At 70.3% G+C, this 110,609-nt stretch carries 106 protein-coding genes and 1 tRNA gene (2 of these 107 cut by a window edge); 57 read left to right on the forward strand and 50 right to left on the reverse strand.

Annotation, left to right across the window (positions count from 1 at the left end):
• A protein-coding gene (locus GGR04_RS04215; RefSeq protein ID WP_183198153.1) for an endo-1,4-beta-xylanase crosses the window boundary here: on the reverse strand, window positions 1-426 show its start. The gene continues 720 nt to the left of window position 1, outside the view; the window shows 426 of its 1,146 coding nt (coding positions 1-426); it begins with the start codon at window positions 424-426; the stop codon falls past the left edge of the window.
• Window positions 427-453: 27 nt separating this feature from the next.
• Between GGR04_RS04215 and GGR04_RS04220 the strand changes: the two genes are divergently transcribed.
• A complete protein-coding gene (locus GGR04_RS04220) occupies window positions 454-1,776 on the forward strand; it encodes a lipopolysaccharide biosynthesis protein (RefSeq protein WP_183198156.1) in 1,323 nt (440 codons plus the stop codon).
• On the opposite strand, the gene GGR04_RS04225 is transcribed toward GGR04_RS04220, so the two are convergent.
• Genes GGR04_RS04225 through GGR04_RS24380 form a run of 3 tightly spaced genes read right to left on the reverse strand, consistent with a single transcriptional unit; the run spans window position 1,736 to window position 4,709 of the window.
• A complete protein-coding gene (locus tag GGR04_RS04225; protein WP_183198158.1) occupies window positions 1,736-2,632 on the reverse strand; it encodes a DUF6492 family protein in 897 nt (298 codons plus the stop codon). The two genes, GGR04_RS04220 and GGR04_RS04225, sit on opposite strands and share 41 nt — an antisense overlap.
• A complete protein-coding gene (locus GGR04_RS04230) occupies window positions 2,629-3,483 on the reverse strand; it encodes a WecB/TagA/CpsF family glycosyltransferase (protein ID WP_183198160.1) in 855 nt (284 codons plus the stop codon). The genes GGR04_RS04225 and GGR04_RS04230 overlap by 4 nt, the downstream gene beginning before the upstream one ends.
• Complete coding sequence (locus GGR04_RS24380) at window positions 3,480-4,709, reverse strand: glycosyltransferase (RefSeq protein WP_183198162.1); 1,230 nt, start codon at window positions 4,707-4,709, stop codon at window positions 3,480-3,482. The genes GGR04_RS04230 and GGR04_RS24380 overlap by 4 nt, the downstream gene beginning before the upstream one ends.
• 149 nt (window positions 4,710-4,858) lie before the next feature.
• Between GGR04_RS24380 and GGR04_RS04240 the strand changes: the two genes are divergently transcribed.
• From GGR04_RS04240 to GGR04_RS04260, 5 genes are all read left to right on the forward strand, one after another.
• Entirely contained in the window at window positions 4,859-5,857 is a 999-nt protein-coding gene (locus GGR04_RS04240; protein ID WP_183198164.1) for a glycosyltransferase family 2 protein, read from the forward strand.
• 93 nt (window positions 5,858-5,950) lie between these two features.
• Complete coding sequence (locus GGR04_RS04245; protein ID WP_183198166.1) at window positions 5,951-6,397, forward strand: DUF2948 family protein; 447 nt, start codon at window positions 5,951-5,953, stop codon at window positions 6,395-6,397.
• A gap of 51 nt (window positions 6,398-6,448) precedes the next feature.
• Entirely contained in the window at window positions 6,449-7,759 is a 1,311-nt protein-coding gene (hisD, locus tag GGR04_RS04250; RefSeq protein WP_183198168.1) for a histidinol dehydrogenase, read from the forward strand.
• Complete coding sequence (locus tag GGR04_RS04255) at window positions 7,756-8,226, forward strand: UPF0262 family protein (RefSeq protein WP_183198170.1); 471 nt, start codon at window positions 7,756-7,758, stop codon at window positions 8,224-8,226. Before hisD ends, GGR04_RS04255 begins: the two co-directional genes overlap by 4 nt.
• A 73-nt stretch (window positions 8,227-8,299) precedes the next feature.
• The gene (locus tag GGR04_RS04260; RefSeq protein ID WP_281383024.1) at window positions 8,300-8,728 is read left to right on the forward strand and encodes an arsenate-mycothiol transferase ArsC; all 429 of its coding nucleotides are present in this window, start codon (window positions 8,300-8,302) and stop codon (window positions 8,726-8,728) included.
• A 78-nt stretch (window positions 8,729-8,806) separates the two neighbouring features.
• On the opposite strand, the gene GGR04_RS04265 is transcribed toward GGR04_RS04260, so the two are convergent.
• Both GGR04_RS04265 and GGR04_RS04270 read right to left on the reverse strand, forming a co-directional pair.
• Window positions 8,807-10,399 (reverse strand): DHA2 family efflux MFS transporter permease subunit, encoded by a 1,593-nt coding sequence (locus GGR04_RS04265; protein WP_183198172.1) that lies wholly within the window; start codon window positions 10,397-10,399, stop codon window positions 8,807-8,809.
• A 161-nt stretch (window positions 10,400-10,560) separates the two neighbouring features.
• The gene (locus GGR04_RS04270) at window positions 10,561-11,802 is read right to left on the reverse strand and encodes an HlyD family secretion protein (RefSeq protein WP_183198174.1); all 1,242 of its coding nucleotides are present in this window, start codon (window positions 11,800-11,802) and stop codon (window positions 10,561-10,563) included.
• A gap of 126 nt (window positions 11,803-11,928) precedes the next feature.
• Here GGR04_RS04270 and GGR04_RS04275 point away from each other — a divergent pair, with 126 nt between their 5' ends.
• Window positions 11,929-12,663, forward strand: a complete 735-nt coding sequence (locus tag GGR04_RS04275; protein ID WP_183198176.1) for a TetR/AcrR family transcriptional regulator — start codon at window positions 11,929-11,931, stop codon at window positions 12,661-12,663.
• On the opposite strand, the gene yihA is transcribed toward GGR04_RS04275, so the two are convergent.
• From yihA to rpmH, 5 genes are all read right to left on the reverse strand, one after another.
• On the reverse strand, window positions 12,627-13,313 hold the full coding sequence (gene yihA / locus GGR04_RS04280) for a ribosome biogenesis GTP-binding protein YihA/YsxC (protein ID WP_183198178.1): 687 nt from the start codon (window positions 13,311-13,313) through the stop codon (window positions 12,627-12,629). The two genes, GGR04_RS04275 and yihA, sit on opposite strands and share 37 nt — an antisense overlap.
• Window positions 13,310-13,951, reverse strand: a complete 642-nt coding sequence (locus tag GGR04_RS04285) for a CatB-related O-acetyltransferase (RefSeq protein WP_183198180.1) — start codon at window positions 13,949-13,951, stop codon at window positions 13,310-13,312. The genes yihA and GGR04_RS04285 overlap by 4 nt, the downstream gene beginning before the upstream one ends.
• 132 nt (window positions 13,952-14,083) lie before the next feature.
• Window positions 14,084-15,892, reverse strand: coding sequence for a membrane protein insertase YidC (yidC, locus tag GGR04_RS04290; RefSeq protein WP_183198182.1), 1,809 nt, complete (start codon window positions 15,890-15,892; stop codon window positions 14,084-14,086).
• Window positions 15,892-16,269 carry a ribonuclease P protein component gene (gene rnpA / locus GGR04_RS04295; protein WP_376769826.1) on the reverse strand — a complete coding sequence of 126 codons (378 nt, stop codon included), beginning with the start codon at window positions 16,267-16,269 and terminating at the stop codon, window positions 15,892-15,894. The genes yidC and rnpA overlap by 1 nt, the downstream gene beginning before the upstream one ends.
• Before the next feature lie 28 nt (window positions 16,270-16,297).
• Complete coding sequence (rpmH, locus tag GGR04_RS04300) at window positions 16,298-16,432, reverse strand: 50S ribosomal protein L34 (RefSeq protein WP_062206638.1); 135 nt, start codon at window positions 16,430-16,432, stop codon at window positions 16,298-16,300.
• Window positions 16,433-16,980: 548 nt separating this feature from the next.
• On the opposite strand from rpmH, the gene GGR04_RS04305 reads away from it, so the two are divergent.
• Both GGR04_RS04305 and GGR04_RS04310 read left to right on the forward strand, forming a co-directional pair.
• Window positions 16,981-18,450: a sensor histidine kinase gene (locus GGR04_RS04305; RefSeq protein ID WP_183198184.1), complete on the forward strand. Its 1,470-nt coding sequence runs from the start codon at window positions 16,981-16,983 to the stop codon at window positions 18,448-18,450.
• A 235-nt stretch (window positions 18,451-18,685) separates the two neighbouring features.
• Window positions 18,686-18,762 (forward strand) — tRNA-Arg (locus tag GGR04_RS04310).
• A 232-nt stretch (window positions 18,763-18,994) separates the two neighbouring features.
• Here GGR04_RS04310 and GGR04_RS04315 read toward each other — a convergent pair.
• From GGR04_RS04315 to GGR04_RS04330, 4 genes are read right to left on the reverse strand one after another with little or no spacing between them, the layout of a single operon-like run.
• Window positions 18,995-19,180: a hypothetical protein gene (locus tag GGR04_RS04315; RefSeq protein ID WP_183198185.1), complete on the reverse strand. Its 186-nt coding sequence runs from the start codon at window positions 19,178-19,180 to the stop codon at window positions 18,995-18,997.
• Window positions 19,181-19,237: 57 nt separating this feature from the next.
• Complete coding sequence (locus GGR04_RS04320; RefSeq protein ID WP_183198188.1) at window positions 19,238-19,705, reverse strand: hypothetical protein; 468 nt, start codon at window positions 19,703-19,705, stop codon at window positions 19,238-19,240.
• Window positions 19,702-20,250 (reverse strand): type II secretion system protein GspM, encoded by a 549-nt coding sequence (gspM, locus tag GGR04_RS04325; RefSeq protein WP_183198190.1) that lies wholly within the window; start codon window positions 20,248-20,250, stop codon window positions 19,702-19,704. Before gspM ends, GGR04_RS04320 begins: the two co-directional genes overlap by 4 nt.
• Window positions 20,247-21,332: a PilN family protein gene (locus GGR04_RS04330; protein WP_183198191.1), complete on the reverse strand. Its 1,086-nt coding sequence runs from the start codon at window positions 21,330-21,332 to the stop codon at window positions 20,247-20,249. Before GGR04_RS04330 ends, gspM begins: the two co-directional genes overlap by 4 nt.
• A gap of 104 nt (window positions 21,333-21,436) precedes the next feature.
• Between GGR04_RS04330 and GGR04_RS04335 the strand changes: the two genes are divergently transcribed.
• The 9 genes from GGR04_RS04335 to GGR04_RS04375 all read left to right on the forward strand — a co-directional run bounded on the left by GGR04_RS04335 (window position 21,437) and on the right by GGR04_RS04375 (window position 29,130).
• Window positions 21,437-21,844, forward strand: coding sequence for an ATPase, T2SS/T4P/T4SS family (locus tag GGR04_RS04335; RefSeq protein ID WP_183198194.1), 408 nt, complete (start codon window positions 21,437-21,439; stop codon window positions 21,842-21,844).
• Window positions 21,841-23,049, forward strand: a complete 1,209-nt coding sequence (locus tag GGR04_RS04340; RefSeq protein WP_183198196.1) for a type II secretion system F family protein — start codon at window positions 21,841-21,843, stop codon at window positions 23,047-23,049. Before GGR04_RS04335 ends, GGR04_RS04340 begins: the two co-directional genes overlap by 4 nt.
• Window positions 23,046-23,522, forward strand: coding sequence for a GspH/FimT family pseudopilin (locus tag GGR04_RS04345; RefSeq protein ID WP_210291617.1), 477 nt, complete (start codon window positions 23,046-23,048; stop codon window positions 23,520-23,522). The genes GGR04_RS04340 and GGR04_RS04345 overlap by 4 nt, the downstream gene beginning before the upstream one ends.
• Window positions 23,519-23,923: a type IV pilus modification PilV family protein gene (locus tag GGR04_RS04350; protein WP_183198200.1), complete on the forward strand. Its 405-nt coding sequence runs from the start codon at window positions 23,519-23,521 to the stop codon at window positions 23,921-23,923. Before GGR04_RS04345 ends, GGR04_RS04350 begins: the two co-directional genes overlap by 4 nt.
• Window positions 23,920-24,630, forward strand: a complete 711-nt coding sequence (locus tag GGR04_RS04355; RefSeq protein ID WP_183198201.1) for a hypothetical protein — start codon at window positions 23,920-23,922, stop codon at window positions 24,628-24,630. Before GGR04_RS04350 ends, GGR04_RS04355 begins: the two co-directional genes overlap by 4 nt.
• 199 nt (window positions 24,631-24,829) lie before the next feature.
• Entirely contained in the window at window positions 24,830-26,953 is a 2,124-nt protein-coding gene (gspD, locus tag GGR04_RS04360; RefSeq protein WP_183198203.1) for a type II secretion system secretin GspD, read from the forward strand.
• 6 nt (window positions 26,954-26,959) lie between these two features.
• A complete protein-coding gene (locus GGR04_RS04365; RefSeq protein ID WP_183198205.1) occupies window positions 26,960-27,970 on the forward strand; it encodes a type II secretion system protein GspK in 1,011 nt (336 codons plus the stop codon).
• Window positions 27,971-28,086: 116 nt separating this feature from the next.
• Window positions 28,087-28,533: a type II secretion system major pseudopilin GspG gene (gene gspG, locus GGR04_RS04370; RefSeq protein ID WP_183198207.1), complete on the forward strand. Its 447-nt coding sequence runs from the start codon at window positions 28,087-28,089 to the stop codon at window positions 28,531-28,533.
• Window positions 28,534-28,581: 48 nt separating this feature from the next.
• A complete protein-coding gene (locus tag GGR04_RS04375; RefSeq protein ID WP_183198209.1) occupies window positions 28,582-29,130 on the forward strand; it encodes a prepilin peptidase in 549 nt (182 codons plus the stop codon).
• A gap of 10 nt (window positions 29,131-29,140) precedes the next feature.
• Here the strand turns inward: GGR04_RS04375 and GGR04_RS04380 are convergent, their stop codons facing one another.
• Window positions 29,141-29,932, reverse strand: a complete 792-nt coding sequence (locus tag GGR04_RS04380) for a hypothetical protein (RefSeq protein ID WP_183198211.1) — start codon at window positions 29,930-29,932, stop codon at window positions 29,141-29,143.
• Window positions 29,933-30,680: 748 nt separating this feature from the next.
• On the opposite strand from GGR04_RS04380, the gene GGR04_RS04385 reads away from it, so the two are divergent.
• Window positions 30,681-32,204 carry a phospholipase D-like domain-containing protein gene (locus GGR04_RS04385; protein WP_183198213.1) on the forward strand — a complete coding sequence of 508 codons (1,524 nt, stop codon included), beginning with the start codon at window positions 30,681-30,683 and terminating at the stop codon, window positions 32,202-32,204.
• A gap of 15 nt (window positions 32,205-32,219) precedes the next feature.
• On the opposite strand, the gene GGR04_RS04390 is transcribed toward GGR04_RS04385, so the two are convergent.
• The 3 genes from GGR04_RS04390 to GGR04_RS04400 are packed head-to-tail and all read right to left on the reverse strand — an operon-like array spanning window position 32,220 to window position 35,177.
• A complete protein-coding gene (locus GGR04_RS04390; RefSeq protein ID WP_183198215.1) occupies window positions 32,220-32,672 on the reverse strand; it encodes a response regulator in 453 nt (150 codons plus the stop codon).
• Between the two features lie 22 nt (window positions 32,673-32,694).
• Complete coding sequence (locus GGR04_RS04395; RefSeq protein WP_312857397.1) at window positions 32,695-33,744, reverse strand: HWE histidine kinase domain-containing protein; 1,050 nt, start codon at window positions 33,742-33,744, stop codon at window positions 32,695-32,697.
• Window positions 33,741-35,177, reverse strand: coding sequence for a DUF7125 family protein (locus GGR04_RS04400; protein WP_183198217.1), 1,437 nt, complete (start codon window positions 35,175-35,177; stop codon window positions 33,741-33,743). The genes GGR04_RS04395 and GGR04_RS04400 overlap by 4 nt, the downstream gene beginning before the upstream one ends.
• A gap of 378 nt (window positions 35,178-35,555) precedes the next feature.
• Here GGR04_RS04400 and paoA point away from each other — a divergent pair, with 378 nt between their 5' ends.
• Genes paoA through paoC form a run of 3 tightly spaced genes read left to right on the forward strand, consistent with a single transcriptional unit; the run spans window position 35,556 to window position 39,356 of the window.
• A complete protein-coding gene (paoA, locus tag GGR04_RS04405) occupies window positions 35,556-36,194 on the forward strand; it encodes an aldehyde dehydrogenase iron-sulfur subunit PaoA (protein ID WP_183198219.1) in 639 nt (212 codons plus the stop codon).
• A complete protein-coding gene (locus tag GGR04_RS04410) occupies window positions 36,191-37,141 on the forward strand; it encodes an FAD binding domain-containing protein (RefSeq protein WP_183198222.1) in 951 nt (316 codons plus the stop codon). The genes paoA and GGR04_RS04410 overlap by 4 nt, the downstream gene beginning before the upstream one ends.
• A gap of 4 nt (window positions 37,142-37,145) precedes the next feature.
• Complete coding sequence (gene paoC / locus GGR04_RS04415) at window positions 37,146-39,356, forward strand: aldehyde oxidoreductase molybdenum-binding subunit PaoC (RefSeq protein WP_183198224.1); 2,211 nt, start codon at window positions 37,146-37,148, stop codon at window positions 39,354-39,356.
• 55 nt (window positions 39,357-39,411) lie between these two features.
• On the opposite strand, the gene GGR04_RS04420 is transcribed toward paoC, so the two are convergent.
• The 3 genes from GGR04_RS04420 to GGR04_RS04430 all read right to left on the reverse strand — a co-directional run bounded on the left by GGR04_RS04420 (window position 39,412) and on the right by GGR04_RS04430 (window position 41,013).
• Complete coding sequence (locus GGR04_RS04420; protein WP_183198226.1) at window positions 39,412-39,642, reverse strand: tautomerase family protein; 231 nt, start codon at window positions 39,640-39,642, stop codon at window positions 39,412-39,414.
• Between the two features lie 150 nt (window positions 39,643-39,792).
• The gene (locus GGR04_RS04425; protein WP_246392665.1) at window positions 39,793-40,206 is read right to left on the reverse strand and encodes a cyclophilin-like fold protein; all 414 of its coding nucleotides are present in this window, start codon (window positions 40,204-40,206) and stop codon (window positions 39,793-39,795) included.
• Window positions 40,207-40,257: 51 nt separating this feature from the next.
• Complete coding sequence (locus GGR04_RS04430) at window positions 40,258-41,013, reverse strand: SDR family NAD(P)-dependent oxidoreductase (protein WP_183198229.1); 756 nt, start codon at window positions 41,011-41,013, stop codon at window positions 40,258-40,260.
• A gap of 174 nt (window positions 41,014-41,187) precedes the next feature.
• Here GGR04_RS04430 and GGR04_RS04435 point away from each other — a divergent pair, with 174 nt between their 5' ends.
• Together GGR04_RS04435 and GGR04_RS04440 are read left to right on the forward strand one after the other, a co-directional pair.
• A complete protein-coding gene (locus GGR04_RS04435) occupies window positions 41,188-42,078 on the forward strand; it encodes a LysR family transcriptional regulator (protein ID WP_183198231.1) in 891 nt (296 codons plus the stop codon).
• Window positions 42,079-42,298: 220 nt separating this feature from the next.
• Window positions 42,299-42,772 (forward strand): (R)-mandelonitrile lyase, encoded by a 474-nt coding sequence (locus GGR04_RS04440; protein ID WP_183198233.1) that lies wholly within the window; start codon window positions 42,299-42,301, stop codon window positions 42,770-42,772.
• A gap of 340 nt (window positions 42,773-43,112) precedes the next feature.
• Here GGR04_RS04440 and GGR04_RS04445 read toward each other — a convergent pair whose 3' ends face one another.
• The 6 genes from GGR04_RS04445 to guaA form a co-directional block, all read right to left on the reverse strand.
• Complete coding sequence (locus GGR04_RS04445; RefSeq protein WP_183198235.1) at window positions 43,113-43,676, reverse strand: DedA family protein; 564 nt, start codon at window positions 43,674-43,676, stop codon at window positions 43,113-43,115.
• Entirely contained in the window at window positions 43,673-44,239 is a 567-nt protein-coding gene (locus tag GGR04_RS04450; RefSeq protein WP_183198237.1) for a hypothetical protein, read from the reverse strand. The genes GGR04_RS04445 and GGR04_RS04450 overlap by 4 nt, the downstream gene beginning before the upstream one ends.
• Window positions 44,236-45,786: a glucose-6-phosphate dehydrogenase gene (gene zwf, locus GGR04_RS04455; protein WP_183198239.1), complete on the reverse strand. Its 1,551-nt coding sequence runs from the start codon at window positions 45,784-45,786 to the stop codon at window positions 44,236-44,238. Before zwf ends, GGR04_RS04450 begins: the two co-directional genes overlap by 4 nt.
• Window positions 45,787-45,852: 66 nt before the next feature.
• Complete coding sequence (locus GGR04_RS24385) at window positions 45,853-46,893, reverse strand: HWE histidine kinase domain-containing protein (protein WP_183198241.1); 1,041 nt, start codon at window positions 46,891-46,893, stop codon at window positions 45,853-45,855.
• Window positions 46,894-47,196: 303 nt separating this feature from the next.
• The gene (locus GGR04_RS04465; RefSeq protein WP_246392666.1) at window positions 47,197-49,233 is read right to left on the reverse strand and encodes a methyl-accepting chemotaxis protein; all 2,037 of its coding nucleotides are present in this window, start codon (window positions 49,231-49,233) and stop codon (window positions 47,197-47,199) included.
• 400 nt (window positions 49,234-49,633) lie between these two features.
• Window positions 49,634-51,190, reverse strand: coding sequence for a glutamine-hydrolyzing GMP synthase (gene guaA / locus GGR04_RS04470; protein ID WP_183198244.1), 1,557 nt, complete (start codon window positions 51,188-51,190; stop codon window positions 49,634-49,636).
• 172 nt (window positions 51,191-51,362) lie between these two features.
• On the opposite strand from guaA, the gene GGR04_RS04475 reads away from it, so the two are divergent.
• Window positions 51,363-52,730, forward strand: coding sequence for an esterase-like activity of phytase family protein (locus GGR04_RS04475; protein ID WP_183198246.1), 1,368 nt, complete (start codon window positions 51,363-51,365; stop codon window positions 52,728-52,730).
• Window positions 52,731-52,745: 15 nt separating this feature from the next.
• Here GGR04_RS04475 and GGR04_RS04480 read toward each other — a convergent pair whose 3' ends face one another.
• The 4 genes from GGR04_RS04480 to katA form a co-directional block, all read right to left on the reverse strand.
• On the reverse strand, window positions 52,746-53,384 hold the full coding sequence (locus tag GGR04_RS04480) for a 5'-methylthioadenosine/S-adenosylhomocysteine nucleosidase (protein WP_183198248.1): 639 nt from the start codon (window positions 53,382-53,384) through the stop codon (window positions 52,746-52,748).
• Window positions 53,381-53,833: a TspO/MBR family protein gene (locus tag GGR04_RS04485; protein ID WP_183198250.1), complete on the reverse strand. Its 453-nt coding sequence runs from the start codon at window positions 53,831-53,833 to the stop codon at window positions 53,381-53,383. Before GGR04_RS04485 ends, GGR04_RS04480 begins: the two co-directional genes overlap by 4 nt.
• On the reverse strand, window positions 53,830-55,122 hold the full coding sequence (locus tag GGR04_RS04490) for an RsmB/NOP family class I SAM-dependent RNA methyltransferase (RefSeq protein ID WP_183198252.1): 1,293 nt from the start codon (window positions 55,120-55,122) through the stop codon (window positions 53,830-53,832). Before GGR04_RS04490 ends, GGR04_RS04485 begins: the two co-directional genes overlap by 4 nt.
• Window positions 55,123-55,283: 161 nt before the next feature.
• The gene (katA, locus tag GGR04_RS04495) at window positions 55,284-56,786 is read right to left on the reverse strand and encodes a catalase KatA (RefSeq protein WP_183198254.1); all 1,503 of its coding nucleotides are present in this window, start codon (window positions 56,784-56,786) and stop codon (window positions 55,284-55,286) included.
• Between the two features lie 129 nt (window positions 56,787-56,915).
• On the opposite strand from katA, the gene GGR04_RS04500 reads away from it, so the two are divergent.
• Entirely contained in the window at window positions 56,916-57,827 is a 912-nt protein-coding gene (locus GGR04_RS04500; protein ID WP_183198256.1) for a hydrogen peroxide-inducible genes activator, read from the forward strand.
• Window positions 57,828-57,906: 79 nt separating this feature from the next.
• On the forward strand, window positions 57,907-58,962 hold the full coding sequence (locus GGR04_RS04505) for a Gfo/Idh/MocA family oxidoreductase (protein ID WP_183198258.1): 1,056 nt from the start codon (window positions 57,907-57,909) through the stop codon (window positions 58,960-58,962).
• A 10-nt stretch (window positions 58,963-58,972) separates the two neighbouring features.
• Here GGR04_RS04505 and GGR04_RS04510 read toward each other — a convergent pair whose 3' ends face one another.
• From GGR04_RS04510 to GGR04_RS04520, 3 genes are all read right to left on the reverse strand, one after another.
• Window positions 58,973-60,124, reverse strand: coding sequence for a Gfo/Idh/MocA family protein (locus GGR04_RS04510; RefSeq protein ID WP_183198260.1), 1,152 nt, complete (start codon window positions 60,122-60,124; stop codon window positions 58,973-58,975).
• 84 nt (window positions 60,125-60,208) lie between these two features.
• Window positions 60,209-61,714, reverse strand: coding sequence for an IMP dehydrogenase (guaB, locus tag GGR04_RS04515; RefSeq protein WP_183198262.1), 1,506 nt, complete (start codon window positions 61,712-61,714; stop codon window positions 60,209-60,211).
• 121 nt (window positions 61,715-61,835) lie between these two features.
• Window positions 61,836-62,852, reverse strand: coding sequence for an MBL fold metallo-hydrolase (locus GGR04_RS04520; RefSeq protein ID WP_183198264.1), 1,017 nt, complete (start codon window positions 62,850-62,852; stop codon window positions 61,836-61,838).
• A 255-nt stretch (window positions 62,853-63,107) separates the two neighbouring features.
• Between GGR04_RS04520 and GGR04_RS04525 the strand changes: the two genes are divergently transcribed.
• Window positions 63,108-64,496, forward strand: coding sequence for an MFS transporter (locus GGR04_RS04525; protein WP_183198266.1), 1,389 nt, complete (start codon window positions 63,108-63,110; stop codon window positions 64,494-64,496).
• A gap of 24 nt (window positions 64,497-64,520) precedes the next feature.
• Here GGR04_RS04525 and GGR04_RS04530 read toward each other — a convergent pair whose 3' ends face one another.
• Complete coding sequence (locus GGR04_RS04530) at window positions 64,521-65,318, reverse strand: SDR family NAD(P)-dependent oxidoreductase (protein WP_183198268.1); 798 nt, start codon at window positions 65,316-65,318, stop codon at window positions 64,521-64,523.
• 215 nt (window positions 65,319-65,533) lie between these two features.
• Here GGR04_RS04530 and GGR04_RS04535 point away from each other — a divergent pair, with 215 nt between their 5' ends.
• The 4 genes from GGR04_RS04535 to GGR04_RS04550 all read left to right on the forward strand — a co-directional run bounded on the left by GGR04_RS04535 (window position 65,534) and on the right by GGR04_RS04550 (window position 70,235).
• Entirely contained in the window at window positions 65,534-66,280 is a 747-nt protein-coding gene (locus tag GGR04_RS04535) for a 16S rRNA (uracil(1498)-N(3))-methyltransferase (protein WP_183198270.1), read from the forward strand.
• 122 nt (window positions 66,281-66,402) lie between these two features.
• Window positions 66,403-67,788 carry a glutamate--cysteine ligase gene (locus tag GGR04_RS04540; RefSeq protein WP_183198272.1) on the forward strand — a complete coding sequence of 462 codons (1,386 nt, stop codon included), beginning with the start codon at window positions 66,403-66,405 and terminating at the stop codon, window positions 67,786-67,788.
• Window positions 67,789-67,930: 142 nt separating this feature from the next.
• Entirely contained in the window at window positions 67,931-68,770 is an 840-nt protein-coding gene (locus GGR04_RS04545) for a DUF937 domain-containing protein (RefSeq protein WP_183198274.1), read from the forward strand.
• A 151-nt stretch (window positions 68,771-68,921) separates the two neighbouring features.
• The gene (locus GGR04_RS04550) at window positions 68,922-70,235 is read left to right on the forward strand and encodes a hemolysin family protein (RefSeq protein ID WP_183198276.1); all 1,314 of its coding nucleotides are present in this window, start codon (window positions 68,922-68,924) and stop codon (window positions 70,233-70,235) included.
• Window positions 70,236-70,371: 136 nt separating this feature from the next.
• Here the strand turns inward: GGR04_RS04550 and GGR04_RS04555 are convergent, their stop codons facing one another.
• Window positions 70,372-70,647 (reverse strand): hypothetical protein, encoded by a 276-nt coding sequence (locus GGR04_RS04555; protein ID WP_183198278.1) that lies wholly within the window; start codon window positions 70,645-70,647, stop codon window positions 70,372-70,374.
• Window positions 70,648-70,832: 185 nt separating this feature from the next.
• Between GGR04_RS04555 and GGR04_RS04560 the strand changes: the two genes are divergently transcribed.
• Complete coding sequence (locus tag GGR04_RS04560; RefSeq protein ID WP_183198280.1) at window positions 70,833-71,792, forward strand: LysR family transcriptional regulator; 960 nt, start codon at window positions 70,833-70,835, stop codon at window positions 71,790-71,792.
• Between the two features lie 5 nt (window positions 71,793-71,797).
• Window positions 71,798-73,396 carry an exodeoxyribonuclease VII large subunit gene (gene xseA, locus GGR04_RS04565; RefSeq protein WP_183198282.1) on the forward strand — a complete coding sequence of 533 codons (1,599 nt, stop codon included), beginning with the start codon at window positions 71,798-71,800 and terminating at the stop codon, window positions 73,394-73,396.
• A 7-nt stretch (window positions 73,397-73,403) separates the two neighbouring features.
• On the opposite strand, the gene GGR04_RS04570 is transcribed toward xseA, so the two are convergent.
• The 3 genes from GGR04_RS04570 to GGR04_RS04580 all read right to left on the reverse strand — a co-directional run bounded on the left by GGR04_RS04570 (window position 73,404) and on the right by GGR04_RS04580 (window position 76,854).
• Window positions 73,404-74,897 (reverse strand): MFS transporter, encoded by a 1,494-nt coding sequence (locus GGR04_RS04570; protein ID WP_183198284.1) that lies wholly within the window; start codon window positions 74,895-74,897, stop codon window positions 73,404-73,406.
• Window positions 74,898-75,194: 297 nt separating this feature from the next.
• The gene (locus GGR04_RS04575; RefSeq protein WP_183198286.1) at window positions 75,195-75,752 is read right to left on the reverse strand and encodes a GNAT family N-acetyltransferase; all 558 of its coding nucleotides are present in this window, start codon (window positions 75,750-75,752) and stop codon (window positions 75,195-75,197) included.
• Window positions 75,753-76,071: 319 nt separating this feature from the next.
• Window positions 76,072-76,854 (reverse strand): Bax inhibitor-1/YccA family protein, encoded by a 783-nt coding sequence (locus GGR04_RS04580; RefSeq protein ID WP_183198288.1) that lies wholly within the window; start codon window positions 76,852-76,854, stop codon window positions 76,072-76,074.
• A 338-nt stretch (window positions 76,855-77,192) separates the two neighbouring features.
• Here GGR04_RS04580 and GGR04_RS04585 point away from each other — a divergent pair, with 338 nt between their 5' ends.
• Window positions 77,193-78,221, forward strand: a complete 1,029-nt coding sequence (locus GGR04_RS04585; protein WP_183198291.1) for an SDR family NAD(P)-dependent oxidoreductase — start codon at window positions 77,193-77,195, stop codon at window positions 78,219-78,221.
• A gap of 30 nt (window positions 78,222-78,251) precedes the next feature.
• Here GGR04_RS04585 and GGR04_RS04590 read toward each other — a convergent pair whose 3' ends face one another.
• Window positions 78,252-79,127, reverse strand: coding sequence for a dienelactone hydrolase family protein (locus GGR04_RS04590; protein ID WP_183198293.1), 876 nt, complete (start codon window positions 79,125-79,127; stop codon window positions 78,252-78,254).
• Window positions 79,128-79,342: 215 nt separating this feature from the next.
• Between GGR04_RS04590 and GGR04_RS04595 the strand changes: the two genes are divergently transcribed.
• The 4 genes from GGR04_RS04595 (at window position 79,343) to GGR04_RS04610 (ending at window position 83,658) form a co-directional block, all read left to right on the forward strand.
• On the forward strand, window positions 79,343-80,371 hold the full coding sequence (locus GGR04_RS04595) for an acyltransferase family protein (RefSeq protein ID WP_183198295.1): 1,029 nt from the start codon (window positions 79,343-79,345) through the stop codon (window positions 80,369-80,371).
• 85 nt (window positions 80,372-80,456) lie between these two features.
• Entirely contained in the window at window positions 80,457-80,891 is a 435-nt protein-coding gene (locus GGR04_RS04600) for a DUF1810 domain-containing protein (protein ID WP_183198297.1), read from the forward strand.
• The gene (locus tag GGR04_RS04605; protein WP_183198299.1) at window positions 80,888-83,038 is read left to right on the forward strand and encodes a glycoside hydrolase family 3 N-terminal domain-containing protein; all 2,151 of its coding nucleotides are present in this window, start codon (window positions 80,888-80,890) and stop codon (window positions 83,036-83,038) included. Before GGR04_RS04600 ends, GGR04_RS04605 begins: the two co-directional genes overlap by 4 nt.
• Window positions 83,035-83,658, forward strand: a complete 624-nt coding sequence (locus tag GGR04_RS04610; protein WP_183198301.1) for a hypothetical protein — start codon at window positions 83,035-83,037, stop codon at window positions 83,656-83,658. Before GGR04_RS04605 ends, GGR04_RS04610 begins: the two co-directional genes overlap by 4 nt.
• Window positions 83,659-83,662: 4 nt before the next feature.
• Here the strand turns inward: GGR04_RS04610 and GGR04_RS04615 are convergent, their stop codons facing one another.
• Both GGR04_RS04615 and GGR04_RS04620 read right to left on the reverse strand, forming a co-directional pair.
• Window positions 83,663-86,317: a bifunctional acetate--CoA ligase family protein/GNAT family N-acetyltransferase gene (locus GGR04_RS04615; protein WP_183198303.1), complete on the reverse strand. Its 2,655-nt coding sequence runs from the start codon at window positions 86,315-86,317 to the stop codon at window positions 83,663-83,665.
• Between the two features lie 103 nt (window positions 86,318-86,420).
• On the reverse strand, window positions 86,421-86,939 hold the full coding sequence (locus tag GGR04_RS04620) for a metallophosphoesterase family protein (RefSeq protein ID WP_183198305.1): 519 nt from the start codon (window positions 86,937-86,939) through the stop codon (window positions 86,421-86,423).
• A gap of 187 nt (window positions 86,940-87,126) precedes the next feature.
• Between GGR04_RS04620 and GGR04_RS04625 the strand changes: the two genes are divergently transcribed.
• The 3 genes from GGR04_RS04625 (at window position 87,127) to GGR04_RS04635 (ending at window position 87,946) form a co-directional block, all read left to right on the forward strand.
• Window positions 87,127-87,276: a hypothetical protein gene (locus GGR04_RS04625; RefSeq protein ID WP_183198307.1), complete on the forward strand. Its 150-nt coding sequence runs from the start codon at window positions 87,127-87,129 to the stop codon at window positions 87,274-87,276.
• A 42-nt stretch (window positions 87,277-87,318) separates the two neighbouring features.
• Window positions 87,319-87,609, forward strand: coding sequence for a hypothetical protein (locus tag GGR04_RS04630; protein WP_183198309.1), 291 nt, complete (start codon window positions 87,319-87,321; stop codon window positions 87,607-87,609).
• Between the two features lie 142 nt (window positions 87,610-87,751).
• Window positions 87,752-87,946: a hypothetical protein gene (locus tag GGR04_RS04635; RefSeq protein WP_183198311.1), complete on the forward strand. Its 195-nt coding sequence runs from the start codon at window positions 87,752-87,754 to the stop codon at window positions 87,944-87,946.
• A 124-nt stretch (window positions 87,947-88,070) separates the two neighbouring features.
• On the opposite strand, the gene GGR04_RS04640 is transcribed toward GGR04_RS04635, so the two are convergent.
• The 6 genes from GGR04_RS04640 to GGR04_RS04665 all read right to left on the reverse strand — a co-directional run bounded on the left by GGR04_RS04640 (window position 88,071) and on the right by GGR04_RS04665 (window position 94,741).
• Window positions 88,071-89,687 (reverse strand): GMC family oxidoreductase, encoded by a 1,617-nt coding sequence (locus GGR04_RS04640; RefSeq protein WP_183198313.1) that lies wholly within the window; start codon window positions 89,685-89,687, stop codon window positions 88,071-88,073.
• Between the two features lie 5 nt (window positions 89,688-89,692).
• Window positions 89,693-90,688, reverse strand: a complete 996-nt coding sequence (locus GGR04_RS04645) for a branched-chain amino acid ABC transporter permease (protein WP_183199019.1) — start codon at window positions 90,686-90,688, stop codon at window positions 89,693-89,695.
• A 5-nt stretch (window positions 90,689-90,693) separates the two neighbouring features.
• Window positions 90,694-91,581 (reverse strand): branched-chain amino acid ABC transporter permease, encoded by an 888-nt coding sequence (locus tag GGR04_RS04650; RefSeq protein ID WP_183198314.1) that lies wholly within the window; start codon window positions 91,579-91,581, stop codon window positions 90,694-90,696.
• Window positions 91,582-91,586: 5 nt separating this feature from the next.
• Window positions 91,587-92,291, reverse strand: coding sequence for an ABC transporter ATP-binding protein (locus GGR04_RS04655; protein ID WP_183198316.1), 705 nt, complete (start codon window positions 92,289-92,291; stop codon window positions 91,587-91,589).
• The gene (locus GGR04_RS04660) at window positions 92,284-93,090 is read right to left on the reverse strand and encodes an ABC transporter ATP-binding protein (protein WP_183198318.1); all 807 of its coding nucleotides are present in this window, start codon (window positions 93,088-93,090) and stop codon (window positions 92,284-92,286) included. Before GGR04_RS04660 ends, GGR04_RS04655 begins: the two co-directional genes overlap by 8 nt.
• Window positions 93,091-93,526: 436 nt before the next feature.
• Window positions 93,527-94,741 (reverse strand): ABC transporter substrate-binding protein, encoded by a 1,215-nt coding sequence (locus GGR04_RS04665; protein ID WP_183198320.1) that lies wholly within the window; start codon window positions 94,739-94,741, stop codon window positions 93,527-93,529.
• 256 nt (window positions 94,742-94,997) lie between these two features.
• Here GGR04_RS04665 and GGR04_RS04670 point away from each other — a divergent pair, with 256 nt between their 5' ends.
• The 4 genes from GGR04_RS04670 (at window position 94,998) to GGR04_RS04685 (ending at window position 99,067) form a co-directional block, all read left to right on the forward strand.
• Complete coding sequence (locus tag GGR04_RS04670; protein WP_183198322.1) at window positions 94,998-95,942, forward strand: LysR family transcriptional regulator; 945 nt, start codon at window positions 94,998-95,000, stop codon at window positions 95,940-95,942.
• A gap of 126 nt (window positions 95,943-96,068) precedes the next feature.
• On the forward strand, window positions 96,069-97,181 hold the full coding sequence (locus GGR04_RS04675; RefSeq protein WP_183198324.1) for a glycosyltransferase: 1,113 nt from the start codon (window positions 96,069-96,071) through the stop codon (window positions 97,179-97,181).
• 117 nt (window positions 97,182-97,298) lie between these two features.
• On the forward strand, window positions 97,299-97,994 hold the full coding sequence (locus GGR04_RS04680) for a GntR family transcriptional regulator (RefSeq protein ID WP_183198326.1): 696 nt from the start codon (window positions 97,299-97,301) through the stop codon (window positions 97,992-97,994).
• A 113-nt stretch (window positions 97,995-98,107) separates the two neighbouring features.
• Window positions 98,108-99,067: a dihydrodipicolinate synthase family protein gene (locus GGR04_RS04685; protein ID WP_183198328.1), complete on the forward strand. Its 960-nt coding sequence runs from the start codon at window positions 98,108-98,110 to the stop codon at window positions 99,065-99,067.
• 59 nt (window positions 99,068-99,126) lie between these two features.
• On the opposite strand, the gene GGR04_RS04690 is transcribed toward GGR04_RS04685, so the two are convergent.
• Window positions 99,127-100,164 carry an Ldh family oxidoreductase gene (locus tag GGR04_RS04690; protein WP_183198330.1) on the reverse strand — a complete coding sequence of 346 codons (1,038 nt, stop codon included), beginning with the start codon at window positions 100,162-100,164 and terminating at the stop codon, window positions 99,127-99,129.
• Window positions 100,165-100,399: 235 nt separating this feature from the next.
• Between GGR04_RS04690 and GGR04_RS04695 the strand changes: the two genes are divergently transcribed.
• From GGR04_RS04695 to GGR04_RS04745, 11 genes are all read left to right on the forward strand, one after another.
• Complete coding sequence (locus GGR04_RS04695) at window positions 100,400-101,206, forward strand: ABC transporter substrate-binding protein (protein WP_183198331.1); 807 nt, start codon at window positions 100,400-100,402, stop codon at window positions 101,204-101,206.
• Between the two features lie 73 nt (window positions 101,207-101,279).
• The gene (locus GGR04_RS04700; RefSeq protein WP_183198333.1) at window positions 101,280-101,945 is read left to right on the forward strand and encodes an amino acid ABC transporter permease; all 666 of its coding nucleotides are present in this window, start codon (window positions 101,280-101,282) and stop codon (window positions 101,943-101,945) included.
• A 14-nt stretch (window positions 101,946-101,959) separates the two neighbouring features.
• A complete protein-coding gene (locus GGR04_RS04705; RefSeq protein ID WP_183198335.1) occupies window positions 101,960-102,613 on the forward strand; it encodes an amino acid ABC transporter permease in 654 nt (217 codons plus the stop codon).
• Window positions 102,606-103,328 (forward strand): amino acid ABC transporter ATP-binding protein, encoded by a 723-nt coding sequence (locus GGR04_RS04710; RefSeq protein ID WP_183198337.1) that lies wholly within the window; start codon window positions 102,606-102,608, stop codon window positions 103,326-103,328. The genes GGR04_RS04705 and GGR04_RS04710 overlap by 8 nt, the downstream gene beginning before the upstream one ends.
• Window position 103,329: 1 nt before the next feature.
• A complete protein-coding gene (locus tag GGR04_RS04715; RefSeq protein ID WP_183198339.1) occupies window positions 103,330-104,583 on the forward strand; it encodes an NAD(P)/FAD-dependent oxidoreductase in 1,254 nt (417 codons plus the stop codon).
• Window positions 104,584-104,643: 60 nt separating this feature from the next.
• Window positions 104,644-105,645: a 4-hydroxyproline epimerase gene (locus GGR04_RS04720; protein WP_183198341.1), complete on the forward strand. Its 1,002-nt coding sequence runs from the start codon at window positions 104,644-104,646 to the stop codon at window positions 105,643-105,645.
• Window positions 105,646-105,647: 2 nt separating this feature from the next.
• Window positions 105,648-107,330 carry a cis-3-hydroxy-L-proline dehydratase gene (lhpI, locus tag GGR04_RS04725; protein WP_246392667.1) on the forward strand — a complete coding sequence of 561 codons (1,683 nt, stop codon included), beginning with the start codon at window positions 105,648-105,650 and terminating at the stop codon, window positions 107,328-107,330.
• A gap of 56 nt (window positions 107,331-107,386) precedes the next feature.
• Window positions 107,387-108,415, forward strand: a complete 1,029-nt coding sequence (locus GGR04_RS04730; protein ID WP_183198346.1) for a trans-3-hydroxy-L-proline dehydratase — start codon at window positions 107,387-107,389, stop codon at window positions 108,413-108,415.
• Window positions 108,416-108,509: 94 nt separating this feature from the next.
• Complete coding sequence (locus GGR04_RS04735) at window positions 108,510-109,340, forward strand: aldo/keto reductase (RefSeq protein ID WP_183198348.1); 831 nt, start codon at window positions 108,510-108,512, stop codon at window positions 109,338-109,340.
• 11 nt (window positions 109,341-109,351) lie between these two features.
• The gene (locus tag GGR04_RS04740) at window positions 109,352-110,332 is read left to right on the forward strand and encodes an aldo/keto reductase (protein ID WP_183198350.1); all 981 of its coding nucleotides are present in this window, start codon (window positions 109,352-109,354) and stop codon (window positions 110,330-110,332) included.
• 119 nt (window positions 110,333-110,451) lie between these two features.
• A protein-coding gene (locus GGR04_RS04745; RefSeq protein WP_183198352.1) for an SDR family NAD(P)-dependent oxidoreductase crosses the window boundary here: on the forward strand, window positions 110,452-110,609 show its beginning. It continues 637 nt past the right edge of the window; the window shows 158 of its 795 coding nt (coding positions 1-158); it begins with the start codon at window positions 110,452-110,454; its stop codon lies off the right edge, out of view.

The following is a 110,609-nucleotide window of genomic DNA, read 5'->3' on the forward strand; positions in this document are numbered from 1 at the left end:
CTCGAGCCAATCGGGATTGGTCGACCACCAGACGAAGGCATGCCCGCGCGCGGCCTGGCCGTTGGCCAGCGCCCAGTCGACCAGCCGATCGGCCGGGCCGAAGCGAAACGCACCGCGTTCCGGTCGCAGCAGACCGAACTTCAGTTCGTTCATCGGCAGCACGAGATCGCATTCCGAAACGTAGGGGCGGCGGTAGTCGGGATCCCCCTCGAAAGGCTCGAACTGGATCGCCGCGCCGAAGGGCACGCCGCCGGGTCGAGGCGCTGCATGGGCCGGGACGGCGGACCCGAGGCCGGCGAGCGCAGCGCCCGCGCCGAGCTTCGCCAGCAGCGAACGCCGCGTTAAGCTCGCCGCGCTATGGGTTGGCGTCGAGGCGGATCTGCGGCACGGCTCGGGCGATCCGATGCTGTCGGCCTCGTGCGCCATGGTTCAACGCCCTCTCGAGAGTTCGCGATGCGGTTGTTTCGATTCCTCGCAGAAACGGTTGAAGCAAACCTTTATCTCGTGCGGGACTATTCGAAGCTGATCAGCGGCTCGCTCGGGCGGCTCGTGCTGTCGCTCGCCTATTTCACCGCCGTCGCCAACACCTTGAGCGTCGCCGATTTCGGCCTGTTCGCCACCGCCTCGGGCACCGGCGTGGTGCTGTCGCGCATCGCGGGCCTTGGCTTCGTCTCGCCGCTCTACCGCGCGGCGACCCGCAAGCCGCAGCTCGTCGGCGTCTACACGGCCGGCTATCTCGCGGCGCTGGCGCTGTCGCTGCCGCTGGTCGTGCTTGCGGCGGCAGGCTTCTATCTCGGCGTCTTCCGCGGTGATCTGGCGCTTCTGCCCTTCGCGCTCATCATCGTGGCGGAGGTCGTGTTCTGGCGCTCGATGGAGGTGGTCTGCATCGTCAACAACGGGCTCGGCCGGTTCGGCCGCGCCTCGCTGCTGGTGATCGGCGGCACGGCGGCGAAATCGCTGGCCGCGCTTCTCTTCTCCTTCGGGGTCGGCGCCTCCGGTGGCATCCTCGCCTGGAGCGCCTTCTATCTCGGCGCCAACGCGGTGGCCGCGCTCGCCGGCATCGCGCTCATCTACCCGCGCCAGCGGCTGCGCCTTCGGCCCCGGCTCTATCTGCGCCGCGCCTCCGACAGCTTCGCGGTGGCCGGCGCGGAGGTGCTGTTCTACCTCCAGTCGGAGATGGACAAGATCCTGGTGCTCTCGATCGGCGGGCCTCAGATCGCCGGCGTCTACGCCATGCTCATGCGCCTCATCGACCTCACCGCTCTGCCCATCCGCTCCTTCAACACGATGGCGGTGCAGAAGCTGATGCGCGCGCCCGCGGCCTTCTCGTCGCGGCGCATGCGCTGGGGCATCGAGGGCGGCATCGCGCTCGTCTCGGTGGCGGGCATGGCCGGGCTCGGGCTCGTGCTGCTCGTGGCGCCGACGCTGCTCGGGCGCAACGTCGCGGACGCCGCGCCCCTCGTGCTCGTCGCCATCGCCGTGCCCGCCTTCCGCAATCTCGTGGAGTACGAGAGCGAGCTTCTCTATGCGCGCGGGCTGACGGGCACCCGCGCCGGGCTGCTGGCGCTGCTCGGGCTGATGAAGGCCGGGCTTCTGACGATGCTGCTCACCTCGGCGGCGAAGGACGGCGGCACGGGCTGGATCGCCGGCCTCAACGGGGTGTTCGCGACCCTCTGGCTGACCTCGGCGATGACGGCCTACACGGCGATGGACGCGCGGCGCGCCGCGCCCCGGCTCAGCTGGCGCCGGAGGAAAGCCCGACGGCTGCCCGGATGAGGGCGGGGTCGGTTCCCGTGAAGGACTGGAGGCCGACCGCGACCTGGCGGGGCTCGAGCGCGCCGAGATAGCGGGCAAGTTCGGCAGAGCCCATCGGCGGGCCGTCCCAGTAGACGGCGCAGAGTTCGTTTGCCACCGCGACGTGGCGATCGGGCCGGCCTTCCACCTCGTCGACGAAGCGGCCGTAGATCGTGCATTCCGACAGCGCCCGCGAGCCGGCGAGCGCGCGCATGGCCGAACGCCCCCGCACCGCCTCGATGCGGGCCAGCATCTCGCGCACCGTGTCGCGGCGCCAGGCGATGAGGGTCGCGATGTAGCCGAATTCGATCCGGCGCCCGGTCTCGGCGATGCCGAGCAGCGCGGCGGCGCGCGCCTCCCAGCTGTCGTGGACGGCGCGCAGATGCGGCAGCACCGGCCGCCGCGCCTCGGGAATGCGGGTGAAATGCACGGCCGTGCCGTCGTGCAGCGAGGCGGCGTCGAAGGGGCGCACGAAGACGACGTCGGAATCCAGCGACACGAGGACGTCCTCCTCCATCGCCGCCGCCATGGCGATGCGGCGGAGCTGCTGCACGTGCCACCCGCGCAGCGGCGGGCCGAAGGGGCTGAACCACAGCCGCCGGCCGCGCCTCAGGGGATCGGGCACGGGACGCAGCCAGCCGGGCAGAAGGTCGCGCTCGCTGACGACGCGCCGGTGCGGCCCCTCGAACGAGCGGAACAGTGCGACGTCGGCGGCCTCGACCAGGAGATAGTGCCGCGAGAAGCCGGTGGCGAACCGGTCGATGCTGTCGCAGAGGAGACGGCACCGCTCGAGATCGCCGCGGTAGCTTGACGTGACCAGCGCGACCTGGAGGCTCATGGCGACGTGTCGTCGCCCGAGGGTTCCCGCCCCAGCCATTGGCGGGCCATGCGCAGGAGAAACGCCGGATTGCCGGCGACGTAGCGCTGGGCGAGGCGACGCGGCTCGAGCGCCAGCCGCCACAGCCATTCCGAGCGCAACCGGCGCACCGCGGAGGGCGCGCGCGGCACCTTGCCGGCGCTGAAGTCGAGGAACGCGCCGACGGCGATCGCCACCGGCACCTCGCGCGCGGTGATCGTCTCGGCGATGAAGTTCTCCTGCCGGGGAACGCCGAGCCCGACGAGCACGATGTCGGCCTGGACGAGGCGCAGCAGGCGGATCACCGCCTCGGTCTCCTCGCCGCCCGAGAAGTAGCCATGCTGGATCGGCAGGAAGCGATGCCGGGGAAACCGCTCGCCGAGGCGCTCCGCGGCGGTCTCGACGATGCCGGGCTCGCCCCCGATCAGCGCGACGCGCAGATCCCGCGTGGCGCGCTCGAGCACGAAGGGCACGAAGTCGGTGCCGTTGAGATTCTCGGGAAACGCCTCGCCGAAGAGCATGCGCGAGCCGAGGTCGACGCCGATGCCGTCGGGCAGCGACAGGAAGTTTCGCATCGTCGCGGCGTAGCGCTCGTCGCCGGCGGCGACGTTGACGCAGTGCGCGTTGACGAAGGCGACGTGAAGCTCGGAACGCGCCTCGATCGACAGCTCGATGATGGCGAGCGCCTCGTCGCCGGTGATCGCGGCGACGTCGAGCCGCCCGATACGGCGAAGGCCGGAGGCGGCGACGGCCGATTGCGGCTCCGGCGCGGCCGGGCGAGGGGCCGGCGGCGCCGCGCCTGCGAGGTCGACGAGGGGAAGCGAGGTGATCATCGCGCCACCGTCCGGCGCGAGGCGGCATCGGCAGGCTCGGGCTGGGCCAGGACCGGCTCGGCCGAGCCGGCGAGGCGCGCCAGCCCTTGTTTCAGACCGCGTTGCAGGTCGCCCGCCTGTCGCTGCGCGAACGCGCGGCCATCGAGCCGCAGCGTCTCGCCGGCCCGCTCGCGCCGCACCAGATCGGCGAGCGCGGCGGCGAAGGCGCCAGGATCGGACGCGACGCGAAGGTTCGAGGGCAGCACCGCGCCGAGGCCCCGCAGCGCCAAAGGCGTCGCGACGGCGGGCATGCCCTCCTCCAGCGTCTCGATCGTCTTCAGCTGAACGCCGGTGCCGCCGCGCGTCGCCAGCGCGACGACACGGCCCGAGCGCACGAAGGCCTGCGCATCCGGCACGCGGCCGTGGAACGACACCTGCGGGGGCGCGGCCGGCGGCGCCCCGTCGAAACGGCCGGCGATCGCGACGGTGACGTCGGCCGGCAGCAGCGGCGCGACGCTTTCCACGAACCAGTCGAGGCCGGCGCGGTTGGGCGCCCAGCTCCAGGTGCCGATCATCACGACGTCGGCGGCGCGGGTGCCGTCGTCCTCGCGCGGGCCGCCATGGCCGACGGTGAGGCTGAGGGGGATCGAGCGGGGATCGTCGGCCAGCCCGAGATTGCGCGCGTCCTCGGCGGCGAGGCTGTGGATCACCGCGGCCTCGCGGCAGAGGCGCGCCTCGGCGCCGCGCAGGAGCTTCGCTTCGCGGCGATAGAGGAAGCGGGCCACCCGGCTGCGAGCGTGCTCGGCATTCTCGGCGGCCGAGAGATGCTCGACATTGTGCGCGACGAAGATCACGGGCGCGAGCGTCGAGAGGAACGGATACGCGATCGGCATCTGCACGGAGGAGAGCACCACGGCGTCGAACGGGCCGGCTTCGGTCAGCCGGGCGCGCAAGGCCGCCTCGCCGAGCCCGCGCAGCTTGGCCGATCCCACCGGCAGGCCGCTGCGCCAAGCGTCCAGCACCCAGCGGATCTTCTGCGCCCGCCCCGCCGCGCCGTTCTCGATCGCGAGTTCGCCAAGATCGACATGGGCGCGTTCGGGCGGCAAGGCGCCCGGCCGGCGGAAGCCGACCAGCGTCAAACGTGCGCCCGCAGCCTCCAGCCCCTCCGAGATCGCCCGGTTGGCGATCTCGAACCCGGTGCTGCTGCGGCCGTCGGGAAGAAGCGACGAAATGAAGAGGAGATGCACGGCCGGCTCCCTGCCTTTGCGCGATAATGCCTTCGGGAGCCTTTCGATTTCGTCAACCGGACATGGCGCCGGCCGCGCGCCGGACAGGGCCGAACCTGCCGCGGTGGACTTTGAGGGAATCTTGAGGATCGGGCTCTAGGCTCGTCGCCATGACCGCGTTCCTCGCCTCCCCCCTGCCCCCGACCGTCGTCGTCGAGACGGCCTCGACGCCGCTGCGCGAGGCGGAGGTGGTGGTGGTGGTGCCGACCTTCCGCCGCCCCGAGGCGGTGCTGCGCACCCTCGCCTCGCTCGAGGCGCAGGTGACGCGCCAGCGATTCGCGGTGGTGCTGGTGGAGAACGACGGCGAGGGTCGCGAGGGCGTCGCGGCCGCCCGCCCGCTCTTCGAGACCGGGCGCTTGTCCGGCCTCGTCGTGACCCAGCACGAGCGGGGCAACTGCTCGGCCTACAACGCGGGCTTTGCGGCCGCCCGGCGGGCCTTTCCCGCGCATCGCTTCGTGATGATCGTCGACGACGACGAGACGGCGCCGCCGGACTGGATCGAGCGCCTGACGGCGGCCACTGAGTGCCTCGGCGCCGATTGCGTCGGCGCGCCGCAGATCCCCGTGTTCGACGATCCCGCGCTCGCGCACGCCGCGCGCCATCCCGTGTTCCGGGCGCCCTACGCGCAGACCGGCCTCGTGCCGATCCTCTTCTCGTCGGGCAACGTCTGCATCCGCGCCGAGGTGCTGGCGGCCGTGGGCGAGCCGGCGCTCGACGCCGCCTTCAACTTCATCGGCGGCGGCGACGCCGACTTCTACACCCGCGTGCGCGACCTCGGCTTCCGCTTCGGCTGGTGCAGCGAGGCGCCGGTGCACGAGACCATGCCGGCACGGCGCGCCGAATTCTCATGGCTGCATGCGCGGGCGCTGCGCAACGGCGCGATCTCCTCGCTCATCGAGCACCGGCGGCGCGCCGGCTGGCGCGGGCGGGCGAGAACGCTCGCCAAGAGCCTCGGGCTTCTCGCCGCCGCCCCCGCCCGCTCGCTGGCTCTCGGCTGGCAGACCCGCTCCGCCGTGATCGGGCTCTATCATCTTCAGGTCGCGCTCGGCCGCTTTCAGGCCGAGTTCGGCACGGTCGGCGAGCAGTACCGCAACGCCGAGAGCAACTGAGCCGGGCCACGAGGCCGCGCCCGTGTCAAAGCCGGCGGCCGCCCTACCTCTCCGCGTATCGCCTCGCCCTGCCGCTCGGAGCCGACACGACCCATGGACAGCCTTCGCCTCGCGGCGCTCGACGCCGAAGACCTCGCGATCCTTTCGGCGCACACGCAGGACGCCGTGGTGCTGACGGGCGAGTGCCGGTTCCTGCCCCGCGAGAAGCGCTTCGTGGTGACCATGAACCGCTTCGTCTGGGAGAAGGCGCCGCCGCGTGGCCTCTTCCGCTTCAAGTCCAGCTACGAGCGCCGCCGCTCGGTGCTGCATTTCGACCGGGTGCTGGCGGTGAAGCGCACCGGCCTGTCGATGAGCGACCCCGACGAGGTGCTGGCGCTCCTCTCGCTGCAATGGGCGGAGACGCAGGCGCCCTCGGGCACGATCGACCTTGTGTTCGCCGGCGGTGCCGCGATAAGGCTCGACGTCGAATGCATCGAGGCCCAGCTCGCCGATCTCGGCGCCCGCTGGAGCACCGACGCCCGGCCCGACCACCGGATCTGACGCCGCCTGCCGACCGCTGCCCGCCGGGCGGCCCCGAGGAGACCCGACGCCGTGCCCCAGAGGCTGTCCAGCGCATCCGACGATTTCGAGCCGCGATTCCGCGATCTCCTGGCGGGAAAGCGCGAGGCCTCGCTCGACGTCGAGGATGCCGTGCGGGCGATCCTCGCGGACGTGCGCCGGCGCGGCGACGCCGCGCTCATCGAGCTGACCGCGCGCTACGACGCGCTGGAGCTGACGCCCGAGACGATGCGCGTCCCGGCGGACGAGATCGAAGCGGCCTACCGCGCCACCGCGCCCGAGACGCTGCAGGCGCTGGAACTGGCGCACGAGCGCATCACCCGCCATCACGAGCGCCAGCGCCCGCAGGACGACCGCTACACCGACGCGATCGGCGCCGAACTCGGCAGCCGCTGGACGGCGGTGGAATCGGTCGGGCTCTACGTGCCCGGCGGCGCGGCGAGCTACCCGTCCTCGGTGCTGATGAACGCCGTGCCCGCCAAGGTCGCCGGCGTCGAGCGCATCGCCATGGTGGTGCCGGCGATGCGCGGCGCGCTCAACCCTCTGGTGCTCGCCGCCGCGCGGATCGCGGGGGTCGGCGAGATCTACCGGATTGGCGGGGCGCAGGCCGTCGCCGCACTTGCCTTCGGCACGCAGACGATCGCCCCCGTCGCCAAGATCGTCGGTCCCGGCAACGCCTATGTCGCCTCGGCCAAGCGCCAGGTCTTCGGCACCGTGGGCATCGACATGATCGCCGGCCCCTCGGAGGTGCTGGTGATCGCCGACGGCGCCAATGACCCCGACTGGATCGCCGCCGACCTCCTCGCGCAGGCCGAGCACGACCGCGCCGCGCAGTCGATCCTCCTCACCGACGACGCCGGCTTCGCCGACGCGGTGGAGCGGGCCGTGGAGCGCCAGCTCGCCCGGCTGTCGCGCCAGGAGACGGCGCGCGCCAGCTGGGAGGCGTTCGGGGCCGTGATCGTCGTCGGTGATCTCCTGGCCGAGGCTCCCGCGCTCGCCGACCGCATCGCCGCCGAGCACCTGGAAATCGCCACCGACGACCCGGAGGCGCTGTTCGCGCTCATCCGCAACGCCGGCGCCGCCTTCCTCGGGCGCCACACGCCGGAAGTGATCGGCGACTATGTCGGCGGCTCCAACCACGTGCTGCCGACGGCGCGCTCGGCGCGCTTCTCCTCCGGCCTCTCGGTGCTCGACTTCGTGAAGCGCACCTCGATCCTCAAGCTGACGACTGAAGCACTGCGCGCGCTCGGGCCCGCCGCCATCGAGCTCGCCCGCGTCGAGGGACTGGATGCGCACGGGCGATCGGTCTCGGTGCGCCTCAACCTCGCAGGGGATGCGGGATGAGCACCGGCGGAACGCTGATCGCCATCGACCTCGACGACTCGATCGGCCGGGCATCGCCCGACATCGAGCACGAGCGGGCGGTGGCGATCTTCGATCTCATCGAGGAGAACCGGTTCGGCCTGCCCGGCCGCGAGGACGGGCGCTACCGTCTGAAGCTGGCGCTCGCCGAGCGGCGCCTCGTCTTCGACATCGCCGATGAGGCGGGCGCCCCGGTCGCCGTTCACATTCTCTCGCTGACGCCCTTCCGGCGCGTGATCCGGGACTATTTCCTGATCTGCGACAGCTATTACGAGGCGATCCGCAGCTCGACGCCCTCGCAGATCGAGGCGATCGACATGGGGCGAAGGGGCATCCACGACGATGGCTCCGAGCTCCTGCGCGAGCGGCTTGCGGGAAAGATCGAGCTCGACAAGGATACGGCGCGCCGGCTGTTCACGCTGATCTGCGTGCTGCATCGGCGCAATTGAGAGCGGCGGGGATTTCGGGCATGCGGCACGACACCACTCGACCATCCGCGACCAGCGCGAGCGAGGCGCCTCGTTGAGCGCGGACCATCCCCACTCGATCCTCTTCGTCTGCGGGATGAACTCGATCCGCTCGCCGATGGCCGAGGCGATCGCGCGTTCGGTGCTGCCCGCGTCGGTCTACGTCGCGTCCGCCGGCGTCAAGGACGGCGAGCGCGACCCGTTCGTCGACGTCATTCTCGGCGAGGAAGGCCTGTCGCTCGGCGACCGCAAGCCGCAGAAATACGAGGATCTCGAGGACGGGTTCTTCGACCTCATCGTGACGCTCTCGCCCGAGGCGCACCACGCGGCGATGAGCGCCACCGAGACCGACGCCACCGCCGTCGAGTTCTGGCCGATGCCCGACCCCTCCGCCGTCAACGGCAGCCGCGGCCAGATCCTCGACGCCTATCGAGACCTCTACCGGCGCATCCGCGACAAGCTGGACGACCTGCGCCGCCGCTAGAGCATTCCCAGTGAAAGCCGTGTTGGCTTTCGCGTCCGGACAATGCGGCAGACAACGAAGTAGAGCCGACGCTGGTCGTCAGTGCGCGTCGACCTTCACGCCGGTCTCGGGCTTGCGGATGAAGATCGAGAGGGCGCACAGACCGACGAAGAGCACGGTCAGCGCCAGGAAGACGTCGGAAAAGGCCATGACGCTGGCCTCGCGCCGCACCATCGACACCATCTGGCCGATCGCCGCGCTCGCGCCATCGAGGCCGTTGGCGGAAAGACTGGCCGCCGTCTGGTCGATCCGGTCCTCGGCGATCTGGCTGCCCCAGCGCACGCGCTCGACCAGACGGTCGTAGTGGAGCGCGGTCCGGTCGTTGATCATCGTGTTGATGACGGCGAGGCCCACCGCGCCGCCGAGATTGCGGGTCAGATTGTAGAGGCCCGAGGCGCCCTTCATCTTCTGCGGCGAGAGCGTGCCGAGCGCGATGTTGTTGATCGGCACCATCGCCATCATCAGCCCGAAGCCGCGCAGGATCTGCGGGATGAAGAGCTCGCGAAAGTCCCAGTCGTGCGTGATGCCGCTCATCAGCCAGGTGCCGATGCCGAAGGAGACGAAGCCCATCGCCATCATCGCGCGCGGATCGAGCTTCTTCGACAGAATGCCGGAGAGCGGCGCGGTGAAGAACATGGCGAGACCCGAGACGAACATGGTCTCGCCGATCATCAGCGAATCGTAGCCGCGGACCCGGCCGAGATAGACGGGATAGAGGTAGGTGAGGCCGTAGAGCCCGACACCCATGACGAACGAAAAGAGCGAGCCGAAGGCGAAGTTGCGGTTGGCGAAGGCCGTGAGATCGACGATCGGCTCCTTCGCCGTGAAGGCGCGCCAGAGGAAGAGCAGCGCCCCGACCACGAGGATCACCGTCATCACAACGATCACCCGGTCCTCGAACCAGTCGTCGAGCGGGCCCTCCTCCAGCACGTATTCGAGCGAACCGAGAAACGCCGCCATGCCGAGGAGGCCGAACCAGTCGAACTTCTTGAACAGCGAGAGGTCGGGCTTGTCGAAATCGACGAGGTTCCAGACCGCGATCGCCACCACGATGCCGAAGGGCACGTTGACGAGGAAGAGCCAGTGCCACGACAGGGCGTGGCTGAGATAGCCGCCGACGGTGGGTCCGATGGTCGGCGCCAGCGTCGCCACGAGCCCGATCATCGGCGAGACGATGGCGCGCTTGGAGGGTGGAAAGATCGTGAAGGCGGCGGCGAAGACGGAGGGGATCATGCCGCCGCCGATGAAGCCCTGCAGCGCGCGGTAGACGATCATCTGGTCGATGTTGGTGGCGGTGGCGCAGAGCGCCGAGGAGGCCGTGAAGCCTGCCGCCGCGAGCGTGAAGAGGACGCGCGTCGAGAGCATCCGGGCGAGAAACCCGGAGAGCGGGATCATGATGACTTCGGCGATGAGATAGGCCGTCTGCACCCAGGCGATCTCGTCGGTCGAGGCCGAGAGGCCGGCCTGGATCTCGGCGAGCGAGGCCGACACGATCTGGATGTCGAGAATGGCCATGAACATGCCGAACACCATGGCCATGAAGGCCAGCATGCGGCGCATGGGAATGGTGTCGGAGGCCGAAGCGGCCGGCGGGGCGGCGGCGGGAGGCGAGCCGGCGGTGGTGCTGGACATGGGCTTCAAGGCCTCCCCGGTCGCGAACGGGCCGGCGTTGGGTCGCGCATGCGGCCAAGAGACCCGCACATGCGATGGGGCGTCAGGCCGGGCGAACCCGGCGTGACGTCGATGCTTCGTTCATGGCCTCGCCGACCCCGATGGCCGGCGCGGCGCAGCCTTCAGCGTGCGACAGGGGCAGCGCCCGGCGCGGTGCGCTGGTCCACTGACACCGTGACGGACAGGCCAGGCCGCAGTTTGCCGGAATGCGCGTCGTCCGCATCGATGGCGATGCGCACGGGCACGCGCTGCACGATCTTGGTGAAGTTGCCGGTGGCGTTGTCGGCCGGTAGAAGCGAGAAGACCGAACCCGACGCCGGCGCCAGCGAGACCACGGTACCCGAGACCTCGACGCCCGGCAGCGCATCCACCTCGACGCGCGCCCGCGACCCGACGGCGATCTCGTGAAGCTGCGTCTCCTTGAAGTTCGCGTCGACGAAGACCTTATCGAGCGGCACGATCGCGGCGAGACGGCGCGTCGGCGACACGAGATCGCCCGGCTGCACCGACAGGTTGCCGACGACGCCATCATAGGGCGCGCGCAGCGTGGTGAAGGAAAGGTTGCGCGCCGCCTGATCGCGGTCAACCACGAGTTCGCCCATGATCGCCTGGGCTTCCTTGATCTGGGCGTCGAGCACCGCCCCTTGCGCCTTCGCCGAGGCGATAGCGGCATCCGCGCCGGCGACCTTGGCCTGCGCCTCGGCCTGCGCCGAGCGCGCGGCATCGAGGGGGGCCTGCGCCCCTGCACCGGAGCGCACGAGGCTTTCGGCCCGCCGCAGGTTGAGATCGGTCTGCGAGAGCGCAGCCACGTCGGCCACCTTGTCGGCCTCGGCCTGCACCACCTGTTGGTCGGCCGCGGCGCGCTGGGCACGGATGCGATCGATCGCGGCGTTCTGCGTGTCGATCTTGGCCTCCGCCGAGCGCAGCGCCAGCTGGTAGTCGCCGGGGTCGATCTCGACGATCGGCTGACCCGCCACCACGGTCTGGTTCTCGGTGACCGGCACGGACTGGACGTAGCCGGTGATCTTCGGCGCCATGATCGCCATGTCGGCGGCCATGTAGGCGTCGTCCGTCGTCACGAGGAAGCGACCGTCGATCCACCATTGGTGCCCGTACCAGGCGCCGCCGCCGATTGCCGCGAGGACGACGCAGGAGAGAAGAAGCTTCTTGAAGCCTCCGCCCTTCTTCTTCGCGGACTTGACGGACGCGTCCGCCACGGGTGCAGCCACCGGAGCCTTGGCTTCCGCCTCGGTTCCCTTGCGCGAGACGACTTCGAGCTTCGGCGCTTCGCGATCGCCAGCCGCGGTCGCGCCCCCCTTGGTCGCATCGGCGGTCGTGTCGGTCTTGGGAGCGGACTTCGGCATGGCACGGGACCTCGATCGAACCGAACCGTTCGGTTCGATGTTGACTTAGCGGGATGGTCGGTGCAGTGCAAGATGGACGGGGGCGCCGGCCTCACATTAATTTGCAAAGCCGAAGGACACCGTAACTTGGCCGCGCCAGCGACATCGCACACCATCCCGATCTGCTCGGTCCCGCTCGCCGCCGCCGCGCTCACCGAAGTGCGCAGCGCCGCAGGCGAAGACCCGGCGAAGCGCCGTCAGATTCTCGAGGGCGCGCGCCGCGTCTTCGTCACGCTCGGCTTCGATCGCGCGTCGATGAACGACGTCGTGCGCGAGTCCGGCGTCTCGAAGTCGACGCTCTACGTCTATTTCCGCTCGAAGGAGGACCTGTTCCGGGCGCTGATCGAGGAGGAGCGCGCGCGCTACTTCTCCGAGGTGGAGGCCTTGCTCGGCGAGGCCGACCAGCCCGCCCGAACGCTGGCGCTGTTCGGCCGGCGCCTCGCCACGCTGGTGCTCTCCCCCGAGGGCATGCATGCCAAGCGTACGGTGATCGCGGTGGCTGCGCGCATGCCCCATCTCGGGCGCGAATTCTATCGCCATGGCCCCGCCCGCGGCCTCGCGATGGTCTCGGACTTCCTCGCTCGCGCCTGCGCCGCGGGAACGCTTCGCATCGACGATCTCGAACTCGCGGCCGCGCAGTTCGTCGAGCTGACGACGGCGGGCCTTCTACGGCGCCGCTTCTTCGACGACGAGGCGCCGCCGGCGACCCCGGCCGAGATCGAGGCCACCGTCGATGCCGCGGTGCGCCTCTTCATGGCAGGCTACGGCGTGCCCGGCGCGGCGGGTCAGCCCTCGCGCGCGAAGTCCGCGATCACGGCCTGAACGCGGTCGAGCCCCTCGCCCTTCTCGGACGAGGTGGCGATGATCTCGGGGAAGGCGGCCGGGCGCTTGCGGATGAGCTCGCGCGTCGCCGCCTCGAGCTTGGGCAGCGCCAGCGCCGAGATCTTGTCGGCCTTCGTCAAGACGATCTGGTAGGACACCGCCGCCTTGTCGAGCAGCGCCATCACGTCCTGATCGTTGCTCTTGATGCCGTGGCGCGCGTCGATCAACACGAAGACGCGCTTCAGCGTGGCGCGCCCGCGCAGGTAATCGAAGACGAGCTTCGTCCAGGCGTCCACCTGCTCCTTCGGCGCCTTGGCGTAGCCGTAGCCGGGCATGTCGACGAGCGCGATCGGGGGCAGGTCGTCGCCCTCGCCGGTGAAGCCGTCGGGCACGAAATAGTTGAGCTCCTGCGTGCGGCCCGGCGTGTTGGAGGTGCGCGCCAGCCCCTTCTGCGACACGATCCCGTTGATCAGCGAGGACTTGCCGACGTTGGAGCGCCCGGCGAAGGCGACCTCGGGCGGGCCTTCGGGCGGCAGGAACTTCATCGACGGCACGCCGCGGATGAAGACCCAGGGCCGCGCGAAGAAGAGCCGCGTGTCGGCCTCCGGGTTCTCGGGGCCGGGAACGGCGGAAATCCTGCGTTCGGTCATGCCGCCTTCTCCAGCGCGTCGATCTCGCCGCCGCGAATGGCGGCGAGGTTGGCCGAGATCCGCTCGATCGGCCAGTTCCACCAGGCGACCGCGAGCAGCCGCTCGACGATCTCGGGCGCAAAGCGCAAGCGCCGCTCCTCCGCCGGATTGCCACCGACGATCGCGTATGGCGCGACGTCGCGCGTCACCACGCTCTCGGCGGCGACGATCGCCCCGTCGCCGATGCGCACGCCCGGCATGATCGTCGCGCCCGACCCGATCCAGACATCGTGGCCGACCACCGTGTCGCCCTTCAGCCCGGCGCGGATCGTCTCCATGTCGAACGTCTCCTCCCATCCGAAGCGGAAGATGTTGAACGGGTAGGTCGAGAGGCCGGTCATTGCGTGGTTGGCGCCGTTCATCACGAAGCGCACCCCGGTGGCGAAGGCGCAGAAGCGGCCGACGATGAGCTTGTCGCCGAGAAACTCGTAATGATGGAGGATGTTGCGCCGCTCGAAGTCGAGCGCGGCGTCGGGATCGTCGTAATAGGTGTACTCGCCGATCTCGATGCGGGGGCTGTCGATCAGCGGCTTCAGGAAGACGATCCGCTGGTGCTCGGGCACCGGGTGGATCATGCGGGGATCAGGACCTTGGGGCATCGGGGTGCCTAACACGGGACGGGGCGCACCGTCCAACGGCGGCGGAGTTCGGCCGATCGTCTCGGCGCGAACGGGAACGGCCCGCTCCTCGGGGAAGCGGGCCGTGATCGCAATGCGACGAAGCTCGGGCCCTCAGGCCTCTTTCTTCTTCCGCCGGAACGTGTCGCGCAGATTGTCCCAAAGCTCGATCTTGGCGCCGGCGCGCTTCATGATCACCGTCTGCTGGGCGATCGAGAGCGTGTTGTTCCAGGTCCAGTAGATCACGAGGCCGGCGGGGAAGGAGGCCAGCATGAAGGTGAAGATCACCGGCATCCAGGTGAAGATCATCTGCTGCGCCGGGTCCGGCGGCGTCGGGTTGAGGCGCATCTGCACGAACATCGTGATGCCCATGAGGATCGGCCAGATCCCGACCATCAGGAGGTGCGGCAGCGTCACCGGGATCAGCCCGAAGAGGTTGAAGACGCTCGTCGGATCGGGCGCCGCCAGATCCTGGATCCAGCCGAAGAACGGCGCGTGCCGCATCTCGATCGTGATGTAGAGCACCTTGTAGAGGGCGAAGAAGACCGGGATCTGGATCAGCACGGGCCAGCAGCCCGCCGCCGGATTGATCTTCTCCTCCTTGTAGATGCGCATCATCTCCTGCTGCTGCTTCATCTTGTCGTCGGCGTATTTCTCGCGCAGCTCGGCGATCTTGGGCTGCGCCGTCTTCATCTTCGCCATCGACCGGTAGGACTTCGAGGCGAGCGGGAAGAAGAAGAGCTTGAGCGTGACGGTGACGAGCAGGATGGCGACGCCAAAATTGCCGGTCAGACCGTAGAGATGGTCGATGAACCAGAACATCGGCTTGGTGATGAAGTAGAACCAGCCCCAGTCGATCAGCTGCCCGAAATGCGGGATGGCCAGCTGGTTCTCGTAGCCGTTGATGAGATCGACGACCTTGGCGCCGGCGAAGACGCGGTTGGTCGTCTCGGCGCTGGCGCCCGGCTCGATGGTGACGGGGTCGGCGAGATAGTCCGACTGATAGAAGGCGCGGCCCTCGCCCGAATAGCGGAAGTTCGGCTGGAACTGCCCGACGCCGGCGGCGGGCACGAGCGCCGTCGCCCAGTACTTGTCGGTGATGCCGAGCCAGCCGGTGGAGACCTTGGGCGGCGAGACGCGGCCCTCCTCCTCGATCGCGTGATACTTGACCTCCTGCAGCCCCTCGTCGCCGAAGACGCCGAGAAGCCCCTCGAACAGGACGTAGGCGGCAGCGACCTCGGGCTTGTTGAAGCGCACGACGCGGCCGTAGGGCGCCATCGTGATCGGCGCCGCGCCGGCATTGCGGATGCTGTCGGCCACCGTGAACATGAAGTTCTCGTCGACCGAGAGGCTGCGCGTGAAGACCGTCCCTTGCGGATTGGTATAGGTGAGCGTCACCGGGCTCGCGGGTGTCAGCGTCTGTCCGCCCTCGGCCGTCCAGAGCGTGGCGGGGCCCGGCAGGTCGCCGGCGCCCTGGCCGGAATAGCCGAACTCGGCGAAATAGGCGTTGGAGCCGATCGTCTCGGGCGACAGCAGCACGATGGTCGGCGACGTGTCGTCCACCGTCTCGTGGTAGCCCTTGAGGCGCAGGTCGTCGAGGCGCGCGCCCTGGAGGTTGATCGAGCCCGAGAGCGCCGGCGTGTCGATGGGCACGCGGGGCGAAGCCGCGAGCGCAGCCTCGCGGGTCTGACCGGTGACGGCCGGCGTCTCCGACGTCGGCACCACGCTCTCGCGCCCGGCGGGCGCCACCACCTGCTGTTGGTCGGTGCCAGCGGGCGTCGTCGGCGTCTGCAGCGAGCCCTGCCGGGTGACTTCGGCCTGACGCTGCGCCTCGACGCGGGGGTTGACGATGAGGAACTGCCACCCGATCAGGACGGCGAGCGAGAGCGCCATGGCGATCAGGAAGTTGCGGCTGTTTTCCATCATTCGGTCCCCGAGGGAGGCTTGTCCGCAGGCGAGGCCTTGGGCCTGACCTTCGAGAGGCGACGCGACAGCTCGCCCGTCAATGTCGCGAACGGCAGGGTGAGGACGTCCCGGCGGGCGACGACCACGTAGTCGAAGCCGTTCGCCATGTCGGCCCGGCACGAGACGCGCAGCGCCTCGCGCAGACGGCGCCGAATCCGGTTGCGCTCGACCGAATTGCCGACCTTGCGCGTCACCGTGAGGCCAATCCGAGCCGGCGCATCGTCCGCCCGCTCGAGGGCCTCGATGAAGAAGAAGGGGCCGTTCAAGCGCCGGCCCCGCCTCGCCGCGAGAAACTCGGCGCGATTCTTCAGGCGTGCGGGAGGCAGGGTCGGAATGGTGGCGCCCCTCGCCCGTTCGCCGGTTTTAGGCCGACAGGCGCTTGCGGCCCTTGGCGCGGCGCGAGGCGATGACGTTGCGGCCGCCGACGGTCGCCATGCGCGAACGGAACCCGTGGCGACGCTTGCGGACGAGCTTGGACGGCTGATAGGTGCGCTTCATGGTCGTTCTCCCGCGGGATGGCCGCGAGGCCTTCTGAATGGCGTTAGGGTTCGGGTCACGGTGCGAACGCACGAAGCAGCCGCGCGGGAACTCCCAGGCGACACGGCATCCGCTCTTGGGCGCGCTTATAGAAAGGGTTGCCGGCGAAAGTCAATGCGCCCGGCGCCGGGCGGCGCCCCGGCCGCTCCGACGCGGGCTCCCGCAAGCGAGCGCCGTGCGGCCTCTGGCCCAGCGGTGCAGGCGCCCGTTCGGCAGCCTTCGTGGCCATCAGTGACGGGCTTTGAGAGGCCCGCCCCGCCCGCGCTCCGCGCCATTGTGTCGGCATACCTTGGTCTCGGAGGCGGCCTGACCATCGGCGCCCCTGCGGCGATCCACGCTGCGTTCAGTGGTGACGGCGGACCGGGACGGCCTCACCGCGCCTCCCGCAAAATCGTCGCCTCTGCGTCGCATGCCCTCTTCTGCTGAGGCCGCCATCCTCCATGTTCACCGGGACGTGACCCACCGGCAACGCCGCCGGACTGCCGAGCCCCAGCCAACCGGACCCGCCGATGACGAGACCGCACGAGATCGAAGGGGACCGCCGCACGGACCGCCCCACGCTCGCGCGCCGCCTGTCCATCCGGCTCTTCGCGATCACGGCGCTGGCGGTGATGGGCGCGGAAATCTTCATCTTCGTGCCCTCCATTGCCAATTTTCGCCGCGAATGGCTGGAGACCAAGCTCGAGACGGTGTCGGTGGCGACGCTCGTGTCGGAGTTCGGCGAGAACGGCGTGCCGCTGACGCCCGAGCAGGAGACCGAACTCCTGCGGGCGCTCGACGCGCGCCTCATCGCGATCCGCAAGCCCGATTCGACCCGCCTCCTCGCCCGCGTCGCCGATCTCGGCACCGTCGACGAGCAGATCGACCTGCCGGCCGAGGGCATGTTCGAGGCCGTCGCCGCCGCCTTCGAGACGCTGGTCTGGGGCGGCGATCGTCTGCTGCGCCTCGTCGGCCCGATCGGCGACGGCTCGTTCGCCGGCGAGATCGTCATCGACGAGCGCCCGCTTCGCGCGGCGATGCTCGTCTATTCGCGCACGATCCTCCTCCTGTCGCTGGCCATCGCGAGCTTTGCCGGCGCCCTCGTCTTCGGCGCGATCAGCCTGTTCCTGCTGCGGCCGATCCGGCGGATGACGGGTGCCATGGTGCGCTTCGCCGCCGATCCCGAAGACCCCGCGCGGGTGATCGTGCCGAGCCGCCGGCAGGACGAGCTGGGCCTCGCCGAGCGCGAACTCGCCGACATGCAGGCCATCCTCGCGCGCACCCTGCGCGAGCAGCGTCATCTCGCCGATCTCGGCCTGGCCGTCTCGAAGATCAACCACGACCTGCGCAATATCCTCGCCTCCGCCCAGCTCGTGTCCGATCGCCTGTCGGACCTGCCGGACGCGCAGGTGCAGCGCTTCGCACCGGTGCTCATCCGCTCCCTCGACCGCGCGCTCGTCTACACCCAGTCGGTGCTCGCCTACGGGCAGGCCGCCGAAAGCCGGCCGGTGCGTCGGCGCATCCTCCTCGCGCGTCTCGTCGACGAGATCTTCGAGATGCAGCTCGTGGCGCCCGAGCGCCGCATCGAGCTCGTCAATGCCGTGCCCCCGGCGCTCGAGATCGACGTCGACCCCGAACAGTTCTTCCGCGCACTCTCCAACCTCGTGCGCAACGCCATCCAGGCGGTGGAGGGCGACGACGAAGCCGAGGCGCTCGTGCGCCGCGTGCGCGTCGAAGCGCAGGCGCAAGCGGACGGCGGCGTGCGAATCGCCGTCGACGACACCGGACCGGGCCTCAGCGACGGCGCCCGTGCGAACCTCTTCAAGGCCTTTCGCGGCTCCACCCGCGCCGGCGGCACGGGCCTCGGCCTCGCGATCGCCGCCGAGATCGTGCAGGCCCACGGCAGCCGCATCCGCCTCTGCGATACGACGCGGACCGGCGCCCGGTTCGAGATCGACCTGCCCGGCAATTCCGGCGCCCCCGCGATCTCGCCGCCCTGACGGCGCTTCTCAGACCGCGTACCGGCGGCCGCTCGCGAGAGAAGCCTCTCAATGCGAAAGGCGACCAGCCAGCGGCGCGCCGCCCATTCCGACACCGCCCCGCGATCGTCGGCCCTGCGCTCGCGGCACGGCGCTTTCCAACATTTTTGCGACAGGAGCCGCTTGCAATCGCGAACGTCCAAGGCTAGTAACCCGTCATCGCCGGACGGGAGTGACACACCCCGCCGAGCAGAGTGCGCCCGTAGCTCAGCTGGATAGAGCACTAGACTACGAATCTAGGGGTCAGGAGTTCGAATCTCTTCGGGCGCACCACTTATGCTACTTCACGAGACATGAACGACGATTCGTTGTTTAGTTGAACGCTCATCTGACGCGTTTTTGATGCCGCGCGAGACTGTGGCGTCGTGCGAAAAGTTGGCGCAGATCGTCGCGACTCGTTGCACGGATTGTCCAGCCAGCGCATGAGACGCTCCCACCTCCTCACGGCGTGATGATCACTCCCCGCTCAAAGGCCGCTTCCTGTTCGCGACCAAGCAGGTCGTGTTCACGCCTCGATCGCGAAGGCCACAAAAATCTCGCGCATCGCCGGGTGGTCGTCGGTCGATGGGATGAAGCTCCCCTTTATTTGCGCTGAGCGCTTGGCCATCCTCGCAACGTCGGTCCGCTTGAAAGCGCCGCAGCCGTAGAAGGGCTCGGTGCCGTAGTGGGTCGGTTGGAGACGGAAAGGCATGCCCGGCCTTCCGTTTCGTCGGCGGCGAAGACCGAACCGATCCCGACGCCCCCGGCCTCACCGAAAGGCGTCGGTGAAGTCGAGCACCTTCGTGTCCTCGCCCCGGTGGAGGATCACGCGGCGCGGCTCCACGGCGGCGAGGGTCCAGCCGTCGATCGTGCTGCCGACCTCCAGCCAGGAATCGACGCCGGCGAACGTTGCCTTCGGCGCGGCCCCCTCCACGACGATGCCGGCAAGGCGCAGCGGCGGCGGCGAGGCCGCAGCGGGGTCGATCGGCCCGGGTTCGGCGAAGAGTCCCGTCGCAGCGTCGACCGGTCGACGCAGCGGATCGAAGACGGGACCGGAGAGGAACGAGCCGCCGCCCGCCGCCTCGGGAACGATGCGCGCGAGCGGCACGGAAACCGGCCCGCCCGCCCCGTCGATCATGAGCGGCTCGCCGACCGCCAGGGCGACGAGCGCCGTGGAACACAAGCAGACGAGCGCCGACCAGCGCTCGCTCGGACGGAGCGTACGGCGGACGGTCATGGCTGCGGCCTCAGGAGGGGAACGGTGGACACTGCGAAGCTGCCGGAGAGGCCGATGCTTCCGTCGCCCGCCGTCGCCGGCACGGCCTGCAGGTCGTCGACGCGCAAGAAAGGCGGCCGGGTTTCGATGGCGGACAGGAAGGCGTAGAGGCCGCCCTGCGTGCCCTCGAAACGGTAGCGCAGCGCGACGCGAGCGCCCGGACGCTCGTCGATCACCGGGGACGCCTCCGCGGTGAGCCGCATGGTGGCCCCCGCAACCGCGCCAGAAACGCGGGCCGCGAGGCCCGCCGTCGCCGACGCCGCATCGGGCGCGACGAGAAAGGGGGCGTCCGGCGTGTCGGCCAGAGCGACGACCGCGGCGCGGCGCGCCGCAAGCCGCTGCGCACGATCGAGGCGCTCGCTTTCCTCGCCGACCGCGATCCGCCCGTCTCGCCAGCCCTGCAGAGGGTTGAGCAGCGGGGGAACGACGATCCAGGCCGCGAGGGCCAGGAGCGCGAGGGCCCCGGCGCGACGCGCCAGCGGGGCATTCTGCAACCGCGCGATCATCGTCCGGTCTCCTGTGCGGCTGGGGCGTCTCCGGGGGCCGCCGCCACGGCGAGAACCAGCGTGTCGTCCGGCCCGGCGGTGACGGAGGCGAACATCGGGCTGCCGGCGAGGGCCGTGCGTGCGGTCTCGCCCGGCGCACCGGTCAAACCGAGCGTCAGCGTCTCGCCGCGATAGTCGAGCCGCGTCACCGACGCCGCGCGCGGCAGGCGGCGCGAGAGCTCGTCGAGAAGGGCGGCAAGCGGACGGCGCGTCGCCCGCGCCTCCAGCGAATCGGCCACCGCGGCGGCCGAGACCGCGGCAGGCCCGACCTTCGGCAGCCCCGCCCTCGTCTGCGCCATCGCGTCTGCCGCGCCCGCAAGCCGGCCGGCGGCCTCGAACGGGGCGTAGAGCGCCAGCGCGAGGGCGGCGGCCAGAAGCAGCTTGGCGGCAAGCGGCAGGCCGAGGAACGCGGCATGGAGGCTCGGCTCGTGCCGGCCGACGAGATCGACGGGCACCGGCCGCGCCTCGCCGTCGCCGACCGTCAGATGCGTCATCGCCAGCCCGGCCGCGGCGAAGGCGGCCTCGGCGCGTGCGATGTGCGCGCGCGCCAGCGCGATCTGGACGACGTGGAGCGTCCCGGCCCCGGTGTCCTCGGTCTCCACATACCAGTCGCAGAGGATGCCCTCGGGCTCGATCGGCATCCGCGCTTCGATCTCGTGGCGAAGGATGGCGCCGGCATGGGCCAGCGCGCGCACCGGCAGCACGGAGCGGCGCGACAGGCAGATGTCCCGCGGCACCGAGAGGCGCACGGTGGGGCGCCGGGCCGCCGCACGCAGCACTGCCAGACGGGCCGCCGCCGCCTCGTCCGGCTCGCGAGCCTCCGAGGCCGACGGCATCTGCCCGGCGCGGGCGAGATCGAAGGCGATGCGACCGTCCGGCAGAAGCAGGCAGTCGATGCTCGCCGCGCGGTCGCTGGAGCGCACCAGCAGCGCACGCGGCACCATGGCGCGCAGTTCGTCGACCCACCAGGCCCAGCCCTGCCGGGCTCGATCCGCCAGATCGGGACGGGCGGCCTCCTCGGCCCTTGCAGCTTCCCGACGCACGCCTCGCTCCACATTCGTTCGCTTCGATCGAGCGTAGCGCGGGAGCATCTATGGATTGTTAATCATCTTCCGCACTTCTTGAATGGCCAACGGGGGATCGGTCGATGCGGGTTTGGGGTTCGAAGCGGCGGCCGACGGCGGTGATCGCCGATCGCCGGGAGGACGCTCGCCTCGAAACCTTGCCGACGCCGCACGGCTTCGTAGAGCCCGGCGTGCTGGTGCGCCCGCAGATCGAAGTGCTGTTGCTGCGCCCGCTCGGCCAGTCCTGCCGCGACGGCGACGATGAGTTGCCCGGCTTTCCCACCCCGCTCGCGGCGCGCATCGACGCGATGGCGAACCGGCCGAGCGCCATCTTGCTCGTCACCGGGCCGACCGGCTCGGGCAAGACGACGACGCTCCACACCAACTCGGCCGCCACCTCGGGGACGCGCCTCGTCGATATGGGCGTCGAACCCTTTCTCCTGGCCGCGCTGCCGAACGGCGTCCATCTGGCAGCGGGAGGCCGGGCATGACGCATTTCCGCTTCGAGGCGCTGGACGCCAAGGGACTGCGGCGGTCGGGCCGGGTCGAGGCCGCGACGCGCCCCGAGGCCATGGCGCTCGCCGCGGCCGGCGGGGCACGCGTCACCCGGCTCGAGCCGGTCTCCTCTCGCACCAGCCTCTGGACTCGAGACTTCGGCGGCGGGGCGTCGCGCGCCCATCTCCTGCCGATCCTCAAGGATCTGTCGCTGCTGCTCGGCGCCGGGCTGACCATCGACCGCTCGCTGCGGCTGGTGATCCGCCAGGCCCCCGATCCCGTCAAACCGCATCTCGAGGCGATCCTCGCCGACGTCCTGTCCGGTCTCGCGCTGTCGCGGGCTCTGGCCCGCCATCCCCAGCTCTTCCCGCGCGACGTGATCGAGGTCACGGCAGCCGGCGAGCTGACGGGAACGCTCAGCCGGGTCCTGTCCGATCTCGCGCTGTCGCGGGCCCGCGCCGAGGAGATCCGGCGCACGGTCGTCTCGGCCCTCATCTATCCCGCGCTGCTCTTGACGATGGCGCTCGGCATCGTCGGCCTCGTCCTCGCCGTGCTCGTGCCCTCGCTGGAGCCGCTCTTCGACCAGCCCGACGTCGCCCCGCCCGCCATCATCGCGCTGACCCGCTCGCTCCGCGGCCTTCTCGCCGACCGCTGGCCGATCCTTCTCGCCGGGCTGCTCGGTGCCGTGGGTGCCCTCGCCTTCGCGTGGCGCCGGCCGGGTTTCGCGAGGGCGCGCGAGGATGCGCTGTTCCGGGCGCCGCTTCTGGGGCCGGTGCTCGTGGGCATCGAGATGGGGCGGCTCTGCCGCATCCTCGGCACGCTGCTCGGCGCGCAGGTGCCGCTGCCGGCGGCGATCGACGCGGCGCGGCAGGTGCCCAAAAGCCGCGCCGTGCGCCATGCCGTGTCCGAGGCCGCGCGCCGCATTCCCGAGGGCGCGCGCCTCGCTGCGGCGCTGTCGGACCTCGAACCGCTGTCGCCGATGACGCTGCAGATGATCGCCACCGGCGAGGAGGTGAACCGGGTGCCGGACATGCTGATGCGCGCGGCCGAACTGCACGAGGAGACGGTGCGGACGCGCATCGATCGTCTGTTCACGGTGATGACCCCGCTCATCACCGCGCTGATGGGCCTCGTCGTCGGCGGGCTGATCCTGTCGATCATGAGCGCGATCTTCTCCGTCAACGATTTGGCGACCCAGTGACCGGCAACCCGGTGCCACCCGACGTGGCAGCCGAGGCCGGCTTCACGCTCGTCGAGATGCTCGTGGTCCTCGCGATCCTGGCGGTGACCGCCGGGATCGCCGGCGCCTCGATGTCGCGCGGCGGGCCGGAGCGCCTGGTGCGCGCCACCGCCGAGCGCCTCGCCGCCGATCTCGCGCGCACCCGCATCGACGCCATTCGCGCCGGCGACCGGCGCGATCTCGTGTTCGACGGCGAGAGCCGCGCCTGGCAGCGCGCGGGCGCGCGGCCCGTCCCCCTGCCCGCCGGCGTGACGCTCGACCTCACCACCGCGCGCGAGGCGCGCGCCGCCTCCCCCGCGGGCGGGCGCTCCACAATTGCCTTCCTGCCGGACGGACGCTCCACCGGCGGGCGTATCGACATCCGCATGGGCGAGACGCGGCGCAGCCTGACGGTGGAGTGGCTCACCGGCGTGGTGCGAGCCTCGGCGCCATGAGCGCGGCGCCCTCCAAGCGCTCGGACGAGGACGGGTTCGCGCTGGCGGAGGTGCTGGTGGCCTTCGCCATTCTCGCCCTCGTGACGCTGGCGATGATGCGTGCCTTCGGCGGCTCCACCGCGAGCGTCGCGGCGGTGGCCCGCAGCGACGCTCGGCTGGATCTCGCCGAGCGCATCCTCGAGCGCGCGCGGGCGGCGCCCTGGCTGGCGCCCGCGCGCCGGCAAGGCGTCGAGGACGGCCTCGCCTGGTGGTCGCTCGTCGAGCCCGTGGAGGGGGCCGGCCTCCCGCCGCCGGAGGGCGCGAAGCGCCTCGTGAGGGTGACGGTCGGCGTCGGCGGCAAGAGCACGCCGGCCACCGCGCCCCTGCTCGGCACCCTCGTGCTGACGGGCGCACCCCGATGAGCGCCTCCCCGGTGTGCCCCTCCCCGGTGTGCCCCTCCCCGGTGTGCCCCTCCCCGTCAGTGTGCGACGACGATCCCGAAGCCGGCACGACCCTCGTGGAACTCCTCGTCGTGCTGGCGCTCATGGCGCTCATCACTCTCGTGATCGGCCAGGGCCTCGACGCCGTGCGGCGGATGTCGCCGCTGGCGGGCCGGATCGACGCCGCCGCCGAGACGGCCCTCGTGCGCGACCATCTGATGCGCAGCGTCGGCGAGGCGCTGGCGGATCTGCCGCTGGCGGGCGCCGCCCCGTTCGACGGCACGCAGGCCGCGATGCGGTTTCTGGCGCCGAGCGATCCCGTCCTCGAAGTCGACGGCATCCAGCGCATCACGCTCTCGCTCGCCGCCGCCAAGAACGGTCTCGACCTCGTGGAGCTGCGCGGAGTGGCGCGCGGCGATCTCGCGATCGACGCCGCGCTGCCGGGCGAGACGAGGACCGTGCTGATCCGGGGCATCCGCGCGGCTCGCTTCGCCTATGCCGACGCCCCGCTCGAAGGCGAGGGCGAAGGTGAGCCGGACTGGCGTCCCGAATGGCACGCGCTTGGTCAGTCGCCCGCGCTCGTTCGGATCGAGGTGGAGCTTCCCCCGAAGGACAGCCGGCGCTTCGCCCCGCTTCTGATCCACCCGGCGGCCTCGACCGCCGTGGCCGACAAGCGCAGCCGACGCTGATCCTTGAGGCACCCGCGGGCCCGTCGCGGTCCCGTCGCCGACCCGCCGAAATTGCACAGTGAAACGAACTAATCCCTTGTCCGATAAGGCTTTCAAGCTTCGATCCACCTTGCCGGGCTAGGCCTGTCCTTCAGAGGACTATGTCGGCTCCCGCACCGATCAGGTTCGCAGCCCGAGGTGCGGATAAAGTGGAATCGCCATGCGAGTCGGAATCGGACTGGTCGATGGACGCCGCCCCGCCACGGTCCTGCTTCTCACCCTGGCGCTCCTGTCCTCCGCCTGCACGCCGCCGCCACCGCCGCCCGGCGGCCCGACGACCACCGTGCGCACCGGACTGGAGGCGACGCGCTCGCTGAGCACGCCGCGCCAGCGAACCAGACGCCAGGGCATCTTCGACCGGGCGTCCCGCCCGACGCCGACCGAGGTGACCCTGTCCAGCGGTTCGCGCGCCGATGCGGCGCCGCTCTTCACGGATCAGGGCGAGACCGTGACGCTCAACCTCGTCGACGTTCCCATCCGCACGGCGGCGAACGCCATCTTCACCGAGATCCTCCACGCCAACTACGTCCTCGGCGACGACGTGTCCGGCACGGTGACCCTGCAGACATCGAAGCCGGTCTCCAAGCAGGCGCTCGTCGACAGCTTCCAGTCGGTTCTCGCCGCCAAGGGCCTGTCGATCGTCGAGACCGGCGGCATCTACCGCATCAGCGCCGGGCAGGATCCGATGCAGACGGGCAGCCTGTCGTTCGGAAACGGACGGGACGTCCAGGTCGGCAACGGCGCGCGCATCGTTCCCCTGCAGTCGATCTCGGCCGCCGAAATGCAGCGCATCCTGGCGCCGATCGCGCCGAGCGGCGTGCTGCGGGCCGACACCGCCCGCAACGTGCTGGTGCTCACCGGCACCGCCGAGCAGATCCGCTCCATGCAGGAGGCCATCGCCCTCTTCGACGTCGACTGGATGCGCGGCCAGTCCGCCGCGATCTTCCCGCTGCAGAGCGGCGGCGACGCGGTGGCGATCACCAAGCAGCTGGAGGCGCTGTTCTCCACCGACGGCGGACCCGGCGAGGGCGCCGTGCGCTTCGTGCCGAGCCGCGAGCTGAACTCCATCCTGGTGATCGCGGCCAACCAGCGCCACCTCGCCCGGGTCCGCGACTACATCGCCAAGCTCGACTACGTGGCCTCGGCCAACACCACCCAGAACTTCGTCTACAAGGTGGAGAACCGTCCGGCCAAGGAACTGGCGACCATCGTGCAGGGGATGATGGCGAGCGAGGGCGCGAGCGGCGTCGCGTCCGGCCTCTCGGCGATCCGCTCGACCGTCGGCTTGAGCGGCGAGGCCGCCGGCTCGGCCAGCCTCGACGCCGCGACGCCGGAAGACGCCGCCGAGGCCACCCCGACCGCGGCCGGCAAGATGATCGTGGTGGCCGACGAGCCCAACAACGCCCTCATCGTCGTCGCCACGAAGGCCCAGTACGACCGGCTCCTGCCGATCCTCGTCGCCTCCGACAAGATGGCCAACCAGGTGCTGATCGAGGCCGTGATCGCCGAGGTCACCCTCAACGACCAGCTGAAGTTCGGGCTGCGCTGGTTCTTCGAGAACAACGGCGGCAAGGGCAAGGGCCGCCTCAGCGACGCCGCGAACGGCGCCATCGCGGCCGTGGCGCCGGGCTTCTCCTACTTCTTCAGCGACGTGAACTTCCAGGTCGTGCTGAACGCCCTCGCCTCGATCACCAACGTCAAGGTCATCTCCTCGCCCACCCTCACCGTCCTCGACAACCGGACGGCGCGCCTGCAGATCGGCGACCAGGTTCCCGTGGTGACGCAGACCGCCTCCGCCACCAGCGCCTCGATCGACGCGCCGATCGTCAACAAGGTGGAGATGAAGGACACCGGCGTCATCCTGTCGGTGACGCCGCGGGTCAACTCGAACGGCCACGTCCTCCTCAACATCGAGCAGGAGGTCAGCGACGTCGTGCGGACCACGAGTTCGGGCATCGATTCGCCCACCATCCGCCAGCGCAAGGTCGCCACCACCGTGGTGGTCAGCGACGGCCAGAGCATCGCGCTCGGCGGCCTCGTGCAGGAATCGCGCGAGAAGGGCAACGAGTCCGTGCCGGTGCTCGGAAACGTGCCGGTGCTCGGCGCGGCCTTCCGCAACCGCTCCGACGTGAAGAAGCGGACCGAGCTCGTGATCTTCATCCGGCCGCGCGTGATGCGCAACGGCTCGGAGGCGGAGGCGGTGACGCGCGAGTTCCGCGAGGGTCTGGCGCGGCTGGGGCTGGAGGACCGCGATCCCACCACGATCCAGCGCATCGTGCGCTGACCCCGGATGGCGCGCCGCGAGGGCGAGGGCGAGGGCGACGACGGGTTCGTGCTCCTGACGGTGCTCGTGGTGATCGTGCTCTTCGTCGGGCTCGCCGCCAGCCTTGCCGTGAAGTCGCGCCTGCTGGCGATGCAGGCGGCCAACCGCGGCGTCGCGACGCGCGCGCAGGCCCGCGTCGACGGTGCCGCGCTCTTCGTCGCCGACGCGCTGCGCCCCGTGCCCCGGCGCCCGCTCGACGCCGAGGCCGTTCTCGCCGCGGCGACCGCGGGCAGCACCGGCGCGAACGCCCCCGCCCCTGCTCTGCCCGCACCCCTGCCGCTGCCCGTCGACGGATCGCCGGTCGTCTGCCGGCTGTCCGACGACGGCACGCGCCTCCTCGTCCGGGTGGTCGACCAGGGCGGGCTCGTCGATCTGAACGGCGCGCCGGTGGCGATGCTGCGGGCGGTCTTCGCCGCTGCCGGGCTCGACGGCCAGATCGCGCTGCGCCTCGCCGACGAGGTGGCCGACTTTCGCGATCCCGATGACGACCCGCAGGCGAACGGCGTCGGCGAACGCGCCCAATATGCGCAGAAGGGCCTGCCCTGGGGGCCGCGCAACGGCGCCTTCGGCGATGTCGGCGAGATCGCCCAGCTTCCCTCGGCCGACCCCGCCGCGCTGGCTCGCATCCTGCCGCTGCTCACGGTGTGGAACCCGCGCGCCGGCGTCGATTTCACGGCGATGGACGTCGCCGCGCGCGCCCGGCTGGCCGCCGACGCGGCGCGCCAGCCGGACCTCGCCCGCTGGCAGCTCGCGAGCGAACGCGGCCGGTTCAGCGTCGAGATTCGGCTGATCGACCCTCGCGGCGTCGCCAAGGCGGCGCGCGGAGCCCTCGTCGGCTTCGACGGCGACACGCCCGGGGAGCTCCGCGTACAGCGCTGGTGGCGCCCGCTCTCGCAGCCCTCGTCCGGCGAGACCGAGGGCAACGACGCTCCCGTCTGCGGTTCGTTGCGAAGGGTGCTCGACATCGGAGGCCGATGACCGCTCCGACCGGCGCGATTGCCGTGCATTCGGGCCGCGGGATTCACCGGATCGCAAAGGCCGTCCGCTAGTCTCCGGCGATGATCGAGGAGCCGAAGCGGCCGAGAGGGAACACGATGCAGCCGACAGCCGACACGCGGACGAACGAGGCGGCCCCCGAGGGCGAGGCGGGCTTCACGCTGGTGGAGCTTCTGGTGGTGCTCGCCATCATCGCGCTCGTCGGCACCCTGGTCGGTCCGCGCGTCCTCGGCTACATCGGCATGGCCAAGGCGGACACGGCGGCCTCGCAGATCCGCAACCTCGCCAGCGCGGTGGAGCTCTATTATCTCGACGCGGGGTCCTATCCGACGGCGGACCAGGGGCTGGCGGCGCTGACGCAGGGCGACGGCACGCCGGGCTGGAACGGGCCGTACCTCAAGCAGTCCACCGGCACCCTGGACCCTTGGGGACGCGCCTATCTCTACGAGCCGACGGCGGGCAGCTTCCACATCGCCTCGCTCGGACGCGACGGCAAGCCCGGCGGATCGGGCGAGGACACCGACCTGTCGGGCGGCGGCAACTGATGAAGCGCCGGCCGGCCCCGGCCGCGCACGGATAAGGCGAACGTCCCCATGCCGACCGGCACCGCTCTAGACGCCGGCCTCGAGACGGCCTTTCTCGTGGCGCTCGGCGTGGCACTCCTCGCGGTCGCCGTGACCGATGCCCGCGAGCGCCGGATTCCCGACGTCTGGAACCTCGCGATCGCGCTCCTCGGCCTTGCGCGGCTGATCGCGCTCCACCCCGCGCAGTTCGTCGACCGACTGCTCGACGCGGCCGCGATCGGGTCGCTGCTGCTGCTGCTGCGCTGGGTCTACCGCCGGATGCGCGGCCGGGTCGGGCTCGGGCTCGGCGACGTGAAGTTCGTCGCCGCCGCCGCGCTGTGGACCGGCCTCTCCGACATGACCCTCGTCATTCTTCTGGCGTCGCTCGCCGCCCTCGTGTGGCTGGGCGGGCTGCGGCTGGTCGGCGGTTCGGTCGGGCGCGGCACACGGCTCGCCTTCGGACCGTTCCTTGCGGGCGCACTCTTCGCGGTTCTCGTCTTCGACGCCGCGTCGCCCGCCGCCGGCGACGAAGCCTGGCCGATCGAGGACCCCGCGGATTTCGGTTTGAGCGTACCGTGACGGCTGCGCCTCACACCGCGCCGCGTCGATCCGGCCCCTCGTAGCGGGCCGCGCCCCGACCGGCCGGCATCAGCAGCAGGATCGCCGCCGCGGCGAGCGCCATGCCGATCAGCCAGAGCGCCATGATGGCGGCGAAGGACGCCGCATAGTTCCATTCGCGCAGCACGCCGAGCGCGAAGGCCAGCACCCAGGACGCCCCGGACACCGCGCCGCAGGCGACGAAGGAAACGCGCTCGCGTTTGCGCCAGCGCCCGTCGATCGAGCGGCCGAGCGATCGGGAAAAGGTCGGCAGAACGCGAATGTGCAGCATGAAGGCGTTCACCGTCAGCGCCGTGACGACGACGACCTTGGCCCAGATCTTCGGGTTGGTCAGGAAGGCGGGATCGGCCAGCACCGCGAGCCAGGTGAGCGCGACGCCGGAGGCCCAGAGCAGGGCGAACCCCACGAGCACGATGCGTCCGCCGACCTCGAGATGTTCGCTCGCGTGGACCGGCGCACGCCCGCTGCGCAGCCACGCGAGCGCGGTGCCGTCGAGCGTCATGGCGGTGCCGAAGCCGAGGCAAAGGCCGACGAGGTGGATCATGCGCAGCAGCGAGCGCAACTCGACGGGCGGCAGGAAGGCCGGCAGGAAGGCCGGCACGGCGGCGGCCTGCACCTTCTCGTGCAGGAAGTCCGGTGCGAGAAACCCGCGAAGGTCTGCGGACAGGTCGCTCGCCCCGGCGATCGCACAGGCACCGAGGAGAGAGGCCAGCGCGATCGGCAAGGTCAGGGCGCGCGGCCAGATGCATGAATGTCCGGTCATCGATGCAAGCATCCGTCGGTGCAGAAAGGGTTCGTCGTCTTGGTGCATCGGAGTTTATGCGGCCAGCCTCAACAACGGTTTAAAGCGAGTCGCGAGATCAAGCGCTGAATTAGGAAGTCGTACTGACGATCGACTGGCGAACGCCGTGCGCAAGGGCCGAAGGATCTTGAACCTGGACTCCGATCCGGGTTCGCGGACATCGCTCTCGCGCGAAGGTCGGGCGGTCCTGCGCCCTCCCCCCGTCGACCCGGACCGCCCCCTTGCGCAGCGCAATAAAAGCAAGGGAACCTGCGACATTCCGGTCCGTTCTTCCCGCAACCGGCGGGTGTCTCGCCTGGACGGCGCGGAGGCCCCATGGGCGAGGATCAGCATGGGCGGAGATCAGATCAGGGCACGAAGACGAAATTCGGCAGGCGACAGAAACGTTCGCCAGCCGATGGTTCGGCACGAAGCGACCTTGGCGGAAACGTCGTGAAGGACCATTTCCCCTGAGCGCGGCTCACTCCGCCGTCTCTCGGGAAGCGGCAACCTTTCGCCAGGCCGCTTCCCTCCTTCTGCCCGAAGCGTGAAGCGTTCCCATGTCCTGCAGAACTGTTGCCGTCTCGGTGCTCGCCGTCCTCCGGACGGTCCCCGAAGTTCTTCTCGTCGTCTTCGCGACGCCGATCGCCACCGCCGCGCTCCGGCTCGGACGAGTGGCCCATGTCAAGGCCTGGCTCGGCCACGAATCGACTTCGACGGGGGTCGCGCGATGACGACTCACAACCTGCAGGCGGCAAGCGTCGCCGAACCGGACGAGCGCGCCTCGCCGCTCCAGCCCGGCCACAACTGCCAGCGCATCGAGCGGGCGACCCGCGCCTCGGTGATCGTCGACGCCGACGACTATTTCCGATGGGCGCGCGCCGCGATGCTGAAGGCGCGCCGGCGCATCGTCCTCGTTGGCTGGGATTTCGACGGGCGCATCACGCTCGGGCGGGGCGAGGATGGCGACGAGGCGCCCGAGAAGGTCGGCGACTTCATCTACTGGCTGGCGCGCAACCGGCCCGAACTCGAAGTCTACCTGCTGCGATGGGATCTCGGTGCGCTGAAGACGCTGACGCGCGGCTCGACGATCTTCACCGTGCTGAAGTGGATGAGCCATCCGCGCATCCACACCAAGCTCGACGGCGCCCATCCCTTCGGCGGCTCGCACCACCAGAAGATCGTCGTGGTCGACGACAGCTTCGCCTTCTGCGGCGGCATCGACATGACCGAGGACCGCTGGGACACGCGCGAGCACCGCCACGAGGACACGCGCCGACGCCGGCCGAACGGCACGATGTACAAGCCCTGGCACGACGCGACCACCGCCGTCGAAGGCCCGATGGCGAAAGCCATGGCGCAGGTCGCGCGCGATCGGTGGCACCATGCGGGCGGGCGGGCGATGGAGCCGGTGGAGGATCTGCCCTCCTGCTGGCCGGACGGCTTGCCCGCTCACTTCACCGACATCGACATGGCGGTGTCGCGCTCGGCGCCCGAGATGCCCGGCGAGGATCCCGTGCGTGAGATCGAGGCGCTCTATGTCGATCAGATCGCCGGGGCCAAGCGCCTGATCTACGCCGAGAGCCAGTATTTCGCCTCGCGGCGCATCGCCGAGGCCATCGCCAAGCGACTGGACGAGGAGGACGGTCCCGAGATCGTCGTCGTCAACCCGCTGACGGCGCAGGGCTGGCTGGAGCCGATCGTGATGGACACGGCGCGCGCGCGCCTCGTCGAGGCGCTGCGCCGACGCGACCGGCACGGCCGCTTCCGCATCTACCATCCGTTCACCGACGGCGGCGAGGCGATCTACGTCCATGCCAAGATCCTGATCGTCGACGACCGGAGCCTCAGGATCGGCTCGTCCAACATGAACAACCGCTCGCTGCGGCTCGACACCGAATGCGACGTGACGATCGACGGGAATCTGGTCGGAAACGAGGGGTTGGGCGAGACGATCGTCGCGATCCGCGACGACCTTCTGGCCGAGCACCTGGGCGCCGACACCCGGACGGTGGCGCAGCGGGTGGCCGCCACGGGATCGCTGATCGCGACCATCGAGGCGATGCGCGGGCCGGGCAAGAGCCTGCGCCCCTACGAGACGCCGGACCTCAACGCGGTCGAGGAATGGCTGGCCGACAACGAGGTTCTCGACCCCGAGGGGCCGGAAGAGATGTTCGAGGCCTTCAGCGAGCGGGGCCTGTTTCGAAAGCTGCGCGGGCGCTTGCGAGCTCGCAGGCGCCCCGGCGCGAACTGAGGGAGACCGGGCTTGCTAAGGGCGACCGAGCGCCGCGCCCATCGAACCCGCTGCCGTAGCGGCGCCGTCGTTCGCGCGCTTGCCGGGCCGAGGCTCACGCAACAAGTCCAATGCCTCGCCGAGCTTTCCCATGTCGATCGGCTTGGTGAGGATCGCCAGCGAAAGGTGGCCATAGTCGGCGGCGACCTCGGCCTGTCCGGTCAGGAAGATCGACGGGATGCCCCGCTCGTGCAGCCATTCGGCGGCGGCCGGACCTGTGCGCCCGTCCACCAGGTCGATGTCGATGAGGGCGCCGTCGAACGCCAGTTCGCCGCCGCTGGCACGGAGCGCGGCGAAACTGTCGAAGGAGCCGACCACGGCATGTCCGAGATCCTCGACCATCTGTTCGACATGGAAGACGATGAGCGGATTGTCCTCGACATGCAGGATGCGCAAGGGAGCGGGGCGGGGCGGGGCGTCGTCGTTCATGCGCCACCAACGCAGTCTGCCGTCAGGGGTTGCCCGCGACCCGCGAAAGAGGCCCCGACGCCTCGCAGATCAACCCCGCCCGGTCGAAGACGAGCGTCGGACTGCGGCCGAGCATGGCCTTCAGCGCCGACCGCAGATAGCGTGTGCCGTAGCCCACCCGCACGGGTTCCTCGACGGGCGGCCCGCCGCTCTCGGTCCATCTCATGGCGAGTTCCGCCCGATCGTCGCCGACGAGCGACCATTCGAACGCGACGCGGCCCTCGGGCCGCGACAGCGCCCCGTACTTGATGGCGTTCGTCGCGAGTTCGTGCAGGCAGAGCGCCAGCGTCGTTCCCGCCTCGCGGGTGAGCAGGATCGCGGGGCCGCGAACCGCGATGCGTTCGAGCCCCGCCTGGCGATAGGGCTCGAAGGTCAGCTCGGCGATCTCCGACAGCGCCACGACCTCGCCCTCGGCGCGGAAGACGGCCGAATGCACCTTGTCGAGCGCGCCCAGCCGACCGCGAAAGTCGGCGGCGAACCCGTCGAGGGTGGTCGCGCCGCGACGCGTCACCTCGAAGATCGACGCGACGCTGGCGAGGATGTTCTTGACGCGGTGGTTCAGTTCGCGCCGCAGCTCGATCTCGCGCGAGATGTGATCGCGCACGTCGCGCTGGCGAAGCCGCGCCAGCAGCGCCGACTGGACGCCGCTGACCAGTTCGACCGCCGTCACCGGGCGCTTGTAGAAGAGTTGTCGCGCCCGTGGCCAGGCGGCGCTGAGCTCGGCCTTGATCCGGGCATCGGGCGAGCCGCGATCGAGAAGCACGACGATCGGCATCTCCGACCACGCCTGCTGGCCTTGCAGATGCGCGGCGACGGCCTCCATCACGGCACGCGTCAGCGCCTCGTGCGTCAGCAGGAGGACGCCGGGCGCCGCCGAAAGGCGGTCGGCGAGTTCCGCGATGCCCGACGCCACGTCGACGCCGATCTCGTGCTCGTCGAGCATCTTGGCCAGATACGCCGCGTCGCTTCGATAGGGCGCGAGCACCAGTACGTGGTCGAGCGCCGAGACGTCGTCGGGCCGGGGAACGTTCACGCTTCCGGAAGCGGGTTGTAGGGAACGACGCTGATCCCCGAACTCCGGATGAAGAGCTCGTGGACGTCGAGGTCGTGCGGGCCGTGGCGCTTCTTGACGACGGTGATGTTGCGCCGGAGCCGCCCGTCGTGCTCGGTGATGCGCAGCAGCAGCACCGTGTCGCCGAGGAAGCTGACGTCGACGTCGATCCCGACATTCTGCCCGAGCAGGCCGTGCTGGGCGACGATGAGCATCGTCAGCACGCCGGCCCGCGCCAGATATTTCAAGAGGGACTGGATGTCGCGAACGGCCTTCTCGCGATGCGGCAGCGAGTTGAGATAGCCCGTGAAGCTGTCGATCACGACGACGCGCGAACGCTCCGTCGAGACGATGCCCTGCACCACCTGCGCGAATTCGCCCGGCGAGATCTCGTTGGGATTGAAGTCGCGGATGATGAGCTTGCCGCTCTCGTAGAACGGACGCAGCGCCATGCCGAGGCCCTCGGACCGGCGGAAGAAGGTCTCCAGCCGCTCCTCGAACAGGAACAGCGCGACGCTCTCGCCCCGCTCCAGAGCGGCGGTGGCGTAGAGCGAGGCCATGGTCGACTTGCCGGTTCCGGACTGGCCGATGACGAGGGTGATCGTGCCCGATTCCTGCCCGCCCCCGAACATGTCGTCGAGCATCGCGACGCCGGACTTGATCAGTTCGGGCTGGGTCTGCTCGACCACCGCGCCGGGAACGATGCGCGGGAAGACCACGACCCCCTGCCCCTCGCGAATGGCCATGTCGTGATAGCCGTCGGCGATGGGAACGCCGCGCATCTTGCTGACCTCGATCCGCCGGCGCACCGCGCCGTAATCCTCCAGCGACTTGTGGAAGCGGATGACGCCGTGGGCGATGCCCTCGACCTCCTCGCCGTTCATCGACTGACCGTTCTGCGTGTCGAGCAGCAGCGCCACGACGTTGCGCTTGGCCAGAAACGCCTTGAAGCCGATCAACTCGCGGCGGAAGCGCGGCGTGTCGCCGGTGATGAGGCGGATCTCGAGGAGCGAGTCGTAGACGAGGCGGTTCGGCCGGTGCTCCTCGATGGCCCGCTCGATCGCCTGGCGCGTCTCGTCGAGCCGCAACTCGGCGGTCTGGAAGATCGTCTGGTCGGAGGCGCCGTTGACGCTGTCGGAGGCGGAAAGCTCCTCGACGCGAATGCCGTCCATCGTCCAACCGTGCGAATGGGCGATGCTTTCCAGCTCCGACTTGGTCTGCGAGAGGCTGACATAGATGCATGTCTCGCCCGCCGCGACGCCGGCGAGGAGGAACTGAAGGGCGGCGGTGGTCTTGCCCGCCCCCGGGGCGCCCTGCAGCATGTAGAGGTTGGAGGGCGGCAACCCGCCGCGCAGGATCTCGTCGAGACCGGGAATGCCCGAGGAAATCGGCGGAGGGGTCTTGCTCTCGGTCATCTCGTCTCCGCACGCCGCGTCCGGGGCGAAGGTGCCGGGACAGTCTCTTTGTCATCGGGGGCGCCGTCGGCAAATGCAAGCCCGGCCTGTGCCCCTGAAACCCCGCGTTCGGACGCGCCGACCGACCCCGATCAACCCGAACGCAGGACACGATGCCGTCAGGACACGGGAGCCGAGCCCGCTCCCGTCGCATTCATGAGCCCACGATATAAGAGCATTTCGATTTCGACGGGTAATGAACCCGCCAGTTTAGACTAGTTTCAATCTACGACGGAAATCTCGATGCCAGTCATCGGGTTTCACCGACCCACTTTCCGGCCCGTCCGCCGCCTGTGCGCGGACAGGGCCTGTCGGAAGCGCTCGACGAAAGAAAGAGCCATGACGAGAACGACCGATTTCGAACTGAACCGGAGGGACCTGATGGTCAGCGCTTCCGCCTGCGTGGCAACCACGATGCTTCCCTCTTCCGCCTCAGCGCAAGCCGGCGCCCCGACCGAGAGCCCCGTCACCGCGAAGGTCTCCTTCCGCGTGAACGGCGAGTCTCGTGCGCTGGATCTGGACCTGCGCACGACGCTGCTCGACGCGCTGCGCGAGCATCTGCATCTCACCGGCACCAAGAAGGGCTGCGACCACGGCCAGTGCGGCGCCTGCACCGTAATGGTCAACGGGCGGCGCATGGTCTCCTGCCTGTCGCTCGCCGCGATGCACGAGGGCGACGAGATCACCACGATCGAGGGGCTCGGCACGCCCGACCGGATGCACCCGATGCAGGACGCCTTCCTCAAGCACGACGGCTACCAGTGCGGCTACTGCACGCCCGGCCAGATCGTCTCGGCCGTCGCCGTGCTCGCCGAGGTGAAGGCCGGCATTCCCAGCCACGTCACCGCCGATCTCACGGCCACACCCGAAGCCTCGAACGCCGAGCTGCGCGAGCGCATGAGCGGAAACCTCTGCCGCTGCGGCGCCTATTCCAACATTGCCGAGGCGATGACCGAGGTTGCCGGGAGGCCCGCATGAAGTCCTTCACCTTCGAGCGCGCGACCTCGCCCGCCGACGCCGCCAAGGCCGCGAGCGCCAGACCCGGCGCCAAGTTCATCGCGGGCGGCACCAACCTCCTCGACCTGATGAAGCTGCAGATCGAGACGCCGCAGCATCTCATCGACGTCAACGGCTTGAGCCTCGACACGATCGAGCCGACCGAGGACGGGGGTCTGCGCATCGGCGCGCTCGTGCGCAACACCGATCTCGCCAGCGACGAGCGCGTGAAGCGCGACTACGGCGTGCTGACGCGGGCGATCGTCGCCGGCGCGTCGGGCCAGCTGCGCAACCGCGCGACCACGGCCGGCAACCTCCTGCAGCGCACGCGCTGCCCCTATTTCTACGACACCAACATGGCCTGCAACAAACGCGCGCCGGGCTCCGGCTGCTCGGCGATCGAGGGCTATTCGCGCCAGCTCGGCATCGTCGGCACCAGCGACGCCTGCATCGCGACCAACCCGTCCGACATGAACGTCGCCCTGCGCGTGCTCGACGCCGTCGTCGAGACGGTGAAGCCGGACGGCGCGACGCGGGCCATCGCCATCGCCGACTTCCACCGCCTGCCCGGCGACACGCCCCATGTCGAGACCGCGCTGGAGGCGGGCGAGCTGATCACCGCGGTGACGGTGCCCAAGCCCCTCGGCGGTCGCCACATCTACCGCAAGGTGCGCGACCGCGCGTCCTACGCCTTCGCGCTGGTCTCGGTGGCGGCGGTGGTGCAGCCGGACGGCACGGGACGCTTTGCCTTGGGCGGCGTTGCGCCCAGGCCGTGGCGCGTCGAGGCGGCGGACGCCGAGATGGCGCGCGGCGCGAAGGCGGCGGCGGGCCGGCTGCTGGCCGATGCCCGGCCGAGCGAGCACAACGCGTTCAAGGTCCCGCTGGTCGAGCGCACGCTCGGCGCGGTGATGGCGCAGGCGAGGAGCTGATCCCATGAAGTTCGACACACCCGCCACGACGAACCCGATCGACCGGATGAAGGTCGTCGGCCAGCCCTACGAGCGTATCGAGGGCCGCCAGAAGGTCACCGGCACCGCGCCCTACGCCTACGAGCACCACGAGTTCGGCGCCGACACCGCCTACGGCTACGTCGTCGGCTCCGCGATCGGCAAGGGTCGGATCTCCGCGTTGCATCTCGGCGAGGCGCAGAAGGCGCCCGGCGTGCTGGCGATCGTCACGGCCGAAAGCGCCGGCGAGCTCGGCAAAGGCAAGTTCAACGTCGCCAAGCTGCTCGGCGGTCCCGCCGTCGACCACTACCATCAGGCCCTGGCCCTGGTGGTGGCCCGCAGCTTCGAGGAGGCGCGTTCGGCCGCCGCTCTCGTTCGCGTCGATTATGCTCGCGAGGACGGACGCTACGATCTCGAAGCGCTGAAGGACGGCGCGCCCCTCTACACGGGCGGCGAAGCCCCGGCCGAAGATCGCCTCGGCGACTTCGAGACGGCCTTCGCCGAGGCGCCGATCCAGCTCGACGCCGAATACACGACACCCGACCACAGCCATTCGGCGATGGAGCCGCAGGCCTCCACGGCGCGCTGGGACGGCGACGAACTGACCATCTGGACCTCGAACCAGATGATCGACTGGGGCGTCACCGATCTCGCGACGACGCTCGGCATGCCCAAGGAGGAGATCCGCTTCATGTCGCCCTTCGTCGGTGGCGGCTTCGGCGGCAAGCTGTTCCTGCGCACCGACGCCGTGCTCGCCGCGCTCGGCGCGAAGGCCACCGGGCGTCCGGTGAAGGTGGCGCTGACGCGCCCGCAGGTGGCCAACAACACGACGCACCGCCCCGCCACCATCCAGCGCATCCGCATCGGCGCGGGAGAGGACGGGCGCATCGCCGCCATCGCGCACGAAAGCACCTCCGGCAACCTCAAGGGCGGCGATCCCGAGAATGCCGTGGCGCAGACCAAGCTCCTCTACGCCGGCGCTCATCGTCTGGCCTCCATGCGGATCGCCGAGATGGACCTGCCGGAGGGCAACGCCATGCGCGCGCCTGGCGAGGCGCCGGGCCTGATGGCGCTGGAGATCGCCATGGACGAGATGGCCGAGAAGCTCGAGCTCGACCCGATCGAATTCCGCGTGCTCAACGACACGCAGGTCGATCCGATGAAGCCGGACCGGCCCTTCTCGCAGCGCCAGCTGGTGGAATGCCTTCGCCAGGGCGCCGAGCGCTTCGGCTGGAACGCCCGCAATCCGCGCCCCGGTCAGGTGCGCGACGGGCAGTGGCTGGTCGGCGTCGGCGTCGCCGCGGCCTTCCGCAACAACATGACCCTGCCGTCGGGCGCGCGCGTCCGGCTGGGGCGGGACGGCGTCGTCACCGTCGAGACCGACATGACCGACATCGGCACCGGCTCCTACACGATCATCGCGCAGACGGCCGCCGAGATGATGGGGCTGCCCCTGTCGCGCGTCGCCGTGAACTTGGGCGATTCCAGCTTCCCCGTCTCGGCGGGTTCGGGCGGCCAGTTCGGTGCGAACTCTTCGACCGCCGGCGTCTATGCGGCCTGCGTCAAGCTACGCGAGGCCGTCGCCGCCAAGCTCGGCTTCAATTCGGCCGACGACCTCACCTTCGCGGAGGGCGAGGTGCGGTCCGGCAACCGCTCGGTGCCGCTGGCCCAGGCGGCCGCCGACGGCGAAATCACCGTGGAAGACACGATCGAGTTCGACCAGGGCTTCACCGATGCCGAGCAGCAATCGACCTTCGGCGCGCATTTCGTCGAGGTCGGCGTCGACCGGGCGACGGCGGAGGTACGGGTACGCCGCATGCTCTCGGTTTGCGCGGCGGGCCGCATCCTCAACCCGATGACGGCGCGCAGCCAGGTCATCGGCGCGATGACCATGGGCGTCGGCGGCGCGTTGATGGAGGAACTCGCCGTCGACAAGCGCCACGGCTTCTTCGTCAACCACGACCTTGCCGGCTACGAGGTGCCGGTGCATGCCGACATCCCGCACCAGGAGGTGATCTTCCTCGACGAGACCGACCCGCGCTCCTCACCGATGAAGGCCAAGGGCATCGGCGAGCTCGGCCTCTGCGGCGTCGGCGCGGCCGTGGCCAACGCCATCCACAACGCGACGGGCATTCGCGTCCGCAACTACCCGATCACGCTGGACAAGCTGATCGAGGATCTGCCGGACGTCGCCTGACGGTGCGGGCGGGGGCGCACCTATTCGCGCCCCCAATGCCCCCTGGTGCCCGCCGTCAGGTCCGTCCGTAGCCGGGCTTGACGTAAAGTCGATCGAGGTTCGGCTCGATCTCGGGAATGTAGACGGCCTTGGTCCATTCCGCCATCGGCACGTCCTCGATGGCCACCGACACGGCATCCTCGCCGCAGCCGATCGTGGAGGTGAGCGCCTCCGCCATCCTGCGGGCGAGCGCCTGCTTCATCTCTTCGGATCGTCCGGCGCCGAGCTTCACGACGACATGGGGCATCTCGAGCTTCCTTCGATCACAGGGGTCGTGCCCCTCCCGCGGACGCGGTGATGGCGCGAAGATGACACATCTCCCCGCTTCCGTCAGCGGTTCCGCGTCAACCGCGAAGGCCGGGACGGCCAACGACCACGCCCGCCAAGCCGATGCGCGTCAGGGTGCAAGCGGCGCGAGATGGATCTCGACCTCCCCCGGCCGGTCGAAGATCGAGACGTCTCCATCAACCTGTCCGAGAACCACGATACCCGGCCGGGGAACGCGGCCGCCGCGATAGTAGATCACGAAGTCGCCCGATCCCCAGAGCCCGAGCGTTCCCGGCGAGAAATCGCGCTGGCGGGGCACCTCCGGCAGCGGCGACGGCAGATCGCCCGTCTTCTCCTGGCGAAGATGGTCGCTCATCCGGAGGGTGATCGGCAGCATCCTCGCAAGCGCGCGGGCGGCCTCGTTGTCGGCGAGATCGGCCATCACCTCGCCCCAGGGCGACGTGATGCGGATGCGGTCTTCAGCCATGACGGTTTCTGCCGAGAGCAACGTGAGGATGACGGCGGCGACGGGAGCTTTGCGCATTCCAAGGTGCCTCTTGTCGATGTTCGGGTGCAGCCTTCTCTTCACCGGGGCTCACAGCGACCAGCCGCCGTCGACGGCGATCGAGGCGCCGGTGACGAAGGCGCCGAGGTCGGAGCACATCCAGAGGACGGCCTCGGCGATCTCTTCCGGCTGGCCGAGCCGGCCGACCGGCTCGAGGTCGATCGCCTTCTGAATGTCGCCGTCGGTGAAGCGGTCCATCATCGGCGTCGCGACGTTGCCGGGCAGGACGCAGTTCACGCGGATGTCGCGCCGGGCGTAGTCGAGCGCGGCGGACTTGGTCATGCCGATCATCGCATGCTTCGACGCGGCATAGGAGGCGCCGCCCGCGACGCCGCGCACGCCCGCGCCCGACGCGGTGTTCACCACGACCCCGCCGCCCTGGCGCAGCATCTGCGCAATCTCGTGCTTCATGCAGAGGAAGGTGCCGCGCAGGTTGACGTCGAGGATGCGGTCCCATTCCTCGATCTCGATCTCGTGCAGCGGCGTCGCCTTGTTCTCGACGCCGGCATTGTTGAAGGCGCAGTCGAGCCGGCCGAACCGCTCCACGACACGCGCAAGCGCCGCCTCCACCTCGTCCGGCCGGGAGACGTCGCAGGCGATCGCGAGCACCTCGCCGCCCGCCTTCGCGAGGGCATCGGCGGTGCCGCGCAGGGCATCCTCGCTGCGATCGAGAACGGCGACACGCGCGCCCTCGGCCGCGAACGCGAGGGCGGCGGCGCGGCCGATGCCGCTGGCCGCGCCGGTGACGAGCGCGACCTTGCCGGTGAAACGGGGGAATGACGACATGGGGATTTCCTTCGCGATCGAGGTGCGGGCGGGGTGCGGCGCTCTCGTTCGAGGTGCGCCGGCCGGCCGTGCGGAACGATGCCGCGCTTGCACGCCCCCGACACCTATCGTCTGGACCCACAGCCGATTACCCGTTAGATCGCGCATGAAGTGATAGACGAGGATTATCAATCCGTGCGCGAGAATGTCGGCGGCCTCCTCGCCGTCCTGGCCGTGGCCCGGGCCGGCAGCTTCACCCGGGCGGCGAAGGAGCTCGGCATCTCGCAGCCGGCGCTCAGCCACACCGTGCGCGAACTCGAGGCTCGGCTCGGCGTGCGTCTTCTGAACCGCACCACGCGCAGCGTCTCGACCACCGAGGCCGGCGAGCGCCTGCTGCGAACCATCGCGCCCCATTTCGACGGGATCGAGGCCGGCCTCGCCGCCCTGACGGAGGTGCGCGACAAACCGGCGGGCACCGTGCGCATCACCGTCGGCGACACGCCGGCGGAGGGCATCATTCTGCCCGTCGTCGCCAAGCTCCTGCCGGACTATCCCGACCTTCGCGTCGAGATCAGCGTCAATGCCGGTTTCATCGACATCGTCGCCGAGCGCTTCGACGCCGGCGTGCGCCTCGGCGACACGGTGGCGCAGGACATGGTGGCGGCCCGCATCAGCCCGGACATGCGCATGGCGATCGTCGGATCGCCTGGGTACTTTGCGGCCCGAAGGGCGCCGGCGACGCCCCACGATCTCGCTGCGCATAGTTGCATCAACCTGCGCTACACCGCGACCAGCGGATGGGCGATCTGGGAGTTCGAGAAGGCGGGCGAGGCCGTCAACGTGCGCGTCGAGGGCCAGCTTCTCGTCAATTCCAACACGCTGGCCAGGCTGGGGGCGCTGGAGGGGGCGGGCCTCGCCTATCTGCCCGCCGATTACGTGCAGCCGTTCGTGCGCTCCGGCGCCCTGGTCAGCGTGCTCGAGGACTGGTGCGACCCGTTTCCCGGCTATTTCCTCTACTATCCCAGCCGCCACCAGCCCTCTGCCGCCTTCCGCCTCGTGGTGGACGCGCTGCGCCATCGCGACTGAACTCGGGCGGCGCTTCGCAACGGCCCGAGGACACGCGTCGTCCATCGGCGAACCGGATTAATCGATTCCACACATAAGTGCATGTCGTTCGTGCACCCTAATCGACCGGACGGGGGTAGCCTAAATTCGGATGATCATGACGAGGCGCGGGTGAAGACCCGGATAGGCCGACACTTATCCCGTCGCCGACTCTCATCCGATGCCAGCAACGAGAGGCACCATGACGCTCATGGCAACCACGACCGCATCCGCCACCCTTCTCGCCGCCGCAGCGCTGGCGCAGGACACCCCGCGCATCTCGGTCGTGCCGACCGAGGCGGTGGAAGATTTCAAGCCCAATCCTCCCGAGAACTTCACGGGCGACGTCCGCCTCGGAGGTACGTTCAAGGCGGCGGCCCCCGGCCGGTTGGGCGGCGGAACGGTCGTCTTCGCACCGGGCGCGCGCACCAACTGGCACAGCCACCCCGCCGGACAAACGCTGATCGTCATCGACGGCGCCGGCTTCGTGCAGGCTTCGGACGGACCGCGGCAGGAGATCAAGCGCGGCGACATCGTCACCATCCCGGCTGGCGTCAAGCACTGGCATGGCGCGCAGGCCGGCCAGGCGATGACGCATATCGCGATCGCCGAGGTCGTCGATGGCGCAGCGGCCACCTGGATGGAGCCGGTCACCCACACCCAGTACGGGGGCTGAGACGCGGCGCGTCGCCTCGGCCAACCTCGACGCTCCCCGCCCGAGAGTCCCATGGGTCGAGATCGACCGGGACACGCTCGCATCCGCCGAGCGGTCCCGACGTTCGTCGGCCGGCGCGCGCAGCGTTCGGGACGAAGGGCCGCATCGACGGGGATCGGTGTCTCGCCGAGCGGCGGTGGAAGCCGACCCCGGCATGGCCCGATGCCTCGGCCGATGCCGGGACGGATCGCTTGGGCGACGCGATCGGGACGGTGCTCTCGCTTGGACCTCGGCCGCGCCAGCGAAGCGCTTCAACCATCTGAGGTTCGACGACAATGCTCCCGGTCTCGCCGCGAAGGCCCTAATCCTTGCGCCAGCGGTGCCGCATCCAGACGGCGAAACCGAGCGCGACCGATCCGGCGCCCGCCAGCCCCGCGAGAAGCGCGTGCTCGGACTTCAGACGACCGAACAGCGCTTCGATGCCATGGCCGAACCAGTAGCCGGCGGAAACGAAGAGGAGCGCCCAGGTCGCGGCCGCGACGGCGTTGATCACGAGGAAGCGCCGCACCGAGAGGCGCGTGGTTCCGATGGCGACGGGGCTGACGGTTCGAAACCCGTAGACGAAGCGGAAGCCGAAGGTGAAGAGCACCGGGCGCTTGTCGAATTCGGCGAGAGCCCGGGCGAAGAACGGCTTGGCGCTGAGGTGCCGAACCAAGCCGGCATCACGGAAGTAGCGGCCGCAGAGGAAGAAGATCTGGTCGGCGACGAACGAACCGAGCGCGACCGCCACGGCGACCTGCGGGAACGGCAGGGTTCCGCGGTGGGCGATCAATCCGGCCAGCACCGCGGCGGTCTCGCCTTCGATCCCCGCCGCAAGGAAAATCGCAGGCAGCCCGTACTCGGCGATCAGCGTCTCGACGCTCATGGCGAGGTCAGGATGTCGCCGGGCGCCTCGTTGGCACAGGCGACCTCGACGTCGAAAGACCGCGGCTCGGGGGAGACGGCGCTGTCCTCGATCCCGCATTCCCGCGCGTCCGCACCCTGGCGCCGGGTGTCCTCGGCCAGGGAGTCGGCATAGGGGACGGGCGCTTGCGGATCGCGGTGGAGCCGCCGCTGGTCGGGATGGATCGGCGCGGCGCCGAGGTTCCACCAGATCTCCTTCACCTCCTCGCCGTGATTTCCCTTTACGTCGGCGAGGCCGGACAAGCGCTCCCTGCGGACCGCGCCGACGCCGTTCCAGAACCCGGGCGACAGGAGGCGCCCATGCTGGCGCACGTCGCAGAAGCCGGTGATGCCATCCTCGCGCCAGCGATAGCCGAGCAAGCGGGCATGGTTGTGCGGCAGGGTACGCCAGGCGGGTCCGTCCCTGCGCGAGGTGCTTCCTCGGCTCCGGAAGAGACAAGGCTCGCGGCGGCGCCCCTCCGCGTCGTCGGCTTCGCGCAGGCGCTGCTCCTCGGCGGGGTCGACGATCGGAGAGCCGGCGCTCAAGCGGCGGGCCTCGCTACCGGCCCGCCATCGACGCGCGCGTCCGGGTCGTCGCCGAGCGGCGTCCAGCGGTGGCCGCCTCGCGCCAGCAACGCGTCGGCGCCCGCCGGCCCGTCCGAGCCCGCCGCGTAGAGCTCCGGGCTGCCCTGGCTCCAAGCCTCGATCAGCGGCTCGACCACGGCCCAGGCGGCCTCGATCGAGTCGGCGCGCTGGAAGAGCGTGGCGTCGCCGCTCATGCAGGCGTGGAGCAGAGTCTCATAGCCGACATTGGGCGTGCGCTGGAAGAACTCGTCGTGGCGAAAGACCTGCGCGACCGACGCCGGGACCAATCCCGGGCCGGGCCGCTTGGTCTGGAACTCGGTTCGCACGCTCTTCTCTCCGTCGATCTGGAGGATCAACCGGTTGGGCGCGGGCGTGCCGCCGCCGGCTTCCGCGAAGAGCGGGTGCGAGGCGGGCTTGAAGGTGACGACGATCTCGGTGCGGTGCGCGGCGAGGCGCTTGCCAGTGCGCAGGTAGAACGGCACGCCCGCCCAGCGCGGCGCATCGATCGTCAGCTTGAGCGCGGCATAGGTCTCGATGGCGCTGTCCGGCGCGACGTTCGGCTCGTCGCGGTAGGCGAGGCGCGCCTCGCCGTTCAGCGTGCCCGCGCCGTACTGCCCGCGCACGGCATCGCCCGGCTCCGCCGGACGCACGGCGGCAAGGAGACGGGCCTTGGCATCGCGCACTGGCTTCTCCGCGAGGCTCTCGGGCGGCTCCATGGCGAGCATCGCCAGAAGCTGGAAGAGATGGTTCGGCACCATGTCGCGCAGCGCACCGGCCCGCTCGTAGAAGCCGCCCCGCTCCTCGACGCCGAGCGTCTCGGCGGCGGTGATCTCGACATGGTCGATATGTTCGCCCGACCAGACGGGCTCGAAGATCCGGTTGGCGAAGCGCAGCGCCAGGATCGCCTGCACCGTCTCCTTTCCGAGAAAATGATCGATCCGATAGATCTGGCTCTCCGCGGCCACCGAGAGAAGCTCGGCGTCGAGGGCGCGCGCCGAGGCGAGATCGCTGCCGAAGGGCTTTTCCACCACGAGGCGGCGGAAGGCGCCCTCGCTCTCGCCCAGCAGTCCGGCCCGGCCGAGCCCGAGAACGATCGGCGAGAAGAAGCGCGAGGACACGGCGCAGTAGAAGACGGCGCTGCCTTCGAGACGGCGGCCCAGCGCCTCGAAGGTGGCGGGAACGGTGATGTCGCCGCGCAGGTAGGAAAAGCGCGAGCGCAGCGGACCCCAGATCTCCTCGCGGATGGTGCCGGCGTTGAACTCGGCGCCGGGGTCGGCGGCGAGGTCGTGCAGGGCGCGGGAGATCCCGTTCGCCCAGGTTCGGTCGTCCATCTCGGCCCGGTCGACGCCGAGCACACGCATCGACCCGTCGAGCATCCCGGCGGCGGCGAGGTCGTAGAGCGCGGGCACGAGGAGGCGCTTGGTGAGATCGCCCGCCGCGCCGAAGATCACGAGGGTGCAGGGGGGCGCGACCGGTCCGGCGGGGATGGGAAGAACGGGCTGCGTCATGACGGGACTCTCGAAGACGAGACTGCGGATGGGTTTACGTCGAAGCGGGCGGGGAGGCGGGCGGCGTCAGGGAACCTTCCATTCCGACTGTTCCGTGCCGAGGCCATCGGCGGGCGCATCGAGCTGGAACACGACGCCGTCCCCGGCGAATCGAAGCTCGGCCGTGCCGCCGAACTCGGCCGCGAGCACGCGCTCGATGATCTTCACCCCGTATCCGGGTGTCGCCGGCGCCGTCACGGGCGGCCCGCCCGCCTCCTGCCATGTCAGATGGAAGTGCCGGTCCGCGACCGTCCAGCGGATCGACACCGTTCCCGCCGCGTTGGACAACGCCCCGTGGCGGCGCGCGTTTTCGCCGAGTTCGTGCACGGCGAGCGACAGCATCGTGGCGATGCGCGGCTTGATGCGAACGTCGGGGCCCTCCACCTCGAGCCGCTCCGCCACCTGATCGTGGAGCGGGTCGAGCGCGCCGCGCACGACGTCGCCGACCAGCGCCGATCCCCAGGCCTCGCGCGTCATCACGTCGTGGCTGCGGGCAAGCGCGCGAAGGCGCCCCGCGACGGACGCGGCGACGTCCGTCGGCACCGTCGCCCGGCGCAGCGTCTGCTCGACGAGGGTCTGGACCGTGGCCAGCGTGTTCTTGACGCGATGGTCGAGCTCGCGCTGCAACAGAAAGGCGTGCTCCTCGGATCGCTTGCGGTCGGTCACGTCCATCTGCGAGGCGAAGAAGTAGACGAGGTCTCCACCCTCGAAGACCGGCGACAGAAGCAGCGCGTTCCAGAAGGTCGTGCCGTCCTTGCGATAGTTGAGGATGTCGACCTGGGTGGGCTCGGGCACCGAGATCGCCCCGCGCAGCTTCGCGACGGCGTCGTCGCGGGTCGCGGGCCCTTGCAGGAAACGGCAGTTGCGCCCGAGAACCTCGTCGCGCGGGTAGCCGGTGAGGTCCACGAAGGCGTCGTTGCAGAAGACGATCGGGTTGTCGGGGCGCCTCGGGTCGGTGATCACCATCGGCATCCGGGTCGTGCGCACGGCCGAGGCGAACGGATCCCGGCTGCTTCCCGACGGAATGTCGATCTCGTCCTCGACGCTCGGGCGTAGCCTGTCGTCCACGGTTACACCCTTCTCGGCGGCCGAGGGACGGTCATCCCTCCGAGGTCTCCGGTGCGCTTAACGTGGCACCGCGCCAGACGATCCATCGCTCGCGCGAATGTCTCGTCGAGGCGGGTCGCGTCACCGCCACGGCCGCGTCCTTGCTCTACGCGACGACGTCGGCCCGATCATTCCTTCACGATCATCCCCACGGTTTTCCCGGTCCGCTCGCCACGCATGCAAGGCCGCGGGGATCCGGGGGAGAGGTCGTGGGAGCGGAGGCCGAGCCTCGCCGCCCGGCGGCCTGGTTGAGACGTGAACGGCTCAGGCGCTCCGGCGCTCGAAATCGCTGTCGAGCGCCATGTCGAAGCCGGCGTCGATCGGGGCCTTGCGGGCGGCGGCCGCGGCCTTCGGCGCATGCGTGGCACCAAAGGCCTGAACCCTCGCCTGCAACACGTCGACGCTGTCCTGGCGCGACGGCGCCGAAGCGGACGCATCGCGCCGCACCTTGAAGAAGGCGACGCGCGTTTCCAGCCGTGCCGACTCGGCGGAGAGCTGGTCCGCAGTGGCCGACATGGCGGTGGCGGCGCCGGCGTTGGACTGCGTCACCTGGTCGAGCTGCTGGATCGCCTGGTTGATCTGGTCGATGCCCACCGACTGCTCGCGGCAAGCCGCCGAGATCTCGGAGACGAGCTCCGAGGTCCGCTCGATGTCGGGCACGAGCGCCGACAGCATCTGACCCGCCTCTTCCGATGCCGCAAGCGTCTCGCCCGACAGCGCGCCGATTTCCTGCGCCGCCTGCTGGGAGCGTTCGGCGAGCTTGCGCACCTCCGAGGCCACGACGGCGAAGCCCTTGCCGTGCGGTCCCGCCCGCGCCGCCTCGATCGCCGCGTTCAGCGCCAGAAGGTCGGTCTGGCGGGCGATCTCCTGCACCACCTGGATCTTCTCGGTGATGACGCGCATCGCCTCCACCGACTTGGCCACCGCGGCGCCCGACTTGCCGGCGTTGAGGCTCGCCTGCGCCGCGATCTTCTCGGTGGTGCCGGCGTTGTCGGCGTTCTGGCGCACGTTCGCGGTCATCTCCTCCACCGCGGCCGAGGCCTCTTCGGAGGCCGCAGCCTGCTCGGCCGAACCCGAGGAGAGCTGCGCGGCGGTGGCCGCCGACTGGCTCGAGCCCGCCGCCACCTGAACCGCCGAACTCGTGACGTCGCCGACGATTTCCGACAGCTTGACGCTCATCGCGTTCATCGAGCGCAGGAGGTCGGCGATCTCGTCGCTGCCCTTCGCCTCGACCCGCTGCGACACGTCGCCCGCCCCGATGTCGTCAGCGAGTTGCACCGCACGCTTCAGCCCGCGCCGGATGGAGAGCGCCATCCAGGTCGCCGCCGCCCCGCCGAGCAGCACGGCGGCCGCCACGAGAGAGAGCAGCGTGGTCGAGGTCTTCGCGTAGTCGTCGCGGGACGAGGACAGGAACAGCTGCACATCCTCGTTGACCGACCCGTTGAGATCGTCGAGCCGCTTGTCGATGGCGCGCGCCAGCGGCGTCAACTTGTCGTCCAGCAGGGCGGACGCCTTCACGGTCCAGTTCTCGACCCCCTCGTCGGCATTTTCGCGCATGAGGCCGAAGGCGTCGGTCCAGGCACTCGCGAGGTCGGCGGGCACGGCGGTGCCGGCGGCGGCGGCGATCGACGACAGGCTCGCACGCAGCTGGGCGTTCTCCCTGTCGAGTTCGGCGCTGTAGCGCGCGATCGCCGCATCCTCGGGCAGGACGATCGTTCCCATCATGTCGAGCTGTGCACGTAGCGTGGCAAGACGCGCGGCGTCGAAGGCACGGGTCACGGCTGCGTCGGCACGCGCTACGGTCGGCAGGGCGGCCTCGAACTGGTCGAGCTTCTCGGCGAAGGCGGCGCGCTTCTCTTCGGTGGCGACGAAGCTCGTCAGCGCCGCGCTGCCGTTGGCCTTGAGCCCGGCGGCGTAGGTTTCGTCGGAAAGCTTGCGCAGTTCCACGAGCGAGGGGCGAAGATCCTTGAAGGCAACCTGGGCCTCGTCGTCGAGGACGCCCATGACCGCATCCATGCCCCGGTCGATCTCGCCCCAGGACCGGTCGTAGATCGACCGAGCCTCGGCCATCGCAGCCTCGTCGTCGAGCGTGATCGACTGCATCACGCTGCGACGCATGTCCGATAGCGCGCCCTGCGCCATGCGCGAGTTGTCGACTTCCAGGAAGGGAACGGCATGGAAGCGGGCCAGCGTATCGTCGCCGCCGGCCACGCCGCGCACGCCGAGATAGCCGACGGCGCCGGTCATCGCAAGAATGGCGGCAAAGCTCGCACCGAGCTTCAGTGTCATCGTCGTCTTCATGCTATCCCCGCAAGTGTTCGGAGCGGCGGACGAGGCCGATCCATCACGGAGAAATGACATGCCCGACATAAGCAAATGTTAATCGCACACCAAATATTATTAATAAATTTCAGTTACGATACAATCATTCGATCCCATATTTTCCTGCCAAAACAAATAATTTTTTATCGCCCCTCTGCAACCCTCAAGCGCAGCGAAGCAACTCTTCGACAACGATCGCGAGCCGGCGGTCGTCACACCACGGGGGCGCCCATCATTCCTATCCAGCGGGGACGTGGTTCCCCAACTCCCTCGATCATGGTCGGGAGTGGTTGTGACGCGGCGCAACCTCGGGCTTTGGGCTATCCGTCCGAAACGCAGACCCGCGTCCTCGCGTCCGCCCCGGCCGTCCGAGATCCGCTCATTCCCACTCGATCGTACCAGGGGGCTTGGAGGTGACGTCGTAGACGACGCGGTTGATGCCCTTCACCTCGTTGATGATGCGCGTCGCCGTGTTGCCGAGGAAGGTCATGTCGAACGGGTAGAAGTCGGCGGTCATGCCGTCGACCGAGGTGACGGCGCGCAGCGCGCAGACGAACTCGTAGGTCCGCCCGTCGCCCATCACGCCCACCGTCTGCACCGGCAGGAGCACCGCGAAGGCCTGCCAGATCGTGTCGTAGAGCCCGGCCTTGCGGATCTCATCGAGATAGATCGCATCGGCCTGGCGCAGGATCTCGAGCTTGGCGCGGGTGATGCCGCCGGGGCAGCGGATGGCGAGGCCCGGACCCGGGAAGGGCTGGCGGCCGACGAACTGCTCGGGCAGGCCGAGCTCGCGCCCGAGCACGCGCACCTCGTCCTTGAACAGCTCGCGCAGCGGCTCCACGAGTTTCATGTTCATGCGCTCGGGCAGACCGCCGACATTGTGGTGCGACTTGATGGTGACGGACGGCCCGCCGGTGAAGGACACCGATTCGATGACGTCGGGATAGAGCGTGCCCTGCGCCAGGAAGTCGGCGCCGCCGAGCTTTTTCGCCTCGGCCTCGAAGGTCTCGATGAACAGGCGCCCGATCGTCTTGCGCTTCACCTCGGGGTCGAGTTCGCCCTCCAGCGCGTCGATGAAGAGATCCTGCGCCTCCACGTGCACGAGCGGGATGTTGTAGTGGTCGCGGAACATCGCCACGACCTCCTCGGCCTCGTTCATGCGCAAGAGGCCGTGATCGACGAAGATGCAGGTGAGCTGGTCGCCGATCGCCTCGTGGATCAGCACGGCCGCGACGGATGAATCGACGCCGCCCGACAGGCCGCAGATCACCCGGCCCGAACCCACCTTGGCGCGGATCTCCTCGATCGCCTGCTCCTTGAAGGCGGCCATCGTCCAGTCGCCGGCGAGACCCGCGATCTTGTGGACGAAGTTGGAGATGAGCTTGGCGCCGTCCGGCGTGTGCACCACCTCGGGATGGAACTGCACGCCGTAGAAGCGCCGGCCCTCGTCGGCGATGGCGGCGAACGGCGCGCCGGGCGAGGCGGCGACGATCTCGAAGCCCTTGGGCAGCGCGGTGACGCGGTCGCCATGGCTCATCCACACCTGATGGCGGGTGCCCTCGGCCCAGATGCCCTCGAAGAGCGGCGAGGGCTTCTGCACCTCGAGAAAGGCGCGGCCGAACTCGCGGTGGAGGCCACCCTCGATCTTGCCGCCGAGCTGCGCGCACATCGTCTGCTGGCCGTAGCAGATGCCGAGAACCGGCACCCCGGCCTCGAAGATCGCGTCGGGGGCGCGGGGGGAATCGACGTCGATCGTCGAGGCGGGCGAGCCCGACAGGATCACCGCCCGCGGCTTCAGCCGGCGAAAGCCCTCCTCGGCCGATTGGAAGGGCACGATCTCGGAATAGACGCCGGCCTCGCGCACGCGGCGCGCGATGAGCTGCGTCACCTGGGAGCCGAAGTCGACGATGAGGATGGTGTCGGGGTGCTGGGTCATGGCGGACTTCTAGATAAGGGCTCCCAAAAGGCAAGACCCTTGTCGCCGCCGCGCCGGGTGGCGGCGCCCGGTGAGCGCGATGCGCTTTGTCATCGCGCGGTCACCGCCCGGTCAATCGCCTGTCATCGACCATGGGTCTGGTGCGGCTCGAACTCGCGATCCGGAGCCCGCCATGAAGACGATTCTCGCCGCCGCCACCGCCCTCACCGCGCTCTGCGCCGGGCCTGCCTTGGCCGACGGCGACGCGGCCGAGGGCCGGCGCTTTCCCGCCGTGCTCACCGGACAGGCCGTGCTGCCGGCGCAGACGCTGGTGGATGCGCCGGCCGACGCGCCGGAGCACCTGCGCCATGCCGGCAAGTTCACGACGCCCGACCGCCACCGCACCGAGGCGCTCGGCACGGTGGCGGGCAAGGACGGCCTGCGCCCCACCGGCGCCGGCCTGCCGCTTGCGGGCCAGTCGGTGCAGGGCTTCTCCGGCATCAAGACCATGCCGGACGGCACGTTCTGGAGCCTGTCGGACAACGGCTTCGGCGCCAAGGCCAATTCGAGCGACGCGGCGCTGATGCTGCACCACGTCGCCATCGACTGGACGGCCGGCACGGTGGACCGCCGCGAGACCGTGTTTCTGCGCGATCCCGACAAGCGGGCGCCCTTCCCGATCGTGCTGGAGGGCACCGACACGCGCTATCTCACCGGTGCCGACTTCGACGTCGAATCGATCCAGCCGACCGCCGACGGCTTCCTCGTCGGCGAGGAGTTCGGTCCCTATCTCCTGAGCTTCGATAAGGCGGGCGTTCTGCGCTCGGCCACCGAGACGCGGATCGGGGACCGCGCCGTGCGCTCGCCCGACCATCCCGCCCTCGCGCTGCCGGCCGACCCCACCAAGCCGCTGCCCGAGTTCAACCTCAAGCGCTCCGGCGGCTTCGAGGGCCTCGCGCTCGCGAAGGACGGGGCGCATGCCTACGGGCTGATTGAGGGCCCACTCTTCGTCGACGGCAAGCCCGAGACGGTGGCGGACGGGCGCACGGCGCTGCGCATCGCCGAGTTCGACACCGCGAAGGGCGATTGGACCGGACGCTCCTGGCTCTATCCGCTGGCCGCGGGGGGCGCCGCCATCGGCGACTTCAACATGCTGGACGCCACCACGGCACTGGTCATCGAACGCGACAACGGCGCGGGCCGCGCCGCGCAAGGCTGCGCGGGCGATCCGAAGGCCGACTGCTTCGCCGCGCCGGCCAAGCTGAAGCGCATCGTGAAGATCGAGATGAACGAGGCCAATGTCGGCGGCGCCGTGCGCAAGATCGGGTACATCGACCTCATGGACATCGCCGACCCCAAGGGCGTCGCGCGCCAGGGCAGCGTGGAGGGCGTCTACGACATGCCCTTCGTGACGATCGAGAACGTCGACCGGATCGACGACACGCATATCGTCGTCGCCAACGACAACAACTTCCCCTATTCGGCCGGCCGCCAGATCGACAAGGCCGACGACACCGAGTTCGTCCGGCTCGAAGTCGGCGAGTTCCTCGCGGCGCAGTAAGGGAGTTGGGCAAAGTCAGGCGGCGCCGCTCTCCAGCGCCGCCGCCAGACGATCCACGGCGTCGGCGAGGCCGGCGTCGACCACCGGCAGGAGATGCGTCCAGTCCTCGTAGCGGCGCAGTTCCGCCGCGCCGTCGGAGATGCCGCGCAGCGCCAAGATCGGCACCGCGAAGCGCTGGCCGGCGCGCCAGACTGCGAAGGTCTCCATGTCCACCATGTCGGCGTCGATCGCATCATAGGCGGCACCCGTGACGACCGCCGCGCCCGTCGAGAGCCGGGCGGTCGGCAGGCCCGCGATCGGCGTCGCCAGCGGCACGGCGACGGGATGGTCGATCAGCGGCGTCACGCCCTTCGCGAAGCCGAGCGGCGAGGCGTCGATGTCGCGCCAGGAAACGGACGAGGCCTGATAGATGCGGCCCTGTTCGAGCGTGCGTGAGCCCGCCGAGCCCAGCGAGACCAGAAGGTCGGGCCGCGCACCCGCTGCCTCGCAGGCCGCCAGCGCCCACGTCGTCTCCACCGCCGCCTCGATCGGCCCGATGCCGATGAAGAGCGGGCGGATGCGCGCCTGCAGCGCCGCACCGTATTCGGCGGGCGCGGCCATCGCGAAGAGGACGCGGCGTCCGCCGATCGTCTCGAGCGCGGGCGCGGCACTCATCCGTTCAGCCGCCAGATCGCGCCGTTGAGGAGCGCGGCGTAGGAGACCCAGACGGCGTAGGGCAGGAAACACCAGAACGCCCCGCGCTCGGCGATCGCCGTGCGCGTGAGAAAGACGAGGATCGCCACCAAGAGACCGAGGATCACGACGAGCGCCGGCAGCGTCGCGTGAGCGGTGAAGAAGAGCGGCGACCACAGGAAGTTCAGCGCCATCTGCACGCCCCAGGCCGTCAGCGCCCGGCGGTTGCCGGCCCGCCAGACGAGCCAGCCGGCGACCGCAATGAGCACGTAGAGGATCGTCCAGGCCGGCGCGAAGACCCAGTCGGGCGGGTTGAACCAGGGCTTGGCCAGCCCGCGATACCAGTCGTCCGGCGTGTTGCGCGCTCCGATGAGGAGGCCGCCGCCGAGCGAGATCGCCAAGAAGACGGCGAGGGAGATCCAGCGCCTCACGCGCTTCGCTCCAGCATCGCGAAGAAGAAGCCGTCGGTGTTCGAGCGCGCCGGCGTCAGCGTCAGCACGGCGCCGTCGCCGATGCGCTCCGTGTGATAGGCAGGCTCGATGCCCGGCAGCGCCTCGCGCCAGATCGCCTCGCCGTCGGCGAGTCGCCAGCCGGCATTCGCCGCCAGAAAGGCCTCGACGCGCGCGGCGTTCTCCTCGCGCAGCACCGAGCAGGTGACGTAGGCGAGCCGCCCGCCGGGGCGCACGAAGGGCGCGGCGCTCGCCAGCACCTTGTCCTGCTCGGCGGTGCGCCGGGCAAGCTGCGCCTCGGTGAGCCGCCACTTGGCGTCGGGCCGGCGGCGCCAGGTGCCGGCGCCCGTGCAGGGCGCGTCGACGAGCACGAGGTCGATCGCGCCGTGAAGGGGCGAGAGATCGTCGCGCGGGGCGTGGACGGTGACGCTCGATGCGCCGGCCCGCGCCAGACGGTCCCAGATCGGGGCGAGGCGCTGCCGGTCGGCGTCGAAGGCCTGGATCTCGGCCGCGTTGCCGGTGACGGCCGCGAGCGCCAGCGTCTTGCCGCCGGCCCCCGCGCAATAATCGAGGACGCGCTCGCCCGCCTTGGCCCCGGCGAGAAGCGCCGCGATCTGCGAGCCCTCGTCCTGGATCTCGAACGTGCCGATCTGGAAGCCGCGCTCGACCTGCACGTTGGGATGGCGTCCGTCGCCGACGATCGGGGCGATGCGAAGGCCCCAGGGCGAAAGCGGGGTCGGCAAGGCGCCGAAGGGCGCGAGCTCGGCCAGCACCTCGTCCCGCGTCGCCTTGAGAAGATTGGCACGAAGGTCCAGCGGCGGGCGGGCCGAAAGGGCGCGGGCCTCGGCCACCCAATCGCCCCCGAGCGAAGCGGCGAAGGGTTCGGCCAGCCAGTCCGGCAGGTCGGCCGCGGCGGCGCCCTCGCCGGCATCCTGGGTCGCGGAGAAGGCGTCGAGGCGCTCGCTCAGTGGCAGCGGCGGGGCGAAGCGGTCGCCCTCGATCGCCAGCGCGAGGGCGGCGGGCGCCGTGCCGGCGTCGATCACCGCGCCGTAGACGAGCGCGGCGGCGCCCTCCTCGCCCATGCGAAGGGCGAGCGAGCGCCGGCGCCGCAGCACGTCGTAGACGAGATTGCCGATCGCCGAGCGGTCGCCCGATCCCGCGAAGCGGTGCGACAGGCCCCAGTCCTTCAAGGCGTCGGCCACCGGGCGGCGGCGCGCCGCCATGTCGTCCAAGATTTCGACCGCCGCAGCGATCCGTCCGCCGAGGCGCATGGGTTCGTCCGTCTTCCCGTTCCGGTTCGCCAGCTTGGTAAGTCGCCCTGCCCCGCCGGACAAGGGCCGTGGGGCGAAGGCGAGACGGGATGCGAAATAGAAAAGGGCCGGCGCGTCGCCGCGCCGGCCTTTCCACTCGTCTCACACGTGAAGGCCGAGCCTTACTCGGCGGCCTGCTGCGGGGTCTCCGGCGTCACCGAGATCGCGGGCTCGCGGCCCTCGTGAAGCTGGCGCGCCCGGCGCACGCCCGCGCCGTAATCGGCGTGGACCTTGTCGAAATGCGCGAGCTGGCGATCGGCGATCTCCTCGGGAATGCCGGACATCGCCGCTGCGATGTTGGCGAAGAGGCGCTTCTTCTCGCCCTCGTCGAAGAGGTTGAAGAGGTCGCGCACCTGCCCGTAGTCGTCGTTGCCGATCCGGTGGTTGTAGCGGTCGGCATCGCCGTGGATGCGCAGCGGCGGTTCCTTGGCAGAGGGCTGCTCCACCGGACCGTTGAACGAGTTGGGCTCGTAGTAGACGTCCGGGTTGCCGGTGCGGATGCCGCCATACGTGTTCATCTGCCCGTCGCGGTGGTAGTGGTGCACCTCGTTCTTCGGGCGGTTGACCGGGATGTTCTCATAATGCGTGCCCAGCCGGTGGCGGTGGGCGTCGGCATAGGAGAAGACGCGCGCCTGCAGCATCTTGTCGGGCGAGTAGCCGATGCCCGGCACGATGTTGGACGGCGAGAACGCGACGTTCTCGATCTCGGCGAAGTAGTTCTCGGGATTGCGGTTCAGCTCGAGCACGCCGACGTCGATCGGCGGATACTCCGAATGCGGCCAGACCTTGGTGAGATCGAACGGATTGTAGGAGGTCTTCTCCGCGTCCATCTCCGGCATGATCTGGACCTGCATCGTCCAGCGCGGGAAGCGACCCTCGTCAATCGCACCGTAGAGGGCTTCCTGGTAGCTCTCGCGCGTCTTCCCGATGACCTGGTCGGCCTCCTCGTTCGTGTGGAACTTGTGGCCCTGCTGGGTCTTGAAGTGGAACTTCACCCAGTAGCGCTCGCCCGCGTCGTTCCAGAGCGAGAACGTGTGCGAGCCGTAGCCGTTCATGTGCATCGGCGAGATCGGCAAGCCGCGATCCGACATCAGGATCGTCACCTGATGCAGCGATTCGGGCGAGAGCGACCAGAAGTCCCACATGGCGGTGGGCGAGCGCATGTTGGTCTTGGGGTGGCGCTTCTGGGTGTGGATGAAATCCGGGAACTTGTAGGCGTCGCGCACGAAGAACACGGGCGTGTTGTTGCCGACGAGATCCCAGTTGCCCTCGTCCGTGTAGAACTTGAGCGAGAAGCCGCGCACGTCGCGCTCGGCGTCGGCCGCGCCCGATTCGCCGGCCACAGTCGAGAAGCGCGCGATCATCGGCGTCTCGGCGCCGGGCTGCAGCGCCTTGGCCTTGGTGTACTTGGAAATGTCGCCGGTGATCTTCAGCGTGCCGAGCGCGCCCCAGCCCTTGGCGTGAACGACGCGCTCGGGAATGCGCTCGCGATTCTGATGGGCCAGCTTCTCGATCAGCTGGTAGTCCTGCAGCAGCAGCGGGCCGCGCTCACCGGCCGTCCAGGAGTTCTGGTTGTCCGGCACCGGCGCGCCGGCGGTGGTGGTCAGGATCTTGCTGTCGGTCATCTGTGTCTCCGTTCGGATCGTCCGGCATATGGGCCGTGATCTGGAATTCTTCCAGACGACCATGACGGTCTTTTGGCGATAACCGCAAATCGCATTTTCAAGGGATGCCGATCGGTTTAACCTATCGCTATGTTCAGCCTTCGCCAGTTCCGAGCCTTCGAAGCCGTCGCCGCCACGGGCCATTTCGGTGCCGCGGCCCGCCTCCTCCATGTCAGCCAGCCCGCCCTCTCGGCGCAGGTGGCGGCAATGGAGGAGACGTTCGGCGGCCCTCTGCTGGAGCGCCGGCCGGGCGGCGCCGTGCTGACGCGCGACGGCGAGGAGGTGCTCGCGCGCGTGCGGCACATCCTCGCCGAGGTGCGTGACCTCGAAACGCTCGGGCGCGCCTGCGGCGAGGTGCTGACGGGGCGGCTTCGCATCGGGTTGATCGCCACCGTCGCGCCCTACCTGCTGCCGACGCTCCTGCCGGCGCTCGCCCGCGCCCATCCCGGGCTCGACTGCGAGATCCGCGAGAGCGTCACCGACACGCTGGCGCGCGACGTCGCGGCCGGCGATCTCGACTGCGTGGTGCTGGCGCTGCCCTTCGCGGAGCCGGGCCTCCAGACGATCGAGCTCTTCGAGGACCGCTTCCACCTCGCCATTCCCGAGGCCGAGCGCGAACGGTTCCAGGGCGCGGTGAGCGTCGGCGCTCTTGCAAGCGAGCGGCTGATCCTTCTGGAAGAAGGCCACTGCCTGCGCGACCAGGCGCTGAAGATCTGCGGCCTGGTGGAGGCGCGCGCGCTCGCCAGCCTCGGCGCCACCAGCCTCGCCACGATCCTGCGCATGGTGGCGGGCGGTCTCGGCGCGACGCTCATCCCCGAGATGGCGGTGGAGGCGGAAAGCCGCGGCGGCGGCATCCGCGTGCTGCCCTTCCAGGCGCCCTCGCCCTCGCGCACCCTGGCGCTCGCCTTCCGCGGCTCGGTGGCGCGCCGGCGCGACTTCGAGGCGCTGGCGGATCTCATCCGCGCGCTGCCGCGCGGGGCGGGACCGGCGGCTGCGGCCTAGCGGCGCCGTTCTTCAGCCTTTGCCAACGGGTGCTGCGGCATGGTCGCGGCCCCGCATCCGTCCTCCCGAGGAGAGCCCCATGCCGTCCGCCTCTCTGCTCCGCTGGGCGATCCTCGGCACCGGCGCCATCGCGGCGCGCTTCGCCGCCGACATGCGCCATTCCCGCAGCGGCATCGTCCAGGCCGTCGCCTCGCGCACGCCCGAGCGCGCCCGCGCCTTCGCCGCGCGTCTTGGGCCGGGCGTCCTCGCCGGCACGCCGGACGCCATCCTCGCGCGCGCCGACGTCGACGCCGTCTACGTCGCGACGCCGAACGCGGCGCATCTCGCCGGGGCGCTGATGGCGCTCGAAGCCGGCAAGCCGGTGCTGGTGGAGAAGCCCTTCGCCGCGGGCGCGAGCGAGGCCCGCACGCTGGCAGACGCCGCCCGCAGCGCCAGCCTGCTGGCGATGGAGGCGATGTGGATGCGCTTCACGCCCGGCATCGTGCGCCTCAAGCGCCTCGCCGACGAGGGCGCGCTCGGGCGCCTCGCTCGGCTCGACGCCGCGCTCTCCTTCGCCCATGCGATCGCGCCCGGCTCGCCGCTCGCCGACCCCGCGGGAGGCGGCGCGCTGCTCGATCTCGGCGTCTACCCGGTGTCGCTGGCGCTGCATCTCCTCGGCCCCGCCGAGACGGTCTCCGCGCAGGTGCGGCGCTCCGCGGACGGCGCGATCGTCTCGGCTGGGCTGGTGACCCGGCACGGCGATGCGCTCGGCATCCTCGCCTGCGGCTTCGACGCGGAAGGGCTGAACGAGGCGAGCCTCGCGGGCACGAAGGGCATCGCGCGCGCCCACCGCTCGATGCTCTGCCCGCCGATGATATCGGTGCGCCGCACCGGCACGGCCGCGCCGCTATCGAGGGAAGCCGACTTGATATCGATCCCCCCGCGCCCACGGATCGCGGTGCTGCCGGCTCTCCGCGCGCTCGCCTCCGAGGCCAAGCTGCGGCGTCATCCCACGCTCTTTGCAGGGTCCGGGCTGCACTATCAGGCCGACCATTTCGCCGAATGCCTGGCGCGCGGCCTGACGGAAAGCCCGGTGATGCCGCTCGCGCAGTCGATCGCCGTGCTCGACCTCATCGAAGCGGCCGCACGCGCCTGATCGCGACGCCTCAGGCCACCGGCTCGAAGCTCGTGGTCGGCCGGTAGGGCATGGGGTAGCGGTCGGCGTTCTGCGCCACGAGCGCGAGTTCGGTGACATGCGCGGCGAAGGCGCCGCCGAACGGATGCGGCCGTCCCGCCGCGATCGAGCGCGCGAGATCGGCCGGCCCGCGCGCGAAATCCATGCGCGAGGAGGTCGCGGGCACCCGCGCCGTGGAGGGCGCGAGTTCGACCCGCCGGCCGAACCAATGGCGCAGCGGGCGGCGCGCCGACAGCCGGGCGAGGAGCTTGCCAAGGATCGCGGGGCGGGACGGCCAGCCGCCGAGGACGTCGCGCCGGTAGACCGGCGAGCGGTAGTCCCAGCCGTCGCTGACCGACAGGATGCCCTTCGTGCCCACGAGATGCAGCGAGCGATCGACCGGCGCGGCGAGGCCGCAGGTCAGCCGCGCCACCGCGCCGGAGCGGAAGGTGAGGCAGGCGACGGAGAAATCGTTGGCGAGTTCGTCGGGCCGCTGCCCCGTGCCCTTGTCGTCGAAGCAGCGCGCCGCGAATGCGGTCATCGACACGGCTGGGCCGAAAAAGGCGCAGAGCCAGGTGAGATAGTAGCCGGCATGCTCCAGCGTCGCGCCGATGGCGAATTCGTGCGCGCCGGGCCAGGGCGCGCCCGACGGGCTGCGCCACGCCGCGTGGTCTTTCCGAAAGACCATCGAGTCTTCCATCTCGGCATAGGCGAGGCGCACCTCGCCGAGCGTGCCCTGGCGGATCGCCGCGCCAGCGGCCGCTGCGGCCTCGCCGAGATAGGAGCAGGGCGCGCCGGCGATCTCCAGCCCGCGCGCCTCGGCGAGCGCCACCAGTTCGCAGGCGTCCTCGACGCGCATCGCCAGCGGCTTTTCCGAGTAGACATGCCGGCCCGCCTCGAGCGCGGCCTTCGACACCGGGTAGTGGCTCTCGGGATCGGTGAGGTTCAGCACCATCTCGACCGAGGGCTCGGCGAGAAGGGCTTCGAGGCTGGCGAAGGCGTGCGCGCCGAAATGCCGGCAGAAGCGAGCCAGCGCCACCGGGTCCCGGTCGAAGACGCCCACCAGCTCCAGCGCGGGATGGTTGGCGAGCGTCAGCATGTAATAGTCGGCGACGAAGCCGCAGCCGACGATGGCGATCTTCATGGGGCACCCGCAACGCTCGATCCGAACGGGCGAGGATAGCAAGCGTCCCTTGACGAAACGCCTACGGGCGAACGTCCGCCGGGCTCAGAGCCCGGCGCCGGGATAGTTCGGGCTCTCGCGGGTGATCGTCACGTCGTGGGCGTGGCTCTCGCGAAGGCCGGCATTCGAGATGCGCACGAAGGTGGCGCGCTCGCGGAAGTCCTGGAGAGTCGCGGCGCCCGTGTAGCCCATGGCGGCGCGAAGCCCCCCCGTCAGCTGATGCAGCACGGCCGAGACCGCGCCCTTGTAGGCCACCTGCCCCTCGATGCCCTCGGGCACCAGCTTCAGCGTGTCGCGCACCTCGGCCTGGAAGTAGCGGTCGGCCGAGCCGCGCGCCATCGCGCCCACCGAGCCCATGCCGCGATAGGCCTTGAAGGAGCGTCCCTGGTGCAGATAGACCTCGCCCGGGCTCTCCTCGGTGCCCGCGAGCAGCGAGCCGACCATCGCGGCCGAGGCGCCGGCCGCCAGCGCCTTGGCGAGATCGCCCGAGAACTTGATGCCGCCGTCGGCGATGATCGGCACGCCCGCCTTGTCGGCCACGGCCACCGCATCCATGATGGCCGAGAGCTGCGGCACGCCGACGCCCGCCACGATGCGCGTGGTGCAGATCGAGCCCGGCCCGATGCCGACCTTGATGCCGTCGGCGCCGGCGTCGATGAGCGCCTGCGTGCCGCTCGGCGTCGCGACGTTGCCGGCGATCACCTGCACCTCGTTCGACATGCGCTTCACCCGCGCCACCGCGTCGAGCACGCGCTGCGAATGGCCGTGCGCGGTGTCGACCACGATGAGGTCGATGCCGGCGTCGATCAGCCGCTCGGCCCGTTCGAACCCGTCGTCGCCGACGCTGGTCGCGGCGGCCGCGAGCAGGCGCCCCTGCGCGTCCTTCGCCGCGAAGGGGTTGAGCTGCGACTTCTCCATGTCCTTCACGGTGATGAGCCCGACGCAGTGGCGGGCCTCGTTCACCACGAGCAGCTTCTCGATGCGGTTGGTGTGGAGCAGCCGCTTGGCCTCGCCCTGATCCACCGTATCGCGCACGGTGACGAGGTTCTCGTGCGTCATCAGTTCGGCGATGCGCTGGCTGTCGTCGGAGGCGAAGCGCACGTCGCGGTTGGTGAGGATGCCGACGAGCTTGCCGCGCGTCTGGCCGCCGCGCCCGCCGTTCTCCACCACGGGAATGCCGGAGATGCGGTGCTGGCTCATCAGCGCGCGGGCGTCGCCGAGCGTCGCGTCCGGCCCGATGGTGACGGGATTCACCACCATGCCGCTCTCGAACTTCTTGACCTGCCGCACCTCCTCGGCCTGCTCGATCGGGGTGAGGTTGCGATGGATCACGCCGATGCCGCCGGCCTGCGCCATGGCGATGGCGAGGCGCGATTCCGTCACCGTGTCCATGGCGGCGGAGAGGATGGGAATGTTGAGGCGCAGCGTGCGGGTGATGCGGGTGCGCACGTCCACCTGCCCCGGCATCACCTCGGAATGGCCGGGCTGCAGCAGCACGTCGTCGAAGGTGAGCGCGAGCGTGCCGGTTGCCGTCTCGATGATGCGGGCCATCGCCAGTCCTCGAAATGATTGCAGGCGCCTTGGGGGCGCCCGCGATTAGGATTGGCAAGGGCTGGTAGCACGGAGCCCCCGGATTGGGAAGCACCGCAGCAAACCGGGCAAACGGGGCGGATCAGCCCTCAATGATGCTCTGGTAGGTGTCGGGCACGAAACGGAACGCCTCGCCGTCGCGTATCACGGTGCCGATCGCGGGGAACGGCAGGTGGTAGCCGGCGACCATCGTTCCATCACCGGCCAACATTGCCGCGAGGCGCCGGCGCGTCGCGGCGGCCGCCGGCTTGTCCTGGTCGAAGCGCACCTGCCAGTCCGGCTTCTGGAAGGAGACGACGAACTGGCTGAACGTGTCGGCGCTCAGCAGCAGGCGCTTGCCGCCCGACGCGATCTCGAAGGCGAGCATGCCCGGCGTGTGGCCGAAGGCGGCGCGCGCCGTCATGCCCGGCACCACCTCGTCGCCGTCACCGATCAGCGTGGTCTTGTCGCGCAGCGGCACCACCAGCGTCTCCACTGCCTTGGCGTTCTCGGCGCGCGGGCCGTTCTTCGCCTCGTCGGAGGTCCAGAAGTCCATCTCCGCCTGCCCCGCCACGTAGCGCGCGTTCGGGAAGGCCGGGGCGCCCGCCTCCATGAGACCGTTGATGTGGTCGCCGTGGAAATGCGTGAGCACGACGATGCCGACATCCTCCGGCGCGATGCCGGCGGCGGTCATGCGCGCGCGCAGGAGGCCCATGCCGTTGGCGCGCCCGCCCTCGCCCATGCCGGTGTCGACGAGGATCGTCTCGCCGCCGAGCTGGACGATCATCGGGTTGAAGAAATTGACGAAGCGCCCGGCCGGCAGGCCGTTCGCCTGCATCAGCGCGCCCACCGCCTCCTGCGACTGGTCCTCGCCGAAGGTCGGGAACGGCCCCTCGCCCGGCCGGATGCCGTCGAGCACCACGGTGATCACGGCGTCGCCGACGGCGAAGCGGCGCCAGCCCGGCGCCAGCGGATGGGTGTCGGCGGCGGTCATCGGGGTCGCATCCTGGGATGGGGTGGGGGTCTGAGCGAGCGCGCCGCCCGCTCCGGCGACGGCGGAGACGCCGCCGGCGGCCAGAAGCAGCGCGTTGCGACGGTTGATGCCTTCGGTGGACGACATGGTCGATCTCTCCTGCCTCGGGAAACGGGTGTCCTGGCGGGACCAATTCGCGCCATGGCCCCGTGCGGAAACCGCACTTCGTTTTGCGGGTAGATGCGAAGGCGCATCCTCGCGGCAACCCGCCCATCGTCAGTTTGCCATAGCATCCCGGTCCGCAAAGCTTGCCGGCGCCTCGCTTTCGTCCATCTTTCCCGCCATCGACAGGTCGCGCGGCCGCCATGCCCGCGCTCCTCTCCCGTCCGGACCCGGCTCCCCGTGAAACGCATCGTTCCCGTCGTGCTCGCCGTGGCCCTGTTCATGGAGAACATCGATTCCACGGTCATCGCGACCTCGCTCGCGACCATTGCCGCCGACATCGGCACCAGCCCCATCGCCCTGAAGCTGGCGCTGACGAGCTACTACGTCTCGCTCGCGGTGTTCATTCCCATTTCCGGCCGCATGGCCGACCGCTTCGGCGCCAAGCCGGTGTTCCAGTGCGCCATCGGCGTGTTCATGGCGGGGTCGCTCGCCTGCGGCTTTGCCGGCTCGCTCGAGGGGTTCGTCGCGGCGCGCTTCCTGCAAGGGATCGGCGGGGCGATGATGACGCCGGTCGGGCGCATGCTGCTGGTGCGCGCCGTGCCGAAATCCGATCTCGTCGGCGCCATGGCCTGGTTCACCATTCCCGCGCTGGTCGGGCCGCTGATCGGCCCGCCGCTCGGCGGCGCCATCGCCACCTATGCCGACTGGCGCTGGATCTTCTACGTCAACCTGCCGATCGGCGTCGCCGGGGTGCTCCTCGCGCAGCGCTTCCTGCCGGCGGTGGACCGAGTTCCCGGCATCACCTTCGACTGGCCGGGCTTCGCGCTCTCGGGCCTCGCCTGCGCCGGCGTCGTGTTCGGCCTCTCCGTCGTCTCGCTGCCTGCGCTGCCGCCGCTCTTCGGCGCCGCGCTGGCGCTGGCGGGGATCGCGATGGCCGCGCTCTACGTGCGCCATGCCCGGCGCACCGAGCGGCCCGTGCTGGAACTGCGGCTCCTGGAGATCCCGACGCTGCGCGCCGCCGTGATCGGCGGCGGCATCTTCCGGCTCGGCGCCGGCGCCGTGCCCTTCCTCTTCCCGCTGATGCTGCAACTCGGCTTTGGCTACACGCCGCTGCAGTCGGGCCTCGTCAGCGCCGTCTCGATCGGCGGCGCGATGATGATGAAGGCGCTGGTGAAGCCGATCCTCAAGCGCTTCGGCTTCCGCACCACGCTCACCGCCGCGGCGCTGGTCGGCGGCACGCTGATGGGGGCGATCGGCTTCTACCGGCCGGAGACCCCGGTGCTGGTCCTCGTGGTGCTGCTCTTGATCGGCGGCTTCTTCCGCTCGCTCTTCTTCACCGGCGTCAACACGCTGGCCTTCGCCGACGTCTCGAAGACGCGCACGGGCGACGCCACCTCGATGCTCGCCGCCTTCCAGCAGATCGCGATCGCCGGCGGCGTCGCCATGGCCGGCGGCATTCTGGAGATCGGCATCGCGCTGAACGGCACGGGAACGGCGACGGTCGCCGACTTTTCGGTGGCCTTCTTCGTCGTCGGCATCGTCACGGTCGTCGCCGCACTGCCCTTCCGGCGCCTGCCCGACGAGGCCGGCGCCGAGGTCGCGGGGCGCCGCCTGCCGGCCGAGTGACCGGCGAACAGGCGCCCGCCCCCGTCAGTTGCCGACCGCCTGCACCGAACCGCCGTCCACGCGGTAGTTCGCGCCGTTGACGAAGGAGGCGCGCTCCGAGACGAGGAGCGCGATCACCGCCGCCACCTCCTCCGCCCGGCCGCGGCGCTTCTGCACGATGCCCGGACGCTCTTCCTCGAGGAAGCTCTCGATCGCCTCGTCGAACGAGGTGCCGTTCTCCTCGGCCCGCTTCGTCATCATCTCATCGGTCATGTCGGTGGCGATGAAGGCGGGCGAGACGGTGTTGCAGAGGATGCCGTCGGCGGCGGCGCGGTAGGAGAGCCCCTTCACGAAGGCCACCACCGCGGCCTTGGCCGTGTTGTAGGTCGCCTCCTCCCAATAGGGCTGGGCGGCGTTCTCGGAGGCGATGCAGACGAAACGGCCCCAGCCGCCGCGCTTCATCACCGGCAGCGCATGGCGCGCGATGCGCACGGCCGAGAGGAAGTCGGTCTCGTAGGCCTCGCGGTAGTCGTCGTCGGCGAGGTCGATCGGATCGCCCTTGGCGCCGGTGATGCCGGCGGTGTGCACCACGATGTCGATCGTCCCGAACCGGTCGAGCGCCGTGCGCACGAGGTCGCGCACCGCGTCGTCGTCGGTCATGTCGGCCCCGACCACCAGCGTCTCGGCCGGGAGCGAGGCGGCCTGCGCCTCCATGCCCTCGAGGTCCTTGTCGGTGAGCACGAGGCGCACGCCCTCTTCGGCGAGAAGCCGGGCGGTGGCAAGGCCCATGCCGCCGTTGGCGCCGGTGATGATGGCGACGCGGTTGCGGATCTGCAGGTCCATGGGGGTCCTTGTCGGGTTCGGGGTCGGGTTCGGGGGCGCGCGGGAACAAGCACTGGGCGAAGGACCGTCTCGGCCGCTACGGGGGTGGAGGCGCTGGAAACCGCGCGCGTTCTCGCTAGAACGAGCGTTGGGAGGCCAACCGCCTTCGGTCGCTCGGCTAACGCCGCTCGGGCCGATCGGGTTCGGCCGGATCCGTTCTCCTGCCGGCGAAACCCATGCCCGACTACGATTTCTCCGGACCCCGCCTGTTCCTCGAGCCGACGATCGAGCGCGACGTGGCGATCGAGGCGACGGTCCCGCAAGCGAACTATCTCCTCAACGTGCTGCGCCTGGATGAAGGCGCGGCGATTCTCGTCTTCAACGGGCGCGACGGCGAATGGCGGGCGCAGCTCCGGCGCGAAGGGCGCAAGCGCCTGTTCCTCGTGCCGACGAAGCACCTGCGCGACCAGATGCCGCTGCCCGACCTGCACTACTGCTTCGCGCCGCTGAAGTCGGCGCGGCTCGACTACACCGTGCAGAAGGCCGTGGAGATGGGCGCCGGCCTCCTCCAGCCGGTTCAGACGCAGCACACGCAGGCGCCCCGCTTCAACGTGGAGCGCGCGAAGGCCAACGCGGTGGAGGCCTGCGAGCAGTGCGGCGTGCTCGCCGTGCCTGAGGTTCGCGACATCGTGAAGCTCGACCGGCTGCTGGCCGGCTGGGACGCGGCGCGCACGCTGGTCTTCTGCGACGAGCGCGCGGGCGCCGAGCCGCCGCTGGCGACGCTCAAACCCCTCGCCGATCGCCCGATCGGCCTTCTCGTCGGGCCCGAGGGCGGCTTTTCGGCGGCCGAGCGCGAGATGCTGCTCGCCCTGCCCTTCGTGCGCGCCATTTCGCTGGGACCGCGGATCCTGCGCGCCGACACCGCGGCCGTCGCGGCGCTGGCGGTTCTCCAGGCCGCCGCGGGAGACTGGCCGCGCAGCTGACGCGCGCGCCGGACCGTTCACGGTAAAAGCGCTTGCGCCTCCCGGCGAAAGCGGACATGCACCGTTCGCCTCGGCCGGGAGCGGCGGAGCCGAGACTTTTCGCATCCAGGCCGGAGCACTCGATGGCGCGCGATACGACCGATCTGACAGAGATCGCCGACCTGAACGAACTGGTCGGCCACATCGCCGAGGGCGAGAAGCCGGCGGAGGCGTTCCGCATTGGCACCGAGCACGAGAAGTTTCCCTTCTACACAGCCGACCTCTCGCCCGTGCCCTACGAGGGCGAGCGCGGCATCCGCGCGCTCCTCGACGGCATGCAGGCGCTTTCGGGCTGGGAGGCGATCGTCGACGACGGGCGCATCATCGGCCTCGCCGGCGCGGCCGGGGCCGGCGCCATCTCGCTCGAACCCGGCGGCCAGTTCGAGCTCTCCGGCGCGCCGGTCGAGACGCTGCACGAGACCTGCCGCGAGTCGAACGCGCATCTGGCCGATCTTCGCGACGTCGCCGAACCGCTCGGCATCCGCTTCCTCGGCCTCGGCGCCAGCCCCGTCTGGACGCTCGAAGAGACGCCGGTGATGCCGAAGTCGCGCTACGAGATCATGGCGCGCTACATGCCGAAGGTCGGGACGCGCGGCCTCGACATGATGTTCCGCACCTCCACCATCCAGGTCAATCTCGACTTCTCTTCCGAGCGCGACATGCGCCGCAAGATGCAGGTCGGCATGCGCCTGCAGGCGGTGGCCTCGGCGCTCTTCGCCAATTCGCCGTTCACCGAGGGGCGGCCGAACGGCCTCGTCTCCTGGCGCTCCGACGTCTGGTCCGACGTCGACAACCGTCGCTCCGGCCTTCTGCCCTGCGCCTTCGAGGAGAGCTTCGGCTACCGCGACTACGTCGAATGGGCGCTCGACGTGCCCATGTATTTCGCGATGCGCGACGGGCGCTACTTCGACGCCACCGACATCACCTTCCGCCAGTTCCTCGACGGCGCGGTGCCCGCGACGCTGCGCGGGCGCGCCGGGCCCCTCGTTCCCAATCACGGCGACTGGGCCAACCATCTCTCCACCCTCTTCCCCGACGTGCGGCTGAAGCGCTTCCTCGAGATGCGCGGCGCCGACGGCGGCCCGTGGCGCGGCATCTGCGCGCTGCCCGCCTTCTGGACCGGCCTCCTCTACGACGAGGCCGCGCTCGACGAGATCGAGTCGACGACGCGCGACTGGAGCTTCGAGGAGGTCTCGGCGCTACGCCGCGAGGTGCCGCGTCTCGGTCTCGCGACGCCCTTCCGCGAGGGCACCGTGCTCGCCATCGCCCGCCGGGCAGTGGCGATCTCGCGCGAGGGTCTGGCGCGGCGCGCGCGGCTCAACGCCGCCGGCGAGGACGAGACGATCTTCCTGCAGCCGCTGGAGGACGTGGTGGCGCGCGGGCACACCGTCGCCGAGGATCTCCTGCGGCTCTACGAGGGCCCCTGGGGGGGACGCCTCGAGCCGCTGTTCCGGCACATGGCCTACTAGCACCGGGCTCCCGGCCGGCCTTGCGGAAGGGCCTGTCGTCTTTTCGTCGTGAACGGCTTGTGGCGCCGGCCCGGCCGCGCCATCCTGGCAAGCACGACCGGCCGCCTTCGCGCTTCCTGCGGCGGCCCCGGCGGGAGGGGCGATGACCGATTTCTTCGACTGGCTGCGCGCGGGCGACGCGGGCCCTGCCGCCGAGCAGATCGCCGCGCATTTCCGATTGAGCCAAGAGGAGATGCGCCGCACCGCCGACGCGCTGGTGCCGGCCTTCATGCTGGGCATGCAGCGCGCCATGGCCGACCCCGCCGGCTGGACCGACCTCGTCGGCCGCGTCGGCCAGGCCACGGCCGGCGGCGGCGGGCTGTTTCCCGGCGCCGCGGCCGGGCGCACCGTCATGGACGGCCTCTTCAACGCCGACCTGATGCACGCGATCGCGCGCCAGGCCTCGATGCTCACCGGCCAGGCGCCGGACGTCATCGAGAAGATGATGCCGATGCTGGGGGCGCTGACCTTCCAGTCGATGCTGCGCACGCTGGCGGCGGCGCCCGGCAGCTTTCCCACCGACGCCGCCGGCCAGACGATTGCCGAAGCCATGAGGCGCAGCGCGAACGCGGTAGAGGCGTTCAGCCGCCCCTCCGCGCAAGGCGCGCCCGGCCGCCCGGCCGCCCCCGCCATGGCCTCGCTCTTCGCCGAGGCGCTGAAGGGCGGCGTGCCCTGGATGCCCGGCGGCGGCGGCGCTTCCGCAACGCCCGGCGACCCGTTCGGCTTCTTCGGTTCGATGATGAAGGCCTTCGTGCCGCCCGGCGCCCCTCCGACGACCCCGGGCGCCTCCCGGCCCGGCGCGGCGAAGGGGGAACCCGGCACCGCCGATGGCGCACCGGCCGACCCGTTCTTCGGCCTGATGGACAATGCCCGCTCGCTGCAGGCGGACTACGTTCGCGAGATGCTGTCGCTCTTCGAGCGCCATCGCCCGACGAAACCCTGACGCGCCCGGTCTTCAGCCGCCGAGGCCGCCACGAAGACTGGCACCGCGCCGCAAAAGATTTTGCCGATACGGCCTTGGACGGCGACGGACCCGCCCCCTATAGTGCGGGAGACTGAAACGCGCGGGATCGTCGTATCCCCACGGAACCCGGATGCTGATCGCTAATCTTCTCATCGTCGTCTTCCTCATCGTTCTCAATGGCTTCTTCGCGATGTCGGAACTGGCGGTGGTGTCCTCGCGGCGTGCCCGCCTCCAGCAGATGGCCCAGAACGGCAAGCGCGGGGCGAGCGGCGCCCTCAAGCTGATCGACGATCCCACCAGCTTCCTGTCGACCGTCCAGGTCGGCATCACCCTCGTCGGCATCTTCGCCGGCGCGTACGGCGCCTCGTCCTTCTCGGGCCCGGTCGCCACGTTCCTCGGCGGGCTGCCGCTCATCGGTCCCTATGCCGAAGGCCTGTCCTTCGGCATCGTCGTGGTGCTCATCACCTATTTCTCGCTGATCATCGGCGAGCTGGTGCCCAAGCGCTTCGCCCTCGCCAATCCCGAGGCCATCGCCTGCTTCGTCTCCTCGCCCATGCGCTTCCTCGCGCGCATCGGCCTGCCGATCGTCTGGTTCCTGCGCGTCTCCACCGAGATCGTCGGCAAGCTGGTGGGCGCGGGCAAGGCCAACGAGAACGCGGTGACCGAGGAGGAGGTCAAGGCGATGATCGCCGAGGGCACCGAATCGGGCGTCTTCGAGGAGAAGGAGCGCGAGATGATCGAGGGGGTGCTGCGCATCGCCGATCGCAACGTGCGCTCCATCATGGTGCCGCGCCCCGACGTCGCCTGGGTCTCGCTGGCCGACGAGCCCAGCGTCATTCTCGACGAGATCCATCTCAGCGGCCATTCGCGCTTTCCCGTCGCCGCCGAGGACATCGACGATCTCGTGGGCGTCGTGCAGGCCAAGGAGCTGCTCGAGCAGTATCGCACCACCGGCAGCATCGACGTGAAGGCGGTGATCCGCGAGCCGCTCTACGTCAACGAGACCATGCCGGTGCTGAAGCTCCTTGACCGCTTCCGCACCTCCAACATCCACATGGCGATCGTGCTCGACGAATACGGCTCGTTCGAGGGCGTGGTGACGCCCACCGACATTCTCGTCTCCATCGCCGGTTCGCTGCCCGAGGGCGCGAGCGACGACTACGGCGCGACGCAGCGCCCCGACGGCTCCTACCTGATCGACGCCGGCATGCCGATCGATGACGTCGAGCGGCGCCTCGCGGATGCCAAGCTGCCCGAGGAGCGCGACTACGAGACGCTCGCCGGCTTCATCCTCGACCAGTTCGGCCACATTCCCGAAGTCGGCGAAGCCATCCAGTACGGCGCCTGGCGCTTCGAGGTGGTGGATCTCGACGGGCGCCGCGTCGACAAGATTCTGGCGACGCGCACCGGCGAACTCGCCGGCGCCCTGCGCGAGAACGCCTGATCGCCAAGCCGCTTTCCCGGCGGCAACGAAACGAAAAAAGGCCGGGAGGGCGCCGCGATCGTCGCGGATACCCTCCCGGCCTTCCATGTCTCGCATCCCTCCAAGTCCGACCGGCGATCCCCAGCCGGCGGGGGAATCAGTCGCGCGCGGGCGACCGGCGGCGGCGGCCCGCCGCCATCGCCATCTTGAAGGTCGGATCCTCGCGCCAGTCGGCATGCATCGCCTCATGCACGTCGTCGCGCTTCAGGCCGATGTCGGTGAGAAGATAGTCCGGCAGTTCCGACACGCGGTAGGCGGCACGGCGATTGAGAAAGGTCCGCACGATCGCGCGAAGGGCCGAAAGACCGGTGGCGAACGCCGGTGCCAGGGTTTCGGTGATCCGGGAAGCCGGTGTCTTCGAAGCGAGCGTCATGGCCGTTTCTCCTTTCGAGTGCCATATCGGGGGTCAGACATGCCTCCGGCGGTCCGGCGAACGGGGTGTTCACCGGTGGAAAAGCCGTTGGGCGGGCGTGACAGGATCTGAGATAGATCGCCTTGACGGATCAGACCAACGAATGTTTCTTATGCGGGTCATCAGCTAACGCGATGGATCAGACGATGGCCAATCCACTCGATCTCGACCAGCTCCGCACCTTCGTGGCGATCGTCGACACCGGCTCGTTCACGCGCGCCGCCGAAGAGGTGTTCAAGACGCAGTCCGCCGTCTCCATGCAGGTGCGCCGGCTGGAGGAGCGCCTCGGCACCGAGCTCTTCGAGCGCTCGGGCCGCGCGGTGAAGCTGACCGACGCCGGCAGCCGCCTTCTCGCCTATGCGCGGCGCATGCTCGCGCTCAGCCAGGAGACACTGTCCGCCTTCGACGAGGAGACGATCGAGGGGCACGTGCGCATCGGCCTGCCCGACGACTATGCCGAGCGCTTCCTGCCCGAGATCATGGCGCGCTTCGTGCGCTCCAACCCGCGCGTCGAACTGCAGATCGCCTGCGAGACGACGTCGAGCCTCATCGAGCATATCGACAAGGGCCATCTCGACGTCGCGCTCGTCTGCCCGACCAAGAGCAGCGCCTGGTCGGAGATCGTGCGGCGCGAGCCGCTGCACTTCGTCACCTCCGCCTCGCATTCGGTGCACGAGGAGCCGGTGCTGCCGCTGGCGATCGGCCGGCAGGACTGCGCCTGGCGGCGTCAGGGCATCGAGGCGCTCGACGGGATCGGCCGCGCGCACCGCGTGCTCTTCACCTCCTGGTCGGCGCAGATCGTCACCTCCGCGGTGCTCGCCGGTCTGGCCGTCAGCGTGCTGCCGGAATGCGCGCTGCGTCCGGGCATGCGGGTGCTCGGCGAGGCCGACGGCTTCCCGCGGCTGGAGGACGCAGAGATCGCGGTCATGCGCGGGCGCAACACCAACACGCCGGTGATCTCGGCCCTCGTCGAGCATATCCGCGAGAGCCTGCAGAATCTGGCGCCGGTCGCCGCGCCGATCCGCCCGCGCCTCGCCGAAACCCGGACGACGCGCCCCTCGCTGCTGCGCCCGGCCGCCGGGCCCCAGCGTCTGGTCGGGGTCTGAGAGCGGTGAGTGCGCTTCGCGAGACGGCCGCGACCAACGTCGCCGAATATTCCGTCACCGAGATCTCCGGCGCGCTGAAGCGCACGGTGGAGGAGACGTTCGGCCACGTGCGCGTGCGCGGCGAGATTTCCGGCTATCGCGGGCCGCATTCCTCCGGCCATGCCTATTTCGCGCTGAAGGACGACAAGTCGCGGCTCGAAGCCGTGGTCTGGCGCACGAGCTTCGCCAAGCTCGCCTTCAAGCCCGAAGAGGGGCTGGAGGTCATCGTCACCGGCAAGCTCACGACCTTTCCGGGCTCGTCGAAATACCAGATCGTGATCGAGGCGATGGAGCCCGCCGGCGCCGGCGCGCTGATGGCGCTTCTCAACGAGCGCCGGTTGAGGCTCGAGGCCGAGGGGCTGTTCGCGGCCGAGGCCAAGCGCCCGCTGCCCTTCCTGCCGCGCGTCATCGGCGTCGTCACCTCGCCGACCGGCGCGGTGATCCGTGACATCCGCCACCGCATCGCCGACCGCTTTCCCCTGCATCTCCTCGTCTGGCCGGTGCGCGTGCAGGGCGAGACCTGCGGCGCGGAGGTGAGCGCGGCGATCGCCGGCTTCAACGCGCTGCCCGAGGGCGGCAAGATCCCGCGCCCCGACCTTCTCATCGTGGCGCGCGGCGGCGGCTCGCTCGAGGATCTCTGGGGCTTCAACGACGAGGCGGTGGTGCGCGCCGCCGCAGCCTCGTCGATCCCGCTGATCTCGGCCGTCGGCCACGAGACCGACTGGAGCCTCCTCGACCACGCCGCCGACCGGCGCGCCCCGACCCCGACCGGCGCCGCCGAGATGGCCGTGCCGGTGCGCGCCGATCTCGTGGCGACGCTTGCGGCGCTGGACGCGCGCTCGGGCGCGGCGATCTCGCGCGGGCTGCAGGGCGAGCGGCGCGCCGTGGCGGCGCTGGCCCGCGCCCTGCCCTCTGCCGACACGCTGCTGGCGCTGCCGCGCCGACGGCTCGACGAGGCCGACGCCGGCCTCGGCCGCTCGCTGCGGAGCCTTTTCTCCGACCGGCGGCGCGATCTCGTGGAGATCGGCTCACAGCTCTCGCCCCAGCGGCTGGAGGCGGCCCTGCGCGACAAGCGCGGCGAGCTGCGTCATGCCGACCAGCAGGCGCTGCACGCGGTCGGCCTGTCGCTCGCCCGCCACCGCCACCGGCTCGACCGGCTCGCCGGCGCCTTCCGCCCGCACATCGTCGCCGCCCGCTCCGACGAGGCGCGCCACCGCTTGCTGACGGCGGGCGACCGGCTCGATCGCGCCTTCAAGGGGCTGCAGGATCGGCGCCGTGCGGCGCTCGGCGCTTCCTGGCGCATGGCCTCCAGCCTCGATCCGCGCCAGGTGCTGGAGCGCGGCTACGCCATCGTGCGCGGCGCCGGCGACGTGCCGATCACCCGGGCTGAGGATCTCGTGCCGGGCTCGCGCTTCGAGATCGAGTTCGCCCACGGTCGCAAGCGCCCGGCGCTGGCGCTCGACCCCGCGGGCGAACTGCCCGAGACGCCGGAAGCCCGCCCCGCGCGGCCGGCCCGGCGTGCTCGCCGGGCCCACACCGAGACGGTGCAGGGCGACCTCTTCTGACGCAGCGTCAACGGACGCGATCGAGGCTTTCGGCGGCTTCCGTCGCCGGCGCCTTGGCCGGCTCCGGCGCGCCCTCGCCATGGCCGCTGATCTCGCGCCCGGCATCGGCCGCGAAGCGCGCGTTCCAGATCGTCGCCGCCAGCGAGATCGCCACCACCACCGCGAAGGCCGCCGAGAAGTCGGCGAGCTGCGGCGTCGCGTGGTCCCGCCATTGCATCGAGCCGTGCAGCGCCAGCGCGGCGACGCAGATGCCGAGCGACAGCATGAGCTGCTGGAACGTCGTGTAGAAGCTCGTCGCCGAGCTCATCTGGCGGTTCGAGATGCTGTCGTAGGCCACCGTGTTGTAGGCGGTGAACTGGAACGACATCGAGAAGCCGCAGACCATGAGCACCCCGAAGATCAGCGGCAGCGGCCAGTCCGGCCGAAAGAAGGCGCAGAGGCCGTAGAGCAGCACCGCCGCGACGCCGTTCGCCATCAGTGCGTCGCGAAAGCCGAAGCGGCGCAGCAGGCGCGGCGCCAGCGCCTTCATGGCGAGCGAGCCGATCGCGGTGGCGATGGTGATCAGTCCGCTCGTCGCGGCCGAAAGGCCGAAGCCGAGCTGCATCATCAGCGGCAGCAGGAAGGGCTGCGCCCCTTGCGTGATGCGCGTCAGCGAGCCCGCGATCACCGAGGTGCCGAACGAGGGCACACGCATCAGCGAAAGATCGAGGATCGGCGCGGGATGGCGCCTTGCGTGACGCAGGTAGAGGGCACCCGAGACGAGGCCGAGCGCGACGAGCGCCAGCGCGGTCAGCCCCTCGCCGTCGCGGCTCGCCATCTCGAAGCCGAAGAGCAGCGAGCCGAGCGAGATGCCGGACATCACCATGCCCCAGCGGTCGAACGGCCCCATGACCTCGCCGCGCGTCTCGTCGATGAAGAGCGTGACGAGCACCATGCCGAGAAGTCCGATCGGCACGTTGATGTAGAAGATCCAGCGCCAGTCGGCATAGGTCACGATGAGGCCGCCGACGGGGGGCCCGAGGATCGGGCCGATCAGCGCGGGCACGAGCAGCCAGGACATGGCCGAGACGAGGTCGCGCCGCTCCACCGAGCGCAGGAGCACGAGCCGGCCGACCGGCATCATCATCGCCCCGCCGAGCCCCTGCAGCAGCCGCGCTGCCACGAGAAGCCCGAGGTTCGGCGCGAGCGCGCAGAGGATCGAGCCCAGCACGAAGACGCCGATCGCGGCGCGAAACACGGTGCGCGAACCCCAGCGGTCGGCCATCGCGCCGCTTGCCGGAATGAACACGGCGAGGCTGATGAGATAGGAGGTGAGCGCGATGCTCATCGCCGGCGCGCCGACGCCGAAGTCGCGCGCCATCGTTGGCAGGGCGGTTGCGAGGATCGTCGCATCGAGCTGCTCCATGAACATGGCGCTGGCGACGATGAGGGCGACGGTGCGGAAGTTGCGGGGGGCACGGGACGCGGCGGCGATGCCGGCGCCGGAGGTGGAAACCGACATGGGATCGAGACGAACGCTTCACGGGCGGCGATGAGCCGGGCCGCCGGACGGCGTGACACCTACGAGGGAGATCGCAGGGCCGACATACGATCGGCCGCCCGCGATTGCCAGCCTTTTCCGGTCACGATTGACCGCGCGGGCGAACCCGGCGTGATGGCAGCGGAGCACTTCCCGCGAGGGCACGGCGGGGCCGCGCGCCGCGTTGCGCTTGGAAACGACAAAACCATCGCCGACCTCTGGGCGTCTGACGAGCGAACGGCCGGCATCGCGGACCGCTCGGGAACGCGCCTTCGGCCCCTACCCCATCGTGCCGGGATAGGCCGCCTCGTCGGGGAGCGTGTCGCGCCCCTCGCCGAGCCGGTACTGCATGAACACGGTGTCGATCCAGCGCCCGAACTTGAAGCCCGAGCCCTCGAAAATGCCGATGTGTTGGAAGCCGACGCGCTCGTGCAGCTTGATCGAAGGCTGGTGGTCGGAGCCGCCGATCACCGCGATCATCTGCCGGAACCCCTTCTCCTCGCAGACCTCCACCAGCCGGCGTAGCAGCGCGGTGCCGATGCCCTTCCCCTTGGCCTCCGGCAGCATGTAGACGGAATCCTCCACCGACCAGCGATAGGCGGGGCGCGCCCGGAACGGGCCGGCATAGGCATAGGCCACCACGACGCCTTCGGCATCGAGCGCCACGAGGTAGGGATAACCCTGCCCCGTCAGGTTGCGGAACCGCGTCGCCATCTCCGCCTCGTCCGGCGGCACCAGCTCATACGTCGCCGTGCCGTGCAGAACCGCATCCTCGTAGATCCGCCGCAGGGCCGGCACGTCCTCGATCACCGCGTCGCGGAGGGTGAATGCACTCATGGTTTCGATGGCCTCGCCTTCGGGAATCACTCCCGTCCACCATAGGCGCGCCGCCGGGACGGCTCAACGTGGGCGGTGGTTGGAAGTGGGGCTGCCGCCCCGAACCCCGCCCGAGGGCTGACACCCCCGGACCCCTGCTTCTCTTTGATCGATGATGGGGGCGGACCAACGGCCCACCCCCGTCATCGAAGGAAGTGAGGGGGTTCCAAGGGCCTCAGGCCCTTGGCGGGGCCGGGGGCAGCGCCCCCGTCTTCCCAACGCGCCCACGAAAAAGGGCGGCCCGAGGGCCGCCCTTCGATCGACTGGCGTGGCAGGTCGCTTACGAGTTGCGGTTGCCGAAGAGCTGCAGCAGGAACATGAACATGTTGATGAAGTTCAGGTAGAGCGACAGGGCGCCCATGATCGCCTTGCGGCCGGCCACCAGCGTGTCGTCGCCCTCCCAGTACATCTCCTTGATGCGCTGCGTGTCGTAGGCGGTGAGGCCGGCGAAGACGAGGACGCCGATTACCGACACCGCGAAGGCGAGCGCCGAGGACTGCAGGAAGATGTTGACGATCATCGCGATGACGATGCCGAACACGCCCATGATCAGGAACGAGCCCATGCCCGACAGATCGCGCTTGGTGGTGTAGCCGAAGAGCGAGAGCGCGCCGAACGAGGCGGCCGTGATGAAGAAGACCTGGGTGATCGACTGCTGGGTGTAGACGAGGAAGATCGTCGACAGCGATAGGCCGACCATCGCGGCATAGGCCCAGAAGGTCGCCTGCGCGGCCTGGGTGCTCATGCGATTGATGCGCGCGGCGAGGAAGAACACCATCGCAAGCGGCGCGAACATCAGCACCCATTTGAGCGGCGAGTCGTAGATCGCCGCGCCGAACTGGGTAACCATCACGCCGCGGATCTGGCCCACCGCGTTGGCGGGATCGCTCGTGGTGGCCAGGGAGTAGACGCCGTAGGCCGACGCACCCGTGATGGCGAGACCCGCCGCCATCAGGTTGTAGACCTTCAGCATGTAGGCCCGCAGGCCCTGGTCGATCGCGGCGTCGGTTCGGCTTCCCGCCACGGGGACGCTGCGAAGCCCCGCATTCCACTTGTCAGCCATCGAATTTCCCTTTCTCGGTGTTCCCGCCGGTGTTGGTGAACCCTCGAGCCGGGTTCACGCATGCCGCTGGCGGAACGCCCAGCAAGCCTTGCCCGAAATATGCGGTTCGCACCCAGCCGCAGCAAGGCCCCCGGCGCCGGCAGACGTCGGAATCACCGTTCGGGCGATTAAATCTTCGTTATTCGGCCTGGTTGCGCCCAAATCGGGCAGGCGCAGCCCTGCAGGGTCCGGCCCCTTCGCCTCAAGGGTTGCGATGGTTGACATGCGGCGCGGTCTCGCCGCTATCGCTCGTTGTGAAACGGGCGCCGGCGACGGCCACTGAGCGGAAAGGCGAACCCATGCGGTTTCTGGTGACGGGCACGGCGGGCTTCATCGGCTTCCATCTGGCGCGGCGGCTGCTGGCGGAGGGGCACGACGTCACCGGCTTCGACGCGATGACGAGCTACTACGACGTGCGCCTGAAGGAGGCCCGGCATGCCATCCTCGAACGCTCCGAGCGCTTCACCGCCCACATCGGCCGGCTGGAGGACCGGGACGCGCTCGACCGGGCGGCCGAGGCGGCGCGGCCCGACATGCTCGTGCATCTCGCGGCGCAGGCCGGCGTGCGCCATTCGATCGACCATCCCCAGACCTATGTCGACGCCAATCTCGTCGGCTCGTTCAACGTGCTGGAGCTCGCCCGCGCGCTGAAGCCGCGCCATCTGCTGCTGGCCTCCACCAGCTCGGTCTACGGCGCCAACGAGGCCATGCCGTTTCGCGAGATCGACCGCGCCGACCACCCGGTCTCGCTCTACGCCGCCACGAAAAAGGCGCTGGAGGCGATGTCGCATTCCTACGCCCATCTCTTCGCGGTGCCGACGACCTGCTTCCGCTTCTTCACGGTCTACGGGCCATGGGGGCGGCCCGACATGGCGCTGTTCAAGTTCGTCGACGCGATCCGCGCGGGACGCCCGATCGACATCTACGGCGAGGGGCGCATGCAGCGCGACTTCACCTATGTCGACGACCTCGTGGAGGCGATCGTGCGGCTGGCGCACGCCGTGCCCGAGCGCGGCTGCCCCGTCGCCGCGCCGGAGGGCGTCGCCGACACCCTGTCGCCGGTCGCCCCTTGGCGCGTCGTCAACATCGCGGGCGGCGAGCCGGTGGGCTTGATGCCCTTCGTCGAGACGATCGAGCGCTGCCTCGGCCTCCCGGCGATCCGCAACATGCTGGCGATGCAGCCGGGAGACGTCGTCTCGACCTTCGCCGACCCGCGCCTTCTGGAGGCGCTCACCGGCTACCGCCCGGCGACGAGCGTCGAGACCGGCGTCGAGGCCTTCGTGCGCTGGTATCTCGACGTCTACGAGCCGCTGCGCGCCGCCGCGTGAGCGCCGGCGCGCCGCCGGTGCCCTCGTCCGTCAGGCCAGCTTCTCGCGCAGGAAGCCGGTGGTGCGCTCCCATGCCAGATCCGAGGCCGCCTTGTCGTAGCGGGCCGCGGACGTGTCGTTGTTGAAGGCGTGGTTGACGCCGTCATAGACGAAGATGCGGTGCTCGACCTTGGCCGCCTCCAGCGCCGCGCGATAGGCGGGCAGGCCGGCATTGATGCGCTCGTCGAGGCCGGCATAGTGCAGCATCACCGCGCCGCGGATGCGCGCGACGTCCTCGGTCTTCGGCTGCCGCCCGTAATAGGCGATTCCGGCCGCGAGGCGGGGATCGGCCACCGCGAGATCGTTGACCAGCCCGCCGCCCCAGCAGAAGCCGACGGCGCCGACCTTGCCGTTGACGCCCGAAGCCTTCGCGAGCCAGTCGGCGGTGCCGGTGGCGAGCGCCACGGTGCAGGCGGGATCGAGCCCGCCGATCATCGCGCGCGCCCGGTCCTCGTCGGCCGGCGTGCCGCCATCGGGAGAGAGGAAGTCGGGCGCGAGCGCCGCGAAGCCGGCCTTCGCCATCCGCCGCGCGACGTCCTCGACATGGGCGTTGAGACCGCGGTTCTCGTGGATCACCATCACCCCGCCGAGCAGCCCGGCCGCCGCCGCCGGGCGCGCGAGATAGCCCTGCATCGGCGTGCCGCCCGCATCGAACGCGGTGCGCCCGGCGGTGACGGACGGATCATCCGGCGCCACCACGGCCGCGGCGGCCCCGGACGCCGCGAGCAGCGGCGCGATGGCGGCCGCCGCCGCGGCCGAGCCAGCAAGGCCCGTGAGCTTGCCCATGAAGCCGCGCCGGTCGAGCGTCAGATGGGTGTATTCGTCGTAGGCGTCGATCATCGCCTGCGTGATGCGGGGCTCGGACATCGGGTCTCCTCCTCGGGCCGTCGGCCACGGCGCCCATCTTCGCCGTGTCGCGAGCGGGCACAAGCGGGCCGGCCGATCTCCCGCGAACGTGACGGCGGGCCGCGGGCCGTGCGGAGCCCCGTTTACCGCAATACGCGGTGGCGTTGGACGACGCTTGGGCAAACCTGCGACAAGACGTCCGGCAGAAGGCGATCGAAGCGGGGAACGGGCTCGACATGGGCGAGGCGCGAGCGATGACGGCGGAGCGTTCGGTGGGGCTCGACTGCGGCCGCACCGTGGCGGTGGTTGCGGTGGTGTTCGTCCACACGCAGGCGAATGTTCCCTTCACCACCGCCTGCGACGTCGCCACGCGGTTCGCCGTGCCGTTCTTCTTCCTTCTGGCCGGCTTCTTCCTCCGCGTGCCCGCCGGCCCGATCGCGCCCGCGCTGCGGCAGGTCGCCCTGCGCACGCTCGCGCCCTTCGCGCTCTGGCTGGCGATCTACCTCCTGTGGTTCCAGCCGCCGATGTCGGACTGGCGCTCGCCCATCTTCCTCGTCAAGCTTCTGGTGCAGGGCGGGCCGGCGCACCACCTCTGGTTCCTGCCTTCGCTCGCCGTGTCTTCGGCCCTGCTCCTCGTGCTGCTGAAGCGCGGCGCCGCGCCGGGCACGGTGGCGGCGATCGCGGCGGGGCTCTACCTCGTCGGACTCCTGTTCGGCGCCTATCACGACGCCGTCTTCGGCGGCGACTTCTTCTGGAACACGCGCAACGGCCCGTTCTTCGGCTTTCCCTTCATGGCGATCGGCGCGCTGATCGCGCGCAGCCCGGTGCGGCCGACCCTCGCGGCCTCGCTGGCGATCCTCGTCGCCGGGGCGGCGCTCCATGCCGGCGAGATCGTGACGCTCGACCGGTTCGGCGTCCGCTTCGAGCACGACCAGCTCCTCGGCACGCTGCCCTATGCGCTCGGCTTCTTCCTGACGGCGATGAACCTGCCGGCGAACGCCGCGACGTCGGCGCTCGCGCGGCTCGGCCCCTACAGCCTCGGCATCTACTGCGTGCATCTCCTCGCCATCGAGGGCGTGCAGGCCGCGCTCGCCCCCGTTGCGCCGACGCCGCCGACCTCGCCCTACCTGGTCGGCCTTCTGGCCGCCGTCCTCTCGATCGGCTTCTGCGCGGTGCTCGTTCAGGTGCCGGCGCTGGCGCCGCTCGTGCGCACGGGCCGGCGCACGCCGGCGTACGGCAAGGCCACGCTCCGGCCCGCCGGGTAAGCGGCCCGCCATCAATCGGCTGGATTCGCGCGCCCTGCTGCGGCAGACCGGTGCTCGGCGGAAGGCCAGCGAAAGGACGGAACACGTGAACCCGGCGTACGATCTCGAACGCTTCGTGACGGCGCAGGACGCGCTCTGGCCGGCGGTGCAGCGCGAACTCGCCGCCGGCGCCAAGCGGAGCCACTGGATGTGGTTCGTGTTCCCCCAGATCGCCGGCCTCGGGCACAGCGCCACCTCGCGCCACTACGCGCTCGCCTCGCTCACCGAGGCGCAGGCCTATCTCGCCGATCCCCTTCTCGGCGCAAGACTGCGCGAGTGCACAGATCTCGTGCTGGCGGTGCAGGGCCGCTCGGCGCACGCGATCTTCGGCTCGCCCGACGACATGAAGTTCCGCTCCTCGATGACGCTGTTCGCGCAAGCCGCGCCCGGTGAGCGGCGTTTTGCGGAGGCGATCGAGCGCTTCTTCGCGGGCGTGCCCGACGCAGCGACCCTGCGCCTTCTGGCGGGCGGCGCGGCGTGAGCCGCATCGACGAGCTTCTGGCGGCGATGACGCCCGAGGAGAAGATCGGGCAGTTGGTGATGCGCGCCGCCGGCTTCTCGGTCACCGGGCCGGTGCTCGGGGGAGACGCGACCGACGACGTGCGGGCGGGGCGAACGGGCAGCCTTCTCAACGTCTTCGGGCCCGAGGCGACGCGCGCCATCCAGCGAGTCGCGGTGGAGGAATCGCGCCTGCGCATCCCGCTGCTGCTGGGCTTCGACGTGGTGCACGGGCACCGCACGGTCTTTCCGCTGCCGATCGCCGAGGCCGGCGCCTTCGACCCCGATCTCTGGGAGCGCACGGCGCGCGCGAGCGCCGTGGAGGCGGCGAAGGACGGCGTCAAGCTCGTCTTCGCGCCGATGATCGACATTGCCCGCGACCCGCGCTGGGGGCGGATCGCCGAGAGCCCCGGCGAGGATCCGCTCATTGCCGCGCTCTTCGCCGAGGCCAAGGTGGCGGGGTTGCAGGGCGACGACCTCGGCCATGAGACCGCGGTGGCGGCCACCGCCAAGCATTTCGTCGCCTATGGCGCGGCGGAGGCGGGGCGCGACTACGCCACGACCGATCTCTCCGAGCGCACGCTGCACGAGACCTACCTGCCGCCCTTCGAGGCGGCCGTGCAGTCCGGCGTCGCGGCGGTCATGCCGGCCTTCTCCGATCTCGCGGGCGTGCCGATGACGGCGAACCGCCGGCTGCTGCAAGACTGGCTGCGCGGCACCGCGGGGTTCGAGGGGGTCGTCGTCAGCGACTATCATGCGCTCGCCGAGCTGATCGCGCACGGCGTCGCGGCCGACGCGGTGGAGGCCGCCGCGCTGGCGATGCGGGCCGGCGTCGACATCGACATGATGAGCGAGGTCTATCGCGAGGGGCTGGCGCCCGCGCTGGCGCGCGGCCTCGTGGAGATCGAGGCGGTGGACGCCGCCGTGCGGCGCGTGCTGGCGCTGAAGGAGCGGCTCGCGCTGTTCGAGCGGCCCTACGGCCCGGACGCGGCCCCCGAGGCCGAGGCGCTGGAAGAGCGCCGCGCCGCCCGCCGGCTGGCGCGCGAGGCCGCCGCCCGCTCGATCGTTCTGCTGACCAACCGTAACGCCACGCTGCCGCTGCCGCAAACGCCCCAGCGCATCGCGGTGGTCGGGCCGCTGGCGGATGCGCGCGCCGACATGCTCGGCTGCTGGTCGGGCGCGGGCGAGGCGCGCGACGCCGTCAGCGTCTTCGAGGGGCTGGCCGCCGCTCGGCCCGACTGCGACTGGCGCCTCGCACCCGGCATCGGCATCCGCGACGGCGACGATTCGCGCGTCGAGGCCGCGCTCGGGGTGGCAGCCGCGGCCGATCTGGTGATCCTGTGTCTGGGCGAAGCCAGCGACATGAGCGGCGAGGCCGCCAGCCGCAGCGATCTCGCCCTACCCGGCCTGCAGCAGGACTTCGCAGATCGCGTACTGGCGCTCGGCCGGCCGGTCGTGGCGGTGCTCTCGGGCGGCCGGCCGCTCGCGGTGCAGGGGCTCGCGGAGGGGGCCGAAGCCCTCCTCGCCACCTGGTTTCTCGGCCACGAGGCCGGCAACGCGCTGGCGGACGTCCTCACCGGCCGCACGGGGCCGAGCGCGCGCCTGCCCGTCACCTGGCCGCGCTCGGTGGGGCAGGTGCCCCTCCACTACGACGCGCGACCCTCCGGGCGCCCGGCCTCGCCCGAGCACTACACGAGCAAATATATCGACGGGCCGGTGACGCCGCTCTTTCCCTTCGGCCACGGCCTGACCTACGGCCGCTTCGAGCTGACGGGGCTGCACGCCGATCGGCCGGTCGCCCATTCCGGCGAGACGGTGGCGGTGACCGCCGAACTCGCCAACACGGGCGATCATTTCGGCGAGGAGACGCTGTTCCTCTTCACGCGACGCCCGGTCTCGGCGGTGGCCCGGCCGCGGCTGACGCTGAAGGCCTTCGGCCGCCTCGCCCTCGCGCCGGGCGCGCGCGGCCGCCTGACGATGCTGCTGCCGGTGGAGGCGCTGCGCAGCCTGGACGCGGATCTCCGGCCCACGCTCGAGCCCGGCGCAGTGGAGCTGCTCGTCGGCCCCTCTGCCGATCCCGAACGCCTCGTCTCGTTCTGGATCGAGGTCCGCGCGGGGCGGCGGGCGTGAGCGACGGCGCGGGCGGGATCACCCGGCGCGGCTTTATGGTCGGCGCGGCGACGCTCGCAGCCTTGCCGGGCCCCGCGCGGGCCGTGCCGAGCATCCAGCACCGGCGCGTGCTCCTCCTGCCGCAAGCTCTCGCCGATCACGCGGCGCTCGCCGGGCTCGTGGCGCGCGACCAGGCGACGGAAGCGGGCCAGCCGCTGGCGATCGCCGCGGCGATGCCGCCGGCGTTTCGATACGGTCCGACGCTCACGCTGGTCTCGCCGGCGAGCCTCCTCGCCGTGCCGCCGGCCATGCTGCTGCGGCTCGTTCTCGCCGCCCCGCTGGGCATCGCCGCGGCGGTCGTCGCAGCGCCCGCGCCGGCCCGGTCGGCGCCCGGCCTGCCGGCTCTGGCGGAGGCGCTCGGCCGGCTTCTGGCGGAAAGGGAAGCGCCCGCGACGACGATCTGGGTCCATGCCGATGGCGCGCGGGCGCGCGGGGCCGAAGCGACGGAGCGCACGATCCTCGACGGCCTGCGGACGGGGCTCGGCGAAGCGAGCGCGGGAGTGGAGGTACTGACGGTGGCACTCGGACCCGGCGAGCCGGCGGGCGCGGTGCCGACGCTGCGCGCGATGCCGCTCGCCTGACCCCTCAGCCCATCATCACGGCGACGTCGATCTCCACCCGGCGCAGCGCGACGTCGTCCTCGTGGATGCGCTGGCGAAAGCCCAGCGCCCCCGCCATTGCCAGCATCGAGCGGTTCTCGGCCAGCACCTCGCCGGTGACGGTCTTCAGGCCGCGCCGCGCGGCGTGGCGCAGGATCGCGTTCATCAGGAGATAGCCGAGGCCCCGCCCCTTCTGGTCGGAGCGCACCATGATGCCGAACTCCGCCGTCTCCTCGTCGGGATCGGCGATGAGGCGGGCGACGCCGAGAATGTCCTGCGGCCCCTCGCCGTCGCCGAAGCCGACGAAGGCCATCTCGCGCGAATAGTCGATCTGCGTCAGGCGCGCGGCGAAGGCGTGGCCGAAGGTCTTCACCGGCGCGAAGAAGCGAAGGCGCACGTCCTCGGGGTCGCAGCGTTCCAGCATGGCGACGAGGCCGGGCTCGTCCTCCGGCCGAATCGGGCGCAGGCGGAACGCCGTGCCGGAGCGCGTCGAGACGGTTTCCTCCAGCTCGCCGGGATAGGGCTGGATGGCGAAGCGCGAGCGGTGGCGTCCGGAGGAGGGCGCGAGGACGATGCGCGCGTCGAGCGCCACCACGCCGCGCTCGTCGGCGAGAAGCGGGTTGATGTCGATCTCGGCGATCTCGTCGAAGTCGGCGACGATCTGCGAGAGGGTTATGAGCGTCGCGGCCACCGCGCCGAGATCGGCGGGCGGCCGGTCGCTGTAGCCGGCGAGAAGCCGCGACACCTCCGTGCGGCCGATCATCTCGCGCGCCAGGAGGCCGTTCAGCGGCGGCAGGCCCACCGCGCGGTCGGCGATGAGTTCGGCCCCGGTGCCGCCCTGCCCGAAGGAGATCACCGGCCCGAACACCGGGTCGGTGCGCACGCCCACCACGAGCTCGTGCGCCCGGCGCGCCGGCACCATCGGCTGCACCGTGAAGCCCTCGATCGCTGCGCCCGGCCGGCGCTCCTGGACGAGCTTCCGCATGTGGGTGGCCGCCTCCTCCACGGCAGCGGCACTGTCGAGATCGAGCCGCACGCCGCCAACGTCGGTCTTGTGCTGGATGTCGCCCGACAGGATCTTCAGCGCCACGGGAAAGCCGATGCGCGCGGCGACCGCGGCGGCCGCGGCGGGGTCGGCGGCGATCTCGGTGCGCACGACGGGAACCGCGTAGGCGGCGAGCAGCGTCTTTGCTTCCGGCTCCGTCATCACCCGCCGCCCCTCGGCGAGCACCCGGTCGACGGCGCGGCGCGCGGCGGCGAGATCGACGTTTCCCGGCGCGATCGCGGGCGGCGTCTGCATCAGGAGATCCTGGTTGCGGCGATACTCCACGAGCTGCATGAAGCCGCGCACCGCCTCGTCGGGCGTGGCGTAGGTCGGGATGGCCTTGGCCGCGAAGAGCCGCCGCGCCTCGCGCGCCGCGCGCTCGCCGAGCCAGGAGGCGAGGATCGGCGCCTTGCGGCCGGGCAGCGTCACCGCCGCCACGGCGCGTGCCGTCTCCAGCCCCTCGCCGATCGCGCGCGGCGCCTGCAGCACGAGCACCGCGTCCTGTCCGGGGTCGGCGAGGAGCGCACCGAGCGCCTCGGCATAGGCCGCGGGGCCGGCGTCGAAGGGCAGCGCCACCGGGCCTTCGGCCGTGAGCCCATCGGGCACGAGCGCGGCGAGGCGTGCGCGCGTCTCGGGCGAGAGCGCGGCGAGGCGCCCGCCGGTGTCGGCGAGCGTGTCGGCCGCGATGGCGCCGGGGCCGCCGCCATTGGCGAGGATCGCCAGCCGGTCGCCGCGCGGGCGCAGGCCCGAGGCGAGCGTCGCGACGGCGGCGAAAAGATCGCGCAGCGAGCGCACGCGCAGCATGCCCGCGCGGCGGATGGCGGCGTCGTAGACCTCGTCCGAACCGGCCGCTTGCCCATTCGCGCGGTCCTCCCAGCGACCGGCCTTGATGACGACCACGGGCTTGGCGCGCGCCGCGATGCGCGCGGCGGTCATGAACTTGCGGGCGTTGGTGATGGTCTCGACATAGAGGAGGATCGCCCGCGTCTTCGGATCGGCGGCGAGCGCGTCGAGGAGGTCGCCGATGTCGACGTCGATCATGTCGCCCACCGACACGACGTGCGAGAAGCCGATCTCCCGCACGTCCGCCCAGTCGAGCACCGAGGAGGCGATGGTGTCGGACTGCGACACGAAGGCGAGATCTCCGGCGCGGGGGTTAAGATGCGCGAAGGAGGCATTGACGCCGGAGCGCGGCGAGATGACGCCGAGCCCGTTCGGCCCGACGAGGCGCAAGAGCGAGGGGCGCGCGGCGTCGAGCAGCCGCTGGCGCAGGGCCGGCTCCTCGAAGCCCGCGGAGATGACGATCGCGGCGCGGCAGCCGCGGGCGCCGAGCGCGGCGGCGATCTCGGGCACGCCGGCGGCGGGCGTCGCCACCACCGCGAGATCCGGCGTCGCCGGCAGGTCGGCGATCTCGCGGTAGCTGACGGCCGAGCGGATCGCCTCGCCGCGCGGATGCACGGGCATCACCGGCCCCTTGAAGCCTGCGCCGAAGAGGTTGCGCGCGAGCACGGCGCCGACCGACCCCTCGCGGTTGCTGCCGCCGATCAGCGCGATCGCCTGCGGGGCGAAGAGAGCGTCGAGATTGCGGATCGTCATCGGCGGTATTTCCCAGGATCGAGGCGGTCGGCGCGAGGATGCACGGCGGATCGCCTGCGCGAGGGTGCGCCGGGTTCGCCCGCCCGCGCAAGGCGGCGGCGGATCAGGCGTCCGCCGGCGTGCGCCCTGCGCCGCGGGTGCGCGATGCCAGGATCTCCGCGAGTGTCACCGGCCGGAACGGAAAGGCGTCGACGCCGACGTCGTGCTGGCGCGTCATCGGTTTCAGCCGGGCATGCGAATGGCCATGCAGGTCGAGGGCGCCCTTGCCCATGCCGTTCCAGGTGCGGAAGGCGTAGTGGCAGAGGACCAGCCGGCGCTCGTCGACCGTGATCTCGGCATAGGACTGGACGCTCGCCCAGCCCGCCGCCTCCGTCTCCGCGTCGTCGTTGTTGCCGATGACGAGATGCTTGGTGCCGTGGAGCGCGGCGAGGCGTTCGCGCTTCGACGCGGCCGTGCCCTTGGCGAAGTCGCCGAGATGCCACACCTCGTCACCCTCGCCCACCACACGGTTCCACTCGGCGGTGAGTGCTTCGTCGTGGCGGGCGAGATCGGGAAAGGGGCGGCGGTCGATGCGCAGGATGCGCGGATCGTTGAAATGGGTGTCGCTGGTGAAGAAGATCATCGGCCGGTCTCGTGTCTGCGCCCACGCCACGGCGGTTGAAGGTCTTAGGGCCGCGCCGCGGCGGGGCAAGGCTGCCATGCGCCGCCCTGCCTTGATCTCGGCACGCTTGGGGTCTAGGTCCGCGGACCCGATCCGGCAAACCACCGAGGGATGCCGGGCCCACCACCGACAGGACGGAGGTATCGCGATGTCGCAGATCCGCAAGCCGATGACCCGCAACGACCAAGTGCGCAGCGAGGGCGAGGACGCCCGTCTGCGCCGTCGCTCGCGCAAGGACAACCCCTACCGCCCCGGCAGCGCCGACTGGCGCGCCTGGAGCGAAGGCTTCGGCGGCTGAGGTCGTTGGTGCCCCTGCAACCCCTCGAACCGGAGACATGACATGGCGACTCCCGAAGCGACGCTGAAGGTGATGGCCGGCGCGATCATGAAGCTCCAGAGCCAGGTGCAGGCGCAGGATCTTCTTCTCAAGGCGCTTTATGCCGAGCGCGCGACGCAGCGCGAGGTGTTTCCCAAGGAGGCCGAGGACGAGATCGGCGGTCTCGTGGACGCCGTGGAGCGCGCCGCGCGGGACGGATACGAGGGCGAGGAGCGCCATCTCGCCGAGGTCCAGGCGGCGCTACGCACCTTCGGCGAGACGCTGCGCGAGCGGCTCGAGGAGCAGCGGCTCTAGCGCTTCCGGCAGGGTCGGAGGCGGCCCTCGCGCCTCGGCGGGGCAAGGCCGCGGAAAACCGGAGCGTGTGCTTCGAAGGTTGCATGACAGCCTGGGAACAGCCTCGAAGGTTAAGCTTGCCTTAACGAAGGAGGAGCCGCCGATGTTCGAGGACCTGAACCTGCAGCGTGTCGCCGACGTGACGCGGCGTCTCAACGAGATCGTGCGCGAGGTGGAAGCCCGCCCCACGCCCGCCGTCGCTCCCGCCGCGCCCGCATCGCGCCGCCCGTCCGACGACTATCGCCTCCTCGCCAACGGCCTCGACTCGCTGCACGCGATCTTCGCCGAGCGGCGCTAACCCGCCGCTCCTGCGACGACGCAGGGCGACTCTGACGGTCCTCGCCGGGCGGGTCGCAGCTGGACGCTTCGTGCGGCGTGCCGCGCGGCTATCGGCACAAGGGCGACGACTCCCGCCGGACGCCTCAGGCGGCGGCGAGCCCCTGCCGCGCGGACGCCAGCATCATCTCGGCGGCCTTTTCGGCGATCATGATCGTCGGCGAGTTGGTGTTGCCCGAGACGATGCGCGGCATGATCGAGGCATCCGCCACGCGCAGGCCCTCGACGCCGCGCACCCGCAACTCGGGGTCGACCACCGAGCCGGGATCGCCGCCCATGCGGCAGGTGCCGACGGGATGGAAGATCGTGGTGCCGATCGCGCCGGCGGCCTCCACCAGTTCCTCCTCGCTCTGGAAGGCCGGGCCGGGCTTGAACTCCACCGGCCGGTAGCGCTGCAGCGCCGGCTCGGCGACGATGCGCCGGGTCAGGCGGATGGAATCGACGGCGACGCGGCGGTCGGATTCGGCCGACAGATAGTTCGGCCGGATCGCCGGCTGGACCCGATGGTCGGGCGCAGTGGCATGGACCGAACCGCGCGAATCCGGGCGCAGGTTGCAGACGCTCGCGGTGAAGGCGGGAAAGGCGTGGACGTTCTCGCCGAACCGGTCGAGGCTCAGCGGCTGCACGTGATATTGCAGGTTGGCGGTCTCGTAGGACGGGTCGGAGCGGGTGAAGATGCCGAGCTGGCTCGGCGCCATCGACATCGGGCCGGAGCGCGTCAGCGCGTATTCGAGGCCGATCATCGCCTTGCCGAAGAGCGAGTTGGCGCGCTCGTTGAGGGTGCGGATGCCCGAGACCTTGTAGGCGCAGCGCAGTTGCAGGTGGTCCTGCAGGTTCTCGCCGACCTCTCGTGATTCGACCGCGACGGGAATGCCGGCCGCTGCCAGCGCCTCGCCCCGGCCGATGCCCGACAATTCCAGCACGTGGGGCGAGCCGACCGCGCCAGCCGAGACCACCGCCTCGCGCCGCACGAGGGCGGTGCGCAGCGCGCCGCCCTGCTCGAACTCGACGCCGGTGACGCGGCGGTCCGTCAGCACGAGGCGCCTGACATGCGCCCCCGTCTCCACCGTGAGGTTGCGGCGGTCCTTCGCCGGCTTCAGGAAGGCCTTCACCGTGTTCCAGCGCACGCCGCGCCGCTGGTTGACCTTGAAGTAGGAAGAGCCCTCGTTGTCGCCGCGGTTGAAATCCTCGGTGCGGGGAATGCCGAGGCTCTCGGCGGCGTCGCGGAAGGCGTCGAGAATGTCCCAGCGCAGGCGCGGCGGCTCCACCCGCCATTCGCCGCCCGCCCCGTGCATCGCGTCGGCGCCGCCGAAATAATCCTCCGAGCGCCTGAAGAGCGGCAGCACGTCGTCCCAGCCCCAGCCGGGACAGCCCATCTGGCGCCAGAGATCGTAGTCGCGCGCCTGGCCGCGCATGTAGATCATGCCGTTGATCGAGGAGCAGCCGCCGAGCACCTTGCCGCGCGGGTAGTTCAGCGAACGCCCGCCGAGGCCGGCTTCGGCCTGCGTCGAGAAGCACCAGTCGGTGCGCGGGTTGCCGATGCAGTAGAGATAGCCGACGGGAATGTGGATCCAGGCATAATTGTCGCGCCCGCCCGCCTCCAGCAGCAGGACGCGGGCCGCGGGGTCGGCCGAGAGCCGGTTGGCGAGCGTGCAGCCCGCCGTGCCGCCGCCGATCACGACGTAGTCGTAGGTCTCGTCCATCGCGCTCAGCCCCCGGCCCGCTCGCGGCGCAGGCGCCAGCGATGCAGGGTCTCGCCCACGAGGCCGCGCCGGAACGTGAGGACGCAGACCATGAAGATGAGACCGGTCACCACCGTCACGGGGAAGGCCGAGGTCGCCAGCGTGTTCTGCAATGCCACCACGAGCGTCGCGCCCACCAGCGGGCCAAGCAGCGTGCCGATGCCGCCGAGCAGCGTCATCAGGATGACCTCGCCCGACATCTGCCAGGAGACGTCGGTGAGCGTCGCGAACTGGAAGACGATCGCCTTGGCGCCGCCCGCGAGACCGGCGATGGCCGCCGACATCACGAAGGCGGCGAGCTTGTAGCGGTTGACGGAATAGCCGAGCGAGATCGCCCGGTTCTCGTTCTCGCGGATCGACTTCATCACCATGCCGAAGGGCGAGTGGACGATGCGGTAGACGGCGAAGAGGCCGAGGAGGAAGACGGCGAGCACGAAGAAGTAGATGGCGAGGGGATCGTTGAGGTCGATCAGGCCGAAGGCGAGCCCGCGCGGCACGCCCTGGATGCCGTCCTCGCCGCCGGTGAAGGGCGCCTGCAGGCAGAAGAAGAAGAACATCTGAGACAGCGCCAGCGTCACCATCGCGAAGTAGATGCCCTGCCGGCGGATGGCGAGGACGCCGATGCCCAGCCCGAGCACGGCGGCGGCCAGGACGCCGGCGAGGAGCCCGAGCTCGGGCGTGAAGCCCCAGACCTTGACGCTGTGCGCGGTGGCATAGGCCGCCCCGCCGAAAAAGGCGGCGTGGCCGAAGGAGAGCAGCCCGGTATAGCCGAGGAGGAGGTTGAAGGCCGCGGCAAACAGCGCGAAGCAGAGGATCTTCATGAGGAAGATCGGGTAGACGAGGAAGGGCGCGGCGACCAGCGCCAGCAGCGCGAGGGCGAGAAGCGCCAGCACGAGCGGCCGGGCGCGCGAGGGCGCGGCGGCGGAACGGATCGTGGCGGCGTCGGCGGTGATCTCGGTCATCGGGGTCACGCCGTCCTTCCGAAGAGGCCCGCCGGGCGCACGAGCAAGACGATCGCCATGATGACGAAGACGACGATCGAGGAGGCCTCGGGGTAGAACACCTTGGCGAGGCCCTCGAAGAGGCCGAGCATGTAGCCGGTGACGATGGCGCCGCCGATCGAGCCCATGCCGCCGATCACCACCACCGCGAAGACGACGATGATGATGTTGGAGCCCATCAGCGGCGACACCTGATAGACGGGCGCGGCCATGATGCCGGCGAGCCCGGCGAGCGCCGAGCCGAGCCCGTAGGTGAAGGTGAGAAGCACGGGCACGTTGATGCCGAAGGCGCGCACCATCACCGGGTTCTCGGTGGCGGCGCGAAGCGTCGCGCCGAGCCGCGTCTTCTCGATGAGCGCCCAGGTGCCGAGGCACACGAGGAGCGAGGCGACGACGATGAAGGCCCGGTAGTTCGGCAGGAACATGAAGCCGAGGTTCGTGCCGCCGGCGAGTTGCGGCGGCGGCGCGTAGGGCTGGCCCGAGGCGCCGTAGTAATAGCGGAACGTGCCCTCGATCACGAGCGCCAGGCCGAAGGTGAAGAGCAGGCCGTAGAGCGGATCGAGATCGTAGAGCCGGCGCAGCGCGACGCGCTCTACCACGACGCCGACGAGCCCGACGGCGAGCGGTGCGAGGACCAGCGAGGGCCAGAAACCGATGCCGGCATGGTGGAGAAAGAGATAGCCGGCGAAGGCGCCGAGCATGTACTGCGCGCCATGCGCGAAGTTGATGATGCGCAGCAGGCCGAAGATGATGGCGAGGCCGAGCGACAGCATCGCGTAGAACGAGCCGTTGATGAGACCGACGAGCAGCTGCCCGAGCAGCGCCTGGATGGGAATGCCGAAGAGGGTGGTCATGTCCGTCAGACCCCGAGCGTTTCGGTGAGCTGGTTCATGCGGGCCGGCAGGTCGGCCACCGCGAACCCGTCGAGCACGCGGCCGTGGTCCATCAGGTAGAAGCGGTCGGCGACCTTGGCGGCGAAGCGGAAGTTCTGCTCCACCAGCAGCACCGTCATGCCCCGCTTCTTGAGATCGACGAGGATCTCGCCGATGCGCTGCACGATGACGGGGGCGAGCCCCTCCGTCGGCTCGTCAAGGAGCAGCAGCTTGACGCCGGAGCGCAGGATGCGGGCGATCGCCAGCATCTGCTGCTCGCCGCCCGAAAGCTGCGTGCCCGCGCTCGTGCGGCGCTCGCGGAGATTGGGGAAGAGCCGGTAGATATCGGCGACGCTCATGCCGCCCGGCGCCACCACCGGCGGCAGCAGGAGGTTTTCCTCCACGGTGAGCGAGGCGAAGATGGCGCGTTCCTCCGGCACGAAGCCGACGCCGTGATGGGCGGTGCGGTGGAGCGGCACGCGCAGCATGTCCTGGCCGCCGAGCCGGATCGTGCCGGTGCGGCGCGGCAGGATGCCCATGATGGCGCGCAGCGTCGTGGTCTTGCCGACGCCGTTGCGCCCGACCAGCGTCACCGTCTCGCCGGCGTGGACGTCGAGATCGACGCCATGCAGCGCGTGGCTCTCGCCGTACCAGGCGTTGAGACCGCGCACGTGGAGGAGCGGCTCAGCCATGGTCGGTTCCCATATAGGCGGTGCGCACGCGCGGGTCGGCCGAGACGGTGGCGTAGTCGCCCGCCGCCAGGATCTCGCCGCGCTGCAGAACGGTGACGCGCTCGCAGAGATCGGCGACGACCTTCAGATTGTGCTCCACCATCAGAACCGCATGGCGCTCGGCGGCGCGCCGGATGATCGCCGCGACCGTGCCGATGTCCTCGCCGCCCATGCCAGCCATCGGCTCGTCGAGGAGGAGGACCTTGGGCTCCAGCGCCAGCGTGGTGGCGAGTTCCAGGACGCGCTTGCGCCCGTAGGAGAGATCGGCGGCGAGCCGGTCGCGCGCGCCCTCCAGCCCCACCGTCTCCAGAAGCTCCATCGCGCGCTCGTTCAGCCGGTCGAGCGAGGAGACGGGCTTCCAGAACTGCACGGCGAGCCCGCCCGGCCGCTGCAGCGCGACGCGCACGTTTTCCAGCACGGTGAGATGGGGAAAGGTCGCCGAGATCTGGAAGGAGCGCACCAGCCCCATGCGCGCGACCTTGGCGGGTTCGGTCCTGGTGATGTCCTGCCCGAGCAGCTCGATGCGCCCGCTGGTCGGCTGCAGGAACTTGGTGAGGAGGTTGAACACCGTGGTCTTGCCGGCGCCGTTCGGCCCGATCAGCGCATGGACCTCGCCATGCCGTACGTCGAGATCGACGTCGTTGACCGCCGTGAAGCCGCCGAAGTCGCGGCGAAGGCCGCGACAGGACAGCACCACCGGCTTGTCGGAGCCGAGCGATATCGGATTGGGCGAGTCGAAACTTCTGACAAGTTGGACCATTGTTTTCGAACTTAAATTGCAGAAAACAGATGATATGTCGTGAATGCACCCGGAATGACCAAAATCCACATCCATTCATTGTATGCGCGCAAACTTATCAAGTAAGCGGCCATTGCCGAAACGACGCTGGGAGCGAAAACAAAAATAAGGGCAATCAGATCTTTGTTTGAAGCGTCGTAGTAAAATAACCCAACCAGAAGCAAGCAGAGCGGGATTATCAACATGGCGACACATATAAATCGCAGGATTTGGCAAGATCGGCGACGATAGCCGCGCAACTCCGATACGGACTTATACAATCGGTGCTCAGACATGAGACCAAGCATAACCCGGCGCGACGCGCTTTCAAGTGCCGAAGGAAACAAGGGTATCAATGCCGGAATCGTCGTCTCCGGCATTGACGCGACCGCACCTTCGGCTCCGGCGCCATGCCCCTTTACTGCGCCGCGGCGGCGAGCGGGCAGCCGCTCTTGGCGGGGTCGAGATAGGCCTGCGCACCCGGCACCGTCGCCAGAACCTTGTAGTAGTCCCAGGGCTTGGTGCTCTCGGCCGGCGTCTTCACCTCCATGAGATACATGTCGTAGATCAGCCGCCCGTTGGCGCCGACCTTGCCGCCGCGCCCGAAGACGTCGTCCACCGGCATCTCGTGCAGCGCCTTGGCGACCGGCTCGGTGGCGTCGGTGCCCACCTTGTCGATCGCCTTGAGGTATTGCAGCACAGCCGAATAGGTGCCGGCCTGGATCATGTTGGGCATGCGCTGGGTGCGCTCGAAGAAGCGCTGCGAGAAGGCGCGGGACTGGTCGTCGCGGTCCCAGTAGAAGCCCTCCGTCAGCGACAGGCCCTGCGCCGCCTCAAGCCCGAGCCCGTGGACCTCGGCGAGCGTGAAGAGGAGCGCGGCCAGCCGCTGCCCGCTCGCCACGATGCCGAACTCGGCGGCCTGCTTCACCGCGTTCGCGGTGTCGAGCCCGGCATTGGCCATGCCGACGACCTTGGCGCCGGAGGCCTGCGCCTGCAGCAGGAACGAGGAATAGTCGGTGGTGGAGAGGGGATGGCGCACCGAGCCGAGCACCGTGCCGCCGTTGGCCTTCACGTAGTTCGAGGTCTGCTCCTCCAGCGAATAGCCGAAGGCGTAGTCGGCGGTGAGGAAGAACCAACTGTCGCCGCCCTGCTTCACCAGCGCCCCACCGGTGCCGACCGCCAGCGCGTGCGTGTCGTAGGCCCAGTGGAAGCCGTAGGGCGAGCACTGCTTGCCGGTGAGCTCCGTCGTCGCCGCGCCGGTGACGATGTCGATCTTGTTCTTCTCCTTCGACAGGCCCTGCACGGCGAGCGCAACGGAAGAGGTCGTCAGCTCCATGATCGCGTCCACCTGCTCGGTGTCGTACCATTGCCGGGCGATGTTGGAGGCGACGTCGGGCTTGTTCTGGTGGTCGGCGGTGACGACCTCGACCTTCGCGCCCTTCACGGTGCCGCCGAAATCCTCGACCGCCATCTTGGCGGCCTCGAAGGACCAGCGCCCGCCGAAATCGGCGTAGACGCCCGACTGGTCGTTGAGGATGCCGATCTTCACGACGCCGTCGGAGATCTCCTGCGCGGACGCCGGCAGGGCGGTGCTGGCGAGAAGCGCGGCGGCGAGCGCGGCGAGCTTGGTCATGGCGGCGGATCCTCCCGAGGATGGTTCGAAGCGTCGAACCGGGAGAATTCGGACTCGGTCGCTCCGTCGCGACCGCACGCGGCTCTTGCGGTGCCGCGTCCGTCCTCGTCCTCCCGGCTGCTCCGGCCCGTCTTCTGCGGGTCTCGAAGCGGTCTGATACGATGAACGTACCACCGGTCGATCCGCAACTGAATGTTCATTTGCGAAAAACCGCTGTACGAAAACGTTCGCGTGACGGCAGGCGAACGAGGCGGACATGACGGGATTTGCCTGGGACGATCTCCAGTTCTTCCTCGCGGTGGCGCGCACCGGGCAGCTCTCGGCCGCCGCACGCGAGCTACGCACCAACCACGTCACCGTGTCGCGCCGCATCGACCGGCTGGAACGAGAACTTTCCGTGCGCCTTTTCGAGCGCTCGCCGCGCGGCTACATGCTGACGGCGCTCGGCGAGCGGCTGGTCGAGGACGCCGAGGCGATCGAGCGCGGCGCGGCGCGGCTGGCCGAGATCGCCACGCACGGGCCGGCCTCGCCGCGCGGCGTGGTGCGCCTCTCGACGCCCGAGGGCTTCGGCCACTTCTTCCTCGCCGAACGCCTGCCGGCGCTCGCCGCGCGCCATCCGGGCCTTGCCGTCGAATTCGTGACGATCCAGCAGATCGTCTCGCTGTCGCGGCGCGAGGCCGACGTCGCGGTGTCGCTGCATTCGCCGCGCTCGGGGCCCTATCGCAACGAGCGCATCGCCGCCTACCGGCTCTTCGTCTACGCCGCGCCCGCCTATCTCGCGGCGGCCGCGCCCATCCGCGCGCCCGCCGACCTCGCGGGGCACCCCGTGATCGGTTACATCGACGACCTCATCTTCACGCCCGGCCTCGACTATCTGCGCGAGATCCTGCCGGGCCAGCGCGCCGCCTACCAGTGCTCGAGCATCCATGCCCAGCTCTCGGCCGCGCTCGCCGGCCTCGGGCTCGCCATCCTGCCGCACTTCATCGCCATGCGGCATCCCGAGCTCGTGCCGGTGCTGGCGCGCGAGGTGCAGGTGGAGCGCGACTACTGGCTCATCGTTCCCGACCGCCTCGCGGGAACGCCGCGCATCCGCGTCGTCACCGACTTCGTGCGGGCGCAAGCGCTGGCCTTCGCGCCGCAGTTCCGGGGCGACGCGCTGCTCGGCGACCCGGCGCCTGCCGCGGGATCGCAAGCCGGCTGAAAATCGGGCGACTCGCCTTCGGCGCGGTGTGGCCGATATGAGGCGTCTCGGAAGTCTCGGCCGAAGCCGGCGCGTCGCTTCCCTCGTTCGGGCGTCCGCCCTCCTTCCAGCGTCCGGATCCCCGCGATGAAAAAGCCGATCTCCTTCTTCGTGCACCACCAGGGGCGCGGCCACGCCAACCGCACCATGGCCATCGCCTCGCATTTCTCGCGCGATCGGCCCGTCACCGTGCTCACCGCCGGCCCACATCTCTTCGACGGCTACGCGCGCGACATCGAGATCGTGGAGCTGCCCAACATGATCGGCGCCGCCGTGCCGACGCCGCGGCTCTTCGCCGAGCCGACGCCGCGGGTGATGCATTGCGTGCCGCTCGGCCTCACCGAGATGCGCCGGACCATGCGCACCATCCTCGACCATCTCGACGATCGCGGAACCGGGCTCTTCGTGGTGGACGTCTCCGCCGAGATCGCGCTCCTCTCGCGCATCGCCAGCGTTCCCGCCGTGCAGATCCGCATGCATGGCGACCGCTCCGACATCGGCCATGTCGGCTCCTACGAGGCCTGCGTCGGGCTTCTCGCGCCCTTCGACGAGAGCCTGGAGCAGGACGACTTCCCCGCGGATCTGCGCGCCCGCACCTTCTATTCCGGCGGCCTCTGCACGACGCTGACGGCGATCCCCGACAAGGCGGAGGCGCGCCGCCGGCTGGGGCTCGATCCCGCGCGCGAGATCGTGGTGGTGCTCACCGGCGGGGGCGGCAGCGGCACCCCCTACGCGCCGCTGACGGTGGCCGCGCGCGCCGCGCCCGACGCGCTCTTCCTCGTGCTCGGTCCCACCCACCGCGAGGGCCACGAGACCGACTTCGCCAATCTTCGCGAACTCGGCTGGGTCTCCACCGTCACCGAGCATCTGGCGGCTGCCGACATCGTCATCGCCTCGGCCGGCGACAACACCGTGCACGAGATCGCGCGCGTCGGCGGCCGGCTCGCGGTGATGCCGGAATGGCGCTATTTCGGCGAGCAGACGCGCAAGGCGCAGGCTCTGGTGCGGCTCGGCGCGGCCGTGCAGGCGCCGCATTGGCCGGGCGACCTCGCGGGCTGGCAGGCGCTCCTGGAGCGCGCCCGCCGCCTCGACCCCGAGGCTATCCGCCCGCTCTTCTCGCCCGACGCGGCGGCCCGCGCCGCCGGCTGGCTGGAGGGGCTCGCCGACGACCTGTGGACGCCCGCCCCCACCGCGCCCTGAACGTTGGGCGGCCTCCACCCTTCCGCGGTCGGCGGGAACTGGCATCCCGGCCGCGCGCGTCGTACATCGCTCGCACGGGCGACGCGCCCGCGACCGCCGACGCCCAAGGATCCCCCGATGACCGACGAACCGCAGATGGAGCGCAAGCGCGGCTCGGGCGCCCGGATGGTCTACGATCTCCTGCGCGACGAGATCCTCGATCTCGCCCTGCCGCCGGGCAGCCCGATCGACGAGGTGCAGCTGGCCGAGCGCTTCCGCATCTCGCGCACGCCGATCCGCGAGGCCCTGGTGCGGCTCTCCGGCGAGGGGCTGGTGAGCACCCTGCCCAACCGCTCGACGATGGTCGCGCCCATCGACTTCCTCAACCTCCACACGTTCTTCGACGCGCTCGTGCTGATGTACCGCGTCACCACGCGCCTCGCCGCGATCCACCACAAGCCCGGGGATCTCGCGGTGATCGAGGAGCGGCAGGCCGCCTTCGCCGAGGCCGTCGCCGCGCAGGACGCGCTCGCGATGATCGCCACGAACGCCGCCTTCCATTCCGCGATCGCCGAGGCCGGCCGCAACGCCTATTTCGGCGGCCTCTTCAACCGGCTGCTCGACGAGGGCCGACGCATCCTGCGCTTCTACTACGAATCCTACGAGGACCGCCTGCCCCAGCGCTTCGTCGACGAGCACGTCGAGATCATCGCCGCGATCGCGCGGCGCGATCCGCAGGCGGCCGACGATCTCGCGCGCCACCATGCCGAACAGATCGTGGAGCAGGTGCAGAAGCTCTTCCTGCGCGGCGGGCAGCTCGACGTCGCACTCTGAACGTCGACTTTTCCTGTCGACAAGAAGAATGCAATGCGCGATAGTCCGGCTCGTCCCGGACGGCGTCGGCGTCATGCCCCGCGTGCCGGCATCGTTTTCCACGAGGTTCCGCCATGAAAGCCCAGATCTTCTCCGGCGTCATTCCCGCGCTGATGACCCCGTGCAAGGCCGACCGCACGCCCGATTTCGACGCGCTCGTCGCCAAGGGCCGGGAGCTGATCGCGGCCGGCATGTCGGCGGTGGTCTATTGCGGCTCGATGGGCGACTGGCCGCTCCTCACCGACGCGCAGCGCATGGAGGGCGTGGCGCGCCTGACGGAGGCCGGCGTGCCGGTGATCGTCGGCACGGGCGCCGTCAACACCGCCACCGCGGCGGCCCATGCCGCGCATGCCGCGAAGGTCGGCGCCAAGGGCCTGATGGTGATCCCCCGCGTCCTTTCGCGCGGGCCTTCGCTGACGGCGCAGCGGGCGCATTTCAAGGCGGTGCTGTCGGCCGCCCCGGAACTGCCGGCAGTGATCTACAACAGCCCCTATTACGGCTTCGCGACGCGCGCCGACCTCTTCTTCGCGCTGCGCGCCGAGCATGCCAACCTCGTCGGCTTCAAGGAGTTCGGTGGCCCCGCCGACCTTCGCTACGCCGCCGAGAACATCACCAGCCGCGACGACGGCGTGTCCCTGATGATCGGCGTCGACACCGCGGTGTTCCACGGCTTCGTCAATTGCGGCGCGACCGGCGCCATCACCGGCATCGGCAACGTCCTGCCGAAGGAGGTCATCCACCTCTGCGACCTCGCGCAGGCCGCCGCGAAGGGCGACGCCACGGCGCGCCGCCGCGCGCTCGAGCTGGAGTCGGCGCTGGGCGTTCTCTCCTCGTTCGACGAAGGGCCGGACCTCGTCCTCTACTTCAAGCACATGATGGTGCTGAAGGGTTACGGCGAGTACGCGCTGCACTTCAACGAGAGCGACGCGCTGAGCGAGAGCCAGCGCGGCTATGTCGAGGCGCAGCTGCGCCTGTTCGACACCTGGTATGCCGACTGGAGCCGCGAGGAGACGCGCCTCTCCGCCGCCGCCTGACCCCTCCCCGAGTGGCGGTTCGCCCGCCGCTCGGTTGTCGTCGAAACGGACGCTCGCGCTCAGGCGACGGCGTCCATCCCCTCGGCCAGAAGCCGGTCGAGATGCGCGATCTCGGCACTTGAGAGCGTGACCCCTTGCGCCATCGACACCGCGCGCGCCGCATACCGCCGCTGCGAGGGCAGGCGCGCGCCCTGCCCGAGGATCGCCTCGAACAGGGCTTCCGCCCGTGCGAACGGGTCGCCCGGCCGGCCGCGCGCGAAGGCTTCCGGCGAGAAGGCGAGGATCAACTCGCCATGCATCGGCGCGAGCGTCGTCGAGCCCAACTCCTCCAGCACCTCGGGGCTGGTGAGATCGCCGATCATGATCCCCGCCAGAAGCTCGATCATCGTCGAGATCGCCGAGCCCTTGTGCCCGCCGAAGGGCAGCATGGCGCCAGAGAGCGCCGCCGCGGGATCGCGCGTCGGCTCGCCGGCGTCGTCGATCGCCCAGCCCTCGGGCAGCGGCTCGCCGGCCCGGCGGCGCAGCTCGATCTCGCCGCGCGCGGCGACCGAGGTCGCGAAGTCGAAGACGTAAGGATCGCCCTCCGCGCGCGGCCAGCCGAAGGCCAGCGGATTGGTGCCGAGGAGCGGGCGCGTGCCGCCCGCCGGCGCGACGGAGGCATAGCTCGGGCACATCGCGATCCCCGCCAGCCCTTGCGCCGTCAAGGCCTCGACCTCCGGCCAGAGCGCCGAGAAATGCGTGCAGTCGTTGATCACCAAGGCCGCCAGCCCGAGGCGGCGGGCACGCTCCGCCAGATGCGGCAGGGCGAGCTCGAAGGCGGGATTGGCGAAGCCGCCGCGCGCGTTCACGCGGACGATCGCCGAGCTGTCGTCGGCCTCGATCTCGGGGATGGCATCGGGGCGCACCTTGCCGGCCCGCACGGTGCGCAGCACCCCGTCGATCCGGTAGAGGCCGTGCGACTTGCAGGCGTCGCGCTCGCCCGCCCCGATCACCCGCGCCAGCGCACCCGCCTGCACCTCGTTGAGGCCGGCCCCGCGCAGGATCGCCTCGATCCGCTCGTCCAGTTCCGCCACGGGCAGTCTCGTGCCGTCGATCATCGCCGCATCCCTTCACCGTCACACTCGTATCTGCATACAGGTGGCATGCAGGCGATGGGAAGGCGGTGCGCTTCTCGTTGGGGTCGTCGAGAGCGCATCGATCGGGGTGCACTGCCAAAAAAACGATGCTGCATCGCAAAGAGGCAAACGGCCTATTGCACACTTGTTGTATTTTCTGCTTGATGGCGGTGGCGGTCGCTCGCGAGCGCCGAACCGATCAACGGGAATCGTGACCATGACGACCAAGGCTCTCACCCTCGGCCTCCTCGCCGCCGTCGCCCTGTGGAGCCCGGCGGAGGCCGACAAGCTCGACGACATCATCGGTTCGGGCACGCTGCGCTGCGCCGTGGTTCTCGACTTCCCGCCGATGGGCTCGCGCGACGCGCAGAACAATCCGGTGGGCTTCGACGTCGATTATTGCAACGATCTCGCCAAGGCGCTCGGCGTCACCGCCGAGATCGTCGAGACGCCCTTTCCCGAGCGCATTCCCGCGCTGATGTCGGGCCGCGTCGACGTCGGCGTCGCCTCCACCTCCGACACGCTGGAGCGCGCCAAGACGGTCGGCTTCTCCGTGCCCTATTTCGCCTTCGAGATCGTCGTCACCGCCAACGAGAAGTCGGGCGTGACCTCCTACGACACGATGAAGGGCAAGACGGTGGGCGCCACCGCCGGCACCTACGAGGCGATCGCGCTGGAAACCCAGGTCAAGGAATGGGGCGCGGGCGAGTTCCGTCCCTACCAGACGCAGGCCGACGTCTTCCTGGCGTTGAGCCAGGGCCAGATCGACGCCACCGTCTCCACCTCGACGGTGGCGCAGGCCAACGTCAAGACCGGCAACTTCCCGGGCATCAAGGTGGTCGGCCCGACGCCGTTCGACATCGACTACGTGTCGCTGTTCACCAGCCGCGACGAGTACGGGCTGATCAACTACCTCAACCTCTTCGTCAATCACCAGGTTCGCAGCGGCCGCTACAAGGAGCTGTTCGAGAAATGGGTTGGCGGCGAGGCGCCGAACCTGACGGCGCCCGGCGTTTACCGCTAAGCTCGATCACCCGCGGCGGCCCGGGGCGCGCGACGCGTCCCGGGCCGCCCATCCATGCCTGCTGGGGACGGCGATGTTCGGCTATACCTTCCGCTGGAACCAGGCGTTCCAGGCGCTTCCGCGCATGCTCGACGGCGCGCTCGTCACGATCGAGATCGCGCTCCTGTCGATGGCGATCGGCGTCGCCGTCGCCGTCGCGCTGACGCTGTTTCGTCGCTCCGACAGCCGCATCCTGCGGGGCTTCGCGACGAGCTGGGTCGAGATCGCCCGCAACACGCCCGCCCTCTTCCAGATCTACATGGCCCATTTCGGCCTCGGCGCCTTCGGCATCCACCTCAGCCCCTTCACCTCGCTGCTCGCCGGCATCGCCTTCAACAATGCCGGCTATCTCGCCGAGAACTTCCGCGGCGCGCTGAAGGGCATTCCCGACACGCAGGCGCGCGCCGGCCGCTCGCTCGGCATGAGCTCGCTCCAGGCGTTCCGGCTGATCGTGCTGCCGCAGATGCTGCGCATCGCCTCCCTGCCTGTCACCAACCAGATGGTCTGGGCCATCCTGATGACCTCGCTCGGTGTCACCGTCGGCATGAACACCGATCTCGCCGGCGTGACGCAGGAGCTGAACGCGCGCTCCTTCCGCACCTTCGAGTTCTTCGCCCTCGCCGCCGTGATCTACTACGCGATCGCCAAGGCCGTGACCCTCGCCGCCCGGCTCCTCGCCGCGCGCCTGTTCCGCTACTGAGAGGGGCGTCTTCGATGTTCGACACCGCACTCACCGGGGCGGACCTCCTCTTCCTCCTCAAGGGCGCCGGGATGACGCTCGCCGTCACCGCCGTCGCGGTCGGCGCCGGCACGCTGCTCGGCATCCTGTTCGGCGTGGTCCGCTTCCAGTTCGGTCCGTACTGGTCCCTTCCGCTGACCTTCCTCCTCGACGTCTTCCGCTCGGTGCCGCTGCTGATCCAGCTCGTGCTCGGCAACGCCTTCCAGGCCATCCTCAAGCTCGGCTGGGCGCCCTTCACCACCTCCTGCGTCATCCTCTCGCTCTACACGGCGGCCTACTGCACCGAGATCGTGCGTGGCGCGATGGAGGCCGTGCCCCCGACGACCCGGCGCGCCGCCCGCTCGCTCGGCCTCACCTGGGGCCAGGACATGCGCGAGATCGTCGCGCCGCTGGCGGTGCGCATCGCGCTACCCTCCTGGATCGGCCTGACGCTCGGGGTGATGAAGGATTCGGCGCTGGTGCTCTGGCTCGGCCTCATCGAGCTCTTGCGCGCCTCGCAGATCCTGGTGACGCGCCTGCAGGAGCCGCTCTTCATTCTCCTGATCTGCGGCGCCATCTACTTCCTCATCAGCTTCCCCATCGCCCGTCTCGGCGGCCATCTCGAGAAACGCTGGTCCCCCCATGATTGAGATCCAGAACCTGCGCAAATCCTTCGGGCCGCTCGAGGTCCTGAAGGGCATCGACCTCACCGTGGCCAAGGGCGAGGTCCTCACGATCATCGGCGGCTCGGGCTCGGGCAAGTCGACGCTGCTGACCTGCATCAACGGGCTGGAGCCGATCGACGGCGGGCAGATCCTCGTCGACGGCACCGAGGTCCACGCCAAGGGCACCGATCTCGACCGGCTGCGCCGCAAGATCGGCATCGTCTTCCAGCAGTGGAACGCTTTCCCGCATCTCACCGTGATCGAGAACGTGATGCTGGCGCCGCGCAAGGTGCTCGGCCGCACGAAGGCAGAGGCCGAGGAGATGGCGGTGCGCCAGCTCACCCATGTGGGCCTCGCCGACAAGCTCAAGGTCTATCCGAGCCGCCTCTCGGGCGGCCAGCAGCAGCGCATGGCCATCGCCCGCGCGCTCGCCATGTCGCCCGACTACATGCTCTTCGACGAGGTGACCTCGGCGCTCGACCCGATGCTGGTGGGCGAGGTGCTCGACACGCTGCGGCTTCTGGCCTCCGAAGGCATGACGATGATCTGCGTCACCCACGAGATGAAGTTCGCGCGCGAGGTCTCCGACCGCGTCGCCTTCTTCCACCAGGGCGTGATGGCCGAGATCGGCCCGCCCGACACGTTCTTCGACGCGCCCCGCCAGCCGGAGACGCGCACTTTCCTGGCGGCGACGCACTGACATGAACGCTTCGACCGATCAGCGCCCCGAAATCGTGGTCGTCGGGGCCGGCGTCGTCGGCCTCTCGGCCGCCCTTGGCGCGCAGGCCCGCGGCCTTTCCGTCACCGTCCTCGACCGCGAGGGGCCGGCGGCCGGCGCCTCGGCCGGCAATGCCGGCGCCTTCGCCTTCACCGACATCCTGCCGCTCGCCTCGCCCGGCATCCTGCGCCAGGCGCCGCGCTGGCTGCTCGATCCGCTCGGGCCCCTCAGCGTGCCGCCGGCCTATGCCGCGCGCATCGCGCCCTGGATGTTCCGCTTCTGGCGGGCCTGCGCGCCCCCGCGCGTGGAAGCGGCGACGCGCGCCCAGACGGCGCTCATGGATCTCTCGAAGGCGGAGCTCGAGCCCTTCCTCGCGGCCACCGGCACGCTTCCCATGCTGCGCAAGGAGGGCAATCTCCAGGTCTACGAAAGCGCCGCCGAGCTGGAGGCCGCCCAACCGGGCTGGCGGGCGCGCGAGGCGCACGGCATCGAGTTCCGTCACCTGAATGCCGCCGAGATGGCGGCAATCCAGCCGGGCCTCTCGCCGCGCTTCACCCACGGCACCTTCACGCCGGGCTGGTTCTCGATCGCCGATCCCAAGCTCTACGTTCTGGCGCTCGCCGAGCGCTTCCGGGCGAACGGAGGCCGCATCGAGCGCGCGGCGGTCACCGCGCTGCGGCCGGAGGGCGAGGGCGTCGCGATCGAGACGGAAGGCGGCCCGCGCATGGCAGGGCAGGTGGTCGTCGCCGCCGGCGCCTTCTCGCACCGGCTCGCGCGCACGCTCGGCGAGCGCATCCCGCTGGAGACCGAGCGCGGCTACAACACGACGCTGCCGACGGACGCGTTCGATCTGCGCACGCAGGTCACCTTCGGCGGCCACGGCTTCGTGGTGACGCGGCTCACCAGCGGCATCCGCGTCGGCGGCGCGGTGGAGCTCGGCGGGCTGGAGCGCGCGCCGAACTTCGCCCGCTCCGCCGCGATGCTGAAGAAGGCGCAAGGGTTTCTGCCCGGCCTCAAGGCGGAAGGCGGCGTGCCCTGGATGGGCTTTCGCCCCTCGCTGCCCGATTCGTTGCCCGCCATCGGCCGGGCGCGCGCCAGCCGGCGCGTCGTCTACGCCTTCGGTCACGGCCATCTCGGCCTGACGCAGTCGCCGGGCACGGCGCGGCTCGTCGCCGATCTCCTCGCCGACCGCCCGTCCGCCATCGATCCGACGCCGTTCTCGCCTCAAAGGTTCTGAACGCGTTCTCCCCAAGCATCCGCCCACCGGGCGTCTTCCCCATCAGCAGAGGTCCGGCCCATGGCCAACCACACGTTCTCCTGTCTCGACGGCCACACCTGCGGCAATCCCGTCCGCCTCGTCTCGGGCGGCGGCCCTCGCCTGGAGGGCGCCACCATGCTGGAGCGGCGCGCGCATTTCCTGGCGCAATACGACTGGATCCGCACCGGCCTGATGTTCGAGCCGCGCGGCCACGACATGATGTCGGGCTCGATCCTCTATCCCCCGACCCGGCCCGACTGCGACGTGGCGGTGCTCTTCATCGAGACGAGCGGCTGCCTGCCGATGTGCGGCCACGGCACGATCGGCACCATCACCATGGCGGTGGAGAACGGCCTCGTGACCCCGCGCGAGCCCGGCAAGCTCTCGATCGACACGCCCGCCGGCAAGGTTGACATCACCTATCGCCAGGAGGGCCGCTTCGTGGAGGAGGTGCGCCTCACCAACGTGCCCGGCTATCTCCACGCCGAGGGGCTGACGGCCGAGGTCGAGGGCCTCGGCGAGATCGTGGTGGACGTCGCCTATGGCGGCAATTTCTACGCCATCGTCGAGCCGCAGAAGAACTTCCGCGACATGGCCGACCACACGGCGGGCGAGCTGATCGGCTGGTCGCCGAAGCTGCGCGCCGCGCTCAACGCCAAGTACGAATTCGTCCATCCCGAGCACCCGGCGATCCGCGGCCTCAGCCACATCCAGTGGACGGGCGTCGCGCGGCACCCAGAAGCCCACGCGCGCAACGCCGTGTTCTACGGCGACAAGGCGATCGACCGCTCGCCCTGCGGCACCGGCACCTCGGCCCGGATGGCGCAGCTCGCCGCCAAGGGCAAGCTGAACGTCGGCGACGAGTTCGTGCACGAGAGCATCATCGGCTCGCTGTTCCGCGGCCGCGTCGAGGCGAGCGCCACGGTCGGCAACCATCCCGCCATCGTGCCCTCGATCGCCGGCTGGGCGCGCCAGACCGGCATCAACACGATCTTCATCGACGACCGCGACCCCTTCGCGCACGGCTTCGTGGTGCAATGACCATGGCGGTCGCCTCCAGCCTCCTCGCCGGGACGGCGGAGGGGCCGGTCCTCGCGCTCGGCGAGCCCTTGAGCTTCTGGGGCGGCGTCGACCCGGCGAGCGGGCGCATCATCGACGTGCACCATCCCCAGCACGGCCTCTCGATCTCCGGGGCGGTGCTGCTGATGACGGGAAGCCGGGGCTCCTGCACCGGCTCCGGCGTGCTCCTGGAACTCGCGCTGGCTGGCCTCGCGCCAGCCGCGCTCGTCTTTCGCGACGCCGAGGACGTGCTGACGCTCGGCGCGCTGGTCGCCGCCGAGATGTTCGAACGACCGATCCCCGTGCTGCGGCTGACGCCGCCGGCCTACGAGGCGCTCGCTGCCGCATCGCACGCGTCGATCACCGCGAGCGAGGTCCGCGCGGGCGATCTGGCGCTTCCCCTCCATCCGCCCGAAAGCACCGAGCTGGCGCTCACCGTGCGAGACCGCGCGATGCTGGCGGGCGAGGACGGCGAGGCCGTGCGGCAGGCCATGTGCATCGTCTGCGCGACCGCGCGCGGGCAGGGCGCGACGTCTCTCACCGACGTGACGCGCGGCCATGTCGACGGCTGCATCTATGCCAGCCCCGCCAATCTCGTCTTCGCCGAGACGATGGAGCGGCTCGGCGCGTGCGTGCGCATTCCCACCACGATGAACGCCATCTCGGTGGACCATGCGAACTGGCGCCGCCAGGGCGTGCCCGAGGCCTTCGGCGGCCCGGCGGCCCGCCTTGCCGACGCCTATGTGCGCATGGGCTGCCGGCCGACCTTCACCTGCGCCCCCTATCTCCTGCCCGATCCGCCGCGCGCCGGCGAGGCGATCGCCTGGTCGGAATCCAACGCCGTGATCTTCGCCAACAGCGTGCTCGGCGCGCGCACGGCCAAGCATCCCGACTTCCTCGACCTCTGCATCGCGCTCACCGGCCGCGCGCCGCTGTCGGGCGTCTATCGCGACACTGAGCGCGTGGCCCGACGCATCGTCGAGTTCGACCTGCCGCCCGGGGCGAACGACGCCGTCTGGCCGCTCGTCGGCTATCTCGCGGGACGCGCCGCGCCGGACCGGGTGCCGCTGCTGCGGGGCCTTGCCGGCGCGCGCCCGACGCCGGACGATCTGAAGGCGCTCTGCGCGGCCTTCGGCACCACCTCCGCCGCGCCGATGCTGCATGTCGAGGGCGTGACGCCGGAGGGGGGACACGCTCCCGCCGCCGATGCCGACCGCAAGACCATCTCGCGCGCCGATCTCGCCGAGGGCTGGCGGAAGCTGAACGCCGGGCCGGCGGCGGTGGAGCTCGTGGCGATCGGCAGCCCGCATGCCTCGGCTGGCGAATGCCGGGCGCTCGCCGCGGCACTCGCCGGCCGGCCGCGTCATCCCGGCACGGCGGTGATCGTCACCGCCGGGCGCGGCGTCATCGCCGAAGCCGAGGCCGAGGGCACGCGGACGCGGCTCGAGGCCAGCGGCGTCCAGATCCTGCCCGATCTCTGCTGGTGCTCGATCTCGCGGCCCGTGTTTCCCGAGCGCGCGCGCACCGTCCTGACGAATTCCGGCAAATACGCCCATTACGGCCCCGGCCTCTCCGACTGCACCGTGCGCCTCGGAACGCTGGCGGACTGCGCCGAGGCCGCGATCACCGGCATGGCGCCGCCACGCCTGCCGCCGTGGCTCGCCTGAAGGCCGCGCTTTCACTCCGGGCCGCCTGCGGCCACCACCCCCGAGGATCCCCCGCGATGCGATCGAGCAAGACCGTCCATGTGATCTCGGCCCATGCCGAGGGCGAGGTCGGCGACGTCATCGTCGGCGGCGTCGCGCCGCCGCCGGGCGACACGCTCTGGGAGCAGAGCCGCTGGATCGCGCGCGACGGCACGCTTCGCAACTTCGTGCTGAACGAGCCGCGGGGCGGCGTCTTCCGGCACGTCAATCTCCTCGTGCCGCCGAAGAACCCGCTGGCGGACGCCGCCTTCATCATCATGGAGCCGGAGGACACGCCGCCGATGTCCGGCTCCAACTCGATCTGCGTGGCGACCGTGCTGCTCGACGGCGGCATCCTCCCGATGCGCGAGCCGGTGACCGAGATGGTGCTGGAGGCGCCGGGCGGGCTGGTGCGAGTGCGCGCCGAATGCCGCAACGGCAAGGCCGAGCGCATCTTCGTGGAAAACCTGCCGAGCTTCGCCGACCGGCTCGCCGTGCCGCTGGAGGTGGAGGGCCTGGGGTCCCTCACCGTCGACACCGCCTATGGCGGCGACAGCTTCGTGATCGTCGACGCCGCCGCGCTCGGTTTCCGACTGGTGCCGGACGAGGCGCACGAGATCGCGCGGCTCGGCGTGCGCATCACCGCCGCCGCCGATGCGCAGATCGGCTTCCGCCATCCCGAGAACCCGGACTGGCGCCACTTCTCCTTCTGCCTCTTCGCCGGCCCGGTGACGCGCGAGGGCGACGAGCTTCGCGCCGGCGCGGCCGTCGCCATCCGCCCCGGCAAGGTCGATCGCTCGCCCACCGGCACCGCGCTCTCGGCGCGCATGGCCGTGCTCCATGCGCGCGGCGAGATGGGCCTCGGCGACCGGTTCACCGCCGTCTCGCTGATCGGCTCCACCTTCGGCGGGCGCATCCTCGGCGCGGCGGAGGTCGGCGGGCGACCGGCGATCCGGCCGGAAATCTCGGGCCGCGCCTGGATCACCGGCACCCATCAGCACATGCTCGATCCCGCCGATCCCTGGCCGGAGGGCTACCGCCTCAGCGACACCTGGGGCGCGCGCTGAGGGCTTGGCCGGGCGAGGCGCGGGACCAGAGCGCCGTGACATCGGCGGGCCTCGCCCCATCTTCGGTCTCGACGAGACGTGGATACGAACCGCCATGACGACCCAGCCGACGATCCCCTTCAACGACGGACGCGCCATCCCGCAGGTGGGCCTCGGCGTCTGGCAGACGCCCGACGACGGTGCGGTGACCGCCGTCTCCGCTGCCCTGAAGGCGGGCTACCGCCATGTCGACACCGCCGCCGCCTACAAGAACGAGCGCGGCGTCGGCGAGGGACTGCGCCAGGCCGGCGTGCCGCGGGGCGAGGTCTTCGTCACCACCAAGCTGTGGAACGAGGAGCAGGGCTTCGACCGCACGCTGCGCGCCTTCGACGCCAGCCTCGAACAGCTCGGCCTCGACCATGTCGATCTCTACCTCATCCACTGGCCCTCGCCCGCGCGCGATCTCTACGTCGACACCTGGCGTGCCTTCGTCCGGCTGAAGGAAGAGGGCCGCGCCCGTTCGATCGGCGTCTCCAACTTCACCGCCGAGCATCTGGATCGTCTCGCCGACGAGACCGGCGTGACGCCCGCGATCAACCAGATCGAGTTGCATCCGCGCTTCCAGCAGCGCGCGCTGCGCGATGCCCATGCGAAACGCGGCATCGTCACGCAGTCTTGGAGCCCGCTCGGCCAAGGGCAACTGCTCGAAGACCCCGTGGTCGCCGGCATCGCGCAGAAGCACGGGCGCACGCCCGCGCAGGTCGTGATCCGCTGGCACCTCGACAACGGTCTGGTGGTGATCCCGAAATCGGTGACGCCGAGCCGCATCACGGAGAATTTCGACGTGTTCGGCTTCGCACTCGATGCCGACGATCTTGCGGCCATCGCCAGGCTCGACACGGGCGACGGCCGTATCGGGCCCGACCCGATGACCGCGACCTTCTGAGGGGAACCCGCATGGATACCGTGAAGCTCGGCCGCACCGGCCTCGACGTCTCGCGCCTGTGTCTGGGCTGCATGAGCTATGGCGAGCCCGATCGCGGCAACCACGCCTGGACCCTGCCCGAGGCCGAGAGCTGGCCCTTCATCCACAAGGCGCTCGATCTCGGCATCAATTTCTTCGACACGGCCAACGTCTATTCCGACGGCTCCAGCGAGGAGATCGTCGGGCGGGCGCTGAAGGAATTCGGCCGCCGCGACGAACTGGTGGTGGCGACCAAGGTGCACGGGCGCATGCGCCCCGGCCCGAACGGCGGCGGCCTGTCGCGCATGGCGATCCTCGCCGAGATCGACGCCAGCCTGACGCGCCTCGGGATGGACTATGTCGATCTCTACCAGATCCACCGCTTCGACCCGGAGACGCCGATCGAGGAGACGCTGGAGGCGCTGAACGACGTGGTGCGTGCCGGCAAGGCCCGCTACATCGGCGCCTCCTCCATGCATGCCTACCAGTTCGCCAAGGCGCTCTCGATCTCGGAACGCCGGGGCTGGGCGCGCTTTTCGACGATGCAGAACTACGTCAACCTCCTCTACCGCGAGGAGGAGCGCGAGATGCTGCCGCTCTGCCGCGAGGAGGGGATCGGCGTCATTCCCTGGAGCCCGCTCGCGCGCGGTCGCCTGACGCGTGACTGGGACGAGACCACGAACCGCTCGCAGACCGACACGTTCGGCCGCACGCTCTACGCCGACACCGCCGAGGCCGACCGCAAGGTGGTGGAGGCGGTGGCGGCGGTGGCGGCGGCTCGGGGCCTGCCGCGCGCGCAGGTCGCGCTCGCCTGGGTGCTGCAGACCAGCCCCGTCGCCGCGCCGATCGTCGGCGCCACCAAGCCCCACCATCTCGACGACGCGGTGGCGGCGCTCGCAGTGACGCTGACGGCGGACGAGATCGCCACACTCGAAGCGCCCTACGTGCCCCATGCGGTGACCGGCTTTTCCTGACGGTTCCCGCGGGGTCACGCCTTGGTTCGGGCCGGCGCGCCCGAACCCCCTCCTCCTCCCTGAAAGGGGTCCGCTCCGCCGACCCGTCGGGCGCGGCCCATCCCCGTCGGAAACCCATCATGATCATCGACCTCTCGGGCAAGACCGCCCTCGTCACCGGCTCCACCGCCGGCATCGGATTCGCCATCGCGCTGGGACTGGCCAAGGCCGGTGCCGCTACCGTCCTCAACGGCCGTGACGAGGGCCGGACGGATGCAGCCGTCGCCAAGCTCAAGGG

Origin of the sequence: Aureimonas pseudogalii, assembly GCF_014196835.1 — a bacterium.
Lineage (GTDB): Bacteria > Pseudomonadota > Alphaproteobacteria > Rhizobiales > Rhizobiaceae > Aureimonas > Aureimonas pseudogalii.

Excerpts from the sequence above, each read along its gene's own strand:
- GGR04_RS04220 (WP_183198156.1), top strand. The coding sequence starts at position 454 with ATGCGGTTGTTTCGATTCCTCGCAGAAACGGTTGAAGCAAACCTTTAT.
- GGR04_RS04225 (WP_183198158.1), bottom strand. The coding sequence starts at position 2,632 with ATGAGCCTCCAGGTCGCGCTGGTCACGTCAAGCTACCGCGGCGATCTC.
- GGR04_RS04230 (WP_183198160.1), bottom strand. The coding sequence starts at position 3,483 with ATGATCACCTCGCTTCCCCTCGTCGACCTCGCAGGCGCGGCGCCGCCG.
- GGR04_RS04240 (WP_183198164.1), top strand. The coding sequence starts at position 4,859 with ATGACCGCGTTCCTCGCCTCCCCCCTGCCCCCGACCGTCGTCGTCGAG.
- GGR04_RS04245 (WP_183198166.1), top strand. The coding sequence starts at position 5,951 with ATGGACAGCCTTCGCCTCGCGGCGCTCGACGCCGAAGACCTCGCGATC.
- GGR04_RS04255 (WP_183198170.1), top strand. The coding sequence starts at position 7,756 with ATGAGCACCGGCGGAACGCTGATCGCCATCGACCTCGACGACTCGATC.
- GGR04_RS04265 (WP_183198172.1), bottom strand. The coding sequence starts at position 10,399 with ATGTCCAGCACCACCGCCGGCTCGCCTCCCGCCGCCGCCCCGCCGGCC.
- GGR04_RS04270 (WP_183198174.1), bottom strand. The coding sequence starts at position 11,802 with ATGCCGAAGTCCGCTCCCAAGACCGACACGACCGCCGATGCGACCAAG.
- yihA (WP_183198178.1), bottom strand. The coding sequence starts at position 13,313 with ATGACCGAACGCAGGATTTCCGCCGTTCCCGGCCCCGAGAACCCGGAG.
- GGR04_RS04285 (WP_183198180.1), bottom strand. The coding sequence starts at position 13,951 with ATGCCCCAAGGTCCTGATCCCCGCATGATCCACCCGGTGCCCGAGCAC.
- yidC (WP_183198182.1), bottom strand. The coding sequence starts at position 15,892 with ATGGAAAACAGCCGCAACTTCCTGATCGCCATGGCGCTCTCGCTCGCC.
- rpmH (WP_062206638.1), bottom strand. The coding sequence starts at position 16,432 with ATGAAGCGCACCTATCAGCCGTCCAAGCTCGTCCGCAAGCGTCGCCAC.
- GGR04_RS04305 (WP_183198184.1), top strand. The coding sequence starts at position 16,981 with ATGACGAGACCGCACGAGATCGAAGGGGACCGCCGCACGGACCGCCCC.
- GGR04_RS04315 (WP_183198185.1), bottom strand. The coding sequence starts at position 19,180 with ATGCCTTTCCGTCTCCAACCGACCCACTACGGCACCGAGCCCTTCTAC.
- GGR04_RS04320 (WP_183198188.1), bottom strand. The coding sequence starts at position 19,705 with ATGACCGTCCGCCGTACGCTCCGTCCGAGCGAGCGCTGGTCGGCGCTC.
- gspM (WP_183198190.1), bottom strand. The coding sequence starts at position 20,250 with ATGATCGCGCGGTTGCAGAATGCCCCGCTGGCGCGTCGCGCCGGGGCC.
- GGR04_RS04335 (WP_183198194.1), top strand. The coding sequence starts at position 21,437 with ATGCGGGTTTGGGGTTCGAAGCGGCGGCCGACGGCGGTGATCGCCGAT.
- GGR04_RS04340 (WP_183198196.1), top strand. The coding sequence starts at position 21,841 with ATGACGCATTTCCGCTTCGAGGCGCTGGACGCCAAGGGACTGCGGCGG.
- GGR04_RS04350 (WP_183198200.1), top strand. The coding sequence starts at position 23,519 with ATGAGCGCGGCGCCCTCCAAGCGCTCGGACGAGGACGGGTTCGCGCTG.
- GGR04_RS04355 (WP_183198201.1), top strand. The coding sequence starts at position 23,920 with ATGAGCGCCTCCCCGGTGTGCCCCTCCCCGGTGTGCCCCTCCCCGGTG.
- gspD (WP_183198203.1), top strand. The coding sequence starts at position 24,830 with ATGCGAGTCGGAATCGGACTGGTCGATGGACGCCGCCCCGCCACGGTC.
- GGR04_RS04365 (WP_183198205.1), top strand. The coding sequence starts at position 26,960 with ATGGCGCGCCGCGAGGGCGAGGGCGAGGGCGACGACGGGTTCGTGCTC.
- gspG (WP_183198207.1), top strand. The coding sequence starts at position 28,087 with ATGCAGCCGACAGCCGACACGCGGACGAACGAGGCGGCCCCCGAGGGC.
- GGR04_RS04375 (WP_183198209.1), top strand. The coding sequence starts at position 28,582 with ATGCCGACCGGCACCGCTCTAGACGCCGGCCTCGAGACGGCCTTTCTC.
- GGR04_RS04380 (WP_183198211.1), bottom strand. The coding sequence starts at position 29,932 with ATGACCGGACATTCATGCATCTGGCCGCGCGCCCTGACCTTGCCGATC.
- GGR04_RS04385 (WP_183198213.1), top strand. The coding sequence starts at position 30,681 with ATGACGACTCACAACCTGCAGGCGGCAAGCGTCGCCGAACCGGACGAG.
- GGR04_RS04390 (WP_183198215.1), bottom strand. The coding sequence starts at position 32,672 with ATGAACGACGACGCCCCGCCCCGCCCCGCTCCCTTGCGCATCCTGCAT.
- GGR04_RS04400 (WP_183198217.1), bottom strand. The coding sequence starts at position 35,177 with ATGACCGAGAGCAAGACCCCTCCGCCGATTTCCTCGGGCATTCCCGGT.
- paoA (WP_183198219.1), top strand. The coding sequence starts at position 35,556 with ATGACGAGAACGACCGATTTCGAACTGAACCGGAGGGACCTGATGGTC.
- GGR04_RS04410 (WP_183198222.1), top strand. The coding sequence starts at position 36,191 with ATGAAGTCCTTCACCTTCGAGCGCGCGACCTCGCCCGCCGACGCCGCC.
- paoC (WP_183198224.1), top strand. The coding sequence starts at position 37,146 with ATGAAGTTCGACACACCCGCCACGACGAACCCGATCGACCGGATGAAG.
- GGR04_RS04420 (WP_183198226.1), bottom strand. The coding sequence starts at position 39,642 with ATGCCCCATGTCGTCGTGAAGCTCGGCGCCGGACGATCCGAAGAGATG.
- GGR04_RS04425 (WP_246392665.1), bottom strand. The coding sequence starts at position 40,206 with ATGCGCAAAGCTCCCGTCGCCGCCGTCATCCTCACGTTGCTCTCGGCA.
- GGR04_RS04430 (WP_183198229.1), bottom strand. The coding sequence starts at position 41,013 with ATGTCGTCATTCCCCCGTTTCACCGGCAAGGTCGCGCTCGTCACCGGC.
- GGR04_RS04440 (WP_183198233.1), top strand. The coding sequence starts at position 42,299 with ATGACGCTCATGGCAACCACGACCGCATCCGCCACCCTTCTCGCCGCC.
- GGR04_RS04445 (WP_183198235.1), bottom strand. The coding sequence starts at position 43,676 with ATGAGCGTCGAGACGCTGATCGCCGAGTACGGGCTGCCTGCGATTTTC.
- zwf (WP_183198239.1), bottom strand. The coding sequence starts at position 45,786 with ATGACGCAGCCCGTTCTTCCCATCCCCGCCGGACCGGTCGCGCCCCCC.
- GGR04_RS04465 (WP_246392666.1), bottom strand. The coding sequence starts at position 49,233 with ATGAAGACGACGATGACACTGAAGCTCGGTGCGAGCTTTGCCGCCATT.
- guaA (WP_183198244.1), bottom strand. The coding sequence starts at position 51,190 with ATGACCCAGCACCCCGACACCATCCTCATCGTCGACTTCGGCTCCCAG.
- GGR04_RS04475 (WP_183198246.1), top strand. The coding sequence starts at position 51,363 with ATGAAGACGATTCTCGCCGCCGCCACCGCCCTCACCGCGCTCTGCGCC.
- GGR04_RS04480 (WP_183198248.1), bottom strand. The coding sequence starts at position 53,384 with ATGAGTGCCGCGCCCGCGCTCGAGACGATCGGCGGACGCCGCGTCCTC.
- GGR04_RS04490 (WP_183198252.1), bottom strand. The coding sequence starts at position 55,122 with ATGCGCCTCGGCGGACGGATCGCTGCGGCGGTCGAAATCTTGGACGAC.
- katA (WP_183198254.1), bottom strand. The coding sequence starts at position 56,786 with ATGACCGACAGCAAGATCCTGACCACCACCGCCGGCGCGCCGGTGCCG.
- GGR04_RS04500 (WP_183198256.1), top strand. The coding sequence starts at position 56,916 with ATGTTCAGCCTTCGCCAGTTCCGAGCCTTCGAAGCCGTCGCCGCCACG.
- GGR04_RS04505 (WP_183198258.1), top strand. The coding sequence starts at position 57,907 with ATGCCGTCCGCCTCTCTGCTCCGCTGGGCGATCCTCGGCACCGGCGCC.
- GGR04_RS04510 (WP_183198260.1), bottom strand. The coding sequence starts at position 60,124 with ATGAAGATCGCCATCGTCGGCTGCGGCTTCGTCGCCGACTATTACATG.
- guaB (WP_183198262.1), bottom strand. The coding sequence starts at position 61,714 with ATGGCCCGCATCATCGAGACGGCAACCGGCACGCTCGCGCTCACCTTC.
- GGR04_RS04520 (WP_183198264.1), bottom strand. The coding sequence starts at position 62,852 with ATGTCGTCCACCGAAGGCATCAACCGTCGCAACGCGCTGCTTCTGGCC.
- GGR04_RS04530 (WP_183198268.1), bottom strand. The coding sequence starts at position 65,318 with ATGGACCTGCAGATCCGCAACCGCGTCGCCATCATCACCGGCGCCAAC.
- GGR04_RS04535 (WP_183198270.1), top strand. The coding sequence starts at position 65,534 with ATGCCCGACTACGATTTCTCCGGACCCCGCCTGTTCCTCGAGCCGACG.
- GGR04_RS04540 (WP_183198272.1), top strand. The coding sequence starts at position 66,403 with ATGGCGCGCGATACGACCGATCTGACAGAGATCGCCGACCTGAACGAA.
- GGR04_RS04545 (WP_183198274.1), top strand. The coding sequence starts at position 67,931 with ATGACCGATTTCTTCGACTGGCTGCGCGCGGGCGACGCGGGCCCTGCC.
- GGR04_RS04550 (WP_183198276.1), top strand. The coding sequence starts at position 68,922 with ATGCTGATCGCTAATCTTCTCATCGTCGTCTTCCTCATCGTTCTCAAT.
- GGR04_RS04555 (WP_183198278.1), bottom strand. The coding sequence starts at position 70,647 with ATGACGCTCGCTTCGAAGACACCGGCTTCCCGGATCACCGAAACCCTG.
- GGR04_RS04560 (WP_183198280.1), top strand. The coding sequence starts at position 70,833 with ATGGCCAATCCACTCGATCTCGACCAGCTCCGCACCTTCGTGGCGATC.
- GGR04_RS04570 (WP_183198284.1), bottom strand. The coding sequence starts at position 74,897 with ATGTCGGTTTCCACCTCCGGCGCCGGCATCGCCGCCGCGTCCCGTGCC.
- GGR04_RS04575 (WP_183198286.1), bottom strand. The coding sequence starts at position 75,752 with ATGAGTGCATTCACCCTCCGCGACGCGGTGATCGAGGACGTGCCGGCC.
- GGR04_RS04580 (WP_183198288.1), bottom strand. The coding sequence starts at position 76,854 with ATGGCTGACAAGTGGAATGCGGGGCTTCGCAGCGTCCCCGTGGCGGGA.
- GGR04_RS04585 (WP_183198291.1), top strand. The coding sequence starts at position 77,193 with ATGCGGTTTCTGGTGACGGGCACGGCGGGCTTCATCGGCTTCCATCTG.
- GGR04_RS04590 (WP_183198293.1), bottom strand. The coding sequence starts at position 79,127 with ATGTCCGAGCCCCGCATCACGCAGGCGATGATCGACGCCTACGACGAA.
- GGR04_RS04595 (WP_183198295.1), top strand. The coding sequence starts at position 79,343 with ATGGGCGAGGCGCGAGCGATGACGGCGGAGCGTTCGGTGGGGCTCGAC.
- GGR04_RS04615 (WP_183198303.1), bottom strand. The coding sequence starts at position 86,317 with ATGACGATCCGCAATCTCGACGCTCTCTTCGCCCCGCAGGCGATCGCG.
- GGR04_RS04620 (WP_183198305.1), bottom strand. The coding sequence starts at position 86,939 with ATGATCTTCTTCACCAGCGACACCCATTTCAACGATCCGCGCATCCTG.
- GGR04_RS04625 (WP_183198307.1), top strand. The coding sequence starts at position 87,127 with ATGTCGCAGATCCGCAAGCCGATGACCCGCAACGACCAAGTGCGCAGC.
- GGR04_RS04630 (WP_183198309.1), top strand. The coding sequence starts at position 87,319 with ATGGCGACTCCCGAAGCGACGCTGAAGGTGATGGCCGGCGCGATCATG.
- GGR04_RS04635 (WP_183198311.1), top strand. The coding sequence starts at position 87,752 with ATGTTCGAGGACCTGAACCTGCAGCGTGTCGCCGACGTGACGCGGCGT.
- GGR04_RS04640 (WP_183198313.1), bottom strand. The coding sequence starts at position 89,687 with ATGGACGAGACCTACGACTACGTCGTGATCGGCGGCGGCACGGCGGGC.
- GGR04_RS04645 (WP_183199019.1), bottom strand. The coding sequence starts at position 90,688 with ATGACCGAGATCACCGCCGACGCCGCCACGATCCGTTCCGCCGCCGCG.
- GGR04_RS04650 (WP_183198314.1), bottom strand. The coding sequence starts at position 91,581 with ATGACCACCCTCTTCGGCATTCCCATCCAGGCGCTGCTCGGGCAGCTG.
- GGR04_RS04655 (WP_183198316.1), bottom strand. The coding sequence starts at position 92,291 with ATGGCTGAGCCGCTCCTCCACGTGCGCGGTCTCAACGCCTGGTACGGC.
- GGR04_RS04660 (WP_183198318.1), bottom strand. The coding sequence starts at position 93,090 with ATGGTCCAACTTGTCAGAAGTTTCGACTCGCCCAATCCGATATCGCTC.
- GGR04_RS04665 (WP_183198320.1), bottom strand. The coding sequence starts at position 94,741 with ATGACCAAGCTCGCCGCGCTCGCCGCCGCGCTTCTCGCCAGCACCGCC.
- GGR04_RS04670 (WP_183198322.1), top strand. The coding sequence starts at position 94,998 with ATGACGGGATTTGCCTGGGACGATCTCCAGTTCTTCCTCGCGGTGGCG.
- GGR04_RS04675 (WP_183198324.1), top strand. The coding sequence starts at position 96,069 with ATGAAAAAGCCGATCTCCTTCTTCGTGCACCACCAGGGGCGCGGCCAC.
- GGR04_RS04680 (WP_183198326.1), top strand. The coding sequence starts at position 97,299 with ATGACCGACGAACCGCAGATGGAGCGCAAGCGCGGCTCGGGCGCCCGG.
- GGR04_RS04685 (WP_183198328.1), top strand. The coding sequence starts at position 98,108 with ATGAAAGCCCAGATCTTCTCCGGCGTCATTCCCGCGCTGATGACCCCG.
- GGR04_RS04690 (WP_183198330.1), bottom strand. The coding sequence starts at position 100,164 with ATGATCGACGGCACGAGACTGCCCGTGGCGGAACTGGACGAGCGGATC.
- GGR04_RS04695 (WP_183198331.1), top strand. The coding sequence starts at position 100,400 with ATGACGACCAAGGCTCTCACCCTCGGCCTCCTCGCCGCCGTCGCCCTG.
- GGR04_RS04700 (WP_183198333.1), top strand. The coding sequence starts at position 101,280 with ATGTTCGGCTATACCTTCCGCTGGAACCAGGCGTTCCAGGCGCTTCCG.
- GGR04_RS04705 (WP_183198335.1), top strand. The coding sequence starts at position 101,960 with ATGTTCGACACCGCACTCACCGGGGCGGACCTCCTCTTCCTCCTCAAG.
- GGR04_RS04710 (WP_183198337.1), top strand. The coding sequence starts at position 102,606 with ATGATTGAGATCCAGAACCTGCGCAAATCCTTCGGGCCGCTCGAGGTC.
- GGR04_RS04715 (WP_183198339.1), top strand. The coding sequence starts at position 103,330 with ATGAACGCTTCGACCGATCAGCGCCCCGAAATCGTGGTCGTCGGGGCC.
- GGR04_RS04720 (WP_183198341.1), top strand. The coding sequence starts at position 104,644 with ATGGCCAACCACACGTTCTCCTGTCTCGACGGCCACACCTGCGGCAAT.
- lhpI (WP_246392667.1), top strand. The coding sequence starts at position 105,648 with ATGGCGGTCGCCTCCAGCCTCCTCGCCGGGACGGCGGAGGGGCCGGTC.
- GGR04_RS04730 (WP_183198346.1), top strand. The coding sequence starts at position 107,387 with ATGCGATCGAGCAAGACCGTCCATGTGATCTCGGCCCATGCCGAGGGC.
- GGR04_RS04735 (WP_183198348.1), top strand. The coding sequence starts at position 108,510 with ATGACGACCCAGCCGACGATCCCCTTCAACGACGGACGCGCCATCCCG.
- GGR04_RS04740 (WP_183198350.1), top strand. The coding sequence starts at position 109,352 with ATGGATACCGTGAAGCTCGGCCGCACCGGCCTCGACGTCTCGCGCCTG.